The following is a 93,727-nucleotide window of genomic DNA, read 5'->3' on the forward strand; positions in this document are numbered from 1 at the left end:
GGCGGCTCGCCGCCCTCTCCTGCCCCTGCCGTCCCGGAGGTCTCGAAGGTCGCGTCGTCGGTCATTCGTAGCGCAGCGCCTCGACCGGATCGAGCTTGGCGGCCCGCCAGGACGGATAGAGCGTCGCGATCACCGACAGCGCGAGCGCCATCAGCACCACGCTCGCGGTCTCGCCGACGTTCGGGTCGGCGGGCAGCCGGCTCAGGAAATAGACCTCGGGCGAAAACAGTTCGGTGCCGGTGAGATAGGCCAGAAAGGCGCGGATCGACTCGACGTTCCAGCACACGATCATGCCGAGCGCGAAGCCCGCCAGCGTCCCGATCACGCCGATCGAGGCGCCGGTGATCAGGAAGATCCGCATGACGGCGCCGCGGGTCGCGCCCATGGTCCGCAGGATCGCGATGTCGCGCCCCTTGTCCTTCACCAGCATGATGAGGCCCGAGATGATGTTGAGCGCCGCGACCAGCACGATCAGCGTCAGGATCAGGAACATCACGTTGCGCTCGACCTCGAGCGCGGAAAAGAAGGTCTTGTTGCGATCGCGCCAGTCGAGCAGGTAGACGGCGCGTCCCGCGGCCTCGTGGAGCTTGGGCTTCACGTCGTCGACGCGGTCGGGATGGTCGAGATAGATCTCGATCGAGGAGGCGTCGTCCTCGCGGTTGAAATAGGCCTGCGCCTCCTGGAACGGCAGGAACACGAAGGCGGCGTCATATTCCGACATGCCGATCTCGAAGATCGCCTGCACACGGTAGCCCTTGATGCGGGGCGTGACGCCCATAGGGGTCACGGCGCCGCGCGGGCTCACCAGCGAGATTGTGTCGCCGGCCCTCACCCCCAGCTGGTCGGCGAGCCGCCGGCCGATCAGCACGCCGCCGCCGTCGTCGAAGCCCTCGAGGCTGCCGTCCCGCACCGTGCGGGAAACGAGCTGGAGCTTGCCGAGGTCCTGTCCTCGCAGGCCCCGCACCAGCACGCCGTTGGAGGCGGCGGGCGAGGAGGCGAGCGCCTGTCCCTCGACCAGCGGGATCGCGAATTTCACGCCCGCGACCTTGGACAGCCGCTCCGCGACCTGGGCGAAGTCGGTGAGCGGGCCGTCGAGCGGCTGCGCCACCACATGGCCGTTGATGCCGAGAATCTTGTTGAGAAGCTCGGTGCGGAAGCCGTTCATCACCGCCATAACGATGATCAGCGTGGCGACGCCGAGCGTGATGCCGAGGAAGGAGAAGCCGGCTATGACCGAGATGAAGCCTTCTTTCCGGCGGGCGCGCAGATAGCGCCCGGCGATCAGCCACTCGAAGGCCGCGAACGGCTTCGTCGCCATCGGCGGGTCGTCATGCGTCGCGGCGTGGGACATCGGTCGGACGGCTCGTTCGGGGACCCATGCGGCCGCCCTTCGCTTCCGGGCGCCGCCTTGCGGCGTGTAAGCCTGCGAAATACGTCTTAACGAAGGTGACGGGAGCGGCGTCGAATCGGCCGCAAGCGCCGGCGACCCCGCATTCTGGACGCAGGCCGAGCATCCGGCCAGCGCAAGCCTGCCCCAGGGCGATCAGCCCAGAATGGTCGCGACCGCTTGTTCCGGGCTAAGCGCCTCAGCTGCGCCGCCGGAACGGCGCTTGAGCTCGACCTGGCCGGAGGCGAGCCCCTTCGGCCCGACCACCAGGCGCCACGGCAGGCCGATCAGGTCCATGGTGGCGAACTTCGAGCCCGGACGCTCGTCGGTGTCGTCATAGAGCACGTCGACGCCGGCCGCCTCGAGCTTCGCGTAGAGGTCCTCGCAAGCGGCGTCGACCGCGGCGTCGCCGGGCTTCAGATTGACCAGCCCGACGCGGAACGGCGCGACCGCCTCCGGCCAGACGATGCCGGAATCGTCATGGCCGGCCTCGATGATCGCCGCGGCGAGCCGCGAGGGGCCGATGCCGTAAGACCCCATATGGACCGGCGTGTCCTTGCCGTCGGGGCCCGTGACGAGCGCTTTCATCGGCAGGGAGTACTTGGTCCCGAAATAGAAGATGTGGCCGACCTCTATGCCCCGCGCCGAGACGCGCTTGTCCTCGGAGATCGCCTCGAATTCGGCCTTCTCATGCATCTCGTCGGTGGCGGCGTAGAGGCTGGTCCACTTGTCGAAATAGGACTGAAGCTCCGCCGCGTCGTCGAAATTCACGGTCTCGGGCGGCGTCTCGAAGTCGAGATAGTCCTTGTGACAGTAGACCTCGCTCTCGCCGGTCTTCGCCAGGATGATGAACTCGTGGGAGAGGTCGCCGCCGATCGGGCCGGTGTCGGCGCGCATCGGGATCGACTTGAGGCCGAGCCGCGCGAAGGTCCTCAGATAAGCGACGAACATCCGGTTGTATGAGGTCCGCGCGCCGGCCTGGTCGAGATCGAACGAATAGGCGTCCTTCATCAGGAACTCGCGCGAGCGCATGACCCCGAAGCGCGGCCGGCGCTCGTCCCGGAACTTCCACTGGATGTGGTAGAGGTTTTTGGGAAGATCCTTGTAGGATCGCACGCCCGCGCGGAAGATCTCGGTGATCATCTCCTCGTTGGTCGGGCCGTAGAGCATCTCGCGCTCGTGGCGGTCCTTGATGCGCAGCATCTCCTCGCCATAGGCGTCGTAGCGGCCGCTCTCGCGCCAGAGGTCGGCGAGCTGGATGGTGGGCATCAGGCATTCGATCGCGCCGGCCCGGTCCTGCTCCTCGCGCACGATCGACGAGATCTTGTCCAGCACCCGCAGTCCCAGAGGAAGCCATGCGTAGATGCCGGCGGCCTCCTGGCGGATCATGCCGGCGCGCAGCATCAGCCGATGCGAGACGATCTCGGCTTCCTTGGGCGCGTCGCGCAGGATGGGCAGAAAATAGCGGCTGAGGCGCATGCGGGCTGTCCGGACACGAGGAGAAGAGGCGCCAAGCGGCGAAACGGGCTGCGGCGCGCGCGGCAGACAAGCCGATGATCGCTCGAAACACAAGGGCGGCGCCTGGCGGGCGCCCGCCGATCGGGGGGGGATCGGAGACGCCTCAATTTTCGGCGCCCGCTGCACATTGTGGTGACAAATGAAAAAACCGCGGCTATTGTCCCGATCATAAGAAAGGGCCAGCCGGCGACGTTGCCTCGCCGGCCAAACGACGGTCCAAGTCTTGGGAGGATGTCCACGCGGCGCGCCGAAAGGCTGCCGCCGCACGAGCCGGCGCCGAAGTCCCGCACCGCTCGCGGCCCGGATCGAAGTGGACACAAGATTGACCTTTAAAAACGCAAGGCTTCGGCCTTGCTTTTTTTTGCCCGCAAGGCGTGCCGGCCGCGGGTCAGTCAGCCGACCTTTTCGAATTTCGGCAGGAAGGGAATGTCGTCCAGACCGAAGACGTCCTGCGTCAGCAGCGCATAGAGCGCCGCGAAAATCAGGGAGGCGACGATCGTCGTCACGAGCAGGATCCGTCCGATCGGCGCGCGGACAGGGGCGCCGGGCTCGGTGCCGGGCGTGATCTCGCCCTCGTCAACCTGATTCCGCACCCCGAAGGGCAGAACCGCGAACAGCGTCGTCCACCACACGACGAAATAGACCGCGGCCCAGCTGACTGCCGAAAAGATCAAGCCTGTTCGAGCTCCACCAGTGTGCCGAGCATGTCCTTCGGATGGAGGAACAGCACCGGCTTGCCATGGGCCCCGATCTTGGGCTCGCCGTCGCCGAGCACGCGGGCTCCTTGCGCCTTCAGCTGGTCGCGCGCGGCCAGGATGTCGTCGACCTCGTAGCAGACATGGTGGATGCCGCCGGCCGGCGAACGGTCGAGAAAGGCCTGGATCGGCGATTTCTCGCCGAGCGGCTCGAGCAGCTCGATCTTGGTGTTGGGCAGCTCAATGAACACGACGGTCACGCCGTGCTCGGGCTGCTCGGTCGCGGGCGTGACCCGTGCGCCCAGAGTGTCCCGATAGACCGCAGTCGCGGCCTCGAGGTCCGGCACCGCGATCGCGACATGGTTCAGGCGGCCGATCATTGTCTCGCTCCGGGATGATCCGTCATCCCGGAAAAGCGGCGAAGCCGCGCAGATCCGGGATCGTCTTCAGGACAAGGCGCTCGATCTGACGACAATCCCGGCACTCGCTGCGCTCGGCCGGGATGACGCGCCTCATCGAGGCGCTCATACGCTGAGCACGGTCACGTGGCAAACCGGCTTCTTGCCCCAGACCATGTTGAGCTCGCCCCTCACCGCCCGTTCGATTGCGGACTGGACCGCGTTGGCGTCGCGCCGCTTCGGCCGCGGCAGTCCGTCGAGGCAGTCGAGCACGGTGTCGCGGATGACCTCGGCCATCGGCTCGCCCTCGTCGTCGCGCGGCGGAAGGCCGGTGAAGCGGACCTCCGGATCGCCCGCGACGTCGCCGAGCTCGTCGATCGCAAGCGCGACCGAGACCACGCCCGCGAAGGCGAGCTTGCGGCGTTCGCCGATGGTGGACTCGGTCGCGTAGACCAGCACCTTCCCGTCCTTCAGCATGCGGCCGGTCACGACCTCGTCGACGATCTCGGGCGGACCGCCGGCGACGCGGATCATCTGCCCGTCGCCGACCCGCGCGACCGCGGGCGTCTGGACCGATTTCGCGAACTCCGCATGCTCGAACATGTGGAGCTCCTCGCCATGGACCGGCACCACGAGCTTCGGCTTCAGCCAGCCATAGAGCATCGCGATCTCTTCGCGCCGCGGGTGGCCGGAGACATGGACGAAATGGGTGCGGTCGGTGATGACCTCCGCGCCGCCGGCGATCAGCCCGTTGACGATGCGCCCGATGGCCTTCTCGTTGCCGGGGATCGCCCGCGACGAGAAGATCACACGATCGCCTTTGCTGAGCGTCACCTCCGGATGGTCGCCCTGCGCGACGCGGGCGAGCGCGGCCCGCGGCTCGCCCTGGCTGCCGGTCATCAGCGCCACCACCTTGTCGCGCGGCAGATAGCCATAGGCTGCGGGCTCGAGGAAGTCGGGGACGCCGTCGAAATAGCCGAGCATGCGGCCGACGTCAGCGGCGCGGCGCATGGCGCGGCCGATCAGCACGACCTGCCGGTCGGCTGCGAGCGCGGCGTCCGCGACGGCGCGGAGCCGCCCGACATTGGACGCGAAGGTGGTGACGGCCACGCGGCCCGGCGCCGTGCGGATCAGTTCGGCGAGGCTCGCCGCCACGTCCATCTCGGAGGCCGAGGCGCCCTCGCGCAGCGCATTGGTCGAGTCGCCGATGACGGCCGAGACGCCCTCGTCGCCGAGTTCGCGCATGCGCGCCTCGTCGGTCGGCAGGCCGATGACGGGCGTCTGGTCGATCTTCCAGTCGCCGGTGTGGACCACGAGGCCGGCGGGCGTGCGGATCGCGAGCGCGTTCGATTCCGGGATGGAATGCGCGACCGGCACGAACTCGACCTCGAAGGGTCCGGCCGTGAAGCGCCCGCCCTGCGGGATCTCCCTGACCTCGACCTTGGGGGCGTCGCGCTCGGAGGCGCGCTTGGCCTCAAGCATCGCGGCCGCGAAGGGCGTCGCGTAGACTGGGCATTTGAGCTCGGGCCAGAGGTCGAGCACCGCGCCGTAATGGTCCTCATGGGCGTGGGTGAGGACCAGGGCCTCGATCGAATTGCGCTGGGACCGCGCGAAGCGGATGTCGGGCAGGATGAGGTCGATCCCGGGGGTCAGCGCCGGGTCGCCGAAGATCACGCCGCAATCGACGATCAGCCAGCGGCGGCGCGCGCCCTGCCCGTAGCCGTAAAGGCCGATGTTCATGCCGATCTCGCCCACGCCGCCAAGCGGGACGAACACTAAATCCTCAGCCAATAGCTTATCCTTCAACGCGGATGGTGGCCGCGGAACCAAAATAGACGTCGCCGGCCGAGACCGCGGTGGCGATCCCCGTCGGCGCGCGGAGCACGAGGCGGCCGCGGTCGTCGAGCGACTCGAACCGGCCGCGGATGACCCGGCCGCCGAGATCGACCTCGACTTCGGCGCCGAGACCGGCGGCGCGCGCCATCCAGGCCTTGCGGATCGCCGGCAGACCCGCGCCCTCGTCCCAGGTGTCGAGCCAGGTGACGAAAGTGTCGGACAGTCGTTCGAACAGATCCTCGGCGCTCGCCGTGTCGCCGCGCTCGGCGAGCGAAGTCGCAGGGTAAGGCAGGGCCTCCGGGGCCGCGACGACATTGACCCCGACCCCGACCACGACCGCGAGGCGGCCCTCCGCCAGCAGATCGGCCTCGAGCAGGATGCCTGCGAGCTTCTTGCCGTCGACGATCACGTCGTTCGGCCATTTGAGCTCGGGCCGGGCCGTGCGGGGCGAGAGCGACGCCGCGACCTCGCGGAGCGCCTGTTCGAGCGCCAGTCCCGCCACGAAGCCGAGCGAGGCCGCGGTCTCCGGAGGGGCCGCCGTCATCAGCGCGAAGCTCGCCGCGAGGTTGCCGCGCGCGGTCTCCCAGCGGCGGCCGCGGCGGCCGCGGCCGTCGGTCTGCGCGCGGGCCGCGACCCAAACCGGCGCCCTGCCCTCGCGCGCGAGCGTCATCGCCTCGGCGTTGGTCGAGCCGACGGTGTCATAGGCCGCGAGGTCGTGCCCCGCCTCCCGCGCCACGGGTCCGAGCGCGAAGCTCATGCGGAAAACGCCGGATGCGATGCGCTGATGTCCCGGCCTTGAGCCGGGACCCATAAGCGCGGCGTCCTACAGGGCAGCGCCGGCGAACTCCGAGCGAGCACGGATTTCATGGCGCTGATGGGTCCCGGCTCTCCGCTTCGCTGCGGCCAGGACATGAGGGGAGCGCTCAACGGCCGCCCCTCAAAACAGCGACTGCGCGGCCGCCGTGGCGGCCATCGTGAGCGGAGCGGGATAGACGAAATAGAGGATCGTGAAGCCGCCCGCGATCGTCAGCACCGCCTTGGCCGCGGGCGTCATCGGCGCGAACTCGACGGTCGGCTCGTCGAAATAGATGATCTTGACGATCCTCAGATAATAGAACGCCCCCACCACGCTCAGCACGAAGCCGATGACCGCGAGCGTCGTGAGCCCCGCGTTCACGGCGGCGTAGAACACGTAGAACTTGGCGAAGAAGCCCGCGAGCGGCGGGATGCCGGCGAGCGAGAACAGGATCATGGCGAGCACGAAGGCCATGGCCGGCTTGGTGCGCGACAGCCCTGCGAGGTCGTCGATCGACTCGACGTAGCGGTCGCCGACCCGCATCGACAGGATGCAGGCGAAGGCCCCGAGCGTCATCGCGACATAGATCGCCGCATAGATCGCGACGCCGCGCACGCCCTCGGGCGTTCCGGCCGCGAGGCCGACCAGCACGTAGCCCATGTGCCCGATCGACGAGTAGGCCATCAGGCGCTTCAGGTTCTTCTGGCCGATCGCCGCGAAGGAGCCGAGCGCCATGGACGCGATGGCGACGAACACCACGACCTGGCGCCACTCCGTGACGACGCCCGGCAACGCCTCGGAGACGGCCCGCACGAACATCGCGACGCCCGCGACCTTGGTGGCGGAGGCGAAGAAGGCGGTGATCGGCGTCGGCGCGCCCTCATAGACGTCCGGCGTCCACATGTGGAACGGCACCGCCGAGATCTTGAACGCGAAGCCCGCGAGCAGGAACACGATGCCGAAGACGAGGCCGAGCGAGGTCTCGCCGTCCTTGAGCGTCTCGGCGATGTCCGCGAAGGCGACCGCGCCGGTGGTGCCGTAGATCAGCGACGCGCCGTAGAGCAGCATGCCGGACGACAGCGCGCCGAGGACGAAATATTTGAGCCCGGCCTCGGTCGAGCGGATGTCGTCGCGATGGATCGCGGCGATCACGTAGAGCGCGAGGCTCTGCAGCTCGAGGCCGAGATAGAGCGAGATCAGGTCGCTGGCCGACACCATCAGCGACATGCCGAGCGTCGAGAGCACCACGAGGATCGCGTATTCGTAGCGGGCGAAGTTCTCGCGCTTCATGTAGTCGAAGGACAGCGCGAGCGCCGCGAAGGCCGACACATAGGCCAGGACCTTCATGAAGCGCGCGAAGGCGTCGGCCGTAAAGCCGCCGCCGAAGGTGGGCTCGGTCGTCACCGGCGCGCCGATGACAAGCGCGGTCGCGAGCGCGATCAGCGCGAGCGCGAGCCCGTTGATCAGCGAGGTCGCGCGATCGCCCAGCACGGCGCCCAGGACGATCAGGACGAGCGAGCCGACCGCGAGGGAAATCTCGGGCAGGGCGAGCGCGAAATGAGGGAGCGAAGCGTCCATTATCGTCCCACCGCTTCGGCCGTCTTGCCGGCCGCCTCGATCGCGGCCTGGGTCTGGTTCAGGATGCCGTCGACCGAGGCCGCCGACATGTCGAGCACCGGTGCCGGCCAGACGCCGAACAGCACCGTCAGGATCACCAGCGGCGCGAGGATCGCGACCTCGCGGCGGTTGAGGTCGGGGATGCCCTCGAGCGCCGGCTTGGTCATCTCGCCGAAGATCACCTTGCGGTAGAGCCAGAGCGCGTAGCCCGCGGACAGGATGACGCCGGTCGTGGCGAAGAACGCGACCCAGGTGTTGGCCTTGAAGGCGCCGATCAGCGTCAGGAACTCGCCCACGAATCCGCTCGTGCCGGGCAGGCCGACATTGGCCATGGTGAACACCATGAAGACCGCCGCGTACCACGGCATGCGGTTCACGAGCCCTCCAAAGGCCGCGATCTCGCGGGTGTGCATCCGGTCGTAGACGACGCCGACGCACAGGAACAGCGCGCCCGACACGATGCCGTGGCTGACCATCTGGAACACCGCGCCCTGCACCCCCTGAGGGTTCATGGCGAAGATCCCCATCGTCACGAAGCCCATATGGGCGACAGACGAATAGGCGATCAGTTTCTTCACGTCCTCCTGCATCAGCGCGACCAGCGAGGTGTAGATGATCGCGACGATCGACAGCGTGAACACGAAGGGCGCGAAATACTCGCTCGCCAGCGGGAACATCGGCAGCGAGAAGCGCAGGAAGCCGTAGCCGCCCATCTTGAGCAGGATGCCGGCCAGGATCACCGAGCCCGCGGTCGGCGCCTCGACATGGGCGTCGGGCAGCCAGGTGTGGACCGGCCACATCGGCATCTTCACCGCGAAGGAGGCGAAGAAGCCGAGCCAGAGCCAGGTCTGCATGCCGGCCGGGAACTTGTAGGCGAGCAGCGCCTGGATGTCGGTCGTGCCGGCGGTCCCGTACATCGCCAGGATGCCGACCAGCATCAAGAGCGAGCCGAGCAGCGTGTAGAGGAAGAACTTGAAGCTGGCGTAGACCCGCCGCTTGCCGCCCCAGATGCCGATGATCAGGAACATCGGGATCAGCCCGCCCTCGAAGAACAGGTAGAACAGCACGAGGTCGAGCGCGCAGAACACGCCGATCATCAGCGTCTCGAGCACCAGGAACGCGATCATGTATTCGCGCACCCGCACCATGATCGAGCGCCACGAGGCCAGGATGCAGAACGGCATCAGGAAGGCGGTGAGAATGATGAAGGGGGTCGAGATGCCGTCGACGCCCATCTTGTACGTCACCGAGCCGCCGAGCCATTCGGCCTGCTCGACGAACTGGAAGCCTGGATTGTCGAAGTCGAACTTCGCCCAAAGCACGAGCGAGACCACAAAGGTCACGACCGTGGTCCAGAGCGCGACGTGCCGGATATTGCCGAGCGACGCCTCGTCCTCCCCGCGGATCATCAGCAGGAAGAAGACGCCGACGAGCGGCAGGAAGGTGATGAGCGAAAGGATCGGCCAGTCGGTCATCGGGCTGATCCCTCGCAACCTACGCCGCCGTCATGCCCGCGCGCAGCGCGGGTATCCACGACTTCCTCGCAACCGCTCCACGTCAAAGTCGTGGATACCCGGCCTTCGGCCAGGCATGACGGATATCGCCGCCTGTCGCCCAAATCGGACCGGTGGAACCGCAAGTCCGGCATCAGTGCCCCCGCACCATGAACCAGGTGAAGAGAGCCGCGACGCCGATCAGCATCGCGAAGGCGTAGTGGTAGAGATAGCCGGTCTGCAGCCGCACGACCTGGTTGGTCACGTTGATCACGCGCGCCGAGACGCCGTCCGGCCCGAGCCCGTCGATGATGCGGCCGTCGCCGGTCTTCCAGAGGAAGCGGCCGATCGCCTTGGCGGGGCGGACGAAGATCAGGTCGTAGAGCTCGTCGAAATACCACTTGTTGAGCAGGAAGTCGTAGATGAGCTCCTGGCTCCTCGCGAGCCGGGCCGGCAGGTCCGGGCGACGGATGTAGAACATCCAGGCGACCGCGAAACCCACGACCATCATCACGAAGGGCGAGGCCACCACCCAAAACGGGACCTCGTGCATGTGGTGGATGATCTCGTTCGCTTCAGAGCGGAAGATCGCCTCGCGCCAGAACTCCTTCTCCTCGTGGCCGATGAAGACGCCGTGGAACACGAGGCCCGCGAGCAGCGCCCCTGCCGCGAGGATGAAGAGCGGCGCGAGCATCACCTTCGGGCTCTCATGGACATGGCTCATCGTGTCGAGCGAGGCCCTGGGCGCGCCGTGGAACGTCATGAAGATCAGACGCCACGAGTAGAACGAGGTCAGCAGCGCGGCCAGCACCGTCATCCAGAAGCCGAACATGCCCGGGCCGGTGTGGGCCGCGTACGCCGCCTCGATGACCGCGTCCTTGGAGAAGTAGCCGGCCGTCAACGGGAAGCCGGTCAGCGCGAGCGTGCCGATCACCATCATCCAGTAGGTGGTCGGGATCAGGCGGCGCAGCCCGCCCATCTTCCGCATGTCCTGCTCGTGATGCATCGCATGGATGACGGAGCCCGAGCCGAGGAACAGCAGCGCCTTGAAGAAGGCGTGGGTGAACAGGTGGAAGATGCCGACGCCATAGGCCCCGACGCCGAGCGCGACGAACATGTAGCCGAGCTGCGAGCAGGTCGAATAGGCGATGACGCGCTTGATGTCGTTCTGCACGAGGCCGACGGTCGCGGCGAAGATCGCGGTCGCGCCGCCCACCACCGTGACGACCGAGAGCGCCGTCGCGGAGTGCTCGAACAGCGGCGACATGCGCGCCACGAGAAAGACGCCGGCCGTCACCATGGTGGCGGCGTGGATCAGCGCCGAGACCGGGGTCGGGCCCTCCATCGCGTCGGGCAGCCAGGTGTGCAGCCCGAGCTGCGCCGACTTGCCCATCGCGCCCATGAACAGCAGAAGGCAGATGACGGTCAGCGCCGGCCAGTCATGGCCAAGAAAGTTGATGCTCTTCTCCGCGGCGCCCGGAGCCGCCGCGAAGATCGCCTCGAACCGCACCGAGTCGAAGATCACGAAGCAGGCGAAGATGCCGAGCGCGAAGCCGAAATCGCCGACCCGGTTGACCACGAAGGCCTTGATGGCGGCGGCGTTCGCCGAGGGCTTCTTGTACCAGAAGCCGATCAGCAGATAGCTCGCAAGGCCGACGCCCTCCCAGCCGAAGAACATCTGGACGAGGTTGTCCGACGTCACCAGCATCAGCATGGCGAAGGTGAAGAGCGAGAGGTAGCCGAAGAACCGCGGCCGGTGCGGATCCTCGTGCATGTAGCCCATCGAGTAGAGGTGGACGAGCGCCGACACCGTGTTGACCACGACCAGCATCACGGCGGTCAGCGTGTCGACGCGGAACGCCCAGTCGACCTCGAGAGCGCCCGCCGTGATCCAGCGCATCACCTCGACATGGGCGTCGTTGTGGCCCCAGGCGACGTCGAAGAAAGCGACCCAGGACAGCACCGCCGAAACCATCAGCAGGCCGGTCGTCACGAGCTCCGCGGCGCGCGAGCCTGCCGACGCCGGCTCGACCGGGCCGTGGTCGTGATGGTCGTCATGCGCGTGGGTGAGTTCGTCGCCGCCGGTCGGATGCGCGGCGTCGTGGCCGTGATGGTCGGCGTGCCCATGCGCGCCGTGGCCGTGGTCGTCATGCCCATGATGGAAGGCGTCGACCGGGCCGATGGCGCCCGGATGCCGCTGGCGAGCGCCGGCGAGCGCGATGATCCCCGCGATGATGGCGCCGAGCAGCGGCAGGAAGACGATCAGGTGATACATGAGCCGACCGTCCTCAGCCCTTCATCCGGTTGATGTCTTCGACCGCGATGGTGCCGCGGTTGCGGAAATAGACCACCAAAATCGCAAGGCCGATCGCCGCCTCCGCGGCCGCCACGGTCAGCACGAACAGTGCGAAGACCTGGCCCGTGAGGTCGCCCATATGAGTCGAGAACGCGACGAGATTGATGTTCACGGCGAGCAGGATGAGCTCGATCGACATCAGGATGACGATCACGTTCTTCCGGTTCAGGAAGATGCCGAAGACCCCGAGCGTGAACAGGATCGCGGCGACGACGAGATAATGCTCGAGCGAGACCGTCATCCCGGAATCCCCTCGCCCGACCGCACCTTCACGACCTCGATCGCGGTCGCGGGCCCGCGCGCCACCTGGGTCGCGATGTCCTGCCGCTTCACGCCCGCCCGGCGCTCGCGCAGCGTCAGCACGATCGCGCCCACCATTGCGACGAGCAGCACGAGGCCGGCCGCCTGGAACAGCAGGATGTGGTCCGTGTAGAGCACCCGGCCGAGCGCCTCGGCGTTGGTGACGTCGGTCGGGATCGGCGCCCGCGCCTCCGTCTTCGGAAGCGCCCCGGAGGTCGCCCAGGCGCCCACGACCAGCACCAGCTCCGACAGCATGATCAGCCCGACCAGCACGCCGACCGGCAGATATTGCAGGAAGCCGTCGCGCAGCTCGGCGAAGTCGACGTCGAGCATCATGGTCACGAACATGAACAGCACCGCGACCGCGCCGACATAGACCACGACGAGGATCATCGCGAGGAACTCCGCGCCCATCAGCACGAACAGGCCCGCGGCGTTCACGAAGGCGAGGATGAGGAAGAGGACGGAGTGGACCGGATTCTTGGACGAGATGACCATCAGCCCGGCCGCGACGGTCATGCTCGCGAAGAGATAGAAGAACAGGGCTGGCAGGGTCATGCGGCGATCCTCGGGCCGAGTCCGGCGGCGCGGGGGCTGAGTACGGGGTCGGCGTCCGAACGTAAAGGCGCGGGGCGGCTGAAACCGTCATGCCCGGACGAAGTCCGGGTATCCACGACTTCGAGGCAGGGCCCGACGCCCAAGACAGTCGTGGATACCCGCGCTGCGCGTGGGCATGATGGGGCGTGGAGAGCCAACTTCATTCCGCTCACCGCCACGGCGCGTCGAGGGCGATGCGGCGGGCGATCTCGCGCTCCCAGCGGTCGCCATTCGCGAGCAGGCGCTCCTTGTCGTAATAGAGCTCCTCGCGGGTCTCTGTCGCAAACTCGAAGTTCGGCCCCTCGACGATGGCGTCCACCGGGCACGCCTCCTGGCAGAAGCCGCAATAGATGCACTTCACCATGTCGATGTCGTAACGCGTCGTGCGGCGCGTGCCGTCGTTGCGGCGCGGGCCCGCCTCGATGGTGATGGCCTGCGCCGGGCAGATCGCCTCGCAGAGCTTGCACGCGATGCAGCGCTCCTCGCCGTTCGGGTAGCGGCGCAGGACGTGCTCCCCCCGGAAGCGCGGCGAGATCGCGCCTTTCTCGAACGGGTAGTTGATGGTCGCCTTTTCGCGGAAGAAATAGCGCATCGACAGGAAGAACGCCGACACGAACTCCTTCAGGAACAGCGATCGGGCAGCCTGGTCGAGCCGCATCTCGAAAACCTTCGTCGTTTCGGGGCCGCTTCAGCCCCAGAGAACTTCCGCCGCGACGTAGCCCACGACCGCGACCTCCGCGATCGTCGTCGCGATGACGATCGGACCGGCGTAGCGGCGGATCGTCGTGAACTTCATCGCGTCCTCCTCGGACGCCCTTGCAATCTGCCAGTCGAGCGCGCCGTTCAGCGCCTTCGCGCCGACGATTCCGAGCCCGAGGCCGGCCAGCGCGCCGAAAGCCGCGCCGACAACGCCCGGCGTCACCCGGCCCCCTGCCCCGCCCACCCCGTGATCTGCAGCACCGCGGCGACGATCACCACCATCGCGAGCGAGATCGGCAGGAACACCTTCCAGCCGAGCCGCATCAGCTGGTCGTAGCGGTAGCGCGGCACGAAGGCCTTCACCATGGCGAACATGAAGAACACCAGGCACATCTTCCCCACGAACCAGAACACGCCCGGGATCCAGGTGAAGGGCGGGAACGGGATCGGCGACAGCCAGCCGCCGAGGAACAGGATCGTGGTCAGCGCGCACATGGTCATGATGGCCACGTACTCGCCCAGCATGAACAGCAGATAGGGCGTCGAGGCGTATTCGGTCATGAAGCCCGCGACGAGCTCGGACTCCGCCTCGGGCAGGTCGAAGGGCGGCCGGTTGGTCTCGGCGAGCGCGGAGATGAAGAACACCACGAACATCGGGAACAGCGGCAGCCAGTACCAGCCGAAGACGCCGGCCGCGGTATCCTGCGCCCGCACGATGTCCGAGAGGTTCAGCGAGCCGACGATCAGCAGCACGGTGATGATCACGAAGCCGATCGAGACCTCGTAGGAGACCATCTGGGCGGCCGAGCGCAGCGCGCCGAGGAACGGATATTTCGAGTTCGACGCCCAGCCGCCCATGATGACGCCGTAGACGCCGAGCGACGAGATCGCGAACACGTAGAGGATCCCGACATTGAGGTCGGCGATCGCCCAGCCGTCGGCGAGCGGGATCACGGCCCAGGCCGCGAGCGCCAGGAAGCAGGCGATGAGCGGGGCGAGCAGGAACACGCCCTTGTTCGCGCTCGACGGGATCACCGGCTCCTTCAGCACGAACTTCAGCAGGTCGGCGAAGGACTGGAACAGCCCGAAGGGCCCGACGACGTTCGGCCCGCGGCGAAGCTGCACGGCCGCCCAGACCTTGCGGTCGGCGAGCAGGATGTAGGCGATGAAGACCAGCAGCGCGACCAGCAGCGCGAGGCTCTGGGCGAGGATCAGCAGGACGTGGAGGATCGTGTCCATGGCCTACTCCGCCGCCTCGGCATGTGCGCCGCGCCGGAGCGCGCTCATCTCGGCCATCACGGCCGAGGCGCGGGCAATCGGGTTCGACAGATAGAAGTCCGCGATCGCGTTGCGGAACGGCTCGCTCGAGAGCCGGACGCTCTGGTCGAAGGTCGGCTCTCCGGCCTCGGCGATCTGGTCGATCGCGGCAAGATGCGGCGCGGCCGCGAACATCGCGGCGCGGAGCTGCGCCAGCGAGTCGTAGGGCAGCTTCGCTCCGAGCCGCTCGGAGAGCGCCCGCAGGATCGCCCAGTCCTCGCGCGCCTCGCCGGGCGGGAAGGCGGCGCGATTCGCCATCTGAACGCGGCCCTCCGTATTGACGTAGATGCCGGACTTCTCGGTGTAGGCGGCGCCGGGGAGGATGACGTCCGCACGATGCGCGCCGCGGTCGCCATGGCTGCCAACATAGACCGCGAAGGCGCCCGCGCCGACATCGATCTCGTCGGCGCCGAGCAGGAAGACCAGGTCAAGCGCGCCGGACGCCGCCATCTCGGGCGCGGTCAGGCCGCCCTCGCCCGGCGTGAGGCCGAGATCGAGCGCCGCGACGCGGGAAGCTGCGGAGTGGAGAACGCAGAGCCCGTTCCAGCCGGCGGCCTCGCCCGAGCTCTTCGCGAGCTTGGCGGCGGCGGCCAGCACGGCGAGCCCGTCGGCCCGCGCCAGCGCGCCGGCGCCGACGATCACCAGCGGCCGGCTCGCGCCCGACAGGACCTTGGCGAAGGAATGCTTGCCCTCGACCAGTTCGGTCAGGCTGTCGGTCCCGGCGCCGACATGCTCGGCGCCATAGGTCAGGTCCGCGCGCTCGCCGACGAGCGCGACCTTGAGGCCGCCCAGCCGCCAGCGCTTGCGGATGCGGGCGTTCAGCACCGGGGCCTCGTGGCGCGGATTGGTCCCGACCAGCAGGATCGCGTCGGCCTCGTCGATGCCGGAGATCCCGGCGTTGAACAGATAACTGCCGCGGCCATGGCGCGGATCGAGCGCCGAGCCGTCCTGGCGCGCGTCGATGTTCGTCACGCCGAGCCGGCCCATCAGATCCTTGAGCGCGAACATCTCCTCCGCGGTCGCGAGGTCGCCCGCGATGGCGCCCATGCGCTTCGGGTCGGCGGCCTTCGCCTTCTCGGCGATCGCCGAGAAGACCTCGGGCCAGTTCGCAGGCCGCAGCCGGCCGTTCTCGCGCAGATAGGGCCGGTCGAGCCGCTGGGTCCTGAGGCCGTCCCAGACGAAGCGGGTCTTGTCCGAGATCCACTCCTCGTTCACGTCCTCGTTGATCCGCGGCAGGATGCGCATGACCTCGCGGCCGCGGGCGTCGACGCGGATCGCCGAGCCGAGCGCGTCCATGACGTCGATCGACTCGGTCTTGCTGAGCTCCCAGGACCGCGCCTGGAAGGCGTAAGGGCGCGAGGTGAGCGCGCCGACCGGGCAGAGGTCGATGACGTTGCCCTGCAGCTCCGACGTCATCGCGTGCTCGAGATAGGTCGTGATCTCCATGTCCTCGCCGCGGCCGATCGCGCCGATCTCAGGCGAGCCCGCCACTTCCGCCACGAACCTCACGCAGCGCGTGCAGTGGATGCAACGCGTCATGATCGTCTTGACCAGCGGGCCGATATATTTGTCCTCGACCGCGCGCTTGTTCTCGTGGAAGCGCGAGCCCGAGACGCCATAGGCCATCGCCTGGTCCTGCAGGTCGCATTCGCCGCCCTGGTCGCAGATCGGGCAGTCGAGCGGGTGGTTGATGAGCAGGAACTCCATCACCCCCTCGCGCGCCTTCTTGACCATCGGCGAGCGCGTGAACACGACCGGCGGCTCGCCGTTCGGCCCGGGGCGCAGGTCCTTCACGCCCATGGCGCAGGAGGCGACGGGCTTCGGCGGCCCGCCCTTCACCTCGACGAGGCACATGCGGCAGTTGCCGGCGATCGACAGCCGCTCATGGTAGCAGAAGCGCGGAATCTCGGCGCCCGCGGCCTCGCAGGCCTGCAAGATCGTGTATTCGGCCGGAACCTCGACCTCGGCGCCGTCGACGATGAGTTTGGTCATCCGAGGCTCCTCAATGCGGCATGTCGACGAGGTCGAGACGGCGCTCGATCCGGTCGAGGCGACCCTCGACGCGATCGATCCGGCGGTTGATCCCCGCCATCTCCAACTCGATCTTCGCCGAGCGCTCTTCGAGGTTCGTCATTCCGATCTTGAGGTCCGAAACCTCATCGATGACGCGGTCCATCTTCGAGTCGAGGCGACGAAGATAGATCAGCACCATGTTGTCGGGCTCGTCAGTCATCCGACCTACTCCGCCGCCACCGCCGACACCGGATAGTCAGCCGGCGTCGAGCGCGCGGTGTAGTCGTCGATGCGCTTCTCGATCTCGTGGCGGAAATGCCGGATCAGGCCCTGCACGGGCCACGCCGCGGCGTCGCCCAGCGCGCAGATCGTGTGGCCCTCGACCTGGGTCGTGACCTCGAGCAGCATGTCGATCTCGCGCTTCTCCGCGCGGCCCTCGGCCATGCGCTCCAGCACCCGCCACATCCAGCCGGTGCCCTCGCGGCAGGGCGTGCACTGGCCGCAGCTCTCGTGCTTGTAGAAGTACGAGATGCGGCTGATGGCGCGGACGATGTCGGTCGACTTGTCCATCACGATCACGGCCGCGGTGCCGAGACCGGACCTCAGGTTCCGGAGCGTGTCGAAATCCATCGACAGCTCCTGGCACTGGCTCGCCGGCAGCACCGGCACGGAGGAGCCGCCCGGGATCACGGCGTAAAGATTGTCCCAGCCGCCGCGGACGCCGCCGCAGTGCCGGTCGACCAGCTCGCGGAAGTCGACGCCCATCTCGACCTCGACGTTGCAGGGCCGCTCGACGTGGCCGGAGATCGAAAAGATCTTGGTGCCGGTGTTGTTGGGCTTGCCGATCGCCGCGAACCATTCGCCGCCGCGCCTCAGGATCTCACCCGCGACCGCGATCGACTCGACGTTGTTGACCGTCGTGGGGCAACCGTAGAGGCCCATATTCGCCGGGAACGGCGGCTTCAGCCGCGGCATGCCCTTCTTGCCCTCGAGGCTTTCGAGCAGCGCCGTCTCCTCGCCGCAGATGTATGCCCCTGCGCCGTGGTGGACGTAGATGTCGAACGGCCAGCCATGCTTGTTGTTCGGGCCGACCAGCCCCGCCTCATAGGCCTCGTCGACGGCGCGCTGCAGCGCTTCCTTCTCGCGGACATATTCGCCGCGGATGTAGACGTAGCAGGCGTGGGCGTGCATCGCGAAGGACGCGATCAGGCAGCCCTCGATCAGGAGATGCGGGTCGTTCCGCATGATCTCCCGGTCCTTGCAGGTGCCGGGCTCCGACTCGTCGGCGTTGACCACGAGGTAATGCGGCCGGCCCTCCTGGGGCTTCGGCATGAACGACCATTTCAGGCCCGTCGGGAAGCCCGCGCCGCCGCGGCCGCGCAGGCCCGAGGCCTTCATCTCGGCCACGATCCATTCGCGGCCCTTGTCGAGCAGGAACTTGGTCTCGTCCCAGGCGCCGCGCTTCAGCGCCGACTTCAGGTCGGCGCCGCGGCGGCCATAGAGGTTGGTGAAGATCCGGTCGCGATCGGCCAGCATCGGATCAACCCTCCCCGCCCGGTTTCTTGGGCGCGCCCGGCTTGCTCGCCTTTTCGGGCTTCGCCTCGCCGGCGTCCGGACGCGCCTCGGCGTCGCCCTTGCCCGAAGCGGTCTTGGCTTCCGGGCGGCTCTTGTCGCCGGGCCGCCCTTCCGAAGAGGCGTCGGTCGCGTCTCCTTCGCCGTGCTTGTCATGGAAGCGCTTCTTCCAGGCGCCGACGACCGAGCCGTCATAGAGCGTCTCGTCGGTGAGCGTGGTGTCGCCGCCGAGCGGCGCCGAGCAGGAGCGCCCGGTCTGGGGGCCCGGCGCAACGGTCTCGCCTGCGCGGAGCTTGTCCAGCAGCGCCTCGAAGTTCTCCGGGTCTAAGTCCTCGTAATAGTCGTAGTTGATCTGCACCATCGGAGCGTTGGCGCAGGCGCCTAGGCATTCGACCTCGAGCCAGGAGAGCTTGCCGTCGGCCGAGACCGTCCGCTCCGGGCCGATCGCCTTGCGGCAGACCTCCTTCAGGGCGTTTGCGCCGCGGAGCGCGCAGGGCGTCGTGCCGCAGAGCTGCACGAAATGCTCGCCGACCGGCGAAAGGTTGAACATCGTGTAGAAGGTCGCGACCTCCATCACACGGATCGTCGGCATGCCGAGCATCTCGGCGATCCGGCGGATCGCAGGCTCCGGCAGCCAGCCGCCATGCTGCTCCTGAGCCTTCCACAGCAGCGGAATGACCGCGGAGGCCTGCCGGCCCTCCGGATATTTGGCGATCTGCCCCTCGACCCACTGCAGATTGTCCTGCGTGAAGGCGAAGTCGGCGGGCTGCTCGGCGTAGAGGCGGCGAACGGACATCAGACAACACCCTCGACGGCGGGCCCGACCCTACCGAAGTGACAGTTGGACAGACGTCCTGCGTGCTTCGAGACGGCCCTTCGGGCCTCCTCAGGATGAGGAGGTTTGCGGCCGCCATCCTCTGCGCTCCTCATGCTGAGGAGCGCGTCGCAGACGCGCGTCTCGAAGCACGCAGACCGGTCGTGCGAAGCGACGTTCACCGGTCGACCTCCCCGAACACGATGTCGATCGAGCCGAGGATGGCCGAGACGTCGGCCAGCATCGAGCCGCGGCAGAGGTGATCCATGGCCTGGAGATGCGCGAAGCCCGGTGCGCGGATCTTGCAGCGATAGGGCTTGTTGGTGCCGTCGGAGACCAGATAGACGCCGAACTCGCCCTTGGGCGCCTCGACAGCGGCGTAGACCTCGCCCTCCGGCACCCGATAGCCCTCGGTGTAGAGCTTGAAGTGGTGGATGAGGCCCTCCATCGAGCGCTTCATCTCGGCGCGCTTCGGCGGCGCGACCTTGCCGTCGCTGGTCGCGATCCGGCCCTTCTCGACGCGAAGCCGCGCGCAGCACTGCTGCATGATGCGGGCGGACTGCCGCATCTCCTCCATGCGGATCAGATAGCGGTCGTAATTGTCGCCATTTTTGCCGATCGGAATGTCGAAATCGAGGTCGGCGTAGCACTCATAGGGCTGCGACTTACGCAGATCCCAGGCCGCGCCCGAGCCGCGCACCATGACGCCCGAGAATCCCCACTCCCACGCCTCGCTCAGCGGCACGACGCCGATGTCGACGTTGCGCTGCTTGAAGATGCGGTTCTCGGTGAGCAGGTCGTCGATGTCCTTAAGCGCCTTGTAGAAGCCCGTGCACCAGTGGTCGATGTCGTCGATCAGCTGCGGTGGCAGGTCCTGGTGCACGCCGCCGGGCCGGAAATAGGCCGCGTGCATGCGCGAGCCTGACGCCCGCTCATAGAACACCATCAGTTTTTCGCGCTCTTCAAAGCCCCAGAGGGGCGGCGTCAGCGCGCCGACGTCCATCGCCTGCGTGGTGACGTTGAGGAGGTGGCTGAGAATGCGGCCGATCTCGCAATAGAGCACCCGGATAAGCTGGGCGCGGATCGGGATCTCGACGCCGAGCAGCCGCTCGGTCGCGAGGCAGAAGGCGTGCTCCTGGTTCATCGGCGCGACATAGTCGAGCCGGTCGAAATACGGCATCGCCTGCAGATAGGTCTTGGTCTCGATCAACTTCTCGGTGCCGCGATGCAGCAGCCCGATATGCGGGTCGACGCGCTCCACGACCTCGCCGTCGAGCTCCAGCACGAGGCGCAGCACGCCATGCGCCGCCGGGTGCTGCGGGCCGAAATTGATGGTGAAGTTGCGGATGTCGGCTTCAGCCATCGAGCACCGTCTTGAGCTTTTCCGCGACGCGCGCCTCGAATTTCGACCAGCCGACGATGGCCCGCTCGTGACGGCCCGCGCCGATCAGATCGCGGTCGTCGCGCGCGGACACGTCGAACCACACGCGGCGCCCGTCGACCTGCGTGAGTTCGGCCTCGACCGTCACCGTCAGTCCCGGCGGCGTCGCGGCGAGATGCGAGACGTCGATATGCGTTCCGAGGCTGCCCTCGCCGGCGGCGAGATGCGGCGCGAGCAGCTGGATGCAGGTCCATTCCATCAGGCCGACCATGAAGCCGGTGGCGAACACCTTCGGCATGGCCTGGAACTGTTCGGCCTCAGGATAGAGCGACGGCACCGTCTTGCTCTCGGGCACCACGTACGAGAAGACGTGGCGCAGGCCGGGCGTCAGCGTCGAGGAGCGCGGGTCTGTCATTGGCCGCTCCCATCTTCCGCCGAAGCGAACATCGCCACGAAGTCGGCTCCGGTCAGCTTCCGAGTCTCGTTGGCGAAGTCGTAGAAGGCGGGCTTCTCGTCGATGAAAATTTCCTGCGCGAGAGCGAAGCCCGACAGGTCGTCGAGCGCCGACACCGAGACATGCGCCGACGATCCGTCCTGCATGCGCCAGATCAGGCTCGAACCGCAGCGTTTGCAAAACACCCGCTCGCCATAGTCCGACGACCTGTAGACGCCGGCCGCAGCCTCGTTCTCGATAGCGACGGCCTCGCAGGCCGCGGCCATGAAGGCGCCGCCGGTCCAGCGGCGGCACATGCCGCAATGGCAGACGTCGACGTCGAGCGACGTCGGCGTCGCCGAGAATCTGAGCGCGCCGCACAGACAGCGGCCGGTCCGGGGCGCGGCCTCAGCCATTCGCGGCCTCCTTCGCGGCGCGCCATTCGGCGCCGGTCAGCCGGCGCCTCTGGCCCGCGAAGCCGTAATTGGCGGGCTTCTCGTCCATGTAGATCTCGAGTTCGAACGGGAAGCGCGACGGATCGTCGATCGCCTGCGCCGAGACGTCCGCCGAGGAGCCGTCAAGCGCGCGCCAGAACAGCGGCGAGCCGCAGGTCTTGCAGAAGCCGCGCTCCGCCTCGGCCGAGGAGGCGAACATGCCGAACGTGCTTTCGTCCTCGAGCTTTAGGCTCTCGGGCTTGACCGCGAGGCTCATGAACATCCCGCTCGTCCAGCGCCGGCACATCGTGCAATGGCAGGCGCTCATGAACGCGTCGTGAAGCTCGGCGCTGAACCGCGCCGCGCCGCACAGGCACCGACCTTCAATGCGCTCGCCCGCCGCCACGTCCGCGCTCACTGGGGCTGCTTGGCCTTCTCGTCGCCGGGCAGCACGTAGTCCGTGCCCTCCCACGGCGAGAGGAAGTCGAAGTTGCGGAATTCCTGATTGAGCCGGACAGGCTCGTAGACCACGCGCTTGGCCTCGTCGTCCCAGCGCACCTCGACGAAGCCGGTGGTCGGGAAGTCCTTGCGGAGCGGGTGGCCTTCGAAACCGTAATCAGTCAGCAGCCGGCGCAGGTCGGGGTGGCCCGAGAACAGCACGCCGTAGAGGTCGTAGGCCTCGCGCTCGAACCAGAGCGCGCCGGGGAAGACCGGGGTCGCAGACGGCACGGGCGTGACGTCGTCGGCCTCGACCTTCACGCGGACCCGCGTGTTCTTGTAAGGCGACAGCAGATGATAGACGACGTCGAAGCGCTTCTCGCGGGCCGGCCAGTCGACGCCGCAGATGTCGACGAAACTCACGAAGCGGCAGCCTGGATCGTCGCGCAGGAAGGTCAGCACGTCGATAATGTCAGCCGCTTCCGCCTTCAGCGTCAGCTCGCCGAAAGCGATCGACGACGAGCCGAGCTTCGGGCCGAGACCAGCCGCGATGTGGGCGGCGAGCGCCTGCAGCGCGCCGGTCGGAGCGGGCTGTACGTCATGGGGCGAGACGTTGGACGCGTCGGTCACTGCTGTCACCGCTCGATCGTGCCGGTGCGGCGGATCTTCTTCTGCAGCAGCAGCACGCCGTAGAGCAGCGCCTCCGCGGTCGGGGGGCAGCCGGGAACGTAGATGTCGATCGGCACCACCCGGTCGCAGCCGCGAACCACCGCGTAGGAATAATGGTAGTAGCCGCCGCCATTGGCGCAGGAGCCCATGGAGATGACGTAGCGCGGCTCCGGCATCTGGTCGTAGACCTTGCGGAGCGCCGGAGCCATCTTGTTGGTCAGCGTGCCGGCGACGATCATCACGTCGGACTGGCGCGGGCTGGCACGCGGCGCGAACCCGAAGCGCTCGACGTCGTAGCGCGGCATCGAGACCTGCATCATCTCGACCGCGCAGCAGGCGAGCCCGAACGTCATCCACATCAGCGAGCCGGTGCGGGCCCAGTTGATGAGGTCCTCGGTCGAGGTGACGATGAAGCCCTTGTCGGACAGCTCCGCGCGGAACTCGCCGAAAAAGCGGTCGCCAGCCCCAAGCGGACGGCCCGACGGGTCGACCAGCCCCTTGGGCTGATCGGCGACCAGCGTGTCCTCGGTCCGGACGAGCTCGGCCTGGGTCAATCCCATTCCAGCGCTCCCTTCCGCCACTCATAGACGAAGCCGACCGTGAGCACGCCCAGGAAGGCCATCATCGACCAGAAGCCGTAGAGCCCGACCTCCTTAAACGCGACAGCCCAGGGAAACAGGAACGCGACCTCGAGATCAAAGATGATGAACAGGATCGCGACCAGATAGAACCGCACGTCGAACTTCATCCGGGCGTCGTCGAAGGCGTTGAACCCGCACTCATAGGCGGACAGCTTCTCAGGGTCCGGATTCTGGTATGCCAGAATGAAGGGCGACACAAGCAGCGCGACGCCGATGAGCAGCGAGACCCCCAGGAAGATCACGAGGGGAAGGTAATCGGCGAGGAGATCGGTCATCCTTCGACGCCTCTCGACAGGACCGATGGACAGGGGCCGGCGGCGCCGGCGCGACGCTCTTGCGCTGCAGCATTCCGCCGGAGCGCCCGAGGCTTAGACCCCTGACGCCAAAGGCGCAAGGCGCTCCCAAGGCGAAACGGACAAATTCCAGAGTCGCGGTCCGAGCGCCCGGAAACGGATGTCCCGGTCTCGCCGGTCACGGCGGTTTCCGACGTCGGCTCGCCCCGCCGGCGGGGGTCAGCGCCGGCAGGTGACCTGCACGACCGTGAACCCGCAGCAGCCGCCGGGCAGCGACTTGATGCGCGTCGCGGAGGCGACGCGCATCTGCTTGTTGGTCGCGCAGAAGTCCGTCGCCATGGTCTGGTCGGTCCAGTTATGGCCCGGGCTGAACTTGTAGAACTTGTCGTGCTCGCGCTCGATCCAGTTGCAGCGCCATTTGCTGCCGCCGCCGCACAGGATGCCGCCTGCGACCGGCCCCGAGTCGCGCGTGACCCGCTGGGCGACGTCGACGGTCTCGGCGTCGCGGACACGATCCGCCCCGGCGGTTCTTTGACCCGTACGCGGCGTCGCGGAGCGAAGCGTGGCGTGCGGCCGAGGAGATTCGGCCGCCCGGAGGTCCGCATCGGCGCGGGCGGACTTTGCGCGTGGACGCGGCTCGGCGACCGGTTTGGACCGCGGGGCGATCGAAGCGCGTTCGACGACGAACGCGTCCCGCGGCCTGGCCGTCAGCTTCGCGTCGGATTTGACGTCGATTTTCACGGCCTTTGCAGGCTCGCTCCTGGTTTCCGTCGCGGCCGTCGCCTTCTGGGCGGCTTTCGGCGCATCGGAGCCGGCGGGCCGCGCCCCCGCCGAATCGAGCTTGCGGTCGCTCTCCGAGGCCTTTCGCTCCGCCCCGGACGGCTTAGCGTGCTCGGCCGTGTCCTTTGCGGGCTCCGCCACAGCCTTGGCGGGCTCGGCCACGGTCTTGGCGGACGCGGGGGCGTCGGCGGACTTCGCGCTTTCGGCGCCCGGCTCCGCCGGCTTCTTCGTTTCACCTTCAGAGACCGGCTTTGCGGCCGCTTCTGCCGGCTTGTCGCTCTCGGCGATCGTCTCGACCTTAGCGGGGCTCTCGTCCGGCTTCGCCGAACCGTCCCAGCCCTCGTCGCCCTCGACATGCGCCGGCGCCATCTCGGCGCCGCCTGCGGCCCTCGTGCCGTCCTCGGCCGCGGCGGCCCCTAGCGTCAGGGCCAGAGCCGCCAGCGTGGCAAGCAATCGCGTCATTGTCGGACCCTCCCGGCTCGCGGCGCGATCGTAGCCGCATTCCGGCTTCGACGACAGCCGAGCCGCGGACGTCTTCGACCGGCGGAACCGGGCGGCCCGCCGTCGCTAGTTCGCGGGCGCCACCGGCCCGCGGCCCGACATCCAAAGGCTCGCCTCCGCCCGCTCGTCGTCGGGATCCGACGACACGCAGATCTCGCCGCGCAGCGCGGCGCTCAGCTCGTCCGCCTCCGGAAGCCGGGCGGCGCGCTGGGCGCGGGCCGGCCACCAGGGCGGCGGCTCGTCGGAGCCGAGCAGCCGGCCGAACATCCGCCAAGCGTCCTCGGCCGCGGTGCGGCGGGGCAGCACGCGGATCGACTGCATCATCCCGGCGTCCTCATGCCCCACGATGTGGCAGTGATAGACGAACTGGCCGACCATCACGGGGTTGGTGAAGGGAATGATGACCGTCACCTCGCCCGGCTTGCCGTCGAGGGCGTAGGGAAGCGTGATCACGTCCCTGAGACCCGTCGCGTCCTCCTGTTTGCCGACGCCCTTGTCGAGCACGAGAAACGACGTCTGGTGCAGGTGGAAGACGTGCAACTCGCCCGCCAGGTTGCGCAGCGTCCATTTCTCGACGTCGCCGACCCGCGTGGTGGTGTTCACCACATTCGGGTCGAAGGTGACGCCGTTGATGTAGAACGCGCTGAAGTCGGGCGCGTCGGAGAATTCGAAGACGCGCTCGCGGGTGATCGGAAGGTCGCGATAGTCCCGCGCGCGGGGGAAGATCGAAGCGGCGTTCTCCGCGCCTTCCGTCAGGCGTTTCCTGATCCCGCTCTCCGGCTTGGGGTCGCCTGACACGACGAGGTTGCCGAGGCTGACCTCGGGAGCCGGCAAGCCCGTCGGTCCGGTGTCGACCTTGAGCGATTTGAGCCGATAGGTTCCGGCCTTGCCGGCCTTCACGGCGACCGTGACGCGCGCGCCAGGCGCGAGGTAGAGAAAGTCCTGCAGCTGGGGTTTCGGCAGGACGTTGCCGTCGCGCTCGAACGTCCAGAACTCGTGTCCTTCGAGCGCGAGCTGGACGAAGGAGTTCGCCCCGAGATTTCCGATCTGCCAGACCTGCCACTCCAGCGGGCGCGCCTTGATCGGAGGCTCGCGGTAACTGTTGAGCGTCAGGGTCGTCTTGCTCTCGCCCGGCAGAGTGATGTCCTTGAACACCATGACGCGCCGCCTCAGGTCGGCGAGCTCCGGATAATGCGCCTCGATATAGCCGTCGACGATCAGCATGCCGGACATGCCCGACAGGATCTGGCGCTCCACGACGCCGTGGGCGTGCGGGTGGTACCAGTGCAGCCCTTCGGGATGGTCCTTCGGGAACGGCACCACATAGTCGAAGCTCGTCCCGGCCTTCACCTTGAGGAAGACGTCGTCGCCCGGAGACTTCGGAGTGACGTCCGTCCCATGGTAATGCATGTTGGTCCGGAACGACTTCTTCATTTCGATGTCGGCCGGACCGATCTCGTTGTTCAGCGTCAGCTTGAGCGTGTCGCCGCGGCTGAGCACGAGGGTCGGCGGGATGTAGAGCCCGTTATAGACGTTGCTGCGGAAGCGTTTGCCAGCGACGCGAACCCAGCTCGGCCGCGCGGTCAGCGTCGCGTCGAGCGTTCCGTTCTGGGCCCGCAGCACTGGAGGATCGGGAAGATCGTCGATCGCGTCGGGATCGGCCGGCGATCCAAGGATTTCGGCGAGATCAACCGACGCGCCTGCAAACCGCGCCGGAGCGTCATCGGCAAAGGCGGCTGAGCTCGCCGCAAGCAGCACAAGAAGCGCGAAGGCAGACCGGCTCATGATCGTCCCCCGAACCACGGCAGCGATGGCTGACTCTATGCCGCGCTGAAGGCGGAGCAAGGCGCTTGAGGCTGGGGCGGCTGTTGACGCGCCTGACTTCCGATCCTTGCTGAAAGCTCGCCTAACGAACGCGGTCCAAAGGACCTGAACTTTTAACTGTCCGTTTAGCGACACGCTGTCGGTCGCCCGAAGCTCGGCGCCCGACATGACGAAAGAGCGACGTCGCAACGGCGCGCCGAGAACGGATGAGGGCCAAAAAGTCTGAACTGGCGTTCCGCTGTCACCGGAACCTTAGAAGACCTTGGCGGGAGTGACGGGACTCGAACCCGCGGCCTCCGGCGTGACAGGCCGGCGCTCTAACCGACTGAGCTACACCCCCGAACGGGCGCGCCCGTTGAAGTGCGCGGTTGGTACGGGAGGCGGCAGGCGCTGTCAAGGAGCGCCGGGGACGCGCGGCGGATTTCGGGAAGCGCGTGAAAGACCGGTCGCAGGGGTCCACGCATCCGCCGAGGCGCGGCGGCCATCCCTTTGACGATGCTTGAGAAAGCGGATTGGTGGGCGGTGACGGGCTCGAACCGCCGACCCTCTCGGTGTAAACGAGATGCTCTACCAACTGAGCTAACCGCCCGCCGCGCGAAGCGCCAGAGGCAATACGCCAGAATCAGCCGCGGCGATACGTCGGCGCGACCTTCCGAAGAGTGCGACTCGCAAACCGCTTGAAGGATGCGCGGGGAAAAGCTCGGCCCGAAGGCCGGCGCAGCGACCGGCGCTCGGCCGGGCCGCGGCCGGACGTCGCGCCGCTCGGGCGCGCCGTCCGGCGGACAGGATCAGCCGTTGACGGCGTCCTTGAGGGCCTGGCCGGCCTTGAACTTCGGCGTCTTCGAGGCCGGGATCTTGATGGTCTCGCCCGTCCGCAGATTGCGGCCGACGCCGGCGGCGCGCTTGACCACCGCGAAAGTGCCGAAGCCGACGAGACGCACTTCGTCGCCCTTCTTGAGCGCGGCGATCACCGCGTCGAAGGTGGCGTCAACCGCCTTGGCGGCGTCGAGCTTGGTCAGGCCGGACTTGTCGGCGACTTCGGCGATCAGGTCGGATTTGTTCATCAGGCTTCCTCCGTGGGAATGACGGACCCGGACGGAGTCGCGGGGCCCTGCGAATAAGGCGCGCACCCTTCATCGAAATCGCCGACAAGGCAAGGACGGAAGGGCGATTTCCCGTCATTTTCGAACGGAATCGAGGTGCGCCGCACAAAAGAAGAGGCCCGGAGCAGCGCTCCGGGCCTCGAATGCGGCGTCTCGGCGGTCGATCCGTCCCGAAGCGGGACGGCGGCCGCCGGTATGTCAGTGGGCGCGAAGTCCCGCCGAATCGTCCTCCGCTTGGGTTGCGAGCGCGGGCGGCGCAGCCTGCTCCTCGTCCCACTCGATCGGCTCCGGCCGCCGCGTGAGCGCGCGGCTCAGAACCTCGTCGATGACCCGCACGGGCACGATCTCGAGCTTCGACTTCACCGAAGCCGAGATGTCCGCCAGGTCCTTGGCGTTCTCCTCCGGGATCAGCACCGTCTTGATGCCGCCCCGGAGCGCCGCGAGCAGCTTCTCCTTGAGGCCGCCGATCGGCAGCACGCGGCCGCGCAGCGTGATCTCGCCCGTCATCGCGATGTCCTTGCGGACCGGGATGCCGGTCATGATCGACACGATCGCGGTCGCCATCGCGACGCCGGCCGACGGGCCGTCCTTCGGGGTCGCCCCCTCGGGCACGTGGACGTGGATGTCCCGCCTGTCGAACAGCGGCGGCTCGACGCCGAAATCGATCGCCCGCGAGCGCACATAGGACGCCGCCGCCGAGATCGACTCCTTCATGACGTCGCGCAGATTGCCCGTCACCGTCATCTTGCCCTTGCCGGGCATCATGACGCCTTCGATCGTCAGCAGCTCGCCGCCGACCTCGGTCCAGGCGAGGCCGGTGACGACGCCCACCTGATCCTCGTTCTCGGCCTCGCCGTAGCGGTAGCGCGGCACGCCGAGATAGTCGGCGAGCTTGGCGTCGGTCACCTTGACGGTCTTCTTCCGCTTGGCGAGCACCAGCTCCTTCACGGCCTTGCGGGCGAGGTTCGCGAGCTCGCGCTCGAGATTGCGCACGCCCGCCTCGCGCGTGTAGCGCCGGATGACGGTCAGCAGCGCGGCGTCGTCGACCGAGAACTCCTTCTCGGCGAGGCCGTGCTTCTTGATGATCTCGGGCAGCAGATGCCGCCGCGCGATCTCGACCTTCTCCTCCTCCGTGTAGCCGGCGATGCGGATGATCTCCATCCGGTCCATCAGGGCCGGCGGGATGTTCAGCGTGTTCGCCGTCGTCACGAACATCACGCTCGACAGGTCGTAGTCGACCTCGAGGTAATGGTCGTTGAAGGTGTGGTTCTGCTCGGGGTCGAGCACCTCAAGCAGCGCCGACGCCGGGTCGCCGCGGAAGTCCATGCCCATCTTGTCGATCTCGTCGAGCAGGAAGAGCGGATTGGCCTTCTTGGCCTTCTTCATCGACTGGATGACCTTGCCGGGCATCGAGCCGATATAGGTCCGGCGATGGCCGCGGATCTCGGCCTCGTCGCGCACGCCGCCGAGCGACATGCGGACATATTCGCGGCCCGTGGCCTTGGCGATCGACTTGGCGAGCGAGGTCTTGCCCACGCCGGGAGGCCCGACGAGGCACAGGATCGGCCCGGTCAGCTTGTTGGCCCGGCTCTGGACCGCGAGATACTCGATGATCCGCTCCTTGACCTTCTCCAGGCCGAAATGGTCGGATTCGAGGATCTTCTCGGCCGCCGGCAGGTCCTTCTTGACCTTCGACTTCACGCCCCACGGGATCGACAGCAGCCAGTCGAGATAGTTCCGCACGACCGTGGCTTCGGCCGACATCGGGCTCATCTGGCGGAGCTTCTTGAACTCCGCGTCGGCCTTCTCGCGCGCCTCCTTGGAGAGCTTGGTCTTGGCGATGCGCTCCTCGAGCTCGGCCAGATCGTCCCGGCCGTCGTCGTCGCCAAGCTCCTTCTGGATCGCCTTCATCTGCTCGTTCAGGTAGTACTCGCGCTGGGTCTTCTCCATCTGGCGCTTGACGCGCGTGCGGATGCGCTTCTCGACCTGAAGGACCGAGACCTCGCTCTCCATCAGCGACAGCACCTTCTCGAGGCGCTCGAACACGTCGACGATCTCGAGCACGCCCTGCTTCTCGGGGATCTTGACCGCGAGATGCGAGGCGACCGTGTCGGCGAGCTTCGACGGGTCGTCGATCTGGCTCACCGCGGAGACGACCTCTGGCGAGACCTTCTTGTTGAGCTTCACGTAGTTCTCGAAGTCCGACACCACCGAGCGCGCCAGCGCCTCGGTCTCGACCGGCTTCTCGATCACGTCCTCGACCGCCTCGACCTCGGCCTCGAAGAACTCCTTGCGGCCCGTGAAGCCGACCACGCGCCCGCGCGCCTGGCCCTCGACCAGCACCTTCACGGTGCCGTCGGGCAGCTTGAGCAGCTGGAGCACGGAGGCGAGCGTGCCGATCTCGTAGATCGCGCCGGGGGCCGGCTCGTCGTCGGTCGCGTTCTTCTGGGTCGCGAGCAGGATCGGGCTGTCGGTGCGCATCACCTCCTCGAGGGCGCGGATCGACTTCTCGCGGCCGACGAACAGCGGCACGATCATGTGCGGGAAGACGACGATGTCGCGCAGCGGCAGGACGGGACGGACTTCCGACGCGCCCGAGCCGGCGGGTGTGCGCGATTTTGGCGGGGTCATTTGTTGTCCTTTCGCCGGACCGCCGGCCCCGGGAGGACGGGCGACGGGCCTTATGGTCGGCGCGGCGGGGACGCGAGCCGTCATGGCCTCGCGCAATCGTCGCCCGGAGGGTTCGACTGCGCGCGAGACTCAATGAGAAATGCGGCGCCGTCGGGTCCTCGATTAGGTGGCCACCCCCGAGGGGGGTGTCAAGAATGGGACCTCATCACGGCGGGGGACAGGATGTTTCGCCGCGGACGGATTTCGGGCGCTCCGCCCTGTCCCGCTCCCTCCTGCGGGCGGGAACCGCCATCCTCGCCACTTGACGGCTCAAAAGCGGCGTCGGAACTTGCGCGCCCTCAGGCGTCCCCCATCGAGAGGGACCCGAACTCGGGAGGGTGAAGCCAGTGCGGAGTTTGGTCGCCTCCGCCATGATGGCGGCCCTGATCGCTTGCGGCGCGGCGCGCGCCGATCCGTCTCCCTCTCCCGAAGCCGCCAGCGCCGACGCCGCGCTGGACAGGGCCCTCCAAAAACTCGTCGCCATGCCGGGCGGACCGCTCGGCGTGGTCGCGGTCGTGCAGCGGGGGGACGAGCTGAAGGTCCACAGCTTCGGCACAGCCAAGGACGGCGCGGACCGGCGTCCGGGCGCCAACATGCACATGCGTATCGCGAGCGTCGCCAAGGCGTTCAGCGGCGCGGCCGCGCTCTCGCTGGTCAGCCGGGGAACGCTGTCGCTCGACGACACGATCGGCAAGCATCTCCCCGAGCTTCCGGCCGCCTGGGCGAACGTCACCCTTCGGCAGCTCCTTGGCCACACCAGCGGAATCCCCGACTACTCGAAAAGCACGAAGTTCCGCGAAGCCCTCGAGCAGAGCCTTCTCGATGCGCCCAAGCCTCAGAAATTGCCGGAGTTCATCAAGGGGCGCGGCCTGACGTTCACGCCCGGATCGAAGTACCGATACTCCAACACCGACAACATCATCGTGGCCCTGATGGTGCGGGCCGCGATCGACAATTCGTACAATCGCGCGCTGAAGGACCAGGTCTACGACCCGCTGGAGCTGACCAGGACCAGCCTGCCGAAGGGCGCGGCGATGCCCCGGCCGTTCATCCATGGCTACGACAACGACCCGGACGCGAACCCGCCTGAGGACGTGAGCGAACTCGTCGCCGCAGGATGGGCGTGGGCCTCGGGTGGCGTCGTCTCGACGCCCGCGGAGCTCAACCGGTTCATCCGCGGCTATGTCGGCGGACGGCTGTTCGACGCACATACGCAGGCCGAGCAGCGCGAGGTGATCGTGGACGCGCATTCGGAGCCGCCCGGCCCCGGGCAGAATTCGGCGGGTCTCGCCATCTTCCGATACGAGACGACATGCGGGACCGTTTGGGGGCACACCGGCAACACACTCGGCTACACCCAGTTCGCCGCGGCGAGCGGAAACGGGCGGCGCTCGGTCACCGTCTCGATCAACCGGCAGATCACCCCGGACGTCGGCGCTCCCGGCGTCTTCAAGGCGCTGCGGCAGGCTGAGGAGCTTGCGGTGTGCGCAGCGTTGGCCCGCTGACGGTCCGGCGGCGAAGGCCTCCTGGGCGCAGGGGCGCATGCATCAATTGACGCCCCCTCACCTTGCCTTCTCCCGCAAGCGGGAGAAGGTGCTTCGACGACGCGCCATAGAAAAGCGCCCGCGGATCGCTCCGCGGGCGCTTTGACTTCAGCCGATTCGAACGTCCGTCAGGCGCTGGCGCCGGCCTCGTTCTGGCGGTCGGCGTAAATGTAGAGCGGGCGGCCCTTGCCCTCGGCGACGTCGCCGGAGATCACCACCTGCTCGACGCCTTCGAGGCCGGGCAGGTCGAACATCGTGTCGAGCAGGATCTGCTCCATGATCGACCTGAGGCCGCGCGCGCCGGTCTTGCGCTCGATCGCCTTCTTGGCGATCGCGGTCAGCGCGTCCTCGTTGAAGGCGAGGTCGACGTTCTCCATCTCGAACAGCCGCTGGTACTGCTTGACCAGGGCGTTCTTGGGCTCGGTCAGGATCGTCTTGAGCGCGGCCTCGTCGAGGTCCTCGAGCGTCGCGAGCACCGGCAGGCGGCCGACGAATTCCGGGATCAGGCCGAACTTCAGCAGATCCTCGGGCTCGACATGGCGGAAGATCTCGCCGGTCTTGCGCTCGTCCGGCGACTTCACCTTGGCCCCGAAGCCGATCGAGGTGCCCTGTCCCTTCGACGAGATGATCTTGTCGAGGCCCGCGAAGGCGCCGCCGCAGATGAACAGGATGTTGGTGGTGTCGACCTGCAGGAACTCCTGCTGCGGGTGCTTGCGGCCGCCCTGCGGGGGCACGGAGGCGACGGTGCCCTCCATAATCTTCAGCAGCGCCTGCTGCACGCCCTCGCCCGAGACGTCGCGGGTGATCGAGGGGTTGTCAGATTTGCGGGAGATCTTGTCGATCTCGTCGATATAGACGATGCCGCGCTGCGCCCGCTCGACATTGTAGTCGGCCGACTGCAGCAGCTTCAGGATGATGTTCTCGACGTCCTCGCCGACATAGCCGGCCTCGGTCAGCGTCGTGGCGTCCGCCATGGTGAACGGCACGTCCAGGATGCGGGCGAGCGTCTGAGCGAGCAGCGTCTTGCCGCAGCCGGTCGGGCCGATCAGCAGGATGTTGGACTTCGCGAGCTCGACGTCGTTGTGCTTGGTCGCGTGGTTCAGCCGCTTGTAGTGGTTGTGCACCGCGACCGAGAGCACCTTCTTCGCATGGTCCTGCCCGATCACGTAATCGTCGAGGACCTTGCGGATCTCCTTCGGCGTCGGGATGCCGTCGCGCGACTTGACCAGCGAGGATTTGTTCTCCTCACGGATGATGTCCATGCACAGCTCGACGCACTCGTCGCAGATGAAGACGGTGGGCCCGGCGATGAGCTTGCGCACCTCATGCTGGCTCTTGCCGCAGAAGGAGCAGTAAAGGGTGTTCTTGGCGTCGCCGCCGCCGACCTTGCTCATTCACTCACCCCTTTCGGGTTGAAGCCCGGCGCCGAGGAGAACGCCGCTTCATCGTCACGTCATACGCCGCCGACCTTAATGGTCCGGCGTCAACAGGTGGGTACAGGACTGCCGCGACGCAACGCCGCTTTGGATGATAGGCGATTGCGCGCGCGCAGCAACAGCCGCGCGCCAGTGTGCGCAAGAACGTGGTCGACGATGCGTTTTCGTCACGCCGCCTTCTGGTCGGCGTCGCCGTCGGTCGGGCGCCGCTCGAACACCTCGTCGATCAGGCCGAAGTCCTTCGCCTGCTCGGACGACATCATGGTGTCGCGGTCGAGCGTGCGCTCGATCTCCTCGTAGGAGCGCCCGCAGTGCTTGACGTAGATCTCGTTCAGCCGACGCTTGATTTTGACGATGTCCTCGGCGTGCCGCTCGATGTCGGAGGCCTGGCCCTGGAAGCCGCCGGAGGGCTGATGCACGAGGATGCGCGCGTTCGGCAGCGCCGCCCGCATGCCCTTCTCGCCGGCGGTCAGGATCAGCGAACCCATCGAGGCCGCCTGCCCCATGCACAGCGTCGCGACCGGCGGGCGGATGTACTGCATTGTGTCGTAGATCGCGAGGCCGGACGTCACCACGCCGCCGGGGGAGTTGATGTAGATCGAGATTTCCTTCTTCGGATTCTCGGCCTCGAGGAACAGCAGCTGCGCGCAGATCACCGCCGACATGTCGTCGTGGAACGGGCCGGACAGGAAGATGATGCGCTCCTTGAGAAGCCGCGAATAGATGTCGAAGGAGCGCTCGCCGCGATTGGTCTGCTCGATGACCATCGGGATGAGGAAGTTGGTGGCCTGATCAACCAAATCGCGCATGTGTGATCCTCATCCTTCCTTCAGCCGACGCGACGCGGCGCCGGCCACTTTCTGAGTCGCGCCGTCAGTCGAGGCCGCGGGACCGCCCCGCGTCAAGCCTCGGACTCGTCCCCGGCTTCCGCCGCGGTCTTCGTCCTGGACTTGGCCTTCTTGGGCGCGGCCTTCGGCTTGTCGGCCTCCTCGCCGTCCTCGTCGGGCTCGGCGAACAGCTCGTCCTTGGAGACTGCGCGCTCCGTCACCGAGGCCTTGCCGAGGATCGCGTCCACGACCTTGTCCTCGAACAGCGGCGCGCGAAGCTCGGCCAGCGCGTCCGGATTGTTGCGGTAGAAGTCCCAGACCTGCTGCTCCTGGCCCGGATACTGGCGGGCGCGCTCGACGAGAGCGCGCGTGACCTCGTCGTCCGAGACCTTCACGTCGTGCTTCTCGCCGATTTCCGCAAGGACCAGCCCGAGCCGCACCCGCCGCTCGGCGATCTTGCGATATTCGGCGCGGGCGCTCTCCTCGGATTCGCCCTCGTCCTCGAGCGTGCGGCCGGTGCGGGCGAGATCGCCCATCACCTGACGCCAGACATTCTCGAACTCCTGCTCGACGAGGGTGGGCGGCAGGTCGAAGGAGTACTGCTCGTCCAGCGCGTCGAGCAGCTGGCGCTTCACCTTCTGGCGGGAGACCCGGGCGTAGTCGCCGGCGATCTGGTCGCGCACGGCCTCCTTGAGCTTGTCGAGCGACTCGAGTCCGAGGCTCTTGGCGAGCTCGTCGTCGATCTTGAGCTCCTCCGGCGCCTCGACGCCCTTCACGGTCACGTCGAAGGTCGCGTCCTTGCCGGCGAGATGGGCGGCCTGGTACTCGGCCGGGAACGTCACGGAAACCTGCTTCTCGTCGCCGGCCTTCACGCCGACGAGCTGCTCCTCGAAGCCCGGGATGAAGCTGTTCGAGCCGAGTTCGAGCGGCGCGTCGGTCGCCGAGCCGCCCTCGAAGGCCTCGCCGTCGATCTTGCCCACGAAGTCGATCGTCACGCGGTCGCCATTGGCGGCGGCGCCGTCCTTGGCCGAGAAGGCGCGGTTCTGCTTGGCGACGCGCTCGACGGCCTCGTCGACGTCCGCTTCGGCGACCTCCGCGTTCAGCCGCTCGACCTTGAGCGAGCTGACGTCGGTGAGCTCGACCTTGGGCAGCACCTCGACCGCGACCGTCAGGCCGAGATCGTGCCGGCCTTCGATGACGCCCAGCACCGCCTTCTGCTCGTCCGGCTCGTCCTCGGCCGTGACCTTGACCTTGGGCTGCATCGCAAGCTTCAGGCCGTTGTCGTCGACGATCTTGCGGTTGGCGTCCGCCACCACCTGGTCGAGCACCTCGGCCATCACCGACTTGCCGTAGAGCTTCTTCAGATGCGCGACCGGCACCTTGCCCTTGCGGAAGCCGTTGATGTTGACGCGGTCCTTCAGCGTCGCGAGACGCTCGTTGAGGCGGGCGTCGAGATCGGAGGCCGAAACGACGACTTTGAACTCGCGCTTCAGGCCTTCGTCGAGGGTTTGCGTCACCTGCATGAGCGTCGTCTCTTTAGCTGAATCCCGACCGCGGCGCCTTGCGGCGCAAGGATCGGGAGTTGGAAGCGAACCTGTCGCATTCGGCGGAGGCTCTGGCGCTGGTGCGGGCGGAGGGGCTCGAACCCCCACGGCTTTCGCCACGGGAACCTAAATCCCGCGTGTCTACCAGTTCCACCACGCCCGCGCCGGGCGCCTCGCCTGACGCGCCGAAGGGGCGCGAAACGCGGGCGCGTCTATAGCATGGCGGCGCCGGAAGGCGAGCAAAAACGACAGAAACGTCATCCGGCCGAGACTGGCCCGCAACGCGCGTTCAGGAGCGATCGCCATTCTCGAGGGCGCGCAGAGCCGCCGGTATCGCGTACGGCAGATCGTCGGCGGTGAGGCCCCGGCCGAACGACTTCGCGGCCTCGCCATGCAGCCAGACGGCGGCGGCCGCGGCTTCGAAGCACGGCATGCCCTGGGCGAGCAGGCCGGCTGCGATCCCGGCCAGCACGTCGCCGGCGCCGGCGGTCGCGAGATAAGCCGGAGCGTTGTCGGCGACCGCCGCGCGGCCGTCCGGCGAGGCCACGACCGTGTCCGGCCCCTTGAGCACGACAGTCGCGCCGAGCAGCGCCGCGGCCGCCTTGGCGCGGTCGATCTTGGAGGCGTCCTTCTCCACACGCCCGCCCATCAGCCGGGCGAACTCGCCCTCATGCGGCGTCAGGACAGCTTCGACGCCGCCGTCCTCGATCGCGGCCCCGAGTTCTTCGGGCCGGTCCTCGAAGATCGAGAACACGTCGGCGTCGAGAACCGCGCATCCGCCGGACGAAAAACCCTGGTCGAGCGCCTCGCGGGAGGCCTCGGTGTCGCCGGCGCCCGGGCCGAACACCCAGGCGTTCACCCGCCGGTCGGCGAGGAAATCGGACCAGCCGGCGCGCGGATCGAGCTCGCGCAGCATGACGGCCGTGACATGCGCGGCGTGGTGCTCGAGCGCCGGCCGCGGCCCGACCAGCGTGACGGCCCCTGCGCCCGCCCTGAGCGCGGACGCGGCGGCGAGCCGGCTCGCGCCGCCCGCGAGCGGCGGCCCGCTCCAGACCGCGACATGGCCGCGGGAATATTTGTGCCCTTCGATCGACGGCTCGGGGAAGGACGAGCGCCAGAGGGCGGGACGGTTCAGCATCGCGGCGGGCCGCGCCGCCGCGATCGCGCTGTCGGGCGCGCCAATGTCCGCGAGGTGGACGCGGCCGCAGAGCGCCCGTCCCGGCAGCAGCACATGGCCGGGCTTGAGGCGCACGAAAGTCACGGTGGCGTCGGCGCGGACGCAGGCGTCGCCGAGCGGCCGGCCGGTCGCGCCGTCCAGACCGCTCGGCACGTCGACCGCGAGGATCGGCCGGCCGCTGTCGTTGGCGGCGCGGACCGCGGCGGCCGAGCGGCCGTCGAGCGGACGGGAGAGCCCCGCGCCGAACAGCGCGTCGACCACGAGTTCGGCCCAGCCGAACGGAGCCTCCACGAGGTCGACGGTTCGGCCCATCCAGCGCTCCGCCATTTCGGCGGCGTCTCCCTTCAGGGACGCGAGGTCGCCCGCGAGGGCGACAACGACGTCGTGCCCCGCCTCGGCCAGGCGCCGCGCCGCGACGAAGCCGTCTCCGCCATTGTTGCCCGGACCTGCGAGGATGAGCACCCGGCGCACGTCGCGCCAGTCCCGGGCGCAGACATCGGCGACCGCGCCGCCCGCGTTCTCCATCAACGCGACGCCCGACGTCCCCGCCGCGATGGCCGCCGCGTCCACCTTGGCCATCTCGGCCGGCGTCAGGAGTTCAAGCATTTGTGCGTTCCCGTCTCGCCGCACAGGGCAGATGCACAAAAGGCGACCGAGGGTGCGACCAAACGCGTCGCAGCGCTGCATATTTATTGATCATACTGCCTCAAAGGTGGACAGGCTGGACGGCATTCAACGTATTGCGGGGCCCGCGACTCCAAGCGGCGCTTGACCGCGACACGCTTTTCCGCGACGGCCTTCATTGGCATGCTTGCTGCTAAGTGCGCGGCGCCCCGCTTGCTCCGCCGGAAGGATGCGCGGCGGGACGCGCGTGACACGAGGAGGCCCGTCAACGTGAAGAAAATTGAAGCCATCATCAAACCGTTCAAGCTTGACGAGGTGAAGGAGGCGCTTCAGGACGTCGGCGTGCAGGGCATCACCGTGACCGAGGCGAAGGGCTTCGGGCGCCAGAAGGGGCATACCGAACTCTACCGCGGCGCAGAGTATGTGGTGGATTTCCTTCCGAAGGTGAAGATCGAAGTGGTGCTCGCCGACGATATGGTCGAGCGGGCCGTCGAGGCCGTCCGCAAGGCCGCCGCCACGGGGCGCATCGGCGACGGCAAGATTTTCGTGTCGCATGTCGAAGAAGCGATCCGCATTCGCACCGGCGAAGTCGGCGTCGACGCGATCTGACAATCCCATCCCCCAGGCGCTCGGCCAAAGCGGCGCCCCGCGAGAACAGTCTGACATTGGAGGAACGAGACCGATGGCGATGAAATCGGCGAACGACGTCATGAAGTTCATCAAGGAGAACGACGTGAAATACGTCGATCTCCGCTTCACCGACCCCAAGGGCAAATGGCAGCACGTCACCTTCGACATCACGATGGTGGACGACGAGTTCTTCTCCGAAGGCCAGATGTTCGACGGCTCGTCGATCGCCGGCTGGAAGGCCATCAACGAGTCCGACATGCTGCTGATGCCGGACGTCGCGACCGCCTGCATCGATCCGTTCTTCGCCGCCACGACGCTCTCCGTGGTCTGCGACGTGCTTGAGCCCACCACCGGCGAGCCCTATGAGCGCGACCCACGCGGCACGGTGAAGAAGGCCGAGGTCTACATGCAGTCGCTGAACATCGGCGAGACGATCTATTTCGGCCCCGAGGCCGAGTTCTTCGTGTTCGACGACGTCAAGTTCTCCGCGACGCCCTACAAGGTCGGCTTCGAGGTGGACAGCGACGAGCTTCCGACCAACTCCGACGCCGAATACGACACCGGCAACCTCGGCCACCGGGTCCGCACCAAGGGCGGCTACTTCCCGGTCCCGCCGGTCGACAGCGCGCAGGACATGCGCGGCGAGATGCTGGCCGCCATGGCCGCGATGGGCGCCAAGGTCGAGAAGCACCATCACGAGGTGGCCTCGGCCCAGCACGAGCTCGGCCTGAAGTTCGAGGAGGTCGTCCGCATGGCCGACCATCTGCAGGTCTACAAATACTGCATCCACCAGGTGGCGCAGTCCTACGGCAAGACCGCGACCTTCATGCCGAAGCCGGTCTATGGCGACAACGGCTCGGGCATGCACTGCCACATGTCGATCTGGAAGAAGGGCAAGCCGGTCTTCGCGGGCGACAAATATGCCGGCCTCAGCCAGGAGTGCCTCTGGTACATCGGCGGCGTGATCAAGCACGCCAAGGCCATCAACGCCTTCACCAACCCGACGACGAACAGCTACAAGCGCCTCGTGCCGGGCTTCGAGGCGCCGGTGCTGCTGGCCTACTCCGCCCGCAACCGCTCGGCCTCCTGCCGCATTCCGTGGACCAACTCGCCGAAGGCCAAGCGCGTCGAGGTGCGTTTCCCGGACCCGGCCGCGAACCCCTATCTCGCCTTCGCGGCGCTGATGATGGCCGGCCTCGACGGCATCGTGAACAAGCTCGATCCCGGCCAGGCGATGGACAAGGATCTCTACGACCTGCCGCCGCGCGAGCTGAAGAAGATCCCGACGGTGTGCGGCTCGCTCCGCGAGGCTCTTCAGTCGCTCGACAAGGACCGCGAGTTCCTGAAGAAGGGCAACGTGTTCACGGACGACCAGATCGACTCCTTCATCGAATTGAAGATGCAGGAAGTGATCCGCTTCGAGCACACCCCGCATCCGGTCGAGTACGACATGTACTACTCGGTCTGAACCTCAGGGCTCGACCAACCTCGGATGCGAAAGGGGACGCCTCCGGGCGTCCCCTTTTTCGTCGCGCTCCTTGAAGTTCAGGCCGACGCCGCGGCGGCTTTCCGGGGCCGCCCCGCTCGGCTGACGATGAAGCGCTGGGCCGGCCGTTCGACGACGTAATGCAGCGCGGCCGCGGCCAGCACCGAGAGGCCGGCGGCGAGCGCGCCGAGGCCGATCAGGCCCGCCGGGCCCGAGACGCCTAGGATCTTCGCCCCGAGACCGTAGGTCACCATCAGCACCGGGGCGTGCGCCAGGTAGAGCGCGTAGGAGATCTCCCCGCCCCAGACCAGCGGGCGGGAACGCAGCAGTCCGCCTCGCGGAGCCAGCCCCTTGAGGGCGAGCAGGTAGACGAGCGCGAGCAGGCCCGGCCAGACCAGGATGCTGGGCGCGCCGGCAAGGACCGCGAGAGCCATCGCGAGCAGGACGCCTGCCGTCATCCATGTCAGCCGGGCAGGCGCGATCGTGGTCCCGGCGCCGGTCTCCATGATCTGGCGCAGCGCGACGCCCGCGAAGAAGGACGGGACGATGCGGACCGCGCCCCAGTAGGTCAGGTTGAACAGGTCGAGGCCGAAGACGGCGCGGACCGCCGCCCAGAGGATCGCGGCCAAAGCGAGCGCCGCGGCGAGCTTTGCGACGGGCGACCGCAAGGCCGAGACGGCCGCGAGATAGACCGGGAAGCAGAGATAGGCGGTCCATTCCGCGCCGACCGACCACGATGGCTGGTTCCAGGCGTTCTCCCGGATGAGCCCCACGGCGTTGAGCAGCGCCGCGTGCTCGAGGAAGCCTGCGACCGTCGGCGTCCAGGGCGGCGCCATGCCGACGAACGTCCCCGCCCCCACGATCGCCGCGACGCCGAGCAGGCAGACGAGATGCAACGGCCAGATGCGCGCGATGCGTCGCGCCAGGAAGTCGCGGTGGTCGTAGCGCCCCTCCCGCCACGCCGCGCCGTAGACGTGGGCGAGCACGAAGCCGCTCAGCACGAAGAAGAAGTCGACCGCGAGCCGCGCCAGGGCGTCGGTCGGGATCAGCGTCCCGATCGCGTCGCGCGAATAGGCGTCGACGTGGTAGAGGACGACCGCCGCCGCCGCGAAGCCGCGGGCCGCGGTGAGCTCGGAGAGGTCGACGCCCGGAGGCGGCGCGACGCGACCGCCGCTCATGCCGTCGCTCCGCAGAGCAACCTCCCGGCGCAGAGCGCGGCCTCGGTCTCGGACAGCAGCCAGCCGTCCACCATGACGATCCGCCCCTCGGCGAAATCGAGCGCGCACTGATCCTTGACGAGCGCCGCGCGGGACGTCGGGCAGGTCTCGCCCATGGCGGCGCGCGTGAAGGGCCGGCCGGCGAGCGACGACGCGAGCCGGGGCAGGTCCAAAGACATGTCGGACTGCGACAGCAGCGCCTCGCCGACCCGCCGCGACGCCTCGCCGTCCGGGGCGAGTTCGAGCAGCGAGAAGAAGTCCGGATGGTTGCGCGGCACGAAACGGCAGACCACGCGGCTCGCGCCATACGCGGCCCCCCCGAGGACGGCGAGACCGACGGAGCCGAGCAGCAGGCGGCGGGTGACGGCGGCCATCCTCTCCTCCTCAGGCGGTCGCCGCGAGCCGCTCGGCGAGACGGATCGCGAGCGCGACAATGGTGAGCGTCGGGTTGGCGCAGCCGCCGGTCGTGAAGACCGAGGACCCTCCGATATAAAGGTTCTCGACCGAATGCACGCGGCAGTTCGCGTCGACGACGCCCCGGCGCGGGTCGGAATGCATCCGGGTCGTGCCCATATGGTGATAGCCGGAGAACGCCATGTCGAGATCGGGCGTCTCGGCGATGCCGAGCTGCACGCGGCCGAGGCCCGCGGCGCCGATCGCCTGACCGATCAGCTCATGGGTGCGACGCAGCCGCAGGAGGTCGTCGGCGCTCACCCGCCAATCGAGCGCGATGCGGTTCTGCCCGAAGCGGTCCTTGGCGTCGATCAGATAGACCCGGCTGTCCGGATTGGGCGCCTGCTCGGCGTCCTGCCTGAGCTTGAAGACATGCGCGGCCTCCGGCGGCGCGACGCGACGCGCGACCTGTCGGAAAACCCCGGTCGCGACCGAGCCGAGATCGTCGACCGCGTCGCAGTAATGCTCGGCCAGTCGGTCGGGCATATGACCGCGGCTGAATGCCTTCACCATGGAGGAGAACGCGATCCAGCCGTGGTTGCGATAGTCGGTGGAATAGATCTCATTCGCGTGCTGCGGCACCAGGAAAGCCGAGTTGGTGGTCAGCCGCTCGCGCTTCGTGAGTTCCGGCGTGAGCCTGAGGCCGAACTGGAGCTCGGCGCCGTCATAGATCTGGCTCTCCGAATAGAGCCGCGCGTCGACGCTGTCGGCGAGCAGCACCGTGGTGGCCTCGATCGTCATGTGGTCGGTGTAGTAGCGCCCGACGAGCCCGTGCTCGTTGCCGATCCCGGCCGGCCTCTGGGCCCGGGCGTTCAGCAGGATGCGAGCGTTCTCGATGCCGCCGCAGGCGAGGACGAAGGTCTTCGCCCGGACGGTGGCGACGTGGCCCTCAAGCGTCGAGACCGAAAGCGAGGAGACTGCGTTCGACCCCTCGGCGAGCCGCACGTCGGTCAGGTTGGCGTGCAGCCAGCAGTCGATCCGCGGCTCGGCCTCGACCGCTCCGTGGTATTTCTCGGCGAAGCGCGTCGGGGGGCTCTGCTGGAAGACGTCGGTGATCACCCGCGAAGGGTCGAGCGGCAGCGCCGGAAGCGGCACGATCCGGCGCCAATCCTCCCAGTCGTACCGATATGGCCCGAGGTCGAGATAGCCCTGGGCGCGCGCATAGAAGGGGTCGAGGTCGGCGCGCCGGATCGGCCAGCCGAACCCCCCGAGCCCCTCGCGCGGCTCGAAGTCGAGGGCGTCGAGCGGCGCGCACAATCCGGTCCAATGGCCCGAGGTGCCGCCGAACTGCCGGAGCCGCGAATTCGCCACGTCGATGTTGCGATGGCCCACGACCTCGCCGCGATAGAGGTCCTGCGTGTCGTCCTCATAGGCGTCGCCGCCGCCCTCGAGCAGCACGACGCGGCGACCCTTACGGGCGAGTTCGAGCGCGATCGTCATCCCGGCCGGCCCGGTCCCGACCACGCAGACCTCGCCTTCGATCTCGGCGGGCGCGCCTCCGGTCCGCAGGTCCGAGATCATGCCGCGCCGCTCTTCTGAGCCGCGGACGCGCCTTGCCTTGGCCGCAGCAGCAGGTTCGCCACCACGCGCCGCCCCGGGCGCTCCACGACCACATAGGCGATGTGCGAGCCGACAATCGTCGCCGCGATCGCGATCACGCCGAGGACAGCGCGCTCGCCGACGCTGGTCGCGAGGCCAAGCCGCTCGGCGAGCGCGAACACGACCTGCAGCGCGATCGCATGGATGAGGTAGAGCGCGTAGGAGAGCTCGCCGAGCCAGGCGAGCAGCCGCCCGCGCAGCAAGCCGGGCTCGGCCCATGTCCCCCGCGAGGCGAGCGCCGCGACCAGCACCACCATGGGCGGCCACAATGCGTCATAGCCGACGCCCAACGCGACCAGCCCCGCGCAGACCGCGAACACGCCGGCGACCGCCGCCGCATAGGCGCGCGGCGTCATGGACGTGAAGATCGGTTCGTCGTCGAACAGCCGCCGGAGCAGGATGCCGGCGAAGAAGGACGGCGCGATCCTGAGCGCTCCGCCGTCGAAGGTGAGCGACACCAGCTCCTGCCGAAGCGCAAGCTCGCTGAACGCCGCGATCGCGACGAATCCCCCGAGGCCCGCGGCGATCCGCGCCACCGTTCCGCGCACGCGGTCAGCCAGCGCCAGGAACAACGGGATCGCGAGATAGGCGCACCATTCCGCGCTGACCGACCAGGACGGCCAGTTCCAGGCGAGGTCCGACGTCGCCCAGGTGGAGTGCATGAGCAGGGCCGTGACGAGGAAGGTCCACCAGTCGTGCGGATTGTCGGGCTCGACGCCCATGAAGCGGCCCGCCGTCACCAGCAGCAACACCAGCAGCAGGGTGGCGAGGTGCAGCGGGTAGAGGCGGGCGAGCCGCCGCGCGAGGAAGCCGAAATAGCTGAAGCGGCCCTCGCGCCAGGCCTCGTCATACATGTGCGCGAGCACGAAGCCGCTCAGCACGAAGAAGAAGTCCACGACGATGCGGGTGTACTCGACCGCCGCGGGGAGCGTCGCATTGCCTTCGATCGTCTTGGCGTAGGTGTGGGCGAGCACGATCCACACCGCGGCCAGTCCGCGCGCGGAGACGAGCTCCGGCAGGAGCTGACCAGGCTTGAGCCTGTTGGTGGCGTCGACCGACATCGTCACGCTTTCGTCCCGCGCGCGGCGGCGTCGTTTCGGACCGGCGCGGCGTCGATGATCGGATGAGGCTAAACCCAAGAGGCTTAAGGCGAGATTATGCCAACCGCAGAGCCGGCCGCGCCTTTATGACGGAAAAGGCGAACCGCGCTTGACGGACCGACCCGACGGGCGCATGATTCAGAGGTCAACACAAAGTACGGAGGTCTAGAAAAATGACTCCGCCGAAGCGTGTAGACTTACCGCGGTGACGCGCATCCGGAGCGCGAATAGGCTGCGGCAGGATAACAATTGAAACTGGTTTTTGCCGAAGGTTTGCTTTTCGACTTCTTTAGTCAGCGCGCCGATGGATCGGAACGGCGTCGTTGACTGATTGGATGAGGGGCGAAGACTTCGGAATAGATCGACGACGCGCAGGATCCACTATCAGCCGGAGCCACGCAAAGCGGGCCGGCCCAACCCAGAGCGGATCTGCCGCATCGACTTACTAGGAACGCCTCGCCGCCTGGTCGGCGGGGCGTTTCCGCGTTTGGCCCTCGCCCGAGCAGCCACGAGCCGTGCGCGGCCGGCGCGCCTCATGCGCGGCGGCGCCGGTCCTCGGGCTCAGTCGCTTCCACCCTCGCGAAACGACGGCGGAGCCCTTCGATCCGCTCCGGCTCGACGCGCACAGTGAAGCGGACCGAACCTTCGGGCTCGACCATGCGGTCCATGACGTCGCCATGGCGGCGCAGCCAGTTCTCGCCGGCGCCGTCCGTCGCCTCGAGGATCACCACGACCGTCTCACGCGTGGCGGACAGCCGGTTCTCCACCGCTTCGAGCAGAGCTTCCTCGCCCTCCCCCGTGAGCGCGGACATGACGACCGGCCTCGCGGCCTCCGCGCGCCGCGCGGCGGTCGCGGCGAGCGTCTGGCGAATTTCGGGATCGAGCCGATCCACCTTGTTCCAGACTTCGATGAGCCGCCCGTCGGTCTCGGGATCGATCCCGAGGTCGCGCAGCACCGAACGGACGTCGGAGCCTTGCGCCTCCGCGTCCTCGTGGCTGACGTCGCGGACATGCAGGATCACGTCGGCCTCCAGCACCTCCTCGAGCGTCGCCCGGAAGGCGGCGATCAGCTGCGTCGGAAGCTCCGAGATGAAGCCGACCGTGTCGGAGAGGATGGCGTGCGCGCCATGCGGCAGCCGGATCTGCCGCAGCGTCGGGTCGAGCGTCGCGAACAGCATGTCGGCGGCCGTCACCTCGGCCCGGGTTAGGCGGTTGAACAGCGTCGACTTGCCGGCGTTGGTGTAGCCGACCAGCGCGACCACCGGATAGGGCACGCGCTTGCGGCCGGCCCGGTGCAGGCCGCGGGTGCGCTTCACCTGCTCGAGCTCCCGCTCGATCTTCAGGATGCGCTCGCCGATGACCCGGCGGTCGGCCTCGATCTGGGTCTCGCCGGGGCCGCCAAGGAAGCCAAAGCCGCCGCGCTGGCGCTCGAGATGGGTCCAGGAGCGGACGAGGCGGCTCTTCTGCCAGGTGAGATGGGCGTGCTCGACCTGTAGCACGCCCTCCTTGGTGCGGGCGCGACGACCGAAGATCTCGAGAATCAGCCCCGTCCTGTCCAGGACCTTGGCCCCCAGCTCCTTTTCGAGGTTTCGCTGCTGGACGGGGGTCAGCGCCGCGTCCACCACCACGAGCTCGATCCCGGAGGCGCGCACGAGGTCGGCGAACTCGGCGACCTTGCCCTTGCCCAGGAAAGTCGCGGGGCGCACCTCGGACAGCGTCACGAGATGGCTTTCCGCGACGTCGAGGTCGATCGCTTCCGCGAGGCCGACGGCCTCCGTAAGCCGCGCCTCGGGCGGACGGCCGGAATCGTCGACCGCGCCCTTCCGCCCGAGCGTCGGCGTGACCACCATGGCCCGCGTCCGCGCCTTGCGGCGCCGGGTCGTCAGATCAGAATCCGCGTCCTGTCCCAATCGCCGTTCCTGCTAGACGGCGCCCGGACCGCAGACGGCGGTCGTCACCGGCCGGCGCGCGCCGGGACGGCGACCTCGGCGTCCGCCTCCTCCGGCTCGAAGAGCTGGATCGGGTGGCCGGGCATCACCGTCGATATGGCGTGCTTGTAGACGAGTTGCGAGTGCCCGTCGCGTCTCAGCAGCACGCAGAAATTGTCGAACCACGTCACGACGCCCTGCAGCTTGACGCCGTTCACGAGGAAGATAGTCAGCGGGACCTTGTTCTTGCGAACGTTGTTGAGAAACGTGTCCTGCAGATTCTGGGTGCGCTCGGCGGCCATCTTCTTGTTCTTTCATTTGAGCTCAACCGTTCGCCGCTTCGCCGCCGACGCGAGGCGAATGGAGCCTGTCTCGGGATTTTTTCCCGCCTGCCGCCCCGTCCCCGACGTCGACGCGCAGTCCGAACCGGCGTCGGGTCATATTAATGCTGCGGCGCCGGCTTTCCGCAAGGCCGCAGAGGTAGGACTGTCAGCCTCAGGGGCGCCGCAGAGCCAATTTCGTTAGCCGTCATTCCCAGATCAGGACAGTGATTTCAAGCGGCGCCGTGGTCGGCGAACTCGTGGAACCGCTTCCGAAGCTCGAGCGCGACCTTGCCGGGCGCGCCGTCGCCGACCTTCTCGCCGTCGATCGACACGACCGGCGTCACGATCGCGGTCGCGGCCGTCATGAAGGCTTCACGAGCCGCCTTCGCCTCCGCGACCGTGAAGGGCCGTTCTTCGAGCCTGATCTGCAGGTCGCGCGCCATGTCCATGACGGTCGCGCGCGTCACGCCCTGAAGGATGCCGTGATCGGCCGGGCGCGTCACAAGCATGCCGTCTTCCGTCACGATCCAGGCGGTGGTCGAGCCGCCCTCGGTCACGTTTCCGTCGCGGTCGACATACCAGGCTTCGCGGGCGCCGGCCTCCCTGGCCTGCTGCTTGGCCAGCACGTTGGGCAGCAGCGCGACCGACTTGATGTCGACGCGCGGCCAGCGGTTCTCCGGCATGGTCACGACCTTGACGCCGGCGGCCGCTGCGGCCTCGGCCTTGGCCCGGTCGGCGGAGCGGGCCGTGACCACCACGGCGGGGCGCACGCTCTCGGCCGGGAAGTAGTGGTCGCGGCGCGCGACGCCGCGGGTGACCTGAAGATAGACGATGCCGTCCCGCACCCGGTTGCGCCTCACCGTCTCGCGCAGCACGACCTTGAGCGCGCTCTCGGCCATCGGCGCGCGGATCTTCAGCTCGCGCAGCGACCGCCAGAGCCGTGCGAGGTGGCGCGGCTCGTCGATCAGCCGCCCGTCGCGCACCTCGCAGACCTCGTAGACGCCGTCGGCGAACTGGTAGCCGCGATCCTCGACATGGACGTGGGCGTCCGCGTGCGGGACGTAGCGGCCGTTGACATAGGCGATGCGGGACATTTGCGTTTCCGATTTCTCGACCTGCGTCATGGTCCGGCTTGACCGGACCATCCATGCCGAAGACGCGCTCGACTTCGCCGATGGGTCCTCCGGTCAAGCCGGAGGACGACGCCTCATTATGCGAAGGCGCGCTCACTACCGCTCATGCAAATTTCTGCGGCCCGCGATGCGTTTCGCTTATCCGATGCCGAGCGCCTTGAGCTTGCGGTGCAATGCCGAACGCTCCATGCCGATGAATTCGGCGGTGCGCGAGATGTTGCCGCCGAAGCGGCTGATCTGGGCGAGCAGATACTGCCGCTCGAAGATCTCGCGGGCGTCGCGCAGCGCGAGGCCCATCAGCTGCTCGCCGCCCGCCCCCGTGGGCGTCGGCGGCACCATTGTGCCGATCTCGGAGGGCAGCATCGACGCGGTCACCACCGCCTCCGGGTCGCCGCCCGCGAGAATCATCAGGCGCTCCACATTGTTGCGGAGCTGGCGGACATTGCCGGGCCAGTCATGGCTCTGCAGCACCGCCATGGCGTCCTCGCCGATCGTGCGCTTGGCGAGGCCGGTCGCGGACGAGATCTGGTCGAGGAAGAAGTCAATCAACTCCGGAATGTCCTCGCGCCGCTCGGAGAGCGCCGGCACCCGCACGGGCACGACGGCGAGGCGGTGGAACAGGTCCTCGCGGAACCGGCCGGCCGCGATCTCCTCCTCGAGATTGCGGGCGGACGACGAGATGATCCGCACGTCGACCTGGACCCGCGTGGTCCCTCCGACGCGCGTGAAGGTCTGCTCGACCAGCACGCGCAGGATGCGGTTCTGGGTCTCGCGCGGCATGTCGGCGACTTCGTCGATGAAGAGGGTGCCGCCATGAGCTTCCTCTAGCGCGCCGATCTTTCGCGAGCCGTTCTCCGCGCCCTCGACGCCGAACAGCTCCTCCTCCATTCGCTCGGGCGTGATGGCGGCGGCGTTGATCAGCACGAACGGCCCCTTGGCGCGCGCCGACTTGGCGTGGATGACGCGGGCCGCGAGCTCCTTGCCGGAGCCGGACGGCCCGGCGATCAGGATGCGGCTGTTGGTCGGCGCCACGCGGTCGAGCGCGCCGCGCAGCTGGTTCATCACCGTCGACTTGCCGATGAAGCGCGTCGCGACGCCCGAGCCGCGCCGCAGATCCTTGATCTCGCGCTTCAGCTGGAAGGATTCGAGCGCCCGCTGGGCGATCAGCACCAGCCGATCGGCCTTGAACGGCTTTTCGATGAAGTCGTAGGCCCCGTTCTTGATGGCCGCGACCGCGGTCTCGATGTTGCCGTGGCCCGAGATCATCACGATCGGGATCTCGGGATGGTCGCGGTGGATGATCTCCAGCAGCTCGAGCCCGTCGAGCTTCGAGCCCTGCAGCCAGATGTCGAGGAAGACGAGATGCGGCCGGCGCCTGGCGATCTCGGCCAGCGCGTCGTCGGAATTGCGCGCCGTGCGCGCGCCGTGGCCCTCGTCCTGCAGGATCCCGGCCACGAGCTCGCGGATGTCTGCTTCGTCGTCGACGATGAGGATGTCGGTGGCCATGTGGGTCTCGAAAAGCTCCGAATGAAGGTTGTGGCCTCAAGCGGCGGGCGCCGCGTCGGCGGGAACGACGGTCTGGGCGGAGGGGCTGCGGGCCTGGAACCAGAGGCGGACCGTGGCCCCCCGGCCGCCGGTCGCGACGGCGGGCGAGTCCAGGAGCTCAACGCCGCCGCCATGCTCTTCCATGATCTTGCCGACGATCGCGAGGCCGAGCCCCGTGCCCTTTTCGCGGGTGGTCATATAGGGCTCCAGAAGCCGTTGGCGGTTCTCGACCGGCAGGCCGGCGCCATTGTCCGTCACCTCGATCACCGCGATGTCGCCCTCGCGCCGGACGGAGACGTCAATCCGCCCGCCTCCATTGGCGTTTTCCGGTGCGGCGTGAACGGCCTCTGTGGCGTTTTTGACGATGTTTGTGACCGCCTGCGAGATCAGGCGCCGGTCGAACTTGGCAGGGACGATCGAGTCTACGCCGGTCGCCTCGATGCGGATGTCCGGATAGCCGACCCGCATCATGAAGACGCCCTGCTTGACCACCGAGGCGAGATCCTCCTCCTCGATGGTCGGCTTCGGCATACGGGCGAAGGACGAGAACTCGTCGACCATCCGCTTGATGTCGTCGACCTGGCGGATGATCGTGTCGGTGCACTGGTCGAAGATCTCGCGCTCCTCGACGATGACCTTGCCGTATTTGCGGCGGATGCGCTCTGCGGACAGCTGGATCGGGGTCAGTGGGTTCTTGATCTCATGCGCGATGCGGCGGGCGACGTCCGCCCAGGCGGAGGTGCGCTGGGCGCTCACGAGCTCCGTGATGTCGTCGAGCGTCACGACGTAACCGTGCTCGTCCGCCGCCGAGGTCTCGGTCGTGAAGCGGACGTTGAGGTTGCGCTCGCGCGCGGCCCTCAGGATGGTGATCTGGCCCTGCACCAGCCGCTGCGAACGGCCGAGGGCGGCGTCGATGAGGGGCGCGAATTCGGGCGCGGCGTCGCGGAGCGGCTTGCCGAGCAGGGTCTGCTCCGGCTCGCCGATCAGGCGCTCGGCGGAACGGTTCATCAGCGTCACGCGCCCCGAATGGTCGATGCCGATGACGCCGGCCGAGACGCCGGCCAGCATCGCCTCGGTGAAGCGGCGGCGGCTGTCCATTTGCTCGGCCGCCTCCACCAGCTTGTTGCGCTGGGTGCGAAGCTCGGCCGTCATCTTATTGAAGGTCTCGCCGAGCGCCCCGAGGTCGCCGTCGGCCTTCTTGCCGAGCGGGACCTGGACATAGAGGTCGCCCTGGCTGACCTGATCGGCCGCGGTGATGAGCCGGCGGATCGGCGAGACGAGCCGGTTGGCGAAGGCGAGGCCGAGCCAGATCGCGGCGAGCAGCAGCGACAGCGACAGCAGCACGTAGAGCAGCGCGAAGGTCGCCTGGATGCGCGGCCGGCGCAGCGTCAGCGCGTTGTATTCCTCCGACCCTTGCTCGACGAGCCGCATATAGCTGTTCGCCCGCGGGTCGACGGGGCGCGCCACGAACAGCACCAGATCGTCATAGCCCGAAAGTTTCAGGACCGCGCCGATGGCGTTCTGCTTGCCGGGCGCGAGCAGGATCGGCTCGTCGGTCGGCGCGCTCTCGATGTCGGGCGCCGGCGGCTTCGGAAAGTCGCGCCCGATCTGGATCTTGGCCCGTTCGACCACGCTCATGTCGCTCGGCCGGACGAGCTGCGCCTCCGGAAGCCCGCGGATGGTGGCCTGCGCCGTGAAGAACTCGGCGAAGCGCTCGCGATCCCTGTCGAACAGCGGCCTCGCGCGGTTCACGTCGTTCGCCATGGCGAGGATCTCCCCGCGGATCGAACGCGCATGCTCATTCAAATAAGCCCGCGCCACGACCAACGAGTTGTCGACGATCTCGCGGACGCGCGTTGAGAAGAAGCTGTCGAATCCCTTGTCGATCGTGATGAGCGCGAAGACGGCGAGCAGCGCGGCGGGCGCGACGGCCACGATCGAGAACAGCGCGACCAGCCGCCCGTGCAGCTGCGAGCCGGCCTGCGCGCGCCAGCGCGCCATCACGAAGCCGCGGATCTCCCAGACGATGATGACGAGCAGCAGCGCGACGAAGCCGCCATTCACGAAGACCGCGATGCGGCTCGTCTCCTCCGTCGGCTCGATGTCTGCACGGCCGGTCAGGATCATGAAGGTGACGAGCGCCGAGATCAGCGCCGCGATGACCGCGAGCGGCCCCACGACGCCCGGCCCGCGGCGTTCGCGCGTGTGCGGGAGCTCGGAGGCGGCCGGACTGGCGTTTTCGTCGGACACGAAGGACCTGGGCGGGCGGAGAACGCTGGCCGGCTTACTCCCGGCCCCTAGCCGCGACGCTCCCCCGCATGACGAGTCGCGGCTTGCATTCGATGATGCAGCCATACCACACTGTTGTCGGAATGCGACAGCTTTGCGGCGGCCGCCGCCATCCGTTCCGGTCCGTCCGGCCGCCGTCCCAGGGGCGGAGCAGGATCGATCGCCGCTTGAAGGAGACATGCCCGATGACGAGCGCCTTCAAAGAGGTCGAGGACGAAGGCCGGATCGGGGAGCGCCTGACTGTCCCTGCGAAAGGCCGCTGGTCGCGTCGGCTGGAGCCCGGCCAATCGCTGACGATCGTCGATCTCGAGGGCCGACAGGCCGTCGATTTCCTGTGCTACGCGGCCGGGCAGCCGGCAGACAGGATCAACATCCCGAACACAAGCTCAACGGATCGCTCTACGTCACCAAAGGCTGCCGCATCTATTCGGACCTCGCCCGCGTGATGATGACGGTGACCGAGGACAGCTGCGGTTACCACGACACCCTCGCGGGCTGCTGCAGCTGCGAGATCGACAGGGTCCGCTACGGCGTGGAAAAGACCGAGAGCTGCCGGACCAATTTCATCGCGGAGCTCGCCGGCTGGGGCATGTCGCCGTCCGAGATCGTCTCCAACATCAATTTCTTCATGAGCGTGGCGTTCGCGGAAGACGGCGCGGTGAAGATCGTCGAAGGCGTCTCCAAGCCCGGCGACCGCGTCACGCTCCGGGCCGAGATGCCGGTCATCGCGGTGCTATCGAACTGCCCGCAGGAGCACAATCCGGCGGCCGGCTTCGCCCCGACGCCGATCGAGGTGATCGTCTCAGGCTGAGCCGGACGCTCACCGTGTCAGGCGCAGCACCTGCACGTCGAGGTCGCGGATCTTCTTGCGCAGCGTATTGCGGTTCACGCCGAGCAGCTCCGCGGCCTTGATCTGGTTGCCGCGCGTGGCCGCGAGCGCCGCCGAGATCAGCGGATACTCCACCTCCCGCAGCACCCGGTGGTAGAGGCCGGGCGGCGGCAGGCTTTCGCCAAACTCCGAGAAATAGGCGGTGAGGTGCCGCTCCATCGAGCCGCCCAGCGTCTCGGCCTGGCCGGACTCCTCGCCGAGGCTCGAGGTCGCAGGCTGGGAGAGCTCGGCGTCGATCGTGCCTGCGCCGATGATCTCCTGCGGGTAGAGCGCGGCGAGCCGGCGGATCAGGTTCTCGAGCTCGCGGATGTTGCCCGGCCAGCGATAGCGCTTCAGCCGGTCGAGCGCCGCGACGTCGATCTGCTTCGGCGGCAACCCCTCGCGCTCGGCGAGCGCGAAGAAGTGGCGCACGAGGTCAGGCACGTCCTCGGCGCGCTCCCGGAGCGGCGGCAGCCGGATCGGCACGACGTTCAGGCGGAAGAACAGGTCCTCGCGGAACAAGCCCTGCTGGATGAGCAGGCGAAGATCCTTGTTGGTGGCGGCGACGATGCGCACGTCGGTCTTGATCGCGGTGCGCCCGCCGACGGTCGTGTATTCGCCCTGCTGCAGCACGCGCAGAAGGCGCGTCTGCGCCTCCATCGGCATGTCGCCGATCTCGTCGAGGAACAGCGTGCCGCCCTCGGCCTGTTCGAAGCGGCCCGAGGAGCGCGCCTGCGCCCCCGTGAACGCGCCCTTCTCGTGGCCGAACAGCTCGGCTTCGATCAGGTCGCGCGGGATCGCAGCCATGTTGATGGCGACGAACGGCCCGGCGCGGCGCTTGCCGTAGTCGTGGAGCGCGCGGGCGACCAGCTCCTTGCCGGTGCCGCTCTCGCCTGAGATCATCACCGTGAGGTCGGTCTGCATCAGCCGCGCGAGCACCCGGTAGATGTCCTGCATGGCGGGCGAGCGGCCGACCAGCGGGATCTCGTCGCTCTCGACCTCATTGGAGCGGCGCGCCCTGCCCTTCGGCTCGGTCAGCGCGCGCCCGACGATCGCGATCAGCTCCTTCAGGTCGAAGGGCTTCGGCAGATACTCATAGGCGCCCTTCTCGGAGGCCCGGATCGCCGTCATGAAGGTGTTCTGGGCGCTCATCACGACGACGGGCAGTTCGGGGCGCGCCTTCTTGATGCGCGGCAGCATGTCGAAGGCGTTCTCGTCCGGCATCACCACGTCGGTGATCACCAGGTCGCCGTCGCCCTGCGCCACCCAGCGCCAGAGCGTGGCGGCGTTGCCGGTCGAACGGACCTCGTAGCCCGCCCGGCTCAGCGCCTGGTTGAGCACGGTGCGGATCGCGGCGTCGTCGTCGGCGACCAGGATCGATCCCTGCGGCATGTCCTGCTCAGCTCCTCAAGACGCGGCCGTCGCCGCTACATACATCGGCATCAGCACGCGGAAGACGGTCCGGCGGGGCTGCGATTCGCATTCGACGATGCCGCCGTGGTTGCCGATGATCTTCGCGACCAGCGCGAGGCCGAGCCCCGAGCCGGTCGGCTTGGTGGTGACGAAGGGGTCGAACAGATGCGGCACGAGGTCCTCGGGCACGCCCGGGCCGTTGTCGCGCACGGTGAACTGGAGCGGCAGGCTGACGCGGGTCGAAGACCCCGGAACGCTCAGTCTCACGCCCGGCCGGAAGGCGGTCGACAGATGGATCTCGCCATCCTCCTGATCGCCGACCGCCTCGGCCGCGTTCTTCACGAGGTTCAGGAACACCTGGATCAACTGGTCGCGATTGGCGAAGACCGGCGGCAGCGAGGGGTCGTACTCCTCGACGATCCTGACGTTCCGGCCGAAGCCGGTGAGCGCCAGCCGCTTCACGTGTTCGAGCACGGCGTGGATGTTCACGGCCTCGCGCTCGAGAGGCCGCTCGTCAGAGAACACCTCCATCCGGTCGACCAGTTTCACGATTCGGTCGGCCTCGTCGCAGATCAGGCGTGTGAGCGCGCGGTCCTCATCGCTCGCGGACTGCTCGAGCAGCTGCGCCGCGCCGCGGATGCCGGAGAGCGGGTTCTTGATCTCATGCGCCAGCATGGCGGCGAGCGCGGTGACCGAGCGCGCCGCGCCGCGATGGGTGAGCTGGCGGTCCATCTTGTCCGCGATGGTGCGCTCCTGGAGCACGACCACGAGAATGCCCGGCCGCTCGGACAGCGGCGCGACGTGGATGTCCACGATCCGCTCGCCGCCGTTCTTGGGCGTCCCGAGATCGACCCGGTATTCGTTGACGGGCGCGTTGCGTTCGCGGGCCTGCTCGAGCAGCGCGACAAGCGGCGAGCCGAACGGCACGAATTCGCGGATATCGTGCCGACGCAGCACGTTGGCGCTCGCTTCAAAGAACGCCTCGGCCGAGACGTTGACGTCGACGATGCGGCCATCCTCGGCGACGCAGATCACCGGATGCGGCAGGGCGTTCAGCACCGCCTCGGGGGCACCCGCCCCGGTGCGCGGCCGGCTTTCCGTCACGAGGCTCACGCGGCCGCCCTCCATTCGAGCTCGGACAGGGCGCGGTCGAAAGCCGCGAGCGCCGTCTCCGCGGTCGGGGCCGTCATCGCCGCGCCCTTGGCGTCCGCCAGGACCGGGCGCCCGGCTGTCGCGGCCGCTGCGTCGAGATACCAGCCGAGATGTTTTCGGGCGTGCCGCACGCCGACGTCCCGGCCGTAGAGGCCGAGCAGTCCATCATAATGCTCGTGGGCCAGCGCGCGCTGCGCCTCGATCGAAGGCTCCGCCGGAGCGACGCCGGTCGCAAGAAAGCGCGCGACGGCGCCCGGGAACCACGCCTTCCCCTGCGCGCCGCGCCCGACCATCACGCCGTCCGCGCCCGAGGCCGCGAGCATCGCGGTCGCGGCGCCGGGCGAGACCAGGTCGCCATTCGCGATCACCGGGATCGAGACCCGCGCCTTGACGGCGGCGATCGCGTCCCAGTCCGCCCGCCCCTCGTAGAATTGCGCGCGCGTGCGGCCATGCACCGTCACCATCCTCGCGCCGACGCCTTCCGCTCGCGCCGCGAGCTCGGGGGCGACGATGGACCGCTCGTCCCAGCCGAGTCGCATCTTCACTGTCACCGGAGCCTCGACCGCCTCTACGGTCGCCTCGATCAGCCGGACCGCGAGGTCGAGCTCCTTCAGCAGCGCCGAGCCGCCATGGCCGCCCACCACCTTCTTGGCCGGGCAGCCCATATTGATGTCGACGACCGCAGCGCCCGCCCCGACCGCGACGCGGGCGGCCTCGGCCATCCAGGCCGGATCGCGGCCGGCGAGCTGGACGATATGGGTCTCGAGTCCGACGCCTTCGGCGCGCAGGCGCGCTTCATCGTCGGCCGTCGCGAGCTCGCGCGACGCCACCATTTCCGAGACGACCAGCCCAGCGCCGAGGCGCGCGGCGAGTCGTCGAAAGGCGAGGTCCGTCACGCCCGACATCGGCGCGAGGAGGACAGCGTTGGGTGGCGCGACGCCTCCGATCACGAGAGGACGCGCAGCCGCGCTTGGGGATGAAGCTTTGCTCATAAATTAGTCGACGCCATCATTGCACACATATTAGCCATTTCGTTCCGCCGCACAATAAGGCAATCGGGGGCTGCGACGGCCTGACAGGGGAGAGGCGCTCCGCTAGAACCGCTGGCGACCATGTGAGCCCCAGCCGATGCCCGCCGCCGTTTCAGCCGCAAACGACCGACCGTCTCCCGTCGCGGCCTTGATCTGCGCTGCGGGCGCCGGTTCGCGGGCCGGCGGAGCGACACCGAAACAGTTCCGCGCGATCGGCGATCGGCCTATGCTCGCCGATGCGGTCATGGCCTTCCTGGACCATCCGGGCGTCGATCGCCTCGCGGTGGTGATCGGCGCAGACCAACGTGAGGCCTATGACGAGGCGATGGCCTCCTTCGCGAGTCATCCAAAGCTTTCCGCGCCGGCTCTTGGGGGCGCGACCCGGCAGGCGTCGGTGCGGGCAGGCCTTGCGGCGCTGAGCGCGGAGGCGCCCGAGATCGTCCTCGTCCACGACGCGGCTCGGCCCTTCGCGAGCGCGGCGCTGATCTCGCACGCGATCGCTGCCTGCGCGGAGAGCGGCGCGGCGGTTCCGGCCGCGCCTGTCAACGACACGATCTGCGTGGTCTCGCCGGACGGGTCGCGCGGAGAGACCCTCGACCGCTCGCGGCTCAGGGCTCTCCAGACGCCCCAGGCGTTCCGGTACGCCGAACTTGCGGCCGCCCATGACAAGGCGGCTCGCGAAGGCCGCGACGATTTCACCGACGACGGCGCGCTGTTCGCCTGGGCCGGCGGCCGCGTCGCGCTGTTCGAGGGCGAGGCCCGCAACGTGAAGCTCACCACGCCCGACCAGTTCGACGACGAGATGCTGCGCCGCGCCGGCGCCGAGTTTCTCTCCCGCGGCGACGTCCGGACCGGGACCGGCTTCGACGTCCACGCCTTCGCGCCCGGCGACCATGTGACGCTCTGCGGCGTCCGGGTGCCGCACGCGGCGGGCCTCTCCGGCCATTCGGACGCCGACGTGGCGCTGCACGCCCTGACAGACGCCATCCTCGGCGCGCTCGGCGACGGCGACATCGGCGCGCATTTCCCGCCCTCCGACCCGCGCTGGAAGGGACAGGACTCGGCGCTGTTCCTCGAGGACGCGGCGCGCCGGGTTCGGGCGGCGGGCGGCGTCATCGCTCATCTCGACCTCACCATCATCGGCGAGGCCCCGAAGGTCGGGCCGCACCGCGAGGCGATGCGCGCGCGCGTCGCCGAGATTGCGGGCGTGCCGGCCGGCCGCGTGGGCGTCAAGGCCACCACCACCGAACGCCTCGGCTTCGCCGGCCGCCGCGAGGGCCTCGCCGCGATGGCGTGCGCCACGATCCGATTGCCGTTCCGGGAGGAATTCTGACGATGGCGAAGATCCATGACCTCGCCGAGGAGGTCTTGCGGCTCGCAGTGGGCGCCGGGCTCACGATCGTCACCGCCGAATCCTGCACCGGCGGGCTGGTGGCGGCCGCGATCACGGAGATCGCCGGCTCGTCCCGCGCCATGGACCGTGGCTTCGTGACCTACTCGAATCTGGCCAAGGCGACCGTGCTCGGCGTGCCTGCGGAACTGATCCAGGCCCATGGCGCCGTCAGCGAGGATGTCGCGCGGGCGATGGTCGAGGGCGCGCTCAGGGTCTCGGGCGCGACGCTCGGCGTGGCGGTGACGGGGGTCGCGGGCCCGGAGTCGTCCGAGCAAAAGCCCGTCGGGCTTGTCCATTTCGCGGCCAAGCGCAAAGGCCGCCCGACCATTCTCCGCGAGAAGCGCTTCGGCGAGTCGCTGTCGCGCGCAGAGGTGCGAACGAAGTCCGTGAAGGTCGCGCTCGAGATGCTGGCTGAAGCGGCGGGGAAGACCAGCGCGGCCTGATCAGGCGCGCTTCACGAATTCGTCCGCCCTCGCCTCGCGGGCGATGGCGTCGAGGACGGCGTTGACCATGCCGGCCTCCTCGCGGTCGAAGAACGCGTGGGCGATGTCAACATATTCGGTGATCACCACGCGCGCCGGCACGTCGCGGCGCTTGCCGAGCTCGAAGGCGCCGGCGCGGAAGATCGCGCGCATGATCGCCTCGACGCGCTTCAGCGGCCAGCCGCCCTCGAGCGTGCGGTCGATCAGCGGGTCGAGGGTCCGCTGCTGCTTCAGCACCCCGCCCACGAGGTCGCGGAAGAAGGCGGCGTCGGCCGGCTTGTACTCGTCGCCATCGACCGTCTTGCCGAGCCAGTGCGACTCGAACTGCGCCAGCGTGTCGGGCAGCGGCGCGCCGGCCACGTCCATCTGGTAGAGCGCCTGGACCGCCGCGAGGCGCGCGGCGGAGCGGGTCTCGCCCTTCGCCATCGCCTCAGCCCTCCGCGCGGCGCTTCAGCCGCAGAAGCGTCAGCGCAGCCTCCGCCGCGCCGCCGCCCTTGTCCATCTCGGCGACCCGCGCGCGTGCGAAGGCCTGGGCCTCGTTCTCGACCGTCAGCACGCCGTTGCCGAGCGGCAGGCGGAGCGCGACCGAGAGATCCATCAGGCCGCGGGCGCTCTGTTCCGAGACGATCTCGTAATGGGTGGTTTCTCCGCGGATGACACACCCCAGGGCCACCGCCGCATCATAGGGAGCGCCCTTTGCCGCCGCGCCCTCGACAAGCAGCGCGATCGCGGTCGGAAGTTCAAGAGCGCCCGGAACCGTCACCACGTCATAGGTCGCGCCCGCAGCGTCGAGAAGAGCGACCGCGCCTGACAGAAGCTCGTCGGCGATCGGGTCGTAGAAGCGCGCCTCGACCACCAGAACATGCGCCCGCGTCGGCTCGACGGCGCCGCGGGGGCGCTGCTGCTCAGCCATGAACAGAAACCTCGGATATCAGGGCGGGGTCAGTAGCCTGCCGGGCGAGCCTCGGCAAGCCGCGCGGCGTAACGCGCCATCATGTCGACTTCGAGGTTGACGCGGTCGCCGACTTGACGGTCGCCCCACGCCGTCTCGGCGAGGGTATGGGGGATCAGGTGAACGGAGAAGCGCAGGCCTTCGACGGTGTTGACGGTGAGCGACGTGCCGTCGAGCGCGACCGACCCCTTCGGGGCGATGAATTTCGCGAGCGCGGCCGGGGCGTCGAACGTGAAGCGGACGGTTTCGGGCCCGTCCTCGCGGCCCACGATTTCGGCCAGACCGTCGACATGGCCGAGCACCAGATGGCCGCCCAGCTCGTCGCCGATCTTCAGCGCGCGCTCGAGATTGATCCGCCGGCCTGGCCGCCATGTTCCGGCCGTCGTCAGGGCGATGGTCTCCGGACCGGCGTCGATCGAGAACGCGGCGCCGTCCTCGAGGCGCTCGACGGCGGTCACCGTCAGGCACACGCCGTCATGGGCGATCGAGGCGCCGAGCGCGATCGTGGCCGGATCGTAGGCCGAGCCGACCCGGAAGCGGACGATCTCGCCCTCGTCCGTCCGCTCGAGAATCTCGCCGATGTCGCTGATGATGCCGGTGAACATGGACTTCAGGCGCGCTCGTAGACCGTCCATTCGTCGTCGCCGACGCGGAAGCGCGAGACCTCGGCGAAGCCGAGGGTCGCCGTCAAGTCCGCGAGCGCATGGCTGGCGAGCGCAGCGGGCGCCCCTGCCCCGATCGCGGCGGGGCCGCGCAAGATCACGGCCTCGTCCACGAGACCGGGCGACAGCAGCGCCGAGGCGACGGTCGGTCCCCCTTCGACCATCAGCCGGGCGACGCCGCGGTCCACGAGCAGGCCCAGGGCGGCCATGAGATCGAGCCGCCCGTCCGGACCTCGCTCGACTCGCATGACCTCGGCCCCGGCGGCCCGCAGCGCCCGTTCCGCCTCGACGGGCGCGTCGGCCGAAGCGACGATCCATGTCGGCGTGCCTGCCGCGCCTATGACGAGCCGGCTCGCCGGCGGCGTCCGCAGCCCGCCATCGAGTACGATCCGGGTCGGCGAGCGATCGGCCATGCCGGGCAGCCGGCAGGTGAGCTCGGGGTCATCTGCGAGCACGGTCCCGACGCCGACCAGGATGGCGTCTGACTCGGCGCGCATGAGGTGGACGCGCGCGCGGGAGGCCTCGCAGGTGATCGCCACGGGCCGCCCGCCCGGGAGCGCGACCTTGCCGTCGGCCGACACGGCGAGCTTGAGCGTGACGAAGGGGCGGCCCAGCGCGACGCGCGCCGCGTGGCCCGCGATCAGCCGCGTCGCCTCCTCGCGCATCACGCCGGCCTCGACGTCGATCCCGGCGGCGCGAAGCCGTGCGAAGCCGCGGCCGTCCACGCGGGGGTCCGGGTCGCCGGTCGCGGCGACGACGCGCGCGACGCCCGCCGCGACGATGGCGTCCACGCAGGGCGGCGTGCGCCCATAATGGCTGCAGGGCTCGAGCGTGACATAGAGCGTCGCGCCCCTCGCGGCCGCACCGGCGGCGGCGAGCGCGATCGGCTCGGCGTGCGGACGGCCGCCGGGCTGCGTCCAGCCGCGCCCCACGATCGTCCCATCGCGCGCCACGACCACGGCGCCGACGGACGGGTTCGGCGCGGTGCGCCCGAGTCCGCGGCGGGCGAGCGAGAGCGCGACCTTCATCCACCGGCGGTCGATCTTCGTCCGGTCGGCGGCGGAAAAATCCTCGGCGGGCGGGAAACCGCAGCGCGCCGCCGCCGGGTCGATCACGTCCGGCCGCCGGAGGCGGAATCTCCGCCGCTCAGCTCGCCCAGCAGAGTTTCGAAGTCCTTGGCCTCGCGGAAATTCCGGTAGACCGAGGCGAAGCGCACATAGGCGACGTCGTCGAGGCTCTTCAGCCCCTCCATGACAAGGAGGCCGATGGCCTCGGCCGAGACCTCCGGCTCCCCGCTGCTTTCGAGCTGGCGGACGATGCCGGAGACCATCGTCTCGATGCGTTCGGGCTCCACGGGTCGTTTCCGCAAAGCGACGGCGATCGAGCGGTGCAGCTTGTCGCGGTCGAACGGCACGCGCCGCCCGGACCGCTTGACGACGGTCAGCTCCCTGAGCTGCACGCGTTCGAAGGTGGTGAAGCGCTGGCCGCAGACGCCGCAGACCCGCCGGCGGCGGATCACGGCGCCCTCCTCGGCGGGGCGGGAGTCCTTGACCTGGCTGTCAGGCGCGCCGCAGTGCGGACACCGCATATCGGAGTGACTCCCGGAGCAAGACCGCGCACGTCATGCCCAAGCCTGGCCCGGGCATCCATCACTCTTGGAAAGGGGATGGATCGCCGGGTCAAGCCCGGCGACGACGGCGGCGGCGCGCACGCGCCGCCTCCGCCGACCGCACAAAAGGAAAGGGCGCCCGAGCCAAGCTCGGACGCCCTCGAAATCCTGCGGCGGCTTCAATCAGTCCGCGTAGAGCGGGAAGCGCTCGACGAGCTTCGCGACCTGGCCGCGCACCTTGGCCTCGACCTCGGAGTCCTCGTCCGCGCCCTTCTGCGAGAGCACGTCGAGCACCTGCGAGATCATGTCGCCGACCTCCTGGAACTCCGCGACGCCGAAGCCGCGGGTGGTGCCGGCCGGCGTGCCGAGGCGGATACCCGAGGTCACCATCGGCTTCTCCGGATCGTAGGGGATGCCGTTCTTGTTGCAGGTGATGTGGGCGCGGCCGAGCGCGATCTCCGAGACCTTGCCGGTCAGCTTCTTCGGGCGGAGGTCGACCAGCATCAGATGCGTGTCGGTGCCGCCCGACACGATGTCGAAGCCGTGGCCCTTGAGGTTCTCGGCGAGCGCCTTGGCGTTGGCGATCACGTTCTTGATGTAGACCTTGTAGTCGGGCTTGAGAGCCTCGCCGAACGCCACTGCCTTGGCCGCGATGACATGCATCAGCGGGCCGCCCTGCAGGCCGGGAAACACCGCCGAATTGAACTTCTTGGCGAGGTCCTCGTCATTGGTGAGGATCATGCCGCCGCGGGGCCCGCGAAGGGTCTTGTGGGTGGTCGTCGTCGCGACATGCGCGTGGTCGAGCGGGTTCGGGTGCTGGCCGCCCGCGACCAGTCCCGCGAAATGCGCCATGTCGACCATGAAATAGGCGCCGACCTCGTCGGCGATCTTGCGGAACGCCGCGAAGTCGATCTGGCGCGGATAGGCGGAGCCGCCCGCGATGATCACCTTGGGCTGGTTCTCGCGCGCGAGCTTCGCGACCTCGTCCATGTCGATGAGCTGGTCGTCCTTGCGGACGTTGTAGTTCACCGCGTTGAACCACTTGCCCGACATCGCGGCCTTCGCGCCGTGGGTCAGATGGCCGCCGGCCGCGAGATCGAGGCCCATGAAGGTGTCGCCCGGCTTCATCAGCGAGAAGAACACCGCGGCGTTCGCCTGCGCGCCGGAATGCGGCTGGACGTTCGCGAATTGGCAGCCGAACAGCTTCTTGGCGCGGTCGATGGCGAGCTGCTCGGCGACGTCGACAAACTGGCAACCGCCGTAATAGCGGCGTCCCGGATAGCCTTCGGCGTATTTGTTGGTGAGCACCGAGCCCTGCGCCTCGAGCACCGCCTTCGAGACGATGTTCTCCGAAGCGATCAGTTCGATCTCGTCGCGCTGCCGGCCGAGCTCCGACTTCACGGCGTCCGCGAGCTCCGGATCGACCTCGGCGAGCGAGGCCTGAAAGAAGCGGCTCTCGGCGTCCCGGGCCTGGGCTTCGGTCATCGACATTGGGCTTTCCCTCCTGATGGCGCGCCTTCGCCGCGCGCGGCCCGCGTATCGCGGCGGGGACACGGCAAACGCGGAATGTAGCTTGCGGCGCAGCGGCCTGAACTGGATTCCAGGCGCAGCATAGGTGGAATTCGCCGGCGTCAACAGCCCGCCGGAGGGCGTAGCTTGGTCGCATTCAACTTTGGATTAAGCTGGACTTTCGGCTCGACGCCTGAGAGTCACCAGATCTGAAGTCGCCCGTTGGCGCGAAGCTGGGACAGCCGCATCCTGAGCTTCCTCAGCGCGACCGCCTTGAGCTGCGTTTCCGCCGCCGAGGGCGGGCCGACCACCACCACCTCGACGCCGCTCGCGGCGTCGATCGCGGCGCAGCGCGTCGAGCCCCCGCGGGTCGTGAACTCGAACAGCACCTCGCCCGGCGCGGCGCTCGAGACCTCGACCGCGCTCCCCTTGGGCGGCGGACGTCGCATCGCTTGGCGTTATCGCTGAACTGCGCCGGTCGCTTGGCTGGCCCCGCCATCCGCCATGGCGAGTTCGCCCGTGCCGTCCTGTCCGTAGATGTCCTCGCGGAACTGCACCGAGCCGTCGGCCGCGCCCCAGCCGGAGATATAGCGCCAGTAGACGGGGACCGCGGGCGTCACCTGGATGTCGATGCGGTCTCCGGTCTTGATCGCGGCGTCGAGCGAGCGGCGGTCCCAGTTCGGCTGGTTCCTCAAGAGCCAGGTGCAGAGTTCCTTGACGTTCTGGATGCGGATGCATCCGGACGAGTGGAAGCGCGTGTTCTCGCCGAACAGGTTCTTGGACGGCGTGTCGTGCATGTAGACGCCGTGCTGGTTCTGCATATTGATGCGCACGGTGCCCATCGAGTTGTCTTCGCCGGGATCCTGCCGGTACATGTAGTTCGTGGCTTCGTCCGAGTTCCAGTTGACCTGCTCGGGCGGAATCTCGGCGCCGCTCTTGTCGATGATGTGGATGTTCTTCTTCGTCAGATATTGCGGGTCTTTCTGCATCTGCGGAATGAGGTCCTTCCGCACGATGGAGGCCGGCACGGTCCAGGTCGGGTTGAGGTTGACCTGTAGGATCTTGGCGTCGAGCACCGGCGAGGCGCGGTCGACCTTGCCCACAACCGCGGTGTAGCGCGCCGCGACCTGTCCGCCTTCCACCGTCTCGACTTCCGCCGCAGGGATATTGGCCAGCACGTAGCGGTCGCCGAGATTGGAGTTCGCCATGGTGCGGATGCGCACGAGGTTGGTCTCGAGCTGGCGCAGCCGGGTCTGCGCCGGGATGTTGAGCGACTGCATGGTGTCGTCGCCGACGACGCCGACCGGGATCAGCCCGTGGCGCGCCTGGAACCGCCGCACCGCGCCCTCGACATAGGAGTCGAAGGTCGACGACATGCCGAGATTGGGATCGAGGTCTCGGGTCACCATCAGGCGACGACGCAGCGCCACGACACGCTCGCCGGCCGAGCCAAGCTTCATGCGCGGCCCGTTGGGGACGGTGTCCCACCCCCCGCGGGATACGAGGTCGCTGTATTCGGCGATCGCCTGTTCGGTAGCCTGCGCGGTCTGCGGGCTCAGGGTCGGCGTGCGGGACGCCGAGGTTCGGGTCGCGGCGGCGCCCGAGGAGGCGTCATAGCGGTCCTTCCATTCGGCCTGCGCGGAGAACAGGTTCATCTCCTGCGCCGAGGCCGTCGAGGCCGCGAGCCCCGCGGCGGCGGCTCCAAGGCCGAGCTTGAGCGCGTCGCGGCGCGTCGCCGCGCCGAAGTCCGAAGGCCGTTCCGTCACGTGTCCAGCTCCCAACCTTCGCGCGGCCGGCCAGCCGCCGGTCGCCCCTAAAGACAGCAGGGTGCGGCGATCACGGTTAACGAACCCCGACCTGCGTTGCGACTGCGCGACGCCCTTATGCCCCGGCGGCTTCGGGCGCCTTTCGCCCGGCCCTCCGGAACGCATGGGTCCCCGCGCTTCTTGAGTTTCGATGAGCCATCGATTTTGGGCGGAACGATGTCGCGCGGGGAGTCGCGCGCACGCCCGTCACAAGTCGGTCGCGCTTCGTGACCGATTTGATGCAAAAGGCCCGCCGCGGCGTCCCGCGGCGGGCTCTTCCAGCTCGTGCGGCCCGAATGTCAGAGGCGGAACCTGATCTGGTCGGTCCAGAAGCGCTCGAGGCGGACCAGCGCGACGTTCAGCGTCTTGAAGTCGTCGGCGTTGACGCCGCCGACCTGCTCGATGGTGCGGACGTGCTTGGCGTAGAGCTGGTCGACGATGTCGTGGATCTCGCGGCCCTGCTCGGTCAGGCTGATGCGGACCGAGCGGCGGTCCATCCGCGAGCGCTGATGGTGCAGATAGCCCATCTCGACCAGCTTCTTCAGATTGTACGAGACGTTCGAGCCGAGATAGTAGCCGCGCGTCCGGAGCTCGCCGGCGGTGAGCTCCGCGTCGCCGATGTTATAGAGCAGCAGCGCCTGGACGGAATTGATGTCTGAGCGGCCGCGGCGGTCGAATTCATCCTTGATGACGTCCAGCAGGCGGCGATGAAGCCGCTCCACAAGAGTCAGCGCCTCGAGATAAAGCGGCCGGATCTCCGACTGGCGGGTGTCGACGGCGGCGGGCTCGGGGCGACGGGCGAGGTTCTTCATGTCTGACGCCTTCCTGTCTTGTCGATTACTTGAGACGTCGTTCCTGAACCGCGCCTCTTTGATCTCGAAGATAGGCGGCCTCCTCTGAAAATGCGCTTAAATGGCGTGATGAAATTTGTATTTATTTTGTAGACTAAACAGAACCTTGCCTTCCAAGGTCATCAACGGGTTGCCGCAATAGGCGTAAATCGATCTTCATTTTTCCTTCAAATGCTGGAAACCATTCGAGGGTGAATGCTTTCTGAAGCTTTGGCCGAACGACCGGGCCGTCAGCGCGCTTCGGCGCGGGCCTTGATCGAAAGCGTCACGTACAGGGCCATCGCCGCAAGCAGCGCGGCGATCACGGCCCAGCCGCCGGGCGTCGGACCGCCGGCCGCCGTGAAGGCGAACTGGCCGAGCGCCGCGATCAGCCAGATCGCCACGCCCCATGGCGCGCCGATCCAAAGGCCGACCGCCGCGACCGGGTCGGCGATCGCGAAGAACACGGTCGCGACGAACCAGGCGGCGGTCTTTCCGACCAGCGGCTCCGCCGCGCCCCCCGCTCCGACCAGCAGGCCCCAATGGAGGAGGCCCTTGGCGAGCTCGACCACGGCGAGCGTGCGCAGGAACAGCGCGAGCCGCCAGGCCCAGGGCCGCTCGGCGAGGTCGTGCAGCAGTCGCGCGTCGCCGAGCGACAAGGGCGGCGCGCCCTGCTGATCGTCCTCCTGAGCGGCCATCCCGCCTCCCTGAAGCGCGCGGCCCCGGTTGGGCGCGGGCGCGGCACTGTTGTCCGACTCCCGCGCGGCGCGCAAACCCGCCCGGCCGGCGTCGACCTTTGTGCCCAGCGGTCCGACGGTGCTATGGCTGGCGTCGAGGACCGCCGACGGCCCGGCTCTCAGCCGAGGCCGCGCCACACGAGGCCGAGGCGATGCACGAGACGATCGGAAAGCTCCGCGACGCGAAAGACGGCGGCGCCCGCGCCGCCGACGGCGCGCTCGACCTGCCGCGCCGACTGCGCCGCAACCGTCGCGCCGACTGGTCGCGGCGGCTGACCCGTGAAACGACGCTCACGGTCGACGACCTGATCTGGCCGATCTTCCTGATCGACGGCGAGAAACGGCGGGAGCCGGTCGCCACGATGCCGGGCGTCGAGCGGCTGACGGTCGACGAGGCGGTGCGCGCCGTGGAGTCGGTCGCGAGGCTCGGCGTCCCCGCCGTGGCGCTGTTCCCCAACACCGATCCAGCGCTGCGCGACCCCGACGGCTCCGAGGCGCTGAACCCCGACAATCTGGTGTGCCGCGCGCTGAAGGCGCTGAAGCGGGAGGTTCCGGAGATCGGCCTGATCACCGACGTCGCGCTCGATCCCTATACGAGCCACGGCCATGACGGGCTGCTGGAGGGCGACCGCATCCTGAACGACGCGACTGTAGCGGTGCTCGTGCGCCAGGCGCTGACCCAGGCGGAGGCCGGCGCCGACGTCATCGCGCCCTCCGACATGATGGACGGCCGCGTCGGCGCGATCCGGACGGCGTTCGACGACGCCGGACGGGCGGACGTCCAGATCATGTCCTACGCGGCCAAATACGCCTCGGCGTTCTATGGCCCGTTCCGGGACGCGATCGGCACCAGGAAGGCTCTCACGGGCGACAAGAAGACCTATCAGATGGACCCGGCGAATGGCGACGAGGCGCTGCGGGAGGCGGAGCTCGACGTTCAGGAGGGCGCCGACATGCTGATGGTGAAGCCCGGCCTGCCCTATCTCGACATCGTCCGGCGGCTGAAGGATCGCTTCGGGATGCCGACCTACGCCTATCAGGTGTCGGGCGAATACGCGATGATCCAGGCGGCCGCGCAGAACGGCTGGCTCGACGGCGAGGCGGCGATGATGGAGAGCCTCCAGGCCTTCAAGCGCGCCGGCGCCGACGGCGTCCTCACCTATTTCGCGGCGGAGGCGGCGCGCCGGCTGAAGGCGGGCTAGGCGGCCGCGGGCCCCCGCTCTTCTCATAGGCGACATGATCCCGCACCGGCCTGCCGCGCGAAGCGGCGCCGCGCGCCTAGCAGGGCGGCGCCCGGGGGCGCAATAGCCCAATATTCGCGTTTGCGCGGAGCCCGGTTTCGAGTTCTTCTAACTCCACGCGGGGCGGGTTCCGTAAGAGTCCGCCGATGATCGCTCGCCGTCGGAGGACGTCTCAATGAACGAGCTCGTCAGGTCGCAGACCTTTTTTGGCGGATGTCCGCACGACTGTCCGGACACCTGCTCGATGATCTTCGAGGTGAGCGGCGGCGTGCTGCAGGGGGTCCGGGGCAATCCCGATCACCCGATGACGCGCGGCGGGCTCTGCGTGAAGCTCAAGGACTACGAGAAGCGGCACTACCATCCCGACCGCGTGCTCTACCCGATGCGCCGCGTCGGGCCGAAGGGCTCGAAGCAGTTCGAGCGCATCAGCTGGGATGAGGCGCTCGACGAGATCGTGTCGCGCTGGAAGGCGATCATCGACGAATACGGCCCGCAGGCGATCGCCCCCTATTCCTATCTCGGCCATCAGGGACTGGTGCACGGGCTGAACGGCGGCGACGCCTTCTTCAACCGGCTCGGCGCGACCGTGATGGAGCGCACCTTCTGCGGCGAGGGCTCCTGCACCGCCTGGTTGCTGACGCTCGGGCCGACCGCCGGCCTCGACCCCGAGAGCTACATCCATTCCAAGTATATCGTGATCTGGGCGTGCAACTCGGTCTCCACGAACCTGCACCACTGGGCGATCGTCAAGGACGCGCAGAAAAAGGGCGCCAAGGTCGTGGTGATCGACGCCTACGCGTCGCGCACGGCGAAGGGCGCCGACTGGCACATCGCTCCGAAGCCCGGCACCGACGGCGCGCTCGCCATGGCGGTGATCAACTCGATCATCGAACAGGGGCTCGTCGACCAGGACTATGTCGATAATTACACGGTCGGCTTCGAGGAGCTGAAGGCGCGCGCCGCGAGCCGCACGCCCGAATGGGCGGCCGAGATCACGGGCGTGCCCGCGGAGGACATCCGCAAGCTCGCCCGCGAGATGGCGACCGAGCAGCCCGTCGCGATCCGCATGGGCGTCGCGCTCGAGCGGCATTATGGCGGCGGCCAGACGATCCGCGCGGTGTCGTGCATCCCCGGCCTCACCGGCGCGTGGCGGCATGTCGGCGGCGGCGTCACCCAGTTCCCGGTCTGGGAGCACCCCTACAAGTTCGATGTGATCTGCCGGCCGGACCTGATCCCCGAGGGCACCCGCGTGGTCTCGAACCTGCAGATCGGCCGCGCGCTGCTCGGCGAGGGGCTGTCGGACGGTCCGCCCATCATGTCGCTGATGTGCTGGAACTCGAACCCCGTGACCCAGGCCCCCGAGACCGACAAGATCGTCGAGGGGCTGATGCGGGAAGACCTGTTCATGGTCTCGGCCGAGCATTTCATCTCCGACACCGCCTCTTACGCCGACATCCTGCTGCCGGCCTCGATGGGCGCGGAGATGGAGGACATGATCCTGTCCTGGGGCCACCTCTACCTCACCTACAACACCAAATGCGCCGACAGCCCCGGCGAGGCGGTCCCCAACAACGAGATCTTCCGCCGCCTCGCGGCCCGCTTCGGCTTCGAGGAAGAGAATTTCAAATGGTCGGACTCCGAGTGCCTCGAGCACTATGTCGACTGGAGTTCTCCGGCCTGCGAGGGCATCGATCTCGACTATCTGAAGACGCACGGCTTCGCGCGGCTGAAGGTCGGCACGCCGGACGACCGCGCGCCGCACAAGGAGGGCAACTTCCCGACCGCGACCGGCAAATGCATGTTCATGGTCGAGGGCGCCAAGAACTTCGTCGCGCCGCCCTTCCGCCAGATGTACGAGGCGCTCCAGCCCGGCGAGGATCTCGACCCGCTGCCCGACTATGTCGGCGCCCGCGAGAGCCACACGAACGACCCGGAGCTCGCCAAGCGCTTCCCGCTGAACATCGTCAGCCCGAAGAGCCACGCCTTCCTGAACAGCTGCTACGCCAACATGACCGACAAGCAGTTCACGCAGGGCGAGCAGTTCGTGATGATCAGCCCGGCGGACGCCGACGCGCGGGGGATCGTCGAGGGCGACCGCGTGAAGGTCGCGAACGACCGCGGGGCCTTCAAGGGCGTCGCGCGCATCACCGACGACGTGAAGTCCGGCATCGTGGTGGCGACGCTCGGCTACTGGCGCCAGCTCAACGAAGGCACGGTCAACAGCATCTCATCCCACCAGTTCGGCGACATGGGCCACTCGCCGACGTTCTCGGACAATCTGGTGGAGGTGAGCCGGGCGAACTGAGAGACGGGCGGGGAGCAACTCCGCCACGCGCAGAATCGTTAAGGATCGCCGCCGGCCGCCGCTGTCCCCGACCAGCGGCGCCTGATAGAACCGCGCCACCATCGATGACGCAGGTCTTCTCATGCGGCGCTTGATCGGGGCGGTCGCGGTCGTGACGACGGGGCTGCTGGCCGGAGTCTCGGTTTCGGGACATGCCGGCGGCCAGCCGGCCGTCGATCCGGCGGCGTCGCCCTCTGGCGACCGGCTCTGCCTAGGCTATTCCGGCCTGCCCGCGCGCCTCGCGACCGGAGCGCCGGCCGGGATGGTCTGGGTTCCGGGCGGCAGCTTCCTGATGGGCTCGAGCGAGGCCTATCCTGAAGAGGCGCCGCGCCGCGAGGCCGCGGTCGGAGGCTTTTGGATCGACCGCCACGAGGTGACCAACGCGCAGTTCGCCGCCTTCGTGGCCGCGACCGGCTACAGGACGGTCGCCGAGCGCGGCCTGACGAAGGAGGACTATCCGGACCTTCCGCCGGAGGCGCTCGTCCCCGGCGCGATGGTGTTCTACGAGCCGGCGAAGGACGCGCCGGTCCGCGTCGACGTCGGCGAATGGTGGCGCTACGTGCCCGGCGCGAGCTGGAAGACCCCGACCGGGCCCGGAAGCTCGATCGCGGGCAAGGAGAACCACCCCGCGATCCACATCACCTATGCGGACGCCAAGGCCTATGCCGACTGGCTCGGCCGGTCGCTGCCGACCGAGGCCGAATGGGAGTTCGCGGCGCGCGGCGGGATCAACGGCGCGGAGTTCGCCTGGGGCGACGAGCAGACGCCGCAGGGCCGCTGGATGGCGAATTCCTGGCAGGGCTTCTTCCCCTACGAGGACGACGTCTCGGACGGCCACCACGGCACGGCGCCGGTCGGCTGCTTCGCGCCCAACGGCTACGGCCTTTACGACATGATCGGCAATGTCTGGGAGTGGGCGACCGACTGGTACCTGCCGGGCCACCGCTTCGCCGAAGGCGAGCGCGATCCGAAGGGGCCGGCGGAGCCGGCCGCGACCGCGGGCGGGGCGTCCCGCGTGATCAAGGGCGGCTCGTGGCTGTGCTCGCCGAATTTCTGCCTGCGCTATCGGCCATCCGCGCGCCAGCCGCAGGAGGCCGACCTCGGCGCCTCGCATGTCGGCTTCCGCACCGTGCTGCGCGCTCCGGGCCCGGCCGGAGCGCGCTGAGGCCGGCCCCGCTCAATCCGGCCGGACCAGGGCGGCCTCTGATCCGCAGGTCCTGCGGGCGGACTGAAGGATCTTGACGTCGGCGTCGCCGACGCGGCCGTCGCCGTTGAGGTCGCCGCCGCACAGCACCGGGTCCTTGCACTCGCCCCTCTGCGCCTCGAGGAGCCCCAGGTCGCGGGAATTGACCTTGCCGTTGCGGTCGAGGTCCGACCGCGCGCAGGCCCCCATGCAGTCGACGCCCAGATTGGCCTCGATGACGGTTTCATCCTCGTCGTCGGTCGCGCCGTCGAGATTGATGTCGTAGACGCTCGGGCCCTTGCCGCTGAAGGCCTTCCAGCCTCTGACGTCGGCCGCGTCGATCCGCATGTCCAGATTGCCGTCGCCTTTCTTGCGGCATTCGTCCTGCGGCTTGGCCGACGCCTTGATCGCCTTAAGCTCGTCCGACAGTTCGGAGTAGTCCGCGCGCACGTCCTTCGGCAGGCAGCTCTTGTTCCCCTGCCCTTCCGGACATTCCGCGAGCAGGTTGAGATCGGCGGAATCGATGCCGTTCGGGTTCGTCTCGGTCGGCTCGATATTGTAGAATTCCTTCTCGACCCGCGTCTCGAACTCGGCCCAGGGCACCGAGCCCTTGGCCCCTTGGGGGAGCGGCGTCGAGCAGTCGAACCGATCCGCCTCGACGAGCTTGAAGCGCTTGTTGCGCACCGCCTTCTGATGAACCGGCGCGATCGTCAGCTGCTGCCCGGTCTCGGTCTGCACGGCGCAGCAGGAGGTGATCTGCTTCTCGGCCCCGGGACCGTACCAAACGCCGCCATTGTCGGCGCAGAACTCGGCGCTGTCGAACAGCGTGTCGTTGCACTGCGACGCGATCTGGCAGGGCCAGCTGCGCTCCTCCGGGTCCGGCGTGAAGGTCGCCGACCCGTTCTGCGTGAAATTCGTCGTGCGGATCGGCGCGGTCGAGGGGTTGGTGAGGTATGGCAGCATCGGCTTGCTGTCCAAGGGCCGGCTCGGCGGGACGATCTCGGCGACTTTCACGCCCGCGATGTCGCCGAAGAACTGGAACAGGTCGGCCGCGTTCACCAGCGCGTCCACGCTGCGGTTCGGCGCGGCCACGACGGAGCCGGCGACGATCAGCGGCACCCAGACGCCGGTCTGGTAGACCGTGGTCTTAGCGCGTCCGGGCTCAAACCCGGCGGCGGCGCGCACGGCCGGTCCCTGGCTGCCATTGTCGCCGATGATCACCACCACCGTGTCGTTCAGTTCGAGCGACTCGAGCGTGCGTCCGTCGCGCGCAAGCGTCCCGAGGCCCATCCCGGCGATGGCGCGGCCGATCTCGGCGTCGGCGCCTTCGAGGATGTTGTTGATCAGCTGGCGCGGCGGCAGGCTGTTGCTGCAGGTCGACGCGCGGTCGAGCGGATCGGGCACCACCCGCGTGGACGCCTTCTGAAACGGCGTGTGCATGGCGTTGAAGCTCAGCGTCAGCATGCGCGGCCCGGCCTGGTCGGCCCACCAGCTCACGCCGTCCGCCCGCTGGACGCTCGTCACATAGGACCGGTCGACGACCGCCGGACACTGGTTTTCCGTGTCGACGTAGAGCGGGTCGCGCTCACGAGTGATCGTCGTCTTCGGCCAGACGTAGTAGCCGTTGAGGGTGTCGAAGTCGGCCTGCTTCGGCTGCTGGTCGCCGCATTCCTTGTTGGGCGAGAAGATGCCGCCCCGCTGCAGGCAGGTCCGCGACGGGCTCGCGCGCGGGCCGGCGTTGTCAGGCGTGATCTCGAGGCAGTCGAGCGCGCCGCGCTTCATTGTGTAACAGGCGCCCGACGCCGAGGTCTGGAAATAGCCGCAGGCCTGGGTTCCGTCCGGGTCCTGGCCGCCGGCGGTGAGGTCGACCGAGGGCAAACCGGCGGTCATCGCGCCCTCGAAGGTCCGCCATCCCCGCGTCGAAGGCGCGCAGTCGCCCGCCGGGTCCTTTTCGTTGCCGAGATGGTACTTGCCGATCAGCGCGCTCGAATAGCCGGCTTTCTCGAGAACCCGCGGCAGCGTCGCCTCGAAGGCCGACATGTAGGACTGCGGCAGGTGATTCTCCATGATGGCCGCCTCGACCCCGGTGCGGATCGGGTAGCGGCCGGTGAACATGGCCGAGCGACTCGGGGAGCATTCCGGCATCGCCCAGACATTCGTGAATTTCACGCCGCTGCGGGCGATCAGATCGATGTTCGGCGTCTTGGCCGGGGTCAGCCCGCCATTGCCGAAGATGGACAGCTGGTCGATGCCGGCGTCGTCCAGGATCACGAAGAGGATGTTCGGCTTCGAAGGCGCCGCGACGGAGGTGGCGCTGGCCGCCGACAGCCCAAGAAAGAGCGCCCCGCCGACGAGCGAGCGCCAACGGCTCTGCAGCCTGCCTGCCATGTTCCCCGACCCTCCGAAACCCTTCTTGGACGGCGATCGAAGCCGCCGACACTTCCAGCATTCCGCAATTGCGGCTCGATCACAAGTCCAAGCCGCCGCCTAAACTGTTGATCGCCCGCCCGATGAAGCAAAGCGTAAACGAAAAAAGAAAACCCGGGCCGTCGCCGGCCCGGGTTCTCAAGTCTGAGGCTGGTCGCCCCGTCAGCGGCCGATCTTGCGGCCGTTCCGATGGCGAACGGCGATCACCGCGGGACGCGCGTAGGGCGCGTTGTCGGGCCAGCGGCTGATCGTGTTGGGGAAGCCGCCGCCTTCGCCCGGATGCTGGATCGCGGCGAACACCGTCGTCTCGTCGCCCGAGAACTCCGGCCCGCAGACCTCGGAGCCCTTCGGGCCGCTCAGGAACTGGCGGAGATAGCCGCGGTCCGGACCGTCGGTCGGCACGACGTGGAGGGCGTCATTCGGGTTGCCGATGTCGGTGTTGGACGGCTGGCCGTCGGTCGCGATCCAGAGATTGCCCTGGCTGTCGAAGGCGATGTTGTCGGGCGAGGCGACCTTGCCGAGCTTTGAGGCATCGGCGTAGCCGGCGAAGAAGGTCGCGCCGGACGCCAGGCCCGGCTCCAGTTCGCTCTTCTTGGTCTTGAGATCGATCTCCGGATTGCCGCAGAGCAGGAAGATCTCCCACTCGAAGGTCTCGGAGGCGTGATCGCCGCCCTTCTCGGTCAGCTCGATGATGTGGCCGCCGAAGTTCGGCACGCGCGGGTTCGCCGCGATCTCACCTTCGTCCTCGCGCAGCGTCGTACGGGCCGAGTTGTTGGTCATGGTGAGGTAGACCTTGCCGCCGACCGGGTTCGGCTGGCAATCCTCCGGGCGGTCCATCGCTGTCGCGCCGACGGCGTCGGCGGCGAGGCGCGTCTTCACCAGGATCTCGCCGTCGTTCTTGAAGAGCTTGGCGAGCGTCGGGTTCTTCATCGACAGCTCGATCCAGCGGCCGGTGTTGTCGTCTTCGAACTTCGCGACATAGAGCGTCCCGTTGTCGAGAAGGTCGAAATTGTCCTGACGACGGCCGGGATTGTAGCGGCCGCGAGAGACGAACTTGTAGACGTAGTCGAACTGCTGGTCGTCGCCGGTGTAGACCACGACGCGGTTGTCCGGAGCGAGCACGCAGGTCGCGGCCTCGTGCTTGGCGCGGCCGAGCGCGGTGCGCTTGCGCGGCGTGAAGTTCGGGTCGTAGGGGTCGATCTCGACTACCCAGCCGAAGCGGAACGCCTCGTTCGGCTCCTTGGTCACGTCGAAGCGGTCGTAGAACTTCTCCCAGAGACGGCCGGTGGCGCCCGCGGTCACGCCGTAGCGGAAGTGGACTTCCTTGACCTCTTCGTCCTCGGCCTGCTCGTTGTTGGCGAAGTACTGGTTGAAGTTTTCTTCGCAGGTCAGCCAGGTGCCCCACGGGGTCTTGCCGCCCGAGCAGTTGTTGAGCATGCCGAGGACGTTCACGCCTTCCGGATCGGCCGAGGTCTTCATCAGCCGATGGCCGGCGGCCGGGCCCGTGATGCGCATCGGCGTGTCGCCGGTGATGCGGCGGTTGTAGCGGTCGCTCTTGACCAGCTCCCAGACCCCTTCGGTCTTCTTGATCTCGATCACCGAGCCGCCGTGGGCCGCGATCTCGACGTCCGCCTCGCGCTTCTTCTCGCCCGGCACGTAGTCGCGGAACATCTCGGGGCCGCTGGTGTACTCATGATTCACGCAGAGCAGCGCGCGGCGCTCGTCGTTGAGCGGGAAGAAGCCGACGAAGTCGCAATTGTAGCCGAACTGCTGGCGCTGCTTCTCAGCGGTTTGGGCGCCCACCTGGAACTCCGGCGCGCCCTCGAAGATCGGGTCGCCCCACTTCGCAAGGACAGTGTGCTCGTAGCCTTCCGGCACGATGATGCGATCGGCCTGGCTGGGCTCAATCGGCTTGAACTTCAGCCGCGAGCCCGGCGCGGCCTCGGCTTCGCCGATCAGCGACGGCAGCGAGGCACTGGTCATCAGCACCGGGACGCTCGCCGCGGCGCCGAGCAGGAAGGAACGGCGCGCTATGTTGCGCGCCAGCACGTCGCCGAAGCTTTCGTTCTGCGGCCGCGCGCCCGGCGCGGCGTGGAGGCCCGGCCGGTCGATGCCGATCGCCTCGTCGTCCACGGCCTCAACCGGCCGTTCGGCGGCCCCGTTGAAATTGTCCGCTGTCATGTCCTGCCCCTGGTGGGAATTTGGAATTGGATGAGCTCCAAATGCCCGCCATCGATGTCAGGGATGCTACCAATCCATGACAGTTGAGTTTCAGCCCCTCGCCTGCTGGTGCGCCCGCCTGCCCTCTTGCCGCGCCGCAACATCGGCGGCACAAGGGCCCCGCCATGATCCACGTGAACGACCTCACGGCCCGCATCGCGGGCCGAACCCTGATCGACGGCGCGACCGTCGCGCTTCCTGATGGCGCGCGGGTTGGCGTCGTGGGACGGAACGGCACCGGCAAGACCACGCTGTTCAAGCTGATCGCCGGCGACATCCAGCCCGACGACGGCGCGATCACGATTCCGAAAGCAGCGCGTCTCGGCAGGGTCGCCCAGGAGGCGCCCTCGGGCCCCGAAGCGCTGATCGACGTCGTGCTGGCCGCCGACACGGAGCGCGCCGCCCTGCTCGCCGAGCAGGAGACCGCGACCGACCCGCACCGCATCTCGGACATCGTCACCCGGCTGATCGACATCGACGCCTATGAGGCGCCGTCGCGCGCGGCCAAGATCCTGTCGGGCCTCGGCTTCGACGAGGCCGCCCAGCAGCGCCCCTGCTCCGACTTCTCGGGCGGCTGGCGGATGCGCGTCGCGCTCGCCGCGGTTCTGTTCGCCGAGCCGGACCTCTTGCTGCTCGACGAGCCCACCAACCATCTCGACCTCGAAGGCACGCTCTGGCTGCAGGACTATCTCGCCAAATACCCGCGCACCGTGCTGGTCATCAGCCATGACCGCGACCTGCTGAACGCCTCGGTCGACCACATCCTGCATTTCGACAACGGCAAGCTCACCCTCTGGAAGGGCGACTACGAGCGCTTCGACGCCGGCCGGCGCGAGAAGCTCGCGCTCGACCAGAAGGCCGCCAAGGCGCAGGCCGACGAGCGCGCCCGGCTCGAAGCCTTCATCGCGCGCTTCAAGGCCAAGGCCTCGAAGGCGACGCAGGCCCAGTCGCGCGTCAAGCGGCTCGCGAAGATGCAGCCGATCGCAGCTGTCATCGAACGCAGCGTCGTGCCGTTCCAGATCCCCGCTCCCGAGAAGGAGCTCGCCCCGCCGCTGATCGCGCTCGACGGCGTCTCGGCCGGCTATGGCGACCTCACCATCCTGAAGAAGCTCGACCTCCGGATCGATCCCGACGACCGCATCGCGCTGCTCGGCGCCAACGGCAACGGCAAGTCTACCTTCGCAAAGCTGCTGGCGGGGCGGCTTCAGCCCAGCGGCGGCCGGCTCTCAAAGTCCGAGAGGACGCTGGTCGGCTTCTTCGCCCAGCACCAGCTCGAAGACCTCGACCTCACGGGCTCGGCCTATGACCATGTCCGCCGCAAGATGCCGGGCGCCGCGGAAGCGCAGGTCAGGTCGCGGACGGCGCAGATCGGCTTCTCGGGGCCGCGCGCCGACACCAAAGTCGAGAAGATGTCGGGCGGCGAGAAGGCGCGGCTCGCCTTCGGGCTTGCGGTGTTCGAGGGCCCGCATCTGCTGATCCTCGACGAGCCGACGAACCATCTCGACATCGACAGCCGCGAGAGCCTCGCCCAGGCGCTGAACGAGTTCCCGGGCGCGGTCATCCTGATCAGCCATGACCGGCATCTGCTCGACGCCACCGCCGACCGGCTCTGGCTGGTGGCGGATGGCGGGGTCCGGGCCTTCGAGGGCGATCTCGACGACTACCGCCGTTACATCCTCTCGGCCGACGGCGCGGGCCGCGCGTCTAAGAACGCCGGCTCCGGCACCGGCAAATCGTCGGAAGCCGGGGCGAAGAGGGTCGACGTCGGCGCGCTCAAGAAGAAGGTCGCCTCACTCGAGGAGATCATGGGCCAGTGCGAGAGCGAGATCGCGCGGATCGACGCCGAGCTCGCCGCGGGCCAGGGCTTCCCGGACAAGCCCGAGAAGGCCGCGGAACTCGGCAAGCGCCGCGCGGAATTCACGCAAGCGCTCGCGGAGGCCGAAGAGACCTGGCTCGGCGCCAACGCCGAGCTCGAGGAGGCGGCCGCAGCGTGACCCGGCCTCTCTTCTGGAAACGGCTGTCGAAGCCGCGGCCGCTGATCGCGGCCGCGCTGTTCGCCGCGGCGCTGGTCGGCGCGCTTCTGCTCGCCGCGGTCGACGGGTCCTTCGGCGCGCGGAGCTGGGCGCTGGTCGCGGGCCTGGTGTTCGGCGTCGCGCTCCAGCGCGGCGAACTCTCGCTGGTGCGGGCCTGGCGCGATTTCCTCGTGCTGCGCGACGCCGGACAGCTTCTCGGCTTTCTCACCGCCCTCGCGGTCGCGGCGGCGCTCACTCTGGGCGGCCTTGCGCTGGCGGGCGCGGCCCAAACGCCCGAAAACGCGCGCGTCGGCCCCATCAGCTGGCTGCTGCCGATCTCCGCCTTCGTCTTCGGCGTCGGCAGCGTGATCGCCCGCGGGGGCGTGATGGTGCACATGCGCCGGCTCGGCGAGGGGTCGCTGGTCGCCGCGCCCGCCTTGCTCGCGACCTTCGGAGGCTTCGTGCTCGGCGTCGCGCTCTGGCCGTGGACGTGGCGCATCGCCATCGGCGACGCGCCCTCCCCCTCGCTGCCGTCCTCTTTCGGCTTCCCCGGAGCGCTCACGGCGCAGACCGCCATCATCCTGGCGATCGCCGCGGCGCTATGGTCGCGGCGCCCGAGACCCGGGCCCGACCCAAGAAGCCTTGCGACCCGGCTCGCCGTCGAACCCTGGCCGGCGCCGGCGGCCGGCGCGCTGCTCGGCGCGCTGGTCGCCGCGAGCTACGCCGCAGGCGAGCCGCTCGGGCTGATCGCCGAATGCGTCATCGTCGCACGCTGGATCGCGACGGCGCTCCATCTGGCGCCGGTCGCCCTTCCGGGACTGGACGCAGGCGTCGGCGGCCTCAAGGCGCCGCTGCAGGGCTTCGAATTCACCGAGCACGTCGTCATCCTGCTCGGCTTCATCATCGGCGCCTGCGGCGCGGCGCTGTCCTCCGGCCGATTCGCGGTCGCGGGCTTCACGCGCCGGGAGGCGGCGGAGATGTGCCTCGGCGGCGCGCTGCTCGGCTGGGGCGCGATGACGTCGCTCGGCGCCGTCACCGGCGAGGCGATCGCGGGCGTCGCGATCGGCGCGGCGTCGGGCTGGGTCTTCCTTGGCTTCGCGTCGCTCGGCATCATCGCCGCCCTGAAGCTCGACTGGCGGACATCCGTCACCGCGCCGCCGCCGGAGGCCCATGATGCGCCCGAAGACCTGCCGCCATACCTTCCGAGCAACCCTCCTGCTCAGCCTGGCGACGCCGGCCTTCGCGTTTGATTGGGACGACCTGCCTCCGGCCGTCATCCCGACGCTCGCCGCGACGGCTTCGGCCGTAGAAGGCTTCGCGCCCGCCGGCTGGATCGTCGAGGCGAAGGCGACCGGCGACCTCGACGGCGACGGACGGCCCGACGCCGCCTTCGTGCTGCACGGGACGGACCCGAAACTCGTGATCGACAATTCCGGCGGGATCGGCGGCGACCAAATCGACACCAATCCGCGCATCCTCGGCGTCGCGCTCGCGACGAAGGACGGTTTTCGTCTCGCCGTTCAGAACGCGACCCTGATCCCGCGCCGGACGCAGCCCAACATCGACGACGCCTTCTCGCCCGAAGACGGCCTCTCGATCTCGCGCGGCTCGGTGCGGGTCGCGATCTCGCTGTTCGCCAACGCCGGCGGCTGGGGCATGTCCAACATCGACTTCACGTTCCGCCTGATCGACGGGACGCTGCGGCTGATCGGCTACGACCGGACCGACACCCAGCGGAACTCGGGCGAGACCGAGACCGTCAGCATCAACTATCCGAGCGGCCGGATGAGCGACGCCAAGGGCCGGATCGACGACGACAAAGAGACCAAGGTCTGGCGCAAGGCGCCCGCTTCCCAAGGCCCGACAGTCGACCAGATCGGCGACGGCATCGAGTTCGACCCGACGAAATGACCGCCGGCCGCTACTTCTCCGTCGCCTCGTAGAGCGCCTTGACGTCGGCGGTGAACTGCGCGCGCGAGCCGTCGCGGGTGTAGAACATGTGGCCGCCCGGATAGACCTTGAGCGCCGCGCGGGCCGGATCGCCGAAAGCCGGCAGCTGGTCCAGCACCATCTTGGATTCCATATAGGGCGTGACGAGATCGGTCGCGCCATGGGCGACGATCACCCGGACCTTCGGGTCTGCGGCCAAAACCTCGCGCAGCGCCCCCGCGGATTCAGGCGAGGACCGTCCGCTTCCCCATTTCCACTGCCGGTTCGCCTCGCCCGAGATCAGCTCGTAGCGGCGGTCGACCCGGTAGCCCATGTCGCGGGCGTAGAAGTCGACCGCGGCGCGCGTCAGCGGCGCCCTTGCGCCGTCGAGGATCGGGTCGTCGAACTCGCCGCGTCGCGACGCCGGATACGGGTCGAAGCTGGTGACGTTGGCGTCGTAGAGCGAGCCGACCCTCCCCTGCCCCCGCTGGAACTCGCGCGCGAAGGCCGCGATGTCGACGCGCCCGCCGAGCCGCCGCGTCTGCTCGCTGTCGACGCCGGTCAGCTCAGACACCCGGGCGACCAACCGTTCGACCGCCTCCTTGTCCCTCGGGCCCTTCATCAGGTCCGTCATGAACTGGCCCGTGGCGTAGGCCTCGACGTCCGCGAGGTCGGCGCGCGTCAGGTCGCGTTTGCCGTCGCGCTCGCGCTTGGCGGCCGCGAGCGAGGGCAGCGCGTTGACCCATGGGATCGGCGAAGTCTGCTCGCCGTCGCGGATCGAAAAGTCGAGCACCGGCGACACCGCGACGAGGCCGCGCACGCCGACGCCGTCGCGGCTCTGCAGCTCGCGTGCGATACGCGGGATGCGGAAGCCGCCATAGCTCTCGCCTGCGAGATAGACCGGCGACATCAGCCGGTTTTTCGACGCGAGGTGCTTGGCCACGACCCGCGACAGCGTCGAGACGTCGCCCTCGACCGAATAGAAGGGGTCGGTCGAGCCGGTCGCCCGGCTGTAGCCCGTGCCCACGGGGTCGACGAAGACGAGGTCGGTGAAGGCCAGCCAGGTCTCGGCGTTGTCGACCATGGACGGCGGATCGGAGGGCGCGTTGCCCTGATTGCCGAAGGCGAGCCGCTTGGGGCCGAGCCCGCCGAAATTGAGCCAGGCCGAGGACGCGCCCGGCCCGCCATTGAACGCGTAGGTGATCGGCCGCTTGGTCGAGTCGGTGCGGTCCAGCACGTAGCTCGTGACCACGATCTCGGCGACCTTCTCGCCCTTCGGATCGTGCATCGGCACCTGCTCGACCGAGATCTTGTAGGCGAGCGTGTCGTCGGCCGCGACCACCGTGGCCTTCGCGCTCGCGTCCGGCGGCAGCGCGGTCGGGTTCGGCCGGCCGCCCGCCTCCTGGGCGAGGCCGGGACCGGCGGCGAGACAGACCAGAGCGAAGGCCGCGGCGGCGAGGCGGAGGGAGCGCGTCATGCGCGGCCTAGATGGGGCGGCGAACGCGACGCTGGGAGGGCGATCACGCCAATGTCGTCGGAGCGGCGAGTTCGTCCACCGCATGCGAGCTATGCGGCATACGTTTGCGTGCAATATTGACATTGTATGTATCCGGGCTACCTTCGTTGCGTCGCGCCGATCGACTTTCGATCGGCGACCCGGAGGAGCCGCCGCCATGTCGGAGACCGCCTATCCGCGCCTCGAGCCCTATGATGTCGGCGTGCGCGGGCGCTGTCCGCGCTGCGGGCAGGGGCACATGTTCGACGGCTTCCTGAAGCTGAAGCCGGAATGCGAGGTCTGCGGGCTCGACTATTCCTACGCGGACCCGGCCGACGGCCCGGCCTTCTTCGCCATCACCTTCGCGTGCCTGCCCTCGGCGCTGTTCGCGGTGTGGCTGGAGCTCGCCTATCAGGCGCCCTACTGGGTCCACGTCTTCACGACCTTCCCCATCATGCTGGCGACGCTGCTGCCGCCGCTGAGGCCGCTGAAAGGCTGGCTGGTCGCAAGCCAGTACTACCACAAGGCCGCGGAGGCGCGGCTGGTCCGGGTCGGCGAGGAGGACGACGCGAACGGCTGGTGAGGGCCGCGAGCGGCCCTGATCACACCACGTCGTGCAGCGCGCCGCGGTCGTCCTCGAGCACGCCGGCGAGCGTCGCGAGCGCCGCCGCCAGCCGGGCGCGCTCCGGGATCGCGCCCAGCGAGATCCGGATGGCGTCGACGGGCGGCCGGGCGCTGACGCTGAACGCGTCGGACGGAACCACCGCAAGCCCCTGCGCCCTGGCGCGGTCCGCGACGCGGCGCCGGTCCCAGCGCTCGGCGAGCGGCAGCCAGACATGCAGACCGTTCGGATGCGCGCGCTGCGCGACCGGCAGCGCCCGGCGGGCGAGGATCTGGCGGGCCGCCGCCTCGGTCCGGACGCCGTCCAGGAACTCGCGGGCGACGCCGTCGCGAATCCAGCCGCCGAGCACGGCGGCCATTAGAGGCGGCGCCATGAGGCTCATCGCCCTCAGCGCAGCCGCAAGGTCCGAGCGCGCGGAGGCCGACGGCGCCACGACGTAGGCGATCCGGAATCCCGGCGTCAGGCATTTCGAAACCGTGTGGACGTGCCAGACAACGTCGGGTGCAAGCGCCGCCAAAGGCGGCGGCGCGTCGCCCGCGAGCGGCGAATAGGGGTCGTCCTCGAGCAGCGCCAGGCCATGGCCCCGCGCCACCTCGATCAGAGCGCGGCGGCGCGCATCCGGCATGGTGATCGAGGTCGGGTTGCCGATCGTTGGGTTGAGATAGACGAAAGCGGGCCGCGCCTTGCGGCAGCGCGCGTCGAGCGCCTCCGGCGACATGCCGTCCGCGTCTGCCTCGATCGCGACGGGCTCGAGCCGCAGATGGCGCGCGATCGACAGGAGGCCCGGATAGACCAGCGGCTCGCAGGCGACCTCGTCGCCCGCGCCCGCCAGCATGGTGGCGATCGAGGCCATGGCGGACTGCGCGCCCGCCGCGACGAGGATGCGGTCAGGGTCGACGCTCCCGAGCGTCGGCCTCAGCCACGCCGCGCCGGCCGCCCTGTCGGCCGGCGAGCCCGCGCCCGGATGGTAGGACATCAGCGCGTCGAGATTCGACCGGGCGGCGAGGTCGCGGACGCTGCGCTCCAGTTCGTCGGCCAGCCGGACGCCGCGCGGCGGAGGCGGAATGTTCATGCCGAGATCGAGCGGCGGCGCCGACGGATCGCCCCGCCCGGCGATGAAGGACCCGCGGCCCGTCACCGCGTCCAGCAGGTTGCGGCGGCGCGCCTCGGCATAGGCGCGCGTGACGGTGGTGAGATCGACCGAGAGCGCCTGCGCGAGCGCGCGCTGGGGCGGCAGCCGGTCGCCCTCCCGGAGCGCGCCGGTCTTCACCGCGTCGGCGATCGAATTCGCGATCTGCAGGTAGAGCGGGCCGGCCTCGGGCGAGAGGCTCGGCGCCCAGCGATCGGCGAGCGTCACATGCGCCTCTCTATCAGCCATACGATCTTGCAATTGTATGGCTTGGCCGGCCAGGGCGCAAGGGGCCGGGCGCGTCCCGACCCAATGGGCTCAGACGACCACGAAGTCCTTCTCGGTCAGCGCGAGGTTGCGGTCGAGCTCCGCGAATTTCACGGCGTCGTCGCCGCCCTTGCCGTCGGCGTCGAACAGCAGCGCGCCGGATCTCGCGTCGTAGATCACGCGGTCCTCGTCGTCCTTGGCAGCCTTGGCGATGACGAAGGCGTCGGCGTCGAGGCCGCCGGTCTTCAGGCCTTTGAAGACGGAGCGGTCGAGTTCAATCGTGTCGTCCTTGACCGAGAACTTGACGATCTGGTCGACATTCCCGGCCCCGAGCGCGGTCGAGAAGCCGAAGACGTCGCGGCCGCCCTCCCCCGTGAGCCCGTCGGCGCCGAGACCGCCGTCGAGCGTGTCGTTCCCATTGCCCCCCGTCAGGCTGTCGGCGCCGTCGAGGCCGAGAAGTTCGTTGGCGCGCTTGTCGCCCGAAAGGTCGTCGCCGAGCGTCGAGCCCGTGACGTTCTCGAAATTCCTGATCGTGTCGGTCTCGCCGGACGTGCCGGTCGCCTTGTTCTTCGCGAGGTCGACCGTGACGCCCTGCTTGGTCGCGCTCGAATCCGGCACCACGAGGTCGAGCTCGTAGGACAGCGTGTCGATCCCGCCGCCGCCGTCGACCGAATCCCAGCCCTGCAGCGGCAGGAACTCCTCGTCGCGCTCGGAGCCGATCAGCGTGTCAGCGCCGTGGGAGCCGGCGAAGGACTCGATGTTCCTGAACCTGATCGCCTCGGCTTCGAAGAACACGCCCGCGACCCCCTTGCTCGCGTCGAGCGTCACGCTCGTGTCGCGGGTCGCGAACCCGAAGAAGGAATCGTGCCGGTAGAAGATCAGCCGGTCGTGGCCGCCCTTGCCGTCGATCTCCTGGTCGAAGCCCTGCGGCGCGAAGAAATTGTCCTTGCCGTCGCCGATGTAGCGGTCGCCGCCATTGGTCGAGCCGCCGACCAGCCCCTCGATCGAGGAGATCTTCGAGACGTCGGCGCCGATCTTGATCTGGCTCTTGCCGAGATCGACGGTGATGGGCTCCGCCGACGGCGCTTCCTCGAGATTGAGAAAGTCGTTTCCGGTCCCGCCCTTCAGCGTGTCCCTGCCGGCCGAGAAGGTGAGGACATCGTCACCCGCGCCGCCATCGACCAGGTCCTGCCCGGCGTCGCCCCTCGCCAGATCATTCCCGTCCTCGCCAAAGACCTTGTCGTCGTCCTCGCCGCCGGCCAGCCTGTCGTCGTCCTTGCCGCCGTGGATCAGGTCGTCGCCCAGCGCGCCGCTCAGCACGTCGTCGCCGCCATTGCCGAAGAAGGTGTCGCCAAGCGCGGCCGCGCCGAAGACGTCGCCGAAGCGCGAGCCGTTCACGACGTAGGGAACGCGGTTGTAGAGAATGTCGTAGACCGGCGTGAAGTCGAACTCGAGCGCCTTCTGGAACGCCTCGTAGAGCTCCTGGGCGTCCATCGGATAGCCGGTGAGCTGGGCCACCAGGCCGAGCTTGTTGATGAAGTCGACCGACTTGACCGTGCCGCCCGTGACGTCGCCCTCGCCGTTGAAGGTGACGCCTTCGCCGCGCAGGACGATCTTCATCTGCTTCTGGTCTTCGCTCGGGACGAAGCCGATATCGGGCCGCGCCACCAGCCCGAGGGTGATCTCGCCGTCGCCGCGCTCGATGATGGAGCCGAACAGGATGACGTTGACGTAGATCGTCTGGTATGACGTGGTGACGTCGCTGCCTTCGAAGATGTCGATCGTCGCGACCATCGTCGTCTCTCCTTACAGGACAGACGACGGAAGACCGCCAGCCAGTCGCATTCAAGTCCGTGAAAGTACGGATCAGGAATTCGCGTGTGGTTGGCGCGGCTCTGGCCGGCGCCGGCTGGCTTATCTGCTGATCACTTCTCTCATCGACGTTGCCGCCGCTTGCGAAACGGGGCACGTTTGGGGTGACACGGGCTCTCGCCGCTCCAGGGTGATGACATGACGCCCCAGCTCAGTCTGACGCTCGCCGCCGTCCTGCTGGGCCTCGGGGCGCCGGCGCTCGGAGCCGAGCCGCAATATGGCTCGATGGCCGGCGCCGCGACCGGCGTCGGCGCGAGCCTCCGCGGCGCCGTGCCCTTCCCCAAGACCAATGACTGGAACACGGACGTTTCGGACGAGCCGGTCGATCCGGACTCCGACCGGCTGATCGCCTCGATCGGCCTCGACACGGGGCTGCATCCGGATTTCGGCGCCGGGACCTATCGGGGCGCGCGGATCGGCATCCCCTATGTCGTGGTCTCGCGCCGTCAGCCCGAAGTCCGCATCAAGTTCACCGCCTATGGCGACGAGAGCGACAAAGGCCCCTACCCCGTGCCGCGGAAGGCGCCGATCGAGGGGTTCCGGCCGGACGGCGGCACGTTCGGCGGCGACCGCCACGTGCTGGTGGTCGACCGGGACAATGACCGGCTCTACGAGCTCTACCGCGCCTTTCCGAGGACCGACGGCGGCTGGAACGCGGATTCCGGCGCGATCTTCCACCTCGACGACAATGACGTGCGGCCGACCGCGAAGCCCGGCTGGACCAGCGCGGACGCCGCCGGCCTGCCGATCTTCCCCGGCCTCGTCCGCTATGACGAGGCGTCGACGGGCAGAATCCGGCACGCGCTCAGGTTCACGGTCTCGCGCTCGCGGCGCGCCTATGTGCCGCCCGCCACCCATTTCGCCTCGTCGGACCGCGATCCCGACCTGCCGCCTATGGGCATGCGGGTGCGGCTGAAGGCGAGCTACAGGATTCCGGCGAACTTCTCGAAGCCGACCAAGGCGATCCTGAGGGCGCTCAAGACCCACGGCATGTTCGTCGCGGACAACGGCAGCGACTGGTTCCTTTCCGGAACGCCCGACGACCGCTGGAACAACGGCCGGCTGAACGACGAACTCCGCCAGGTCGTCGGACGCAATTTCGAGGTGGTGAGGATGCGGGGCCTGGTCACCGACTGAGGCGGCGTCGATTCAGATCCAGACTGGGAAACTCCGCCCGTCGTCCGGCCGAAGCGCCGGGACCCATTGCCGCTGACGCCGCCACGTCATTGATCTCGCGGAGATAATGGATCCCGGGACAAGACCGGAATGACGAAAACCCCACTGGGGACCGCGACCCTGACGCGGCGCGGTCACCAGCGCGTCGGTTTCGGGTTGCGCTCGTCGAAATCCGTCTGGTGCCAATAGGGATAGGCCGGCGTCCGGCGGCTGGCCGCGTCGAGCCGCTCGACCTGCTCGACCGAAAGGCTCCAGCCGACAGCGCCGAGATTGGCCCTGAGCTGCTCCTCGTTGCGGGCGCCGACGACGAGATTGGCGACCGTCGGCCGACCGAGCAGCCAGTTGAGCGCGACCTGCGGCACGGTCTTGCCGGTCTCGGCCGCGACCTCGTCGAGCGCGTCCACCACGCTGAACAGGTATTCGTCGTCAACCTTCGGGCCGCCCACGGCGCCGCCCGAGGCGATGCGGCCGCTCTGATTGGGCTGGCCGCGCCTGATCTTTCCGGTGAGGCGGCCCCAGCCGAGCGGGCTCCACACCATCAGCCCGACGCCCTGGTCGAGCCCGAGCGGCATCAACTCCCACTCATAGTCGCGCCCGACCAGCGAATAGTAGCCTTGGTAGACCACGTAGCGGGCGAGGCCGTAGCGCTCCGAGACGGCGAGCGACTTCATCAGGTGCCAGCCGGAGAAGTTGGAGGCGCCGATATAGCCGATCTTGCCGCTGGTCACGAGGTCGTCGAGCGCGCGCAGCGTCTCCTCGACGGGCGTCGTCGCGTCGAAGCCGTGCATGAAATAGACGTCGATGTGATCCGTCCCGAGGCGCTTCAGGCTGCCCTCGCAGGCGCGGATCAGGTGGTAACGGGACGAGCCGACCTCGTTCGCGCCCTCGCCGCTGCGGAACGTGGCCTTGGTCGAGATCAGCGCCCGGCCGCGTTTTCCCTTCAGCGCCGCGCCGAGAATCTCCTCGGAGGCGCCGTTCGAGTAGATGTCCGCGGTGTCGAAGAAATTGACGCCGGCGTCGAGGCAGATGTCGATGAGCCGCGTGGCCTCGTCGACGTCGGTCTGGCCCCAACGCTGGAAGAACTCGTTCGAGCCGCCGAACGTCCCTGCGCCGAAACTGAGCGCGGGGACCATCAGTCCCGATCGTCCTAGCCGCCTATGCTCCATCGCCCGCTCCTTCCGTCGAGGCCGCGGCGACATCCCTCGCATCGCCGGCCATGGCGCGGGTTCTAGGCGACGGCCGGGGCGCGACAACTCCCGCCGACGGCCGCCCCGCCACGCGCTCCGCCGAGCAGGCGCGTCACGCCTCGCGCTTCCACCGCCCGTCGTCGCCCTGGCGCCAATAGGTGACCGTGTGGCCCTGCGCCTTCAGCGCCTTCCACTGCGTCCGGGCGGCGTCGAGCGCCTCGGCGTCATGGCCGTCGAACATCACGAGCGCGCGCTCGTAAGCGCCGAGGTCCGGCGGCTCCGCGCCGTCGACCAGCACGCGGACGGCGGCGCCGTTGGGGTTCTGGTCGGTGGTCGTGAGCCAGACCGGCTCCTCCGACCCGTCGGCGTCCGCGCCATGCGGCAGGAAGCTCTCGTCGCTGGTCGTCCAGAGCGCGTCGTCGAGCGCCGAAACACGGTCCGGTCCCGTGGCCTGCACCACGACTCTCCAGTTCCGCCCGAGGCACTTTTCCAGCAGCGCCGGAAGCGCCCGGTCAAGCGGCTGGCTGGTCAGGTGGTAGAAAAGGATCTCGGTCATGGCGCGTGAGAATGCGCGATATCCGCGCCGCCGTCAGCAGGCGACCAGCGGATCCATGGGACACGCTCACCCCTCGTAATTGTCCCGCACCATCCGGTCGAGCAGGCGCACGCCCCAGCCCGACCCCCAGCTCTTGTTGATGTCGCTCGCCGGCGACCCCATGCCCGTCCCGGCGATGTCGAGATGCGCCCAGGGCGTGCCGTTGACGTGACGCTTCAGGAACTGCGCGGCGGTGATCGAGCCGCCGTGGCGGCCGCCGGTCTGCTTCATGTCGGCGAATTTGGAGTCGATCAGCTTGTCGTATTCCGGGCCGAGCGGCATGCGCCACACGGTCTCGCCCGTCGCCTTGCCGGCCTTGAAGATGTTCTCGGCGAGTTCGTCGTCGCTCGCGAACATGCCGGCGTTGTCGACGCCGAGCGCGACCAGGATCGCGCCGGTCAGCGTCGCGAGGTCGACCATGAATTTCGGCTTGTACTTATCCTGGACGTACCAGAGCACGTCGGCCAGCACGAGGCGACCTTCCGCGTCGGTGTTGATGACCTCGATGGTCTGGCCGGAGAGCGAGGTCAGGATGTCGCCCGGGCGGTAGGACTTGCCGTCCGGCATGTTCTCCACGCAGCCGATCGCGCAGATCACGTTGGCCCTGGCCTTGCGGGAAGCGAGCGCGCGCATCAGGCCGACCACGCAGGCCGCGCCCGCCATGTCGCCCTTCATGTCCTCCATGCCGGCGCCCGGCTTGATCGAGATGCCGCCGGTGTCGAACACCACGCCCTTGCCGATGAAGGCGATCGGCTGGTCGTCCTTCTTGCCGCCGTTCCAGCGCATGATGACGACGCGGCTCTCCTGCTCGGAGCCCTGACCGACCGCGAGCAGCGCGCCGAAGCCCGCCTTCTTGAGCGCCTTGTCGTCCAGCACCTCGACCTCGACGCCGAGCTTCTCGAGCTCCTCGGCGCGGTGCGCGAACTCCGTCGGGGTCAGGATGTTCGGAGGCTCGTTGACGAGGGTGCGGGCGGTCTCGACGCCCTCGGCCAGCCCCTCCTTGAGCTTCCAGGCCTTCTTGGCGCCCGCCTCGTCGGCTACCGCGAGCGTGACCTTGCCGAGCGGCGCTGGCTCGTCGTCCTTCTTCTTCGTCTTGTAGAGGTCGAAGGAATAGGAGCGGAGCCGCATGCCGAGGGCGACGTCGGCCGCGGCGTCGGCGTCCGGCGCGTTCTCGGCGGCGTCGAGCAGCACGACGACGTCCTCGGCCGAGGCCGGCAGCGCGCCACGGATCTGGCCGCCGAGCTTCACCCAGTCGGTCGGCTCTTTGCCGTCGCCGAGCCCGACCACGATCAGCCGGTCGACGCCGCGGAGCGCGGGGGCGAGCAGCTCGAAGGAGGCGCCGACCTTGGCCTTGAAGCGCTCGGCCGCGGCGGCGCGCATCAGCGCCGCATGAACCGGCTCCGTCCAGGACGCGGCGGCGGCGCCGAAGGCGAGGTCAGGGCCGGCGAGGACGACCACCACGCCATGGGCGGGGACGGAGAGCTTCTGGAAGGCGATCTTCAGCGGGGCCGCCGGCGCAGGAGACTTCGACATGAGGAGAGGCGATCCTTGGATGAACGGGCATGGACGAGGGCGTCAAGTGTTCCCTCTATACGACACACCCCTCGCCTTCCAGCGCCACGGTCCGCCCGCGCCTTGCGCGGCGCGGCCGCGGGCCGTCATGTGACCGCATGACCGGGGCGGGCGGCCGCGCTCCGGTCGCGGAGCGACGGCGACATGCGCGGGCGGAACGCGGGAGCGGGCGTAGGAAACCCCATTATGGGCGTCGCCGCCCTGCGGACCGCGCACGGTCCGGTCATCTCCCGTAAACACCTGCCCGTCACTCTGCCCTCCGCCGGCTGGACTCTGGCGCGCCGGGACGCGCGCAACATCGTCGGCGAGCGTGTTGTTGCGTCCCTGCGTCGGTCCATGCGTTTCGGATTTGCGTTCCCGCAATCGGTCGGCGTCCGAGCCGCCGAAAGCCCTGCGTTTCTTGCCACGCACAGCACGAATCCGTGCGCGCGCGGCGCCGCGAAAGGCGATGGCGCGAGTCGATCGTTCATGCTTTATGTCGAGCCTGCGGCCGCCCGCGCATCGGGGGCGCCGGGCTTTGTGCGTGCGCATTCCGCGGCGCGGCCCGTCGTTCGCGCGCGGCGGCTTGTAAGCGTGAGGGGTCTGTGACGGCGGGACGACGGATGACGCACGACCCGCGCCCCGTCCGGCCGATCCGATCGGCCGGCGCGCGACTGTCCGCGCTGCTCGCCGCCACGGCCATGCTCACCGCAGCAGCGGCCGCCCAGGAGGCGGGCATCCCACCCAAGGACGACCTGCTCCCGCCGCGGCCGCCGAGCTTCAGGGACTACGGGCCAAAATTCATGCAGCCCGGCGCCGGCAAGTCCGGCGGCGCGGTCGACAAGCGCGCGATGAGCGCCAAGGACCCGAACGCGCGGATGCTGATGGAGGCCCGCGAGCTCGTCTATGACTACAACCGCGAGGTCGTGACGGCCGTCGGCGCCGTCGACATCTATTATGACGGCCGCGCGCTGCAGGCTGACCGAGTCTCCTACGACCAGAAGGCCAACAAGGTCCGCGCCACGGGCAAGGTGAAGCTCACCGAACGCAATGGCGACGTGATCTACGCCGACAGCCTCGACGTCACCGACGACTTCCGCCAGGGCTTCATCGAGCCGCTGCGCGTCGAGACCACCAACCGCACGCATCTCGCGGCCGCGCGCGGCCGTCGCGAGAACGGCCAGTTGATGGTGTTCGACCGCGGCGTCTACACGGCCTGCGAGCTCTGCCGCGACAATCCCGACAAGCCGCCGCTCTGGCAGGTCAAGGCCAAGCGCATCATCTGGCGGGAAGACGAGAAGACGATCTATTACGAGGACGCGACCTTCGAGCTGTTCGGGCTGCCGATCGCCTGGCTACCGTTCTTCTCGAGCCCCGATCCGACGGTCAAGCGCAAGTCCGGCGTGCTGGCCCCGAGCGTGTCGCGGTCCGGCGACGTCGGCTTCCTGATCGAGACGCCCTATTACTGGATCCTGTCGCCGACCTCCGACCTCACGCTCGCGCCGGTCGTCTCGACCAAGCAGGGCGTGATGCTGAAGGGCGAGTACCGCCAGCAGCTGATGAACGGCGCCTATTCGATCCGCGCCGCCGGCATCCACCAGCTCGACACCGGGACCTTCGACCACAAGGTGCCGGTGTTCGACGGCAACGGAAACCGGCACCAGGACGCGGGCCTCACGATCGGGCCGGGCGACAAGAAGGATCGCTGGGCGGTCTCGACCCAAGGCGAGTTCGACATCAACGAGAAGTGGAAGTGGGGCTGGGACGTCAACGCGGTCTCCGACAAGTGGATCCGCAGCGATTACAACCTGTGGGGCTCGCGCCTCGACGCCACGTCGACGCTCTACCTCACCGGCCAGGGCGACCGCAGCTTCTTCGAGCTGCGCGGCTGGCAGTTCTACGGCATGACCCGCTACGACCAGCAGGACCGCCTGCCCTGGGTCGCGCCGGTCCTCGACTACGACTACACCTTCGAGAACCCGATCGCGGGCGGCGAGCTGTCCTTCAGCCTGAACGCCACCAACGTCTATCGGCAGGATTCCGATTATGCGCGCTATCGCACGCTCAGGCCGCGCACCGACAATGCGCTGGTCGGGGCGGAAGGGACCTACAGCCGCATCTCCCTCGACGCGCAGTGGCGTCGCCGCTTCATCGATCCGATCGGCCAGGTCTGGACGCCCTTCGCCTTCGCCCGCGGCGACCTGATCTACACCGACCCGCAGGAAGACCCGCGCATGGGTCCGTTCCTCGATGCGCGGCAGGACGCGCTGTTCCGCGGCATGGCGGGCGTCGGCCTCGAATACCGCTTCCCGTTCATCGCCGAGACCGCGATGGGCGCGCACCAGATCGAGCCGATCGCGCAGATCATCCTGAGGCCGAACGAGAGCGAGATCGGCAAGCTCCCGAACGAGGACGCCCAGAGCCTGCTGTTCGACGAGAGCACGCTGTTCGCCTGGAACAAGTTCTCGGGCTACGACCGGATCGAAGGCGGCAGCCGCGCCAATGTCGGCGGGCAGTACACTTTCACCTCGCTGAGCGGCGCGACCTTCAACGTGCTGGCCGGCCAATCCTTCCACCTCGCGGGCCGGAACTCGTTCGACAAGCTCGACGCCACGCGGACCGGCGTCGACACCGGGCTCGACGAGGACAGCTCCGACTATGTCGGCGGCGCGAACTTCGCGCCCAACAAGCATCTCTCCTTCGGCAGCCACATCCGGCTCGACGACGAGGGCTTCAAGCTCCGCTCGGCCGAGTTCGCGGCGCGCGCCACCTTCGATCGCATCCAGGCGAACGTGATCTATGGCCGCTACGACGAGCAGCCGCTGCAGGGCTATGACGACATCCGCGAGGGCGTGCTGACCGGGGCGCGGCTGTTCGTGACGCCCGACGTCTATGTCGAGGGCGGCGCGCGCTACAATTTCGACTACAAGGTGTTCGACCGCACCCAGCTCGGCTTCGGCGTCAACGACATTGAGCAGTGCCTGTCGCTGGGGTTCTCGTATATCCGCGAGGTCGACAACGACACCGATTCGGTGCGGGTCAACGACATCGACCACAAGTTCCTGGTCAGGGTCGATCTCCGGACGCTCGGAAGCGGCAGCTTCTCGAGCCGCAGCAAGAGCTCGGCCAACGACGATCAGGACATGTTCGGCTCCACGGTCGCGAGCTTCCCGACGCGCTGACGCCGTCCGCCCCACGGTCAAAGTCTTGGGAAACGGCGCATGTCTCGTTGCGACGCATGTTGACGCGGCGCCCCCGAACCCTGAAAAACGACCCGGCTTTTCCCGCGCCTTCTTTTGCGAGCGCCGAACGAACAGGGTTGTGATGGTTTCGACGACGCGTTTCAGGCTTCTGGCTTCCGCCCTCCTCGCCGCCGCCGCGGCGTCGCTGTCCGCGGCGCCCGCCGCCGCCCAGTCGATCGCGGTCGTGGTCAACGGGCAGCCGATCCTGTCGAGCGAGGTCGCGGCGCGCGCCGCGCTCGCCAAGCTTTCCGGCGGAAAGCCGGACAAGAGCGCGGTGGACGAGCTGATCGACGAGAAGCTCAAGCTCGCCGAGGTCAAGCGCTACGGCATGACCCCGAGCGACGCCCAGGTCGAGGCGGCCTTCGCCTCGATCGCCCAGCGCACCAAGCTGACGGTCGACCAGTTCAGCAAGGCGATCGGCCAGCGCGGCGTCTCGGCCCAGACGCTGAAGGACAGGCTGCGCGCCGAGATCGGCTGGGCGCAGTTCATCCGGCGCAAATACGCCGCCCAATACGCCAATCGCGACTACACGGCCGCGCTGTCAAGCCGGGGCGGCGAGGTCAGCAACAAGGCGACCCAGTACTCGCTGCGCCAGGTCATCTTCGTGGTGCCGAAGGGCGCGAGCGAAGCGCAGGCGAACCAGCGCAAGACCGAGGCCGTCGGGGCGCGCGGCCGCTTCCCGGGCTGCGACGGCGCCGTCCAGTTCGCCGCCAATCTGCGCGACGTCGCGGTCAAGGAGCCGGTGGTGCGCTCGAGCGCGCAGCTCGGCAAGGAGATGAGCGACATGCTGGCCAAGACCAAGCTGGGCGGGCTCACCGAGCCGCAGCGCGGCGAGCAGGGCTGGGAGATGATCGCAGTCTGCGAGCGCAAGGACATCAATGACGACAACGCGCTCAAGGCGTCGGTGATGGAGGAGGTCGGCGCCAAGGAGGCGCAGGCCCAGTCCGAGAAGTATCTCGCGCAGCTGAGGGAGCGCGCGGTCATCCAGCGCCGCTGAGGCGACGCCGATGGCAGCGGGGACTCAGCCCGGCCCGCCGCTCGCGCTGTCCATGGGCGAGCCCGCGGGCGTCGGGCTGGAGCTCGCGCTCGCGCTCTGGGCCTCGCGCGGATCACGGCCTGTCCCGCCCTTTGTCGCGCTCGGCGATCCGGCCGCCTTCGCGGCGCGCGCCCGGCTCGTCGGGCTGGATGTCCCGATCGCCGAGGCCGAGCCCGAGGGCGCGCTTGCGCTGTTCGGCGACCGCTTTCCCGTCCATCCGGTCGGTCTACCGTGCCGGGCGGCGCCGGGACGGCCCGACGCCCGCGACGCCGCCTCCGTGATCGAGGCGATCCGGCGCGGCGTCGAGCTCGTCCATGGCGGGGGCC

Annotated in this window: 79 protein-coding genes, 3 tRNA genes and 2 pseudogenes; 18 read left to right on the forward strand and 66 right to left on the reverse strand. The window is 68.4% G+C overall.

Annotated features, from left to right (window positions below; genetic code table 11):
• Window positions 1–61: 61 nt before the first annotated feature.
• The 31 genes from EK403_RS04765 to lon form a co-directional block, all read right to left on the reverse strand.
• Window positions 62–1,351, reverse strand: a complete 1,290-nt coding sequence (locus EK403_RS04765; protein ID WP_128776352.1) for a lipoprotein-releasing ABC transporter permease subunit — start codon at window positions 1,349–1,351, stop codon at window positions 62–64.
• Between the two features lie 192 nt (window positions 1,352–1,543).
• Complete coding sequence (gene proS, locus EK403_RS04770; RefSeq protein ID WP_128776353.1) at window positions 1,544–2,866, reverse strand: proline--tRNA ligase; 1,323 nt, start codon at window positions 2,864–2,866, stop codon at window positions 1,544–1,546.
• Window positions 2,867–3,297: 431 nt separating this feature from the next.
• Entirely contained in the window at window positions 3,298–3,579 is a 282-nt protein-coding gene (locus EK403_RS04775) for a DUF1467 family protein (protein WP_245479509.1), read from the reverse strand.
• A complete protein-coding gene (mce, locus tag EK403_RS04780; protein WP_128776354.1) occupies window positions 3,576–3,980 on the reverse strand; it encodes a methylmalonyl-CoA epimerase in 405 nt (134 codons plus the stop codon). Before mce ends, EK403_RS04775 begins: the two co-directional genes overlap by 4 nt.
• A 144-nt stretch (window positions 3,981–4,124) precedes the next feature.
• Entirely contained in the window at window positions 4,125–5,738 is a 1,614-nt protein-coding gene (locus EK403_RS04785) for a ribonuclease J (protein ID WP_128776478.1), read from the reverse strand.
• Between the two features lie 55 nt (window positions 5,739–5,793).
• Entirely contained in the window at window positions 5,794–6,591 is a 798-nt protein-coding gene (locus EK403_RS04790) for a biotin--[acetyl-CoA-carboxylase] ligase (protein WP_128776355.1), read from the reverse strand.
• Between the two features lie 180 nt (window positions 6,592–6,771).
• Window positions 6,772–8,208 carry an NADH-quinone oxidoreductase subunit NuoN gene (gene nuoN, locus EK403_RS04795; protein WP_128776356.1) on the reverse strand — a complete coding sequence of 479 codons (1,437 nt, stop codon included), beginning with the start codon at window positions 8,206–8,208 and terminating at the stop codon, window positions 6,772–6,774.
• Window positions 8,208–9,722, reverse strand: coding sequence for an NADH-quinone oxidoreductase subunit M (locus tag EK403_RS04800; protein WP_128776357.1), 1,515 nt, complete (start codon window positions 9,720–9,722; stop codon window positions 8,208–8,210). The genes nuoN and EK403_RS04800 overlap by 1 nt, the downstream gene beginning before the upstream one ends.
• 172 nt (window positions 9,723–9,894) lie before the next feature.
• Complete coding sequence (gene nuoL, locus EK403_RS04805) at window positions 9,895–12,015, reverse strand: NADH-quinone oxidoreductase subunit L (protein ID WP_128776358.1); 2,121 nt, start codon at window positions 12,013–12,015, stop codon at window positions 9,895–9,897.
• A gap of 13 nt (window positions 12,016–12,028) precedes the next feature.
• Window positions 12,029–12,337: an NADH-quinone oxidoreductase subunit NuoK gene (nuoK, locus tag EK403_RS04810; RefSeq protein WP_128776359.1), complete on the reverse strand. Its 309-nt coding sequence runs from the start codon at window positions 12,335–12,337 to the stop codon at window positions 12,029–12,031.
• Window positions 12,334–12,954, reverse strand: coding sequence for an NADH-quinone oxidoreductase subunit J (locus EK403_RS04815; RefSeq protein ID WP_128776360.1), 621 nt, complete (start codon window positions 12,952–12,954; stop codon window positions 12,334–12,336). Before EK403_RS04815 ends, nuoK begins: the two co-directional genes overlap by 4 nt.
• A gap of 208 nt (window positions 12,955–13,162) precedes the next feature.
• On the reverse strand, window positions 13,163–13,651 hold the full coding sequence (gene nuoI, locus EK403_RS04820) for an NADH-quinone oxidoreductase subunit NuoI (RefSeq protein WP_128776361.1): 489 nt from the start codon (window positions 13,649–13,651) through the stop codon (window positions 13,163–13,165).
• A gap of 30 nt (window positions 13,652–13,681) precedes the next feature.
• Window positions 13,682–13,915: a hypothetical protein gene (locus EK403_RS04825; RefSeq protein ID WP_128776362.1), complete on the reverse strand. Its 234-nt coding sequence runs from the start codon at window positions 13,913–13,915 to the stop codon at window positions 13,682–13,684.
• Window positions 13,912–14,931, reverse strand: coding sequence for an NADH-quinone oxidoreductase subunit NuoH (gene nuoH, locus EK403_RS04830; RefSeq protein ID WP_128776363.1), 1,020 nt, complete (start codon window positions 14,929–14,931; stop codon window positions 13,912–13,914). The genes EK403_RS04825 and nuoH overlap by 4 nt, the downstream gene beginning before the upstream one ends.
• Before the next feature lie 3 nt (window positions 14,932–14,934).
• Window positions 14,935–17,001 (reverse strand): NADH-quinone oxidoreductase subunit NuoG, encoded by a 2,067-nt coding sequence (gene nuoG / locus EK403_RS04835; RefSeq protein WP_128776364.1) that lies wholly within the window; start codon window positions 16,999–17,001, stop codon window positions 14,935–14,937.
• Window positions 17,002–17,011: 10 nt separating this feature from the next.
• Entirely contained in the window at window positions 17,012–17,242 is a 231-nt protein-coding gene (locus tag EK403_RS04840) for a tropomyosin (protein WP_128776365.1), read from the reverse strand.
• A gap of 5 nt (window positions 17,243–17,247) precedes the next feature.
• A complete protein-coding gene (gene nuoF, locus EK403_RS04845) occupies window positions 17,248–18,558 on the reverse strand; it encodes an NADH-quinone oxidoreductase subunit NuoF (RefSeq protein WP_128776366.1) in 1,311 nt (436 codons plus the stop codon).
• Between the two features lie 4 nt (window positions 18,559–18,562).
• The gene (gene nuoE / locus EK403_RS04850; protein WP_128776367.1) at window positions 18,563–19,390 is read right to left on the reverse strand and encodes an NADH-quinone oxidoreductase subunit NuoE; all 828 of its coding nucleotides are present in this window, start codon (window positions 19,388–19,390) and stop codon (window positions 18,563–18,565) included.
• A gap of 196 nt (window positions 19,391–19,586) precedes the next feature.
• A complete protein-coding gene (locus EK403_RS04855; protein ID WP_128776368.1) occupies window positions 19,587–20,771 on the reverse strand; it encodes an NADH-quinone oxidoreductase subunit D in 1,185 nt (394 codons plus the stop codon).
• Window positions 20,764–21,204 carry a thioesterase family protein gene (locus tag EK403_RS04860; RefSeq protein WP_128776369.1) on the reverse strand — a complete coding sequence of 147 codons (441 nt, stop codon included), beginning with the start codon at window positions 21,202–21,204 and terminating at the stop codon, window positions 20,764–20,766. Before EK403_RS04860 ends, EK403_RS04855 begins: the two co-directional genes overlap by 8 nt.
• Complete coding sequence (locus tag EK403_RS04865; RefSeq protein WP_128776370.1) at window positions 21,201–21,638, reverse strand: GFA family protein; 438 nt, start codon at window positions 21,636–21,638, stop codon at window positions 21,201–21,203. Before EK403_RS04865 ends, EK403_RS04860 begins: the two co-directional genes overlap by 4 nt.
• A complete protein-coding gene (locus EK403_RS04870) occupies window positions 21,631–22,074 on the reverse strand; it encodes a GFA family protein (RefSeq protein ID WP_487327321.1) in 444 nt (147 codons plus the stop codon). Before EK403_RS04870 ends, EK403_RS04865 begins: the two co-directional genes overlap by 8 nt.
• Window positions 22,071–22,724 carry an NADH-quinone oxidoreductase subunit C gene (locus tag EK403_RS04875; RefSeq protein WP_206659482.1) on the reverse strand — a complete coding sequence of 218 codons (654 nt, stop codon included), beginning with the start codon at window positions 22,722–22,724 and terminating at the stop codon, window positions 22,071–22,073. The genes EK403_RS04870 and EK403_RS04875 overlap by 4 nt, the downstream gene beginning before the upstream one ends.
• A gap of 5 nt (window positions 22,725–22,729) precedes the next feature.
• Window positions 22,730–23,323 (reverse strand): NuoB/complex I 20 kDa subunit family protein, encoded by a 594-nt coding sequence (locus tag EK403_RS04880; RefSeq protein ID WP_128776371.1) that lies wholly within the window; start codon window positions 23,321–23,323, stop codon window positions 22,730–22,732.
• Window positions 23,314–23,679: an NADH-quinone oxidoreductase subunit A gene (locus tag EK403_RS04885; RefSeq protein WP_128776372.1), complete on the reverse strand. Its 366-nt coding sequence runs from the start codon at window positions 23,677–23,679 to the stop codon at window positions 23,314–23,316. Before EK403_RS04885 ends, EK403_RS04880 begins: the two co-directional genes overlap by 10 nt.
• Window positions 23,680–23,916: 237 nt before the next feature.
• Complete coding sequence (locus EK403_RS04890) at window positions 23,917–24,939, reverse strand: hypothetical protein (RefSeq protein WP_128776373.1); 1,023 nt, start codon at window positions 24,937–24,939, stop codon at window positions 23,917–23,919.
• Between the two features lie 105 nt (window positions 24,940–25,044).
• Window positions 25,045–26,763, reverse strand: a complete 1,719-nt coding sequence (locus EK403_RS04895) for a multicopper oxidase family protein (RefSeq protein ID WP_164919496.1) — start codon at window positions 26,761–26,763, stop codon at window positions 25,045–25,047.
• Window positions 26,764–27,065: 302 nt separating this feature from the next.
• A tRNA-Asp gene (locus tag EK403_RS04900) sits at window positions 27,066–27,142 on the reverse strand.
• 173 nt (window positions 27,143–27,315) lie between these two features.
• Window positions 27,316–27,391: transfer RNA gene (locus tag EK403_RS04905), tRNA-Val, on the reverse strand.
• A gap of 199 nt (window positions 27,392–27,590) precedes the next feature.
• On the reverse strand, window positions 27,591–27,866 hold the full coding sequence (locus tag EK403_RS04910) for an HU family DNA-binding protein (protein ID WP_128776375.1): 276 nt from the start codon (window positions 27,864–27,866) through the stop codon (window positions 27,591–27,593).
• A 237-nt stretch (window positions 27,867–28,103) separates the two neighbouring features.
• Complete coding sequence (gene lon / locus EK403_RS04915) at window positions 28,104–30,536, reverse strand: endopeptidase La (RefSeq protein ID WP_128776376.1); 2,433 nt, start codon at window positions 30,534–30,536, stop codon at window positions 28,104–28,106.
• Between the two features lie 386 nt (window positions 30,537–30,922).
• Here lon and EK403_RS04920 point away from each other — a divergent pair, with 386 nt between their 5' ends.
• Window positions 30,923–32,080 (forward strand): serine hydrolase domain-containing protein, encoded by a 1,158-nt coding sequence (locus EK403_RS04920; RefSeq protein WP_206659478.1) that lies wholly within the window; start codon window positions 30,923–30,925, stop codon window positions 32,078–32,080.
• 167 nt (window positions 32,081–32,247) lie between these two features.
• Here EK403_RS04920 and clpX read toward each other — a convergent pair whose 3' ends face one another.
• From clpX to EK403_RS04945, 5 genes are all read right to left on the reverse strand, one after another.
• Window positions 32,248–33,513, reverse strand: coding sequence for an ATP-dependent Clp protease ATP-binding subunit ClpX (gene clpX / locus EK403_RS04925; protein WP_128776377.1), 1,266 nt, complete (start codon window positions 33,511–33,513; stop codon window positions 32,248–32,250).
• A 209-nt stretch (window positions 33,514–33,722) separates the two neighbouring features.
• Window positions 33,723–34,364, reverse strand: a complete 642-nt coding sequence (locus EK403_RS04930; protein ID WP_128776378.1) for an ATP-dependent Clp protease proteolytic subunit — start codon at window positions 34,362–34,364, stop codon at window positions 33,723–33,725.
• Window positions 34,365–34,456: 92 nt separating this feature from the next.
• Window positions 34,457–35,905, reverse strand: coding sequence for a trigger factor (gene tig / locus EK403_RS04935; RefSeq protein WP_128776379.1), 1,449 nt, complete (start codon window positions 35,903–35,905; stop codon window positions 34,457–34,459).
• Window positions 35,906–36,004: 99 nt separating this feature from the next.
• Window positions 36,005–36,089 (reverse strand) — tRNA-Leu (locus EK403_RS04940).
• Between the two features lie 126 nt (window positions 36,090–36,215).
• Entirely contained in the window at window positions 36,216–37,709 is a 1,494-nt protein-coding gene (locus tag EK403_RS04945) for an NAD(P)H-hydrate dehydratase (RefSeq protein ID WP_245479511.1), read from the reverse strand.
• Between the two features lie 288 nt (window positions 37,710–37,997).
• Between EK403_RS04945 and EK403_RS04950 the strand changes: the two genes are divergently transcribed.
• On the forward strand, window positions 37,998–38,336 hold the full coding sequence (locus EK403_RS04950; RefSeq protein ID WP_128776483.1) for a P-II family nitrogen regulator: 339 nt from the start codon (window positions 37,998–38,000) through the stop codon (window positions 38,334–38,336).
• Between the two features lie 79 nt (window positions 38,337–38,415).
• On the forward strand, window positions 38,416–39,825 hold the full coding sequence (glnA, locus tag EK403_RS04955) for a type I glutamate--ammonia ligase (RefSeq protein ID WP_128776484.1): 1,410 nt from the start codon (window positions 38,416–38,418) through the stop codon (window positions 39,823–39,825).
• Window positions 39,826–39,902: 77 nt separating this feature from the next.
• Here the strand turns inward: glnA and EK403_RS04960 are convergent, their stop codons facing one another.
• The 9 genes from EK403_RS04960 to EK403_RS05000 form a co-directional block, all read right to left on the reverse strand.
• A complete protein-coding gene (locus EK403_RS04960; RefSeq protein ID WP_128776380.1) occupies window positions 39,903–41,021 on the reverse strand; it encodes an acyltransferase family protein in 1,119 nt (372 codons plus the stop codon).
• The gene (locus tag EK403_RS04965; protein WP_128776381.1) at window positions 41,018–41,434 is read right to left on the reverse strand and encodes a hypothetical protein; all 417 of its coding nucleotides are present in this window, start codon (window positions 41,432–41,434) and stop codon (window positions 41,018–41,020) included. Before EK403_RS04965 ends, EK403_RS04960 begins: the two co-directional genes overlap by 4 nt.
• A 10-nt stretch (window positions 41,435–41,444) precedes the next feature.
• Window positions 41,445–43,034, reverse strand: a complete 1,590-nt coding sequence (locus tag EK403_RS04970; RefSeq protein ID WP_128776382.1) for a GMC oxidoreductase — start codon at window positions 43,032–43,034, stop codon at window positions 41,445–41,447.
• Window positions 43,031–44,173, reverse strand: a complete 1,143-nt coding sequence (locus tag EK403_RS04975; RefSeq protein WP_245479526.1) for an acyltransferase family protein — start codon at window positions 44,171–44,173, stop codon at window positions 43,031–43,033. The genes EK403_RS04970 and EK403_RS04975 overlap by 4 nt, the downstream gene beginning before the upstream one ends.
• Before the next feature lie 572 nt (window positions 44,174–44,745).
• Window positions 44,746–46,062 carry a GTPase HflX gene (hflX, locus tag EK403_RS04980; protein WP_128776384.1) on the reverse strand — a complete coding sequence of 439 codons (1,317 nt, stop codon included), beginning with the start codon at window positions 46,060–46,062 and terminating at the stop codon, window positions 44,746–44,748.
• Between the two features lie 104 nt (window positions 46,063–46,166).
• Window positions 46,167–46,442, reverse strand: coding sequence for an RNA chaperone Hfq (gene hfq / locus EK403_RS04985; RefSeq protein WP_128776385.1), 276 nt, complete (start codon window positions 46,440–46,442; stop codon window positions 46,167–46,169).
• A gap of 251 nt (window positions 46,443–46,693) precedes the next feature.
• Window positions 46,694–47,557, reverse strand: a complete 864-nt coding sequence (locus tag EK403_RS04990) for a D-amino-acid transaminase (protein ID WP_128776386.1) — start codon at window positions 47,555–47,557, stop codon at window positions 46,694–46,696.
• Between the two features lie 177 nt (window positions 47,558–47,734).
• The gene (ntrX, locus tag EK403_RS04995) at window positions 47,735–49,102 is read right to left on the reverse strand and encodes a nitrogen assimilation response regulator NtrX (RefSeq protein ID WP_128776387.1); all 1,368 of its coding nucleotides are present in this window, start codon (window positions 49,100–49,102) and stop codon (window positions 47,735–47,737) included.
• Window positions 49,103–49,138: 36 nt separating this feature from the next.
• Complete coding sequence (locus EK403_RS05000) at window positions 49,139–51,391, reverse strand: sensor histidine kinase NtrY-like (RefSeq protein ID WP_245479512.1); 2,253 nt, start codon at window positions 51,389–51,391, stop codon at window positions 49,139–49,141.
• A gap of 224 nt (window positions 51,392–51,615) precedes the next feature.
• Between EK403_RS05000 and EK403_RS05005 the strand changes: the two are divergent.
• A pseudogene (locus EK403_RS05005) lies at window positions 51,616–52,241 on the forward strand (DUF1989 domain-containing protein).
• Window positions 52,242–52,250: 9 nt separating this feature from the next.
• Here EK403_RS05005 and ntrC read toward each other — a convergent pair.
• From ntrC to dusB, 3 genes are read right to left on the reverse strand one after another with little or no spacing between them, the layout of a single operon-like run.
• The gene (gene ntrC, locus EK403_RS05010; RefSeq protein WP_128776389.1) at window positions 52,251–53,690 is read right to left on the reverse strand and encodes a nitrogen regulation protein NR(I); all 1,440 of its coding nucleotides are present in this window, start codon (window positions 53,688–53,690) and stop codon (window positions 52,251–52,253) included.
• A 15-nt stretch (window positions 53,691–53,705) separates the two neighbouring features.
• Window positions 53,706–54,824 (reverse strand): two-component system sensor histidine kinase NtrB, encoded by a 1,119-nt coding sequence (locus tag EK403_RS05015; RefSeq protein ID WP_342633772.1) that lies wholly within the window; start codon window positions 54,822–54,824, stop codon window positions 53,706–53,708.
• Window positions 54,821–55,855, reverse strand: a complete 1,035-nt coding sequence (gene dusB, locus EK403_RS05020; protein ID WP_128776391.1) for a tRNA dihydrouridine synthase DusB — start codon at window positions 55,853–55,855, stop codon at window positions 54,821–54,823. Before dusB ends, EK403_RS05015 begins: the two co-directional genes overlap by 4 nt.
• 136 nt (window positions 55,856–55,991) lie before the next feature.
• On the opposite strand from dusB, the gene EK403_RS05025 reads away from it, so the two are divergent.
• Together EK403_RS05025 and EK403_RS05030 are read left to right on the forward strand one after the other, a co-directional pair.
• Window positions 55,992–57,227, forward strand: coding sequence for a bifunctional 2-C-methyl-D-erythritol 4-phosphate cytidylyltransferase/2-C-methyl-D-erythritol 2,4-cyclodiphosphate synthase (locus EK403_RS05025; RefSeq protein WP_128776392.1), 1,236 nt, complete (start codon window positions 55,992–55,994; stop codon window positions 57,225–57,227).
• A gap of 2 nt (window positions 57,228–57,229) precedes the next feature.
• Entirely contained in the window at window positions 57,230–57,730 is a 501-nt protein-coding gene (locus tag EK403_RS05030) for a CinA family protein (protein ID WP_128776393.1), read from the forward strand.
• Here the strand turns inward: EK403_RS05030 and nusB are convergent, their stop codons facing one another.
• The 10 genes from nusB to EK403_RS05080 form a co-directional block, all read right to left on the reverse strand.
• Window positions 57,731–58,195, reverse strand: a complete 465-nt coding sequence (gene nusB / locus EK403_RS05035; RefSeq protein WP_128776394.1) for a transcription antitermination factor NusB — start codon at window positions 58,193–58,195, stop codon at window positions 57,731–57,733.
• A 4-nt stretch (window positions 58,196–58,199) separates the two neighbouring features.
• Complete coding sequence (ribH, locus tag EK403_RS05040; protein ID WP_128776395.1) at window positions 58,200–58,682, reverse strand: 6,7-dimethyl-8-ribityllumazine synthase; 483 nt, start codon at window positions 58,680–58,682, stop codon at window positions 58,200–58,202.
• Window positions 58,683–58,711: 29 nt separating this feature from the next.
• Window positions 58,712–59,326: a riboflavin synthase gene (locus EK403_RS05045; protein WP_128776396.1), complete on the reverse strand. Its 615-nt coding sequence runs from the start codon at window positions 59,324–59,326 to the stop codon at window positions 58,712–58,714.
• Between the two features lie 5 nt (window positions 59,327–59,331).
• Complete coding sequence (ribD, locus tag EK403_RS05050) at window positions 59,332–60,411, reverse strand: bifunctional diaminohydroxyphosphoribosylaminopyrimidine deaminase/5-amino-6-(5-phosphoribosylamino)uracil reductase RibD (RefSeq protein WP_128776485.1); 1,080 nt, start codon at window positions 60,409–60,411, stop codon at window positions 59,332–59,334.
• Between the two features lie 83 nt (window positions 60,412–60,494).
• Window positions 60,495–60,971, reverse strand: coding sequence for a transcriptional regulator NrdR (gene nrdR / locus EK403_RS05055; RefSeq protein WP_128776397.1), 477 nt, complete (start codon window positions 60,969–60,971; stop codon window positions 60,495–60,497).
• 204 nt (window positions 60,972–61,175) lie between these two features.
• Complete coding sequence (glyA, locus tag EK403_RS05060) at window positions 61,176–62,483, reverse strand: serine hydroxymethyltransferase (protein ID WP_128776398.1); 1,308 nt, start codon at window positions 62,481–62,483, stop codon at window positions 61,176–61,178.
• 218 nt (window positions 62,484–62,701) lie between these two features.
• The gene (locus EK403_RS05065) at window positions 62,702–62,950 is read right to left on the reverse strand and encodes a DUF6898 family protein (RefSeq protein WP_128776399.1); all 249 of its coding nucleotides are present in this window, start codon (window positions 62,948–62,950) and stop codon (window positions 62,702–62,704) included.
• 9 nt (window positions 62,951–62,959) lie between these two features.
• Window positions 62,960–64,267 (reverse strand): L,D-transpeptidase family protein, encoded by a 1,308-nt coding sequence (locus tag EK403_RS05070; protein WP_128776400.1) that lies wholly within the window; start codon window positions 64,265–64,267, stop codon window positions 62,960–62,962.
• A 338-nt stretch (window positions 64,268–64,605) separates the two neighbouring features.
• A complete protein-coding gene (gene ldtR / locus EK403_RS05075; RefSeq protein ID WP_128776401.1) occupies window positions 64,606–65,118 on the reverse strand; it encodes a transcriptional regulator LdtR in 513 nt (170 codons plus the stop codon).
• Window positions 65,119–65,387: 269 nt separating this feature from the next.
• On the reverse strand, window positions 65,388–65,834 hold the full coding sequence (locus EK403_RS05080) for a DUF6163 family protein (protein WP_128776402.1): 447 nt from the start codon (window positions 65,832–65,834) through the stop codon (window positions 65,388–65,390).
• Window positions 65,835–66,025: 191 nt separating this feature from the next.
• On the opposite strand from EK403_RS05080, the gene hemB reads away from it, so the two are divergent.
• The 3 genes from hemB (at window position 66,026) to EK403_RS05095 (ending at window position 70,623) form a co-directional block, all read left to right on the forward strand.
• Window positions 66,026–67,075, forward strand: coding sequence for a porphobilinogen synthase (gene hemB / locus EK403_RS05085; RefSeq protein WP_128776403.1), 1,050 nt, complete (start codon window positions 66,026–66,028; stop codon window positions 67,073–67,075).
• 214 nt (window positions 67,076–67,289) lie between these two features.
• Window positions 67,290–69,419 carry a molybdopterin-containing oxidoreductase family protein gene (locus EK403_RS05090; protein WP_128776404.1) on the forward strand — a complete coding sequence of 710 codons (2,130 nt, stop codon included), beginning with the start codon at window positions 67,290–67,292 and terminating at the stop codon, window positions 69,417–69,419.
• A 121-nt stretch (window positions 69,420–69,540) separates the two neighbouring features.
• Window positions 69,541–70,623 carry a formylglycine-generating enzyme family protein gene (locus tag EK403_RS05095; protein WP_128776405.1) on the forward strand — a complete coding sequence of 361 codons (1,083 nt, stop codon included), beginning with the start codon at window positions 69,541–69,543 and terminating at the stop codon, window positions 70,621–70,623.
• 12 nt (window positions 70,624–70,635) lie between these two features.
• On the opposite strand, the gene EK403_RS05100 is transcribed toward EK403_RS05095, so the two are convergent.
• Together EK403_RS05100 and EK403_RS05105 are read right to left on the reverse strand one after the other, a co-directional pair.
• Entirely contained in the window at window positions 70,636–73,029 is a 2,394-nt protein-coding gene (locus EK403_RS05100; protein ID WP_128776406.1) for a sulfatase-like hydrolase/transferase, read from the reverse strand.
• A gap of 201 nt (window positions 73,030–73,230) precedes the next feature.
• Entirely contained in the window at window positions 73,231–75,249 is a 2,019-nt protein-coding gene (locus EK403_RS05105) for a PhoX family protein (RefSeq protein WP_128776407.1), read from the reverse strand.
• Between the two features lie 164 nt (window positions 75,250–75,413).
• Here EK403_RS05105 and EK403_RS05110 point away from each other — a divergent pair, with 164 nt between their 5' ends.
• Genes EK403_RS05110 through EK403_RS05120 form a run of 3 tightly spaced genes read left to right on the forward strand, consistent with a single transcriptional unit; the run spans window position 75,414 to window position 79,211 of the window.
• A complete protein-coding gene (locus EK403_RS05110) occupies window positions 75,414–77,282 on the forward strand; it encodes an ABC-F family ATP-binding cassette domain-containing protein (protein WP_128776408.1) in 1,869 nt (622 codons plus the stop codon).
• Entirely contained in the window at window positions 77,279–78,550 is a 1,272-nt protein-coding gene (locus EK403_RS05115) for a YeeE/YedE thiosulfate transporter family protein (protein WP_128776409.1), read from the forward strand. Before EK403_RS05110 ends, EK403_RS05115 begins: the two co-directional genes overlap by 4 nt.
• The gene (locus EK403_RS05120) at window positions 78,474–79,211 is read left to right on the forward strand and encodes a hypothetical protein (RefSeq protein ID WP_128776410.1); all 738 of its coding nucleotides are present in this window, start codon (window positions 78,474–78,476) and stop codon (window positions 79,209–79,211) included. Before EK403_RS05115 ends, EK403_RS05120 begins: the two co-directional genes overlap by 77 nt.
• A gap of 10 nt (window positions 79,212–79,221) precedes the next feature.
• Here EK403_RS05120 and EK403_RS05125 read toward each other — a convergent pair whose 3' ends face one another.
• On the reverse strand, window positions 79,222–80,706 hold the full coding sequence (locus EK403_RS05125) for a S10 family peptidase (RefSeq protein ID WP_128776411.1): 1,485 nt from the start codon (window positions 80,704–80,706) through the stop codon (window positions 79,222–79,224).
• A 196-nt stretch (window positions 80,707–80,902) separates the two neighbouring features.
• Between EK403_RS05125 and EK403_RS05130 the strand changes: the two genes are divergently transcribed.
• On the forward strand, window positions 80,903–81,307 hold the full coding sequence (locus tag EK403_RS05130; RefSeq protein ID WP_128776412.1) for a DUF983 domain-containing protein: 405 nt from the start codon (window positions 80,903–80,905) through the stop codon (window positions 81,305–81,307).
• Between the two features lie 19 nt (window positions 81,308–81,326).
• Here EK403_RS05130 and EK403_RS05135 read toward each other — a convergent pair whose 3' ends face one another.
• Together EK403_RS05135 and EK403_RS05140 are read right to left on the reverse strand one after the other, a co-directional pair.
• Window positions 81,327–82,724, reverse strand: coding sequence for an aminotransferase-like domain-containing protein (locus tag EK403_RS05135; protein WP_128776413.1), 1,398 nt, complete (start codon window positions 82,722–82,724; stop codon window positions 81,327–81,329).
• A 69-nt stretch (window positions 82,725–82,793) separates the two neighbouring features.
• A complete protein-coding gene (locus EK403_RS05140; protein ID WP_128776414.1) occupies window positions 82,794–84,536 on the reverse strand; it encodes a calcium-binding protein in 1,743 nt (580 codons plus the stop codon).
• A 216-nt stretch (window positions 84,537–84,752) separates the two neighbouring features.
• Here EK403_RS05140 and EK403_RS22210 point away from each other — a divergent pair, with 216 nt between their 5' ends.
• On the forward strand, window positions 84,753–85,751 hold the full coding sequence (locus EK403_RS22210; RefSeq protein ID WP_164919498.1) for a hypothetical protein: 999 nt from the start codon (window positions 84,753–84,755) through the stop codon (window positions 85,749–85,751).
• Window positions 85,752–85,924: 173 nt separating this feature from the next.
• Here the strand turns inward: EK403_RS22210 and EK403_RS05150 are convergent, their stop codons facing one another.
• From EK403_RS05150 to EK403_RS05160, 3 genes are all read right to left on the reverse strand, one after another.
• Window positions 85,925–86,956, reverse strand: a complete 1,032-nt coding sequence (locus EK403_RS05150; RefSeq protein WP_128776415.1) for an aldo/keto reductase — start codon at window positions 86,954–86,956, stop codon at window positions 85,925–85,927.
• 133 nt (window positions 86,957–87,089) lie between these two features.
• On the reverse strand, window positions 87,090–87,533 hold the full coding sequence (locus EK403_RS05155; protein WP_128776416.1) for a DNA polymerase III subunit chi: 444 nt from the start codon (window positions 87,531–87,533) through the stop codon (window positions 87,090–87,092).
• Between the two features lie 66 nt (window positions 87,534–87,599).
• On the reverse strand, window positions 87,600–89,105 hold the full coding sequence (locus tag EK403_RS05160) for a leucyl aminopeptidase (protein ID WP_128776417.1): 1,506 nt from the start codon (window positions 89,103–89,105) through the stop codon (window positions 87,600–87,602).
• Between the two features lie 225 nt (window positions 89,106–89,330).
• Between EK403_RS05160 and EK403_RS05165 the strand changes: the two genes are divergently transcribed.
• The 4 genes and pseudogenes from EK403_RS05165 to pdxA all read left to right on the forward strand — a co-directional run.
• Complete coding sequence (locus EK403_RS05165; protein WP_128776418.1) at window positions 89,331–89,732, forward strand: hypothetical protein; 402 nt, start codon at window positions 89,331–89,333, stop codon at window positions 89,730–89,732.
• 14 nt (window positions 89,733–89,746) lie between these two features.
• Window positions 89,747–92,305, forward strand: coding sequence for an LPS-assembly protein LptD (locus EK403_RS05170; RefSeq protein ID WP_128776419.1), 2,559 nt, complete (start codon window positions 89,747–89,749; stop codon window positions 92,303–92,305).
• Between the two features lie 142 nt (window positions 92,306–92,447).
• A complete protein-coding gene (locus tag EK403_RS05175; protein WP_128776420.1) occupies window positions 92,448–93,362 on the forward strand; it encodes a SurA N-terminal domain-containing protein in 915 nt (304 codons plus the stop codon).
• Between the two features lie 10 nt (window positions 93,363–93,372).
• A pseudogene (gene pdxA, locus EK403_RS22950) lies at window positions 93,373–93,727 on the forward strand (4-hydroxythreonine-4-phosphate dehydrogenase PdxA); the annotation flags it as partial.

The organism is Hansschlegelia zhihuaiae (assembly GCF_004103825.1).
Taxonomy (GTDB): Bacteria; Pseudomonadota; Alphaproteobacteria; order Rhizobiales; family Methylopilaceae; genus Methylopila; species Methylopila zhihuaiae.

Bases quoted from the DNA above. Each gene is read 5' to 3' on its own strand.
- tig (WP_128776379.1), bottom strand. From the start codon at position 35,905: ATGCAGGTGACGCAAACCCTCGACGAAGGCCTGAAGCGCGAGTTCAAA.
- EK403_RS05105 (WP_128776407.1), bottom strand. From the start codon at position 75,249: ATGACAGCGGACAATTTCAACGGGGCCGCCGAACGGCCGGTTGAGGCC.
- EK403_RS04880 (WP_128776371.1), bottom strand. From the start codon at position 23,323: ATGGGATTGACCCAGGCCGAGCTCGTCCGGACCGAGGACACGCTGGTC.
- EK403_RS04910 (WP_128776375.1), bottom strand. From the start codon at position 27,866: ATGAACAAATCCGACCTGATCGCCGAAGTCGCCGACAAGTCCGGCCTG.
- mce (WP_128776354.1), bottom strand. From the start codon at position 3,980: ATGATCGGCCGCCTGAACCATGTCGCGATCGCGGTGCCGGACCTCGAG.
- nusB (WP_128776394.1), bottom strand. From the start codon at position 58,195: ATGGCGAAGGGCGAGACCCGCTCCGCCGCGCGCCTCGCGGCGGTCCAG.
- EK403_RS04860 (WP_128776369.1), bottom strand. From the start codon at position 21,204: ATGACAGACCCGCGCTCCTCGACGCTGACGCCCGGCCTGCGCCACGTC.
- EK403_RS22210 (WP_164919498.1), top strand. From the start codon at position 84,753: ATGACGCCCCAGCTCAGTCTGACGCTCGCCGCCGTCCTGCTGGGCCTC.
- EK403_RS04960 (WP_128776380.1), bottom strand. From the start codon at position 41,021: ATGAGCGGCGGTCGCGTCGCGCCGCCTCCGGGCGTCGACCTCTCCGAG.
- EK403_RS05110 (WP_128776408.1), top strand. From the start codon at position 75,414: ATGATCCACGTGAACGACCTCACGGCCCGCATCGCGGGCCGAACCCTG.
- EK403_RS05155 (WP_128776416.1), bottom strand. From the start codon at position 87,533: ATGACCGAGATCCTTTTCTACCACCTGACCAGCCAGCCGCTTGACCGG.
- EK403_RS04815 (WP_128776360.1), bottom strand. From the start codon at position 12,954: ATGACCCTGCCAGCCCTGTTCTTCTATCTCTTCGCGAGCATGACCGTC.
- EK403_RS05135 (WP_128776413.1), bottom strand. From the start codon at position 82,724: ATGGCTGATAGAGAGGCGCATGTGACGCTCGCCGATCGCTGGGCGCCG.
- hemB (WP_128776403.1), top strand. From the start codon at position 66,026: ATGCACGAGACGATCGGAAAGCTCCGCGACGCGAAAGACGGCGGCGCC.
- EK403_RS04890 (WP_128776373.1), bottom strand. From the start codon at position 24,939: ATGACGCGATTGCTTGCCACGCTGGCGGCTCTGGCCCTGACGCTAGGG.
- hfq (WP_128776385.1), bottom strand. From the start codon at position 46,442: ATGGCCGCCGAGCGCACCCAGAATCTGCAGGACACGTTTCTCAACAAC.
- nuoK (WP_128776359.1), bottom strand. From the start codon at position 12,337: ATGACGGTCTCGCTCGAGCATTATCTCGTCGTCGCCGCGATCCTGTTC.
- EK403_RS05090 (WP_128776404.1), top strand. From the start codon at position 67,290: ATGAACGAGCTCGTCAGGTCGCAGACCTTTTTTGGCGGATGTCCGCAC.
- ntrC (WP_128776389.1), bottom strand. From the start codon at position 53,690: ATGCCGCAGGGATCGATCCTGGTCGCCGACGACGACGCCGCGATCCGC.
- EK403_RS05140 (WP_128776414.1), bottom strand. From the start codon at position 84,536: ATGGTCGCGACGATCGACATCTTCGAAGGCAGCGACGTCACCACGTCA.
- ntrX (WP_128776387.1), bottom strand. From the start codon at position 49,102: ATGGCCACCGACATCCTCATCGTCGACGACGAAGCAGACATCCGCGAG.
- EK403_RS05160 (WP_128776417.1), bottom strand. From the start codon at position 89,105: ATGTCGAAGTCTCCTGCGCCGGCGGCCCCGCTGAAGATCGCCTTCCAG.
- EK403_RS05100 (WP_128776406.1), bottom strand. From the start codon at position 73,029: ATGGCAGGCAGGCTGCAGAGCCGTTGGCGCTCGCTCGTCGGCGGGGCG.
- nuoL (WP_128776358.1), bottom strand. From the start codon at position 12,015: ATGTATCACCTGATCGTCTTCCTGCCGCTGCTCGGCGCCATCATCGCG.
- ribD (WP_128776485.1), bottom strand. From the start codon at position 60,411: ATGAAGGTCGCGCTCTCGCTCGCCCGCCGCGGACTCGGGCGCACCGCG.
- glyA (WP_128776398.1), bottom strand. From the start codon at position 62,483: ATGTCGATGACCGAAGCCCAGGCCCGGGACGCCGAGAGCCGCTTCTTT.
- EK403_RS05030 (WP_128776393.1), top strand. From the start codon at position 57,230: ATGGCGAAGATCCATGACCTCGCCGAGGAGGTCTTGCGGCTCGCAGTG.
- EK403_RS04790 (WP_128776355.1), bottom strand. From the start codon at position 6,591: ATGAGCTTCGCGCTCGGACCCGTGGCGCGGGAGGCGGGGCACGACCTC.
- EK403_RS04930 (WP_128776378.1), bottom strand. From the start codon at position 34,364: ATGCGCGATTTGGTTGATCAGGCCACCAACTTCCTCATCCCGATGGTC.
- EK403_RS04895 (WP_164919496.1), bottom strand. From the start codon at position 26,763: ATGAGCCGGTCTGCCTTCGCGCTTCTTGTGCTGCTTGCGGCGAGCTCA.
- EK403_RS05165 (WP_128776418.1), top strand. From the start codon at position 89,331: ATGGGCGTCGCCGCCCTGCGGACCGCGCACGGTCCGGTCATCTCCCGT.
- EK403_RS05125 (WP_128776411.1), bottom strand. From the start codon at position 80,706: ATGACGCGCTCCCTCCGCCTCGCCGCCGCGGCCTTCGCTCTGGTCTGT.
- dusB (WP_128776391.1), bottom strand. From the start codon at position 55,855: ATGAGCAAAGCTTCATCCCCAAGCGCGGCTGCGCGTCCTCTCGTGATC.
- EK403_RS05080 (WP_128776402.1), bottom strand. From the start codon at position 65,834: ATGGCCGCTCAGGAGGACGATCAGCAGGGCGCGCCGCCCTTGTCGCTC.
- hflX (WP_128776384.1), bottom strand. From the start codon at position 46,062: ATGGTGGTCACGCCGACGCTCGGGCGGAAGGGCGCGGTCGACGATTCC.
- EK403_RS04800 (WP_128776357.1), bottom strand. From the start codon at position 9,722: ATGACCGACTGGCCGATCCTTTCGCTCATCACCTTCCTGCCGCTCGTC.
- EK403_RS04965 (WP_128776381.1), bottom strand. From the start codon at position 41,434: ATGGCCGCCGTCACCCGCCGCCTGCTGCTCGGCTCCGTCGGTCTCGCC.
- nuoG (WP_128776364.1), bottom strand. From the start codon at position 17,001: ATGACCAAACTCATCGTCGACGGCGCCGAGGTCGAGGTTCCGGCCGAA.
- EK403_RS05065 (WP_128776399.1), bottom strand. From the start codon at position 62,950: ATGCGACGTCCGCCGCCCAAGGGGAGCGCGGTCGAGGTCTCGAGCGCC.
- clpX (WP_128776377.1), bottom strand. From the start codon at position 33,513: ATGAGCAAGGTCGGCGGCGGCGACGCCAAGAACACCCTTTACTGCTCC.
- EK403_RS05130 (WP_128776412.1), top strand. From the start codon at position 80,903: ATGTCGGAGACCGCCTATCCGCGCCTCGAGCCCTATGATGTCGGCGTG.
- EK403_RS04970 (WP_128776382.1), bottom strand. From the start codon at position 43,034: ATGATCTCGGACCTGCGGACCGGAGGCGCGCCCGCCGAGATCGAAGGC.
- EK403_RS04975 (WP_245479526.1), bottom strand. From the start codon at position 44,173: ATGTCGGTCGACGCCACCAACAGGCTCAAGCCTGGTCAGCTCCTGCCG.
- EK403_RS04885 (WP_128776372.1), bottom strand. From the start codon at position 23,679: ATGACCGATCTCCTCGCCGATTACCTTCCCCTCGTGATCTTCCTGGGG.
- EK403_RS04945 (WP_245479511.1), bottom strand. From the start codon at position 37,709: ATGCTTGAACTCCTGACGCCGGCCGAGATGGCCAAGGTGGACGCGGCG.
- EK403_RS04855 (WP_128776368.1), bottom strand. From the start codon at position 20,771: ATGGCTGAAGCCGACATCCGCAACTTCACCATCAATTTCGGCCCGCAG.
- nuoI (WP_128776361.1), bottom strand. From the start codon at position 13,651: ATGCGGCTCGACCAGGCTGCCCGATCGCTGTTCCTGAAGGAGTTCGTG.
- ribH (WP_128776395.1), bottom strand. From the start codon at position 58,682: ATGGCTGAGCAGCAGCGCCCCCGCGGCGCCGTCGAGCCGACGCGGGCG.
- ldtR (WP_128776401.1), bottom strand. From the start codon at position 65,118: ATGAAGAACCTCGCCCGTCGCCCCGAGCCCGCCGCCGTCGACACCCGC.
- EK403_RS04990 (WP_128776386.1), bottom strand. From the start codon at position 47,557: ATGTCCCGCATCGCCTATGTCAACGGCCGCTACGTCCCGCACGCGGAC.
- EK403_RS04865 (WP_128776370.1), bottom strand. From the start codon at position 21,638: ATGGCTGAGGCCGCGCCCCGGACCGGCCGCTGTCTGTGCGGCGCGCTC.
- nuoH (WP_128776363.1), bottom strand. From the start codon at position 14,931: ATGGACACGATCCTCCACGTCCTGCTGATCCTCGCCCAGAGCCTCGCG.
- EK403_RS05045 (WP_128776396.1), bottom strand. From the start codon at position 59,326: ATGTTCACCGGCATCATCAGCGACATCGGCGAGATTCTCGAGCGGACG.
- EK403_RS05095 (WP_128776405.1), top strand. From the start codon at position 69,541: ATGCGGCGCTTGATCGGGGCGGTCGCGGTCGTGACGACGGGGCTGCTG.
- EK403_RS05175 (WP_128776420.1), top strand. From the start codon at position 92,448: ATGGTTTCGACGACGCGTTTCAGGCTTCTGGCTTCCGCCCTCCTCGCC.
- EK403_RS04840 (WP_128776365.1), bottom strand. From the start codon at position 17,242: ATGACTGACGAGCCCGACAACATGGTGCTGATCTATCTTCGTCGCCTC.
- nuoN (WP_128776356.1), bottom strand. From the start codon at position 8,208: ATGGACGCTTCGCTCCCTCATTTCGCGCTCGCCCTGCCCGAGATTTCC.
- glnA (WP_128776484.1), top strand. From the start codon at position 38,416: ATGAAATCGGCGAACGACGTCATGAAGTTCATCAAGGAGAACGACGTG.
- nrdR (WP_128776397.1), bottom strand. From the start codon at position 60,971: ATGCGGTGTCCGCACTGCGGCGCGCCTGACAGCCAGGTCAAGGACTCC.
- EK403_RS05120 (WP_128776410.1), top strand. From the start codon at position 78,474: ATGCGCCCGAAGACCTGCCGCCATACCTTCCGAGCAACCCTCCTGCTC.
- EK403_RS05170 (WP_128776419.1), top strand. From the start codon at position 89,747: ATGACGCACGACCCGCGCCCCGTCCGGCCGATCCGATCGGCCGGCGCG.
- EK403_RS04785 (WP_128776478.1), bottom strand. From the start codon at position 5,738: ATGAACATCGGCCTTTACGGCTACGGGCAGGGCGCGCGCCGCCGCTGG.
- lon (WP_128776376.1), bottom strand. From the start codon at position 30,536: ATGACCCCGCCAAAATCGCGCACACCCGCCGGCTCGGGCGCGTCGGAA.
- EK403_RS05150 (WP_128776415.1), bottom strand. From the start codon at position 86,956: ATGGAGCATAGGCGGCTAGGACGATCGGGACTGATGGTCCCCGCGCTC.
- EK403_RS04765 (WP_128776352.1), bottom strand. From the start codon at position 1,351: ATGTCCCACGCCGCGACGCATGACGACCCGCCGATGGCGACGAAGCCG.
- nuoF (WP_128776366.1), bottom strand. From the start codon at position 18,558: ATGCTGGCCGATCGCGACCGGATCTTCACCAACCTCTATGGCCGCCGC.
- proS (WP_128776353.1), bottom strand. From the start codon at position 2,866: ATGCGCCTCAGCCGCTATTTTCTGCCCATCCTGCGCGACGCGCCCAAG.
- nuoE (WP_128776367.1), bottom strand. From the start codon at position 19,390: ATGTCCGTTCGCCGCCTCTACGCCGAGCAGCCCGCCGACTTCGCCTTC.
- EK403_RS05025 (WP_128776392.1), top strand. From the start codon at position 55,992: ATGCCCGCCGCCGTTTCAGCCGCAAACGACCGACCGTCTCCCGTCGCG.